Source organism: Kribbella sp. WER1, from assembly GCF_054189145.1.
The window spans coordinates 2,638,935-2,750,727 of the sequence record NZ_CM135186.1; the positions used below are offsets into that span (position 1 = coordinate 2,638,935).

Sequence of the window (111,793 nt, forward strand, 5' to 3'; positions counted from 1 at the left end):
GACGGAATTCTGTTGTTCCTAAGAGAGACTGTTCACCAGGCAATTGGCCCATTGACCGGCCTCCTCTATGCAGGGAACTCGTCCCTCAATTCTCCGTGGGACTACCTTGCCCGGGCGGTTGTGGCTGTACCGCTGGCTACAGGTCTATTCGCGTTTCGCAACTACGTTAAGAGTCGACAAGGCTAGGAAGAGCCTCTGTCGGTTCGCTCAAGGCACGCTCTGATAGCCTGCTTCACATGGATACCTGCATTGCGCAGGTATGCCGCGTGGCCGAGTCGGTGTCCCGCCTCTGGCACAACTTTCATCAGACGTGATCCGCTCGTGGCGGTACGAAGGCAGCGCGCGACGTACAGCTCGGGCTTCCGCTGACCGTCGCAGAGAACGACGGGGCCTCGCTCAGATGGTTGCGAACGACGGTGGGCCGGTCGCGGGCTCGGTGCTGCGATCGCCCCACACAGCGAAGCGGGCCGCGGCGGACAGGGTCGCCTCGTCGGCCTTCCACCGGCCAGATCGTGCAGCAGGCATAGCCGTGTCGCCCCACGGCTCCCCCTGCGGCTTCGTGGGCTCGGGCGGTCCAGGTCTGTTGTCAGGTCGTTCAGGCCAGGCGGGAACGGCGAGCGTCCGCGCAGGCATGTGCATCGCGTCGTCCAGTGGCTCACCCGACGGCTGATCAGATCGGTCGACGACAGCAACAGCGGGCCGACGCCCCGACCCGACACCCGCAGGTCCCGCGGGATCTGCACCTCCAGATCGAGCAGGGTCGGGCGCTGCGGGCTGAGCGCGGACGGAGTCCGGCGGTTGGGCAGCGCGCGCAGTTGGCGGATCGGCCCAGGCAGGGCGGGCTACGTGGACCTTTCCGTTGGTGATGCTCAGCTTCCAGCGGCCCGCATGCAGGTCCACGTGATGACGGCGGCAGAGCAACGCCAGGTTGTCGATGGTGGTGCTGCCGCCGTCGACCCAGGAAGTCAGATGGTGGGCGTCGCACATCACCGGAGGCGCGGCGCACACCACGCAGCCGCGGTCACGGGCGACGAGGGCGTGCCGGATGTGTTTCGTAACAAGACGTTCGCGGCGCCCGACGTCCAAGGGCTCGGAGTTCGAGCCCAGCACCAGCGGGATGACGTTCGCGTCACAGGCCATCCGACGAACGGTCGCGGCGGACAGGTCGTCGCCGTACACAGTCCGGCCGGTCGCGTTCGCGGTCGCCGACTTCAGGTCGTCCAAGTCGATCGTGACGGTGATGTTCGCCTTCGCGCCATGCCCGGCAGTGTCGGTATCCCACGCATTCGAGGCGACCGTCAACGCGGTGGTCAGCGCGTCGGCCTGACGCTTGTCCCGCGGGCGGGGATCGTGCTCACCGTCGACGGTCTTGTGCGGGCGCGCGCCGGTGTGGACGATCGCACGCAACAGTTCCGCATTCTCGTTGGCCAGGAAGCCGCGGAACTTGACGCCGTTCTCGGCAGTGGTCAACGTCAACGACTCACGCCCGTACGCCTTCTGCTCTTCGGGTTCGGGGCCGTCGGAATCGATCCGGTCGCACAACTGTTTGGCGGCGCTCCGCAGCTCCTTCGGCGTGAGGTGCGCCGCGAGCCCGACCAGTTGCTCCTCGGCGACGTCGAGGTGTTCGACCGGGACGCGGGTGCGGACTCGCTCGAGCTCGATGACGATCGCGGACGCGTGGGCAGTCTGCATCGGCCGCACCGTGCTGTCGGGCGAGTCGATGCCGTCAGCAAGGGCGGCATCGACTGCTTGATATTTGGGGAGGGCACGGGCCAGGCGGACGTCGCGCCATACCTCGGAACGGTCGCGGCGGTGGCGAAGGGTGAGGAGCTCGACGGCATCCCGGGCACCGAGTTCCTCGGCCAGGCCATCAGCCTCGGAGCGGGCGATGAGCTGGAGGCGCACTGCTTGCAGCCGGACAATCTCGGCGTCGATCTCGTCGAGGGCAGGCAACACTTCATGGTTGCCTAGAGCAACCACTGAGCGCCCACCGAGAACATCCATAGCCAAACCCTAGCTCGCACCTCCGACAGTTTTCAAAGCTGGAATCCCCTTATTTTCAAGGAGATTCGTTATCCACAGATTTAGGCCAGCGGTCGTCCCCCACTCCCCGGCCGGCTGTGGAAAACACGCACCGAGAACAGGCCGTGCGGTGGCGGCGGCGGACTCAGAGATTTCCGGTCAGCAGGACGCCCACTTGGTGCAGGCAGCAGTAGCATCGATGTATGGGGAGAAACGCAATCACCGCACTGTGGGTGGTGGCGATGGTCGCCATCGTCGTCGGCGTGGACGTGGCGTTCTTTCGGCACCAGTTCTGGCCGCGGCTGTTCGCGAACGTCGGGATCGTGCTGGTGTTCCTCGCGTTCGCTCTCAGGTTCCTGAAGCGCTGAAGCGGACGGCGCCGGTTGAGCCGTCGAAGGTGACCTTGGCGCCTGTCGGGATGCGGGTTGTCGCGTCGGGGACGGCGACGACGGCGGGGATGCCGTGTTCGCGGGCGACGATGGCGGCGTGGGAGAGGATGCCGCCGGTCTCGGTGATGACTCCGGCGACGACGGACAGGAGCGGAGTCCAGGCCGGGTCGGTGTAGGGGCAGACGAGGATGTCACCAGGCCGGACAGACGCGAAGTCAGCTGGGCCGCGGACGACCCGCGCGGGGCCGGTCGCGACGCCCCGACTGGCAGGAGTACCTGCGAGGGTGTCCGCACCGGGGCTGGCAGGAGCACCTGCGATGACAGACGCGCTGGCGGTGGCAGCCGTACTCGCGGCGGCGGACGTACCAGCGGAGGCGGGCACACCCGCGGTAGCCGACATACCAGCGGAAGCGGACCCACCAGCGTTGACCGACCTACCAGCGTTGGCTGGGGGTGGTGGGGTTGTGGTGATGGGGCGGGATTGGAGGAGCCAGAGGGCGTTGGGGGTTAGGGCCCATTCGACGTCTTGGGGGGTGTTGAAGAGGGTGGCGGCTTGGTGGGCGAGGGTTGCCAGGGTGCGGGCGGTGGTGTCGGTGAGGGTGGGGGTACGGCGCTGGGCAGTGGGGACCGGGCGGGTGAGTAGGCGGGAGCCTTCCCGGGTGAGGGTTGTGGGTTTGTCGGCGATCGTGCGGGTGACGGTGGTGTCGCGGACCTCGTAGCGGTCGGGGGTTACGTGCCCTTCGACGACGCTCGGGCCGAGGCCCCAGGAGGACTCGATCAGTGTCGTACCGTCGGGGGCGGTGAACAGGACGCCGGAGACGTCCGCGTCCACGTGGTGCTGGATGATGACGGCCATCGCGGGGGCTGGGGCGCCTTTCCGGTACGCCGTCGCGCGGGCGGACCACACCGAGGCACGGCACGCTCGTACGGCGTCCACGACCGCGTCGATCCCCCGTACTCCGAGGAAGCTGTCGTGCTGGCCCGCTGCCGACCCCACCCCGGTGTCCTCGTTCGCCGCCGAGGACCGCACCGCCACTACCGGATCTCCTTCACTTACCAACCACCTCCGCAGCTCCTCCACTTCCTCCGCGGTCAACTCCCCGCCCACGGCGCAGGCAGCCGCCGCACCCACGCCGGGGGCAGCGGGTACCCCCGCGGCCGGAGTGGTGGGTACCCCCGCAGCGGGAGTGGCGGGTTCCCAGGCGGCACGGATGGCGGGTTCCCCCGCGACGGGAATGGCAGGTTCCCGCGCGGCGGGAGTGCCCGGTTCCCGCGCGGCGGGAGTCGTGGGTTCCCAGGCGGCACGGATGGCGGGTTCCCCCGCGACGGGAATGGCAGGTTCCCGCGCGGCGGGAGTGCCCGGTTCCCGCGCGGCGGGGGTGGTGGGTTCCCAGGCGGCGCGGGTGATGGGTACCCAGGCGGCGCGGGTGGTGGGGGCACCCACGGCGGGAGTGGTGGGTGGGAACGGGATGACCACTCCGTCCGGGACGGGGAGGCCGGCGGATAGGAGGGTGGCTAGGGAGGCAGCTTTGGGGCCGGAGGTGGTGGGGGTGGCTTGGGAGAGGGGGATCAGCATCAGACCGGCCTTCTATCAACGGAACGTTGACAAGGTTTTGTTGACAACGTTCTGTTGATGATCCACTGTATTGCCATGCGACGCAACCAGAACGCGGACCAACTGCAGGCCGAGCGGCAGCGGATCGCTCGTGAGCAGTTGCTGGCGAAGGGGGCCGACGAGTTGCCGGCGCGGCCATGGCGGCCGCGGCCGATTCCCTTGTCGGCGGTGGATCTGACGCAGTTCGCGGCCTGGCGAGCTGCTGAGCTGGGTGATGACGAACTGCTGGCGGCGCTGGCGTTGTTGCCGGCGGCCCGTGCCGAGGTGGACGAGGTCGAGGCAGGGTTGTTGTTCCTGGCAAGGAGTTCGGGGCTGACCTGGGCGGAGATGGCGGACGCGATGGGGTTCAGTTCGCCGCAGGCGTGTCAGCAGCGGTTCAACCGGCTCGCGGCGCGGCACGACGGAGTGTCGTGATGCTGCTCGTACTGCATGCGGTGCGGTTGCTGGGGTTCGCGGACACGCGCGCGGTTGCCAAGCGGTTCGAGCTGTCCACAAACCAAACGCAGGAGGCGCTCGAGGTTGGTGAGGCGCGTGGGTGGGTGACGTTCAGCAGTTTCGCCGGCACCTCGGGCTGGTCGCTCACCGAGGAGGGTCGCGCGGAGAACGAGCGGTTGCTGAAGACCGAGGGCGGTAAGGAGACCGTGCAGCAGGTGTACGACGAGTTCCTGCCGCTCAACGCGCTCCTCCAGCAGGCCTGTACCGACTGGCAACTGAAGCCGACCGCCGACGATCCGCTGGCCGCGAACGATCACTCGGATCCGGCCTGGGATGCCGGTGTGCTCGACGAGCTGCGGATACTGAGCGGCGCCCTCGCGCCGCTCACGAACCGGTTGACGACCGCACTCCAACGCTTCGAGGGCTACGACGTACGGTTCGCGAACGCGCTACATAAAGGATGGGTCGACCGCAGTGACGTCGATTCCTGTCACCGGGTGTGGTTCGAGCTGCACGAGGACCTGATCGCGACGCTCGGGATCAAGCGCTCCTAGTCGCATCGAGGTACGCCGCACCCCGCGGCGAGATCCGGTACCCGACCTCGAGACTGTAGGTCAGCCCAAGATTCTTCAGCTTCCGTACGTCGAGCTTGAACGGCGCGGTCTCCCGCCCGACCGACGCGGCCAGGTCCCCGGCCCGGACCGCGGGCGTGTTCTCGATCAGCTGCAGCGTCTGCTGTGTCCAGGGCCCATGGTTGCTAAGGGCATCGAAGCGCGCCAGGCGTTCCCGCAAGTCGGCCAGGTCGGCCGGTGACAACTCCGACTGCGACGCGAGCTCCTCCCGCGGATCCGGCCCTTCGACCAGGTGGAAGCGGATCAGGAACGTCGGCAGCGACTCGTCGCCGCGCAGCCGCCGCCGGACGTCGCGGGCGTTCTGCCGGTCGGCGAGCTGTACGTCGGCGTCGGTGTCCGCGATCAGCTCCGGGTTCACCTCGCGGATGCTGTCGATCTCGATCCGCCCGGCGTTCGTGCGGTACACGCGGCCCTCGACGACCCGCGGCTCGGCCCAGCGCCGATAGGCGACGGTGATCCGCCCGTCGGCGACCCCGTCCCGATCCGATCCGGCGAACAACATCCTAGCTCCCCAATGCCTTCGCGACGATCGGCGCGAGCGAGCGCAGCGCCTTGCCCCGGTGGCTGATCGCGTCCTTCTCCTCGACCGACAGCTCGGCGGTCGTCCGGTCGTACCCGTCGGCCTGGAACAGTACGTCGTACCCGAACCCGCCGGTCCCGCGCAGCGAACGGATCACCGACCCGCGCATCTCGCCGAGGACGATCTCGTCCGGCCCGTCCGGCCGCACGAACGCGACCGCCGCCACGAACGACGCCCCGCGCCGCTCGTCCGGCACATCCTCCAACTGCCCGAGCAGCAGCACGTTGTTCGCGTGGTTGTCCTTCAATGGCCCCGACCAGCGCGCCGACAGTACGCCGGGCATCCCGTTCAGCGCGTCCACGCAGATCCCGCTGTCGTCGGCGATCGACGGCAGCCCGGTCGCCTTCAGGGCGGCGTGCGCCTTCAGCAGCGCGTTGCCCTCGAAGGTCGGCTCGGTCTCGGCCGGCTCGTCGTACGGCGGGACGTCACCGAGCCCGAGCACCTCGATCCCGGGCACGATCGGGGTCAGGATCCGGCGCAGTTCCTCGAGCTTCTTCTTGTTGTTCGAGGCAAGCAGTACCTGGCTCACGCGAGCGCCTCCTGCTGCACCTTGGCCAGGTCGGCGCAGCCCGCGACACCCAACGAGAGCAGGCTGTCCAGCTCGGCGCGGTCGAACGGCGCGCCCTCCGCCGTGCCCTGCACCTCGATGAACTTCCCGTCGCCGGTGATCACCAGGTTCATGTCGGTCTCGGCGCGCACGTCCTCCTCGTAGCAGAGGTCGAGCATCGGCGTACCGTCGATGATCCCCACCGAGACCGCGGACACCGATCCGGTCAGCGGTTCGCTCTTCAGCAGCTTCCGCTCGCGCAGCCAGGAGACGGCGTCCGCGAGCGCGACGTACGCGCCGGTGATCGCCGCGGTCCGGGTGCCGCCGTCGGCCTGCAGTACGTCGCAGTCCAGCAGGATCGTGTTCTCGCCGAGCGCCTTGTAGTCGATGACGGCCCGCAGCGAACGCCCGATCAGCCGGGAGATCTCGTGGGTGCGGCCACCGATCTTGCCCTTCACGGACTCGCGGTCCGAACGGGTGTTGGTGGCCCGCGGCAGCATCGCGTACTCCGCGCTCACCCAGCCGAGCCCGGAGCCCTTCCGCCAGCGCGGCACGCCCTCGGTCACGCTCGCCGCGCAGAGCACCCGGGTCCGCCCGAACTCGACCAGCACCGAGCCCTCAGCGTGGTCGAGCCAGTTCCGGGTCACCTTCACCGGGCGGAGCTGGTCAGTAGTACGTCCATCGATACGGGCCATGCCCCGACCCTATGCCTCCAGGCGCTGGACCTCCGCATTGGCCGACGGCGGCAGGGCGAGCGGACCGGACGCCGGCCGGAACTGGGTGACCGCCATCCGGGCCGCCCACGGCAGCAGGTCGTGTGCCCGCCGGCCGACCCACGGGACGCCTTCCCGGGCGAGCCAGACCGCGTCCGCCCACCGGCTCGGCGGCCGGGACGCGCAGTCCAGGTCCGGCGGTACGTCGATCCGTACGCCGCGGACCGCCAGCTCGTCCGCGAACGCCCGGGCCAGCTTGCGGTGCCCGCGCTCCCCCGGGTGCAGCCGGTCGACGCTCCAGAAGTCCCGCCGGTACACCTCGGGGTAGTCGGCCATGTCCAGCCGGATCCCGCCGTACCGGGCGTGCAGGTCGTCGAAGGCGAGGTTGACCTGCTCGATCCGCTGCCACAGCGGCCGCCGCAGCCAGCGCGGCAGGCCGAACACCTTGCCGTGGTCGTGGAACCGGACGGTCAGCAGCAGGGCACCGCGCGCGGTCAGGTGCTCCGCGCACTCGTGCAGGTGGTCGCGGATCCGGCCGGCGTCGAACGTCGACCGGAGGGTGTCGTTGACGCCGACGATCAACGAGGCGATGTCGATCGGGCCGGCGCCGGTGGCGGGCAGTTGCTCGGTCGCGACGACCGGCACGGTGGCGCCGCTGGTCGCGAAGTTGGAGAACGTCACACGGTGGGTGCTGGCCAGCGAGTCGGCGAGCAGCGAGGCCCAGCCCCGCCACCCCTCGCCCGGGCGCGCACCGGCACCGGACAGGTCGGTCGTACTGCTGCCGTTCATCGGGTCCCCGACCCCTACGGTGGTCGAGTCCCCCAGTGCCACGTAGTGGAGGCTCACATTCCGCCATGGTGACGGCACGGAGCGATACCTCGATGTGCGGCGGGTGACGGGCAGCCCAATTCCAGAGAGAGGATCGGTGATTGATTGACAGAATTGCTCGGAGTTAGGCTGTTGCAAACAACTATGTGCAGGAGTTGCCTGGTATGACTGATCTTCGGTTTGGCGTCGTGGGCCTCGGCGCCCGCAGCCGCATCGCGCAGTACGCGCATCGTCCCGGCGAGGGTTCGGAGGTCGTGGCCCTGGCCGATCCGTCGGCCCCGCAGCGCGACGCGGCCCTCGAGCTGTACCCGGAGGCGACGGCGTACGCCGACCACACCGAACTGCTCGACCAGAAGCTCGACGGGGTGTTCCTGACCACCCCCGACGACCTGCACGAGGGTCCGGCCGTCGACTTCCTGAAGGCCGGCGTGAGCGTCTTCGTCGAGAAGCCGCTGGCGATCACCACCGAGGGCTGCGACCGGGTGCTGCAGGCCGCGTACGACTCGGGCGCGCGGCTGTACGTCGGCCACAACATGCGGCACATGCCCGTCGTCCTGACGATGCGCAAGCTGATCCAGGACGGCGCGATCGGCGATGTGAAGGCGATCTGGTGCCGGCACTTCGTCGGCCACGGCGGCGACTTCTACTTCAAGGACTGGCACGCCGACCGCAGCCGGACCACGGGCCTGCTACTCCAAAAGGGTGCCCACGACATCGACGTGATGCACTGGCTGGCCGGCGGGTACACCACCCGGGTCAACGCGATGGGCGCGCTCAGCCTGTACGGCGGGATCACCGACCGGCAGGACCGCTCCGGGCAGCGCTTCCAGGACTTCGTGTCGTCCGACAACTGGCCGCCGCTGGAGCAGAAGGGCCTCGCGCCGGTGATGGACGTCGAGGACATCTCGATGGCGAACCTGCGGCTCGACAACGGCATCCTGATGACCTACGAGCAGTGCCACTACACGCCGGACTACTGGCGCAACTACACGGTGATCGGCACCCACGGCCGGCTGGAGAACTTCGGCGACGGGCCGGGCGGTGTGGTGAAGGTGTGGAACAGCAAGCGGTCCGGGTACCGCGAGGACGCCGACCAGGTCGTCGAGATCGAGGGCGACACCGAGAACCACGGCGGCGCCGACCCGCACCTGGTCGCGGAGTTCGTGAACTTCGTCCGCGACGGCGGCGCGACCCTGACCTCCCCGGTCGCGGCCCGTGCCGCGGTCGCCGCCGGCTACGCCGCGACGCAGTCCCTGCGCGCCGACGGTGTACCCCAGGACGTGCCCGCCCTGGACCCGGCGCTGGTGAGCTACTTCGACAACGGACAAGCACGCTGAGGGTGCTACGCTCCTGAACGTGACCAGGTACGCCGCGATGCGAATGCTGAGCCCTCGATGCGGGAGGACTTCAGCGGCGTAGGCACAGGTGCTTGCAGCGAGAGGCCCCCGATGTCGGGGGCCTCTTTTCGTTCACCCGAAGCTGCAGACCACCTTGGAGTGCCACATGATCACCTACATCACCGACTGTCACGACGGCAACGCCCGCGCCCGGCTCAGCACCCGGATCGGGGCGCTCTTCGGCCAGGCGCCGACCATCGTGGCGGCCGACGGGCCCGATCCGGAGTCGTTCGCCGCGCTCACGCTGCTCGACTGCCTGATATCCCTGGACCTGCTCGGCGAGGACGGGCATTCGACGATCACGTTGCTGAACATCGCGCCGCGCGACGGCGTCTGGCCGAACGGCGTACCGTTCTGCTACTTCCACTACGGCAAGCACCTGGTCGTCAGCACCTTCAACACCCGCGTGCTGTCCCTGGTACGGCGTGAGCTCGGGATCGAGAAGGTCCACGTCACCGACATCCGCGAGGCCGTGTCCGCGGCCGGGTTCGACGACGCCGCCGTGCAGAAGATCGCCGGCACCCAGTTCCGCAGCCTCTGGTACGTGCCGCTGCTGGCGAAATGGGTCGCGGACGGACGCCCCGTCCCCGCGGAAGAGACCGCCGTACCGGAGCCGGTCGCGGCCGAGCCGGTGGTCGCGCACGTCGACAACTTCGGCAACTGCAAGCTCGACCGCGCACTCGACCTGCTCCCCGGCGGCACCCTGCCCGTTGCCCAACGCAACGATGACGGCAGTACGACGGTCGTCGACGTGCCGATCTACCCGCACCTGACCGCCGTCCCGCGGAACACACCCGGCCTCGTCCCGGGCAGCTCCGGCACCGGATACACCGAACTGGTGATCCGCGGCGGCTCAGCGGCCGCGGCGTTCGGGCTTCGGCCCGGAGACACCGTACTGGAGCCCGTCAGCGTTCAGGTGGCCTAGGAGACCTGGGCGGCCGGCGCGGCCCAGGTGTTGCAGGCGCCGGGCCGCTTCAGCTGGACGGCCCGGTTGATCCAGTACCGCTGGTTCGCCTCGCTGCCGTGGTTCGGGAGGCTGATGATCTGCCAGCCCCAGTCGTTCCGCATCTGCGCGGTGATCGGGTACGTGTGCCGGTTCACGGTCAGGAACACGTGGCCGAGGCAGGACGCCTGCAGTTCGAGACGGCGTTCGAGCTGGTCCCTGGCAGCCTGGTCGGGCGCCTCCGAGTACAGGTTCTGGTACGCCGTCATCATGCCGGTGAGCTGCTGGACGTAGTGCCCGTACTCGTGCGTGCCGACGTGCGAGGCCCACCACGAGGCGCCGATCGGGCCGTAGTCGCGGTTGCTGATCAGGATCTCGTCGCCGCGCAGGTAGATGGTCTCGTCGGACGAGCAGTAGAACGACACGTACGGTGCGCTCTTGCCGCAGGGGGTGTTGAAGGTGGCGAAGACGACGGCCATACCGGGCTGGTGGAACTGGTAGCCGGCCGCCGTGATCCCGGATGGCCAGCCGCGGTTCAGGCACTGCAGGAGGCCGTTGTAGAACTCTTTGACGGCGTTGGGGTTAGTGGGCTTCACCTGTGGTTTTCGGCAGCCGGTGGATTTGAGCGCGACCGTGTAGAGCTTGTTCTTCGTCAGCACGGTGTTGTCGCTGGGGCCTGACGGCGTTGTGGTTGTTGTAGTAGTCGTAGTCGTAGCTGTTGGCTGGACGGTCGGCACGGCGGTCGGCAGCGGGATAGTAGGAGTGGTCGGAGCGCTCGAAGCGGGATGGGCCGACCCGCACGACACGAGCATTCCGCTCACCAGCAGTGCACCGACGACTCTCCCTGGGATTCGCACGCACCCTAGGACTGCACCGGATGCCCTACGGTTCCAACGAAAGACCCGCCAGTTGGTCGAATGCCGCGTCCATCGTCTTGAGGTACTCCGGGAGCGGCGCGTCGACGGCCAGGAACTGGTACGTCGCCATCACCACGCCGACGACCGCGCCCGCCCAGGCGCGGACCGCGAAGTCGTCGGCGGTGCGGCCGGTGCGTTCGGCCGCGAGGCCCGCAAGCAGGTCGATGCCGCTGTACAGCTGGTCGAGCATCCGGACCCGCAGTTCGGGGACGCTCATCACGAGCCGCTGGCGTTCGGACTCCAGCGCCCACTCGTCGTCGCTCAGCACGTCCATGCTCTGCCGGATCGCGGCCCGCAGCGCCTCGGTCGGGTGCAGGTCGGCCGGCTGCCCGCGGAACAGCTCGATCATCAGCGGGTCCAGCCGGTCGAACACGATCGTGTCTTCCTTGGTCGGGAAGTACCGGAAGAAGGTTGCCGGTGACACCTCGGCCGCGGCGGCGATCTCCTGGACCGTCGTCTCGGCGTACCCCTGATCCCGGAACAGCCGCAACGCGTGCTCCTGGATCGAAGCCCTGGTCTTCGCCTTCTTCCGCTCCCGCAACCCGCTCATACGTCGATTGTGACTGCTTCCTGCGGCACGGCCGCGGTACGGCGTGGCAGAAACGCCAGTGCGAGCACGATCGACACGGCCGCGAGCCCGCTGCACACCCAGAGCGTCACGTCCATGCCGTTCACAAAAGCCGAGCGCGCGGACCGGGTCAGCTCCGGAGAGCCCAGGGCGATCGCGGCGGACGCGCTGTCCCGGGCGACGTGGGCCGCCGCGGGCGGGAGACCGGTCACGTCCAGGTGGCTGCGGTACGCCGCATTCAGCACCGTCCCGAGGATCGCGACCCCGAGCGTCCCGCCGACCTGCCGGGACGCCTGGATCAGCGCGGACCCCGAACCGCTCCGGTCGAGCGGCAGCGCGGCGAGCGCCAGCCCGTTCATCGGCGGCAGCGTGAACCCGATGCTGAGCCCGACCAGGCTGACCCAGATCGCGGTGAACCCGTACCCGCCGTCGACCTTCGTCAGCGCGCCGATCGCCAGCCCGACCAGCATCAACCCGAACCCGAACACCACCGACACCCGCGCGCCCGCCTTCTCCAGCAGGCGTTCGGCGATCTTCGCGCCGATCAGCATCCCGCCGATGATCGGCAGCAACCGCAGACCGGCCTGGAACGCGTCGGCGCCCTGCACCGCCTGGAACAGCTGCGGCAGCACGAACAGCAACCCCACCAGCGCGAACGACGCCAACGTCGCGAGCACCGTGCCCCAGGTGAACCCCGCCGACCGGAACAACGACAGCTCGATCAACGGATCCGCCGTACGCCGGGCCCGCGCCCAGAACGCGACCAGGAACGCCAGCCCGCCCAGGATCCCGCCGAGCGCCCACGCCGAGCCCCACCCGTGCTCCCCCGCCGCGATGAACCCGTACGTCAACGCCACCAGCCCCGCCGCGGTCAGCACGATCCCCGGTCCGTCGATCCGCCGCGCCCGGTGGCCGGCCGTCTTCGGGATCAGTAGGGCGACCGCGACCAGCCCGATCGCGACCAGCGGCAGGTTGATCAGGAACACCGAACCCCAGCGGTAGTGGTCGAGCAGCCAGCCGCCGAGCAGCGGGCCGAGCGGGATGCCGATCGAGTTCGCCATCAGCCAGATCGTCATCGCGCGCTGCCGTTCCTCGGGTGCGAACAGCAGGTTCAGCAGCGACATCGAGAGCGGGATCAGGAACGCCGACCCGATCCCGAGCGCGGCACGGCCCGCGATCAGCTGCCCCGGCGTCTGCGCGAACGCGCACGCCGCCGACGCCAGCCCGAACACCACGAGCGCCCCGAGCATCAGCCGTTTCGGCCCGAACCGGTCGCCGAGCAGCCCGGCCGGGAGCAGCAGCGACGCGAGCACCAGCGTGTACGCGTTCGCGAACCACTGCAGCTGACTCGTGGACGCCTTCAGATCGGTCGCGAGCGTCGGCAACGCGACGTTCAGCACGGTCAGGTCCAGCCCGATCACGATCAGGCTGACCGACATCGCCCCCAGGGCCCACCACCGGCGCGGATCCAGCATGACAAACACCTTTCTGAGATCAACTCTAATTTGAGAGTAGATCTCAGAATTGCGATCTGTCTAGCGCACGGCGCCGCGCAGTACCTCCCTGACCAGGTCGGGCTGCTCGAGCCACGGCGAGTGACCGGCGTCCGGGATCAGGTGGAACATGTGGTTCGGGACGTGCTCGGCAAGGTCCCGGACGGCCCAGGCCGGGCGTGGATCGCCGTCGCCGTGGACGAACGTGACCGGCGCCTGGATCGTCGCCGCCCGCGCCGTCAGCTCGTCGTCCGTCGCGCGCCCGACCGCCCCGAGCGCCCGGTTCGCGGCGAAGTTGATCGGCAGGTCGACGGACGCGCTCGCATGCGCCCACTCCATTGCCCGCTCCCGGTCGGCGTGGTCGGTGAACCAGGACAACGCCCGGAACTCGATCTCCTCGGCCTGCGACCGCGGCCGTCCGGACAGCTCCTCCAGCCGGGCGTCCTGCTCGGGCGTGATCCGGCGCGCGCGTTCCTCGCGGTACGCCGACCGCCAGTCGCCGACGCCGACCCCGTCCAGGTACACGACGCCGGCCGTGCGATCGCCGTACGCCGTCGCGTACGCCATCGCCAGCGAGGCGCCGAAGGAGTGGCCGAGGACAACGATCCGCTCATGACCGAAGTACGCGCGGAGCTCGTCGATGTCCTGCGCGCTACGGTCCATCGACTGCATGTCGGACGGACCCGAACGCCCGCAGCCGCGCTGGTCGAAGCGGTGCACCACGGTCAGGTCGTCGAGCATCTCCGCCAGTACTTCGTGGTCGTCCCACAGTCCCGGCCCGCCGTGCAGGATCACGACCGCCGGGCGCGCCGTCGCCGTACCGGTCGTTGCGGTCCACAACCGCACGCCGTCAGATGTCGAAAACGGCATGCGGGGTTGCGATCTCGACCGGTCCGGAGAAGGTCCGGCGGGCATGGCCGGCCTGGGTCTCGCGGTCGTACCACGGCGGGACGTGGGTGATCACGAGCCGCTTCACACCGGCCTTCTTCGCGTGCTCGCCGGCGTCGGCCGGGGTGAGGTGCAGGTCGGCCGGGTTGTCCGGGTCGTCATCCTGGAGCGCGGCCTCGGACAGCAGCACATCGGCGCCCCGGGCAAGCTCCACGAGCGCGTCGTTCGGCCCGGTGTCGCCGGTGTAGACGAGCGACTTGTTGCCGTACTCAACACGGATCGCGTACGCCGGCACCGGGTGCACCATCGGCGCGGTCCGGACCGTGAACGGCCCGATCCGCTGGACTTCCTGCCAGGTGTGGAATTCCAGCTCCTCCCGCATCCCGGGATCGAGCGGCAGGTCGTACGCCAGCGCCATCCGCTCCGCCGCACCGGCCGGGCCGAACACCGGGATCCGCGGGATCGGCGCACCGGGGGCGTAGCGTGCCGCGACGTACAGGCCGCAGAGGTCCATGCAGTGGTCAGGATGCAGGTGGGACAGGGCGATCGCCCCGATCTCCGGGACCGCGAGATGCCGCTGGAGCGAGCCGAGCGCGCCGCTGCCGAGGTCGAGCACCAGGTGGAACCCGTCGGCGGTGACCAGATAGCTCGAGGCGGCCGAGTCCGGGCCGGGTACGGACCCGGAGCAACCGATCACGGTGAGCTTCATACCTGGAACCCTACCGGCGAGTCGCCGCCCGCGCAGGACGATCCAGGTCACACCGTCAACGTACCCAGGCGAACTGGTCCACGTTGGCCAGCGCCGGGCCGAGGAAACGCGAGCCGATCGCGGCGAACTCGGCCGGGTTGCCGGTCGTCACGAACCGGTGCTCCGGCACCGGCAGGTCGTCCGGGCGCAACAGGTTCGCCTTGGTGAGCACGGAGTACACGTCCTTCGCGCACTCCTCCGCGCTGCTGACCAGCGTGACGTTGTCGCCCATCACGTACGAGATCACGCCGGTGAGCAACGGATAGTGGGTGCACCCGAGGATCAGCGTGTCGACACCCGCCTCGACCAGCGGGTCCAGGTACTCGTGCGCGGCCTCGAGCAGCTCCGGCCCGGACGTCACGCCCGACTCGACGAAGTCCACGAACTGCGGGCAGGCGCGGGTGAACAGCTCCACCTGCGGCGCGGCGGTGAACCCGTCCTCGTAGGCCAGCGACTGCGCGGTCGCCTTCGTACAGATCACGCCGACGCGCTGATTGCGGGTCGCGGCAACGGCCCGGCGCGCGGCCGGCAGGATCACCTCGACGACCGGTACGTCGTACCGCTCGCGGGCGTCGCGGAGCATCGCCGCGCTCGCCGAGTTGCAGGCGATCACCAGCATCTTCACACCCGCGTCGACCAGGTGGTCGAGGCACTCGAGCGCGTACTCGCGGACCTCGGCGATCGGCTTCGGGCCGTACGGCTGCCGGGCGGTGTCGCCGAGATACAGGATCGGTTCGTGCGGCAACTGGTCCAGAACCGCGCGGGCGACGGTGAGTCCCCCGAAACCTGAGTCGAAGATCCCCACCGGTGCGTCAGCCACGGGAAAAGCTTATACAGGTCCGGCGGCGGGCAGATCGCAAGCCAGCCTTACCTAATCTTGACGAACGACACGCCGGGGTTATCCACATCTTTACGTTATGGAATTGCCTTTTCGCGTGATGCACGCCACTCTGGAGCGATGTTTGTTCGACCGCCCCTCGTGATGCCATGAACCTGATGCATCACCTCGCGGTGGCCCTGAATACCACCGCCGCACCAACTCCGCAGCCCGACCACGTCGCTGTCGCAGGACAGGCGGCGAGCCAGAGTGCGGAGTCGAACAACAGCACAGCCGTGGGCGTCGCGTCCTCCATCGGACCGGTGGGCCTGCTGCTGTTGCTGCTGATGGCGACTGCCGTCGTGTACGTCGTCTCGCTGTCGCTGCACCCGAACGCCAAGTGCGCCAGGTGCAAAGGTGCCGGCCGGCACCACGGCAGCATCTTCAGTTACGCCCAGCGCCCCTGCAGCAGTTGCAAGGGACGCGGGGTCCATCCCCGACTCGGCCGCAGAGTCCTGTTCAAAGAACCGTAGGCGGATATGACCTAACCCCTGCAAAAGGTGCCGTGAGCAACAACTACGGTGCCGAGCCCGGCCCGGCACTCCGCCCGCCGGTCCGGCTCAACCGTTCGGTTCAAGCCCACAGCTGACCTTCGAGTCGGTCCTCGGCCTCGTCGATCGTGCCTTCGTACGCGCCGGTGGACAGGTACTTCCAGCCGCCGTCCGCGACCACGAAGGCGATGTCCGCGTGCTCGCCGTCCCGCACGCACTTGGCCGCCTGGCCGAGCGCCGCGTGCAGGATCGCGCCGGTCGAGATCCCGGCGAAGATGCCCTCGTTGTCGAGCAGTTCCCGGACCCTGCGGACGGCGTCGCGCGGTCCGACCGAGAAGCGGGCGTCGATCAGCGTCTTGTCGTACAGCTCCGGCACGAAGCCCTCGTCGAGGTTGCGCAGGCCGTACACGAGTTCGCCGTACCGCGGCTCGGCGGCGACGATCTTCACCTCCGGCTTGTGCTCCCGGAAGAACCGGCCGGCGCCCATCAGCGTGCCGGTGGTGCCGAGGCCCGCGACGAAGTGCGTCACCGACGGCAGGTCGTCGAGGATCTCGCGCGCGGTGCCGTCGTAGTGCGCGAGCGCGTTCGACGGGTTGCCGTACTGGTAGAGCATCACCCAGTCCGGGTGCTCCTCCGCGACCTGCTTCGCGACCCGGACCGCTTCGTTGGACCCACCCGCGGCCGGCGACGAGATGATCTCGACGCCCCACATCCGCAGGATCTGCCGGCGCTCCTCGGAGGTGTTCTCCGGCATCACGCAGACCATCCGGTACCCGCGCAGCTTCGCGGCCATCGCCAGCGAGATGCCGGTATTGCCCGACGTCGGCTCCAGGATCGTGTTGCCCGGGCGCAGCCGGCCGTCCTTCTCGGCGTCCAGCAGCATCCGCAACGCCGCCCGGTCCTTGATCGAACCGGTCGGGTTGTGGTCCTCCAGCTTCGCCCACAGCCGTACGTCGGCCGACGGCGACAGCTTCGGCAGCCCGACCAGCGGCGTACCGCCGACCGAGTCGAGCAGGCTGTCGAAACGCATCAGACCTCTTCGTCGACAGAGCCGCCGGCCACCGCCGGGAGCACCACCACGACGTCGCCGTCCTTGATCTCGGTCTTCAGGCCGCCGGTGAACCGGACGTCCTCGTCGTTCACGTAGACGTTCACGAACCGGCGCAGCTCCTCCGGGTCGCCCTCCACGATGCGCTCCTTGAGGCCCGGGTGGTTGCCGTTCACGTCGTCGATGAACGCGGCCAGGTCGGCCCCGTCGCCGGTGACCGCCTTCGCCCCGCCGGTGTAGGTGCGCAGGATCGTCGGCACGCGCAGCTCGATCGCCATCTCAGTCTTCTCCTTCGAGTGTTTCTGTATAGGAACCAACCACGCGTACTTCTTCTTCCGTGACCTCGCCGTCGACGATCCGGTACGACCGGAACTCGACCGGTCCGTCGTACGCCGCGTCGTGCGCGCCGTCCCGGGTCGACACCAGCACGTAGTGCGCCCCCGGCTCCTGGGCGAGCTTGATGTCGGTCCGCGACGGGTACGCCTCGGTGGCGGTGTGCGAGTGGTAGATCACCACCGGCTCCTCGTCGCGCTCGTCCATCTCCTTGTAGAGCCGGAACAGGTCACCGGAGTCGAACTCGTAGAACGTCGGCGACATGGCTGCGTTCAGCATCGGGATCAACCGGGTCGCGCGATCCGACCCCTCGGCCCCCGCAACCACCCCACACGCCTCGTCCGGATGATCCTTCCGCGCATGCGCAACGATCGCCTCGTACGTCGCCTTCTCGATGACCAGCACGCCTCCACGGTAGTTGCCGGAATCGCCGCATCCGGCCGAGTGCACTCTGCGTCCAGATACTGGACTGGTTTCGGACAGTAGTTGCATGGTGATAATGCGTAAACATGAAGGGCGTGCGGAAGTACTGGGGCTGGGCCCTGCTCGCGATCATGCTCACGGCGATCTGGTCGTGGAGCCTCGGACCCGCCGTGCTGATTGCCGGGTGGGCACTGGTGACGGTCTACTTCCTGTTCCAGGCACCCGTGTGGTGCGGCGCCGAGGGACGTCAAGGTCCGTGCCGGAACAACTCGTCGGGGATCCTGCTCGGGTGTAACAAGGTGCGTCAGCACAAGTGGCAGAAGCTCAAGCTGGCATTCGTGCCGCGCAGGTGGCGTGAGCTGAACCGCGGGCTGTGGGTCAACCCCAGCAAGAGCCTCGCCACCGCCGGCGCGGTCGCCAGCATCCTCACCGGAGTCGTGTCGACGACGGTGAGCGTCCTCAACAGCTGACTTACCAGCGAGCGTGGACCGACGGGCGGATCAGGGTGTCGTAGGTCGTTCGGACCGCGGACAGTTGTGTGGCGGTCAGGGGTGGGAGGGTGGCGGCGGTGAGGTTGGCGGAGGTCTGGTGGGGGCTGCGGGCGCCGGGGATGACGGTGGTGACGCCTGGCTGGTCGAGGATCCAGCGGAGGGCGAACTGGGGCAGGGTGGTGCCGGCGGGGACAGACGGGAGGAGGCGGCGGACTGCTTCGAGGCCGGTGGTGAAGTCGACGCCGGAGAAGGTTTCGCCGACGTCGAAGGATTCGCCGTGGCGGTTGTAGGTGCGGTGGTCGTCAGGGGCGAACGTGGTGTTTTCGTCGTACTTTCCGGACAGCAGACCGCTCGCCAGCGGGACGCGGGCGATGATGCCGACGCCGGCCGCCTGCGCGGCGGGGAGGACCTCGTCGAGGGGCTTCAGCCGGAACGCGTTCAGGATGATCTGGACGGTCGCCACGTTCGGGCGGGCGATCGCGGTCAGGGCCTCGGCGCAGGTCTCGACGCTCACGCCGTACGCCGCGATCCGGCCCTCGTCGACCAGTACGTCGAGCGCGTCGAAGACCGCGTCGTTCGAGAAGACGGGCGTCGGCGGGCAGTGCAGCTGGACCAGGTCGATGGTGTCGACGCCGAGGTTGCGACGGGAGCGGTCGTTCCAGGCGCGGAAGTTCGCGAGCGTGTAGTTCTCCGGCACCTGGTCGACGCGGCGGCCCATCTTGGTCGCCACGGTCAGCCCGTCACGCAGTACCTGCCCGACCAGCCGCTCGCTCCGCCCGTCGCCGTACACGTCCGCGGTGTCGATGAACGTCACCCCGCCGTCGATCGCGGCGTGCAGCACCGCGAGCGCGTCGCCCTCGTCGACCGAACCCCAGTCCGCCCCGAGCTGCCAGGCCCCGAGCCCGACCACACCGACATCCCGCCCTGTCCGTCCAAGCCGCCGCGTCTCCATGGCGGCCAGCCTACGGTCAGCGCATGTTGTGGAGCAGGGCGGACTGCAGGTATCCGAGCCAGTCGTACAGGTCGTACGTCAGCCGCCGCGGGTCGTCCTCGTCGAGCTTCTCCCAGCTGGCGTAGTCGTCCTCGTCCTTGATGTCGAGGCGGGTACCGATCGCCAGCCGCAGGTCGTTCAGCGCACGCAGCCAGGACAGCTGCTCGTCCGGTTCGAGCGCGATCTCGTCGGCGCCGGACTCCTCCAGCGCGGACAGCACCCGCTTCGCGTCGGTGACCTTCCCCTCGCGCAGCCCGCGCTCGGTGAACCGGCGGAACTCCGCCGACGCCATGTCGTCCTGCTTGTACGCGTCCGGCAGCAGCCGCTGCAGTACGACGTCCTCGGGCGGCGACGTCGGGCCGTCGTTCTCGCTGAGCATCGCCTCCAGCGGGTCCGCGGGCGTGGTGGTCCGCGGCGGGAGCCCGTCGTACAGCAGCTCGACCAGGTTCCGTAGCAGGTTCGCCAGGATGTCCGCCTCGTGCTCGGCGAAACTGACGACGACGGTCTTGCGGCGCTTGCGGAACCGCGTCACGACTTCTCGCAGGTGGCCCACAGGCCGTAGGAGTGCATCGCTTCCACGTCGCGTTCCATCGCTTCCCGGTTCCCGTTCGACACCGCGGACTTGCCCTCGGCGTGCACCTGCATCATCAGCTTCTCGGCCTTCGACTTGGAGTAGCCGAAGTACGTCTGGAAGACGAACGTGACGTAGTCCATCAGGTTGACCGGATCGTTCCAGACGATGGTCACCCAGGGTGGGCTCAGCTCGATCGCCTCGTCGACCTCGGGGCTCTCCAGCTCGCTCGGTGCGGTGCTCACCTGACCATTCTCTCCATCATCGGCTCCGGTCTCACAATAGGCTGCTCCTGTGACCCACTCGACGGCCCTGTTGACCGACCATTACGAGCTGACCATGCTGCAGGCGGCGCTGGCCGACGGCACCGCGGAGCGCCGCTCGGTGTTCGAGCTGTTCGCCCGGCGGCTGCCCGACGGCCGGCGGTACGGCGTGGTGGCCGGCGTGAACCGGCTGCTGGACGCGCTCGAGCAGTTCCGGTTCGACGAGCAGACGATCGCCTTCCTGGCCGATCGCGGCGTCGTCGACCAGGCTACCCGGGACTGGCTCGCGGACTACCGGTTCACCGGCGACATCTCCGGGTACGCCGACGGCGAGATCTTCTTCCCGGGGTCGCCGGTGCTGGTGGTGGAGTCCTCGTTCGCCGAGGCGGTGCTGCTGGAAACCGTTTTCTTGTCGATCCTGAACCACGATTCCGCGGTCGCCTCGGCGGCGTCCCGGATGACCTGGTGGGCGGGTGGGCGGCCCTGTATCGAGATGGGCTCGCGGCGTACCCACGAGGAGGCGGCGGTCGCCTCGGCGCTGGCGGCGTACATCGCAGGCTTCGGCGCCACCTCGAACCTGGAGGCGGCCCGCCGGTACGGCATCCCGAGCACCGGCACCGCGGCGCACTCGTTCACGCTGCTGCACGACCGCGAGCGGGACGCGTTCCGGTCCCAGATCGACGCGCTCGGGAAGGGTACGACGCTGCTCGTCGACACGTACGACGTCGCCGCGGCGGTCCGTACCGCGATCGAGCTGACCGGCCCGGAGCTCGGCGCGGTCCGGCTGGACTCGGGCGACCTGCCGTCGCTGGCCGGCCAGGTCCGCGAGCAACTGGACGCGCTGGGCGCGACGAAGACCAAGATCATCGTGACCAGCGACCTGGACGAGTACCAGATCGCCGCGCTCGCCCCGGCGCCCGTGGACGGCTACGGCGTCGGTACGTCGCTGGTCACCGGCTCCGGCTACCCCACCTGCGGGTTCGTGTACAAGCTGGTCGCCCGCGCGGACGAGCACGGCGACCTGGTGCCGGTGGCGAAGAAGAGCCCGGACAAGATCTCGATCGGCGGCCGGAAGTGGGCCCTGCGCCGGCGGTCCGCGGCCGGGGTCGCGGAGGTCGAGCTGATCGGCGTCGGCCAGCAGCCGGTCGACGACGGCGACGACCGGGTGCTGCTGAAGTCGCTGGTCGAGTCCGGCAAGATCGTCGGCCGGACCACACCGGAGGAGTCGCAGGCGCACCACGAGAAGGCCCGCTACGAGCTGCCGCGCTCGGCGAACCAGCTGAGCCGCGGCGAGCCGGCGATCCCGACCGAGTACATCGGCGATTTCGACGCGCGGAACCCGTTCCGGTCCCGGAGCCACACGTGAGCGAGGACTGGTCGCCGGACGCGCCCGCGGACGAGGCCGACGTACTGATCGCGCTGCGGTTCGCGGACCGGGCCGCGCGGAAGGCCGTCGCCGAGGAGCTGGCCGGGACCGAGCTGCACACCGGGCAGGAGCTGGTGCTCGCGAAGCTCCTGCACCACGGCTCGCTCCCGGTGGCGCGGCTGGCGAAGGTGCTGGACGTCGAAGTGCCGACAGCGACCCGGACGACGCAGCGGATGGAGGCGGCCGGGCTGGTCCGGCGGGTGAAGAGCACGACCGACGCGCGGCAGGTCGGCATCGAGCTGACCGACCGCGGCGTCGCGCTCGCCCACACCGTCCAGGAGGTCTACGACCGCGCCGGCCGCCGTGCCCTCGCCAACCTGTCCGCCGACGACCGTCGCCTGATCCGCAACCTGCTCTGGTCGATCACCTCGACCGTCGAGGATCTCACGGAGCTATAGCGGCAGGAAGGTGTCCAGGTACTCGTTGCGGAACTTGCCGGCCGGGTCGTACTTCGCCGCGAGTCCGATGAAGTCCTGCACCCGGGGATAGCGCTCCGCCAGTGTGGCCGCATCCGCGGCGAACACCTTGCCCCAGTGCGGGCGGGTGTCCAGCGGCGCCAGCGCCTCCTCGAGTTCCGCGACGACCGGCCGGACCGCGGCCTCGTCCTGGATCCAGGTGAAGTGCAGCGCCACCGTGTCGCGGCCCTGGCTCGGGCTCAGCCACAGTTCGTCGGCGGCGACCGTCCGGACCTCCGACACCTGCAGGACCGGCGCGAACCGGTTGCCCAGGGCCCGTAGTACCTCGACCGCCTCGGCGGCCCGCGCACGCGGCACGAAGTACTCCGACTGCAGCTCGTCGCCGTTGCTCGGCGTGAACTCGAGCCGGAAGTGCGGCAGCCGCTCGTTCCAGGGCCCGGCGACGCCGCCCTGCTGGGTCGCGTAGTCGGCCGGCATCACCTTGATCGGGTGCCGCGGCCCGTCCGCGAGCCGCCCGCCCATCCACTCCGGGTCGGGCTCGGTCAGCTCGCGGCGCTTCCGCCACACCATCACGTCCGGGTCGACCCAGTCGGTGAACGCGCTGACGCTGTACGCGCTGCCCATCACGTCCGCGAACTCCGACTGCAGCCGGCCGACGGGTACGCCGTCGTACACGACCTGACTGATCTGGTACGACGGCTGGACGTCGAGCGTCAGGCTGACCGTGACCCCGAGTGCGCCGAGCGCGACGATCGACCCCGCGAAGTCCGGGTCGTCCCGGGTGAGCGTGACCAGCTCGCCGTCCGCGTTCACGAACGTGATCGCGTTGACCGCGTCCGCGAGCGGGCCGTTCGTGTCGCCCGATCCGTGCGTGCCGGTCGAGCAGGCGCCGGCGACCGAGATGTGCGGCAACGACCCGAGGTTGTGCAACGCCAGCCCACGGGCCTGCAGCGCGGCCGTGATCTCGCCGTACCGCGTCCCCGCCGAGACCGTCACACCAGCTGCGCCGACCTCGATGACCTGCGGCAGGTCCTGCACGCCGACGAGCACACCGGACGTGTCCGCGATCCGGTTGAACGAGTGCCCGGTGCCGAGCACCCGCAGCTTCTCGGACCGCGCCACCAGCTCCTGCAGTTCCTCGACGGTCCGCGGTCGCTGCAGCTCACTGGCGAACTCGACGTTGCCCGCCCAGTTGGTCGTCATGCGTGCCCCTTCCGTTCGACCTGTGCAGGGTCGCACACCCGGCCCCGGATCGGCCTCGTGCCGTCCACCCACCGAGCCTCCCCCACCTCGGCGACGGTGCGTGGTTGGATGGCGCCCGATGGTCATCTGCTTCGGTATCGCCGGCTTCTGGTTCCTGATCTTCGGCGTCAGTTTCTGGCGGGACCGGCGACTGTTCAAGAACGGGATCTTCCTGGTCCTGACGCTGATGTTCGCCGGCCTCGGCGTGATCTTCGCGGTCGAGACCGTCAGCAAGCCGGTCGCGGTCGCGATGGTGTGGGCGATCGTGATCGCGATCCCGGTCGCGATCGCCGTACTCGCCGTGTTCCTGGTCATCAACGGCGTCACGATGCTGCGCCGCGAACGCCGCCGACTGTCGAACCTGCTGTCCCTGATCGTCGGCCTCGGCATCATCGGCTTCGTGATCTTCAGCGTCCTGGTCCAGACGATCGGCTGGGAACCACTCGCCGCCGTCCGCTCGGTGCTGCTCGGGGTCCTGACCTACATCTCGTTCCTGTTCCTGTGCTTCCTGGTGTACGCGTTCTTCTACAGCCGCGTCCGCTCCTCCCGAAAGGTCGACTTCGTCGTCGTCCTGGGCTCCGGCCTGATCGGCTCCCGCGTCCCACCCCTCCTCGCCAGCCGGCTCGACCGCGCCCAACAGGTCTACCAACGCGCCCTCCGCAAAGGCCGCTCCCCCCGTATCATCACCTCCGGCGGCCAAGGCCCCGGCGAGGACATCCCCGAGTCCCACGCAATGGCGGCGTACCTGATCGAGCACGGCGTCCCGGACGGCGAGATCATCCGCGAGGACAAGTCCACCACCACCTGGGAGAACCTGACCTTCAGCCGCGACCTGATGACCGAACTACGGCCCCAGTACCGCTGCCTGATCGTCACGAACAACTTCCACGCGTTCCGCGCCGCCCTCACCGCCCGCAAGGCCAAGGTCAACGGCCAGGTCGTCGGCTCACCCACCGCGGCGTACTACTGGCCCACAGCAACAATCCGCGAATTCATCGCCATCCTCGCCAGCCACCCTTACATCAACGGCGGCGTTTGCCTGCTGATCGCAGCCCTCGCCGTCGTCCCGCACCTGTAGGTTCCGCCAGGCCATCACAATGCGGCGGTCGTCGCCGCGGTGAGCGTGACCGTCGCCGGGCGAGCGTGATTGTGATGGGCCAGCGGTACGGAAGATCTAGAAGAGCATCAGGGCGGCCGCGGTGATGCCGGCCAGGACGATGAGGATGCGGAGGTAGGTGGCGGGGAGGCGGCGGCCGATGTGGGCGCCGGCGTAGCCGCCGATGATGGAGCCGGTGGCGAGGAGGGCGGCGGCGCGGAGGTTCAGGTCGGCGATGAAGAGGAAGATGATGCCGGCGACCAGGTTGGCGGCGAGCAGGGCGAGGGTCTTGAGGCCGTTGACCACGCGGAGTTCGAGGTCCAGGCCGAGGCCCAGGACGGCCATCATCATCACGCCGGCACCGGCGCCGAAGTAGCCGCCGTACACGCCGGTCAGCGTGGTGCCGACGATGGTTGCCGGGGACATCGATCGGCGGAGGTCGTGCGGGTGCTGGGAGCGGGAGCGCAACCAGCGTGAGATCCACGGCTGGACGCCGACGATGAGGCAGGTGAACAGGATCAGCCAGGGGGCGGCGGACGCGAAGACCTTCGATGGCAAGGCGAGGAGTAGCGCGGCGCCGCCGATCGCGCCCAGGGCACAGACGAGTACGACGACGGCGACCTGGTGGCGAGGGACTTCGCGGAGTTCTCGGCGGTATCCGAAGGCGCCGCTCAGGGCGCCCGGGAGGAGTCCTAGGGTGTTGGATGCGTTGGCTACTACTGGGGGAATGCCTAGTGCGATCAGGACCGGGAAGCTCAGCAGCGAGGCGACGCCGACGGTCGAGGTCAGGATCCCGGCACCTAGCCCTGCACCGACAACTGCCAACTGCTCGGGTCCGGTCACTTCAGGATTATCTCTCCGAGCGCGTGGGAGGTGGGCATCCGCACCTCGGCCGGACGCCTAACAGCCCGCGCACGGCTCGAGCAGATGCACACCAACCACAACCCGAGCAGCCGCACACGGCATCGCCCGGTAGACGCGCGCACGGCACCACCTGGTAAACGCGCACACCGATCACCCCGCGCGTAGACGGAGGCGCACAGCACGGGGAACAGCCACGGGCGGGTGGGAGCCCGCGGGGGCTCATCACGCGCGGCTTTGCGACAGCTTACGAGCGGCGCGGTTGGACGAGGTTGGATTCGTACGCGGCGATCACCAGTTGGGCTCGGTCGCGGGCGTGGAGTTTGGCCAGGAGGTGGCCGATGTGGGTTTTGACGGTGCCGCGGCCGACGTTCAGGTGGTCGCAGATCTCCTGGTTGGACAGGCCGCGGGCAATCAGCGTCAGCACCTCGCGTTCGCGGTCGGTGACGCCGGACAGGCCGGTCAGTGGCGCTTGCCCGGGTTCGGCGAGTCGGGCGAATTCGGCGATCAGGCGGCGGGTGATCGAGGGTGCGAGGAGTCCTTCGCCGGCGGCGACGACCTTGATCGCGTGGAGTAGTTCTACCGGCGGCACGTCCTTCAGCAGGAATCCGCTCGCCCCGGCGCGCAGCCCGGCGTACACGGCGTCGTCGAGGTCGAACATCGTCAGGATCAGCACCCGGGTCCCGGCGGTCTCGGGCGCCGCGCAGATCTGCCGCGTCGCCTCGATGCCGTCCAGCGTCGGCATCCGCACGTCCATGAGTACGACGTCCGGCTGCTCCTGCCGCGCGAGCTCGACCGCTTCGGCGCCGTTCGCGGCCTCGCCGATGGTGGTCAGCCCGGGTGTGGTGTCGATCAGCACCCGGAAGCTCCCGCGCAGCAACGCCTGGTCGTCGGCGACCAGCACCTTGATGTCATTCATACGGCAGCCGTACGACGACCTCGAACCCGCCGCCGGGCAACGCCCCGGCCCGATACGTCCCGCCGTACACGCTGACCCGTTCCCGGATCCCGATCAGCCCGTGCCCCTCGACCGGCGTACCGCCGACGCCGTCGTCGGACACTTCCACCTGTACGGCGTTCGCGCCACCGCTGAGCGTGATCCGGCAACGATCGGCGTGCGCGTGCTTCGTGACGTTGGTGAGGCACTCCTGGACGATCCGGTGGACCGTCAGCCCGACGGCCTCCGGGAGTACGTCGACGTCGACCGCGAGGTCCACGCGGACGCCGGTCGACTCGACCCGCGCGACGAGTTCCGGCAGCGCCGCCAGTCCGGCGGGTGGGGCGAGGTCCGCGGGTTCGTCGGGGGAACGCAGCAGGCCGAGCATGTGCCGTAGCTCGACGAGCGCGTCCCGGCTGGTCGACTCGATCACGGACAACGCGTCGGACACCTCCTCCGGACGGACCTGCAGGACGTGGTTCGCGACGCCGGCCTTGACGGCGATCAGTCCCATGCTGTGGGCAACGATGTCGTGCAGCTCGCGGGCGATCCGCAGTCGTTCGGCGGCCACGGCCTGTTCGGCGAGTACCTGCGCCGCCCGGGCCGCCGCGGCGCGCCGGTCCCGGACGACCTGCCCGAGGATCCACGCGCCGTACAGCGCTGCCGCCCCGGTCAGCAGGATCGCGGCCTGCGACTGCCCGGCGGGCGCACCGGCGACCATCGCGAGCAGCAGTACGACGAACCCGAGCGCCCCGGCCAGCCCGAGCAGCCGACGGCTCGACACCGGGCGGGTCGATCGCCGCTCCGACGCGACGACGTACAGCACGTACGCCGCCGCCAGGAACGGATCGCGGAGCGCGTCCGCGAACATCCCCACCACCGAGACGACCGCCGCGAACGCGAACGCGGGCACCGGCCAGATCCGCCGTACCGCGACCGGCACCGCGAGCCCGACCGCGACCAGCCCCGCCGCAGTGGACGCACTCAGCACAACAAGTACGGCGTACCCGGCCGCGACGACGCAGTCCACGGCGATCAGCTGCCGCCTGCTCAAGCCGTACTCCGTCACCCGTCGAACCTAGCCGACCCGACACCGTCCCGCCTCGGACCGTGGTCCGACGGCTCCTGGTCCGATGTGCGCACGAAGAATCCGCGGAAGCCTGCACGGCATGCTCAAACTACTCGCACTCGCGGCGAGCGGGGCCCTGACGACCAGCGTTCTCACCCCGCCCGCCCAGACCCTCACCTGGGGCGAATGCCCCGGCGGCCCCGGCTCCGTCGGGATCGAATGCGCCACGCTGAAGGTCCCGGTCGACTACGACCACCCCGACGGCCGCCAACTCACACTGACCATCGGCCGGCTGCGGTCCACCGCCGCCAAGCCGAAGGGATCGGTCCTGGTCAACTTCGGCGGGCCGGTCGGCATCAGCATCGACCTGATGCGCAAGTACGGCGGCGGCGAGTCGTTCGCCGGGCTGCGCCGGCAGATGGACATCGTCACCTGGGACCTCCGCGGCGGGCCGAACTCGCCCGGCCTCAGCACGAACCTCCCGTGCGACTGGACCGGCGCCCGGATCCCGTCCGTACCGCGGAACCAGGCGGAGTTCGACCGTCTCGCGGCCAACAACCGGGCCGCCGCGGAACGCTGCCGGGCGAAGGACCCGGAGCTGTTCGGCGCGATGGACTCCGCCACCCACGCCCGCGACGCCGACGCGATCCGGCAGGCCCTCGGCGAGCGGCAGACCAGCTTCTACGGCGCGTCGTACGGCGGGTTCATCGGGCAGGCGTACGCGCGGCTGTTCCCGGACCGGGTCCGCGCGATGGTGCTGGACGGGACCTGGAACCACAGCGCCGCGAACTGGAACCGGGAGCTGCCGCTGCTCGCGCGGGACGTCCAGAGCTACGTCACCCGGTTCTTCGATTGGTGCCGTACGCAAGGAGATTGCCCCGACGCACCGAAGCTCTGGCGACAGGTCACGGCCCGGGCCGATCGGACACCCCTCCCGGCCGGCGACGTGAAGTACAGCGGCGACGACATCCGCTATCAGGCGGTGGCACTCGCCCGAGTCGGTGTCACGTCGTACCCGCGGCTCGCGGCGGCGTTGCGGAAGGCAACGACCGGTGACGCGTCCGGCTTCGTCCCCGATCCGCCGAGCGCGCCGTACGCGATGACGGCCTCGCCGGGCGTCGTCGAGTGCACCGACTGGCCGCACCCCGCCGACCAGCGGCAGCTCATGCAGCAGGTACGCCGGATGCGCGCGGCCGCGCCGTACACCGGGGCGGTGGCGACGATCGAGCAGGCGATCCTGTCCTGCGTCGGCTGGCCGATTCCAGTGCGGAACCCACCGGCCGCGTTGCCGGACAGGCTGCCACCGCTGGTGATGGCGGGCAACTGGAGCGAGTTCCAGGCGGCGTCACGGGTGGTCGACCAGGTACCGGGCAGCGGATCGATCTACCACGACGGGCCGGGGCACACGTTGTACCAGTCCAACGCGTGCGCCCGAGCGAAGATCGACGCCTACCTGGCCGACCTCGCCGTACCAGCCGTGGGCACTCGCTGCTAGCGGACCCGCGGTTGCGGTTGCGGTTGCGGGGGCCGTGCCCCAGCCCGCCGGGGCACATCACCCGCGGCTTCACGACACCACCCATCACCCGCACCACACCAAGAGCAGCCGCGCACGGCACCACCCGGCAAACCCGCCCATCCATCACCCCGGACATCCACGGTGGCGCACAGCACGGGGAACCCGGGCGTCCACGGTGGCGCACAGCACGGGGAAACAGCCACGGGTGGGTGGGAGCGGGCGAGCGGACGCGGAGAGGAGCGCAGCGACGAACCGTGACCGCGCAGCCCGCGGGGGCGCATCACCCGCGGCTTGACAACGCCCTCAGCGGACCGTGACCGCAGCCGCGGGACCCCTGGTGACGTTGCGGCCGTCGCTGACCTCGACGTGGTACGTGAGTTTCTGGCCGCTGGTCAGGCCGGAGTCGGTGATCGAGGTGACGGCCGGCTTGGTCCACCAGTTCGACGTCCGTGCCCAGCTGCCGATCCGGGTGTTGCCGCGGTACACCAGGTAGGTGAGCGTCAGGTTGTCGCGGTCGAGCACGGTGGCGAAGGCGACCGTCACCTTGTTCGGCCGGGCGCTCGCCAGTTTCGGCGCGGCGGGCCGGGCCGGTACGGCGCCGCCCGGCACGTTGGTGAACCGGGTCAGGCCCTCCTGGGGCTTGCCGTTCACGACGGTGAAGTCGCCGCCGGCCCACAGGTCGTTGCCGCCGGACGCGAACGCGAGCGGGCCGACCAGCGTCGTACCGCCGGCGTCGGTGTTCGGGAACCAGGGCCCGAGTTTGCCGGTGATCGTGCTGTAGACGAGCAGGTGGTGCATCCCGGTCTTGTCCGGGAACTCGCCGTCCGCGCTGCAGTCGTGGGCGTGCGACCCCTTGTACAGCCAGTTGCCGATCGCAACGATCGCCTCGGTGGCGCCCAGGCACTTGCTCTGCCAGAGCAGCTTGCCGGTCGCGCTGTCCGCGGCCAGTACGCCGTCGTAGCACTGCATGCTGTTGGTGCCGGCGTTGGACGCGAACACCTTGCCGCCCTGGACCTCGAGGTCCTTGACCCGGCTGTCGCACTCGTCGGACTTCGGCGGGATCGCGGCCGCGGCTGGCATCGCGAGTACGGCGCCGGTCCGGGCGTTCAGCATCGCGAGCGCGTGCTGGTCCTGGCCGCCGATCGTGGTGAACCCGCCGCCGACGAAGACCCGTGCGCCGTCGGTCGACACCTCGATCGCGTGGACGTCGTCGTCGGCGCCCGGGTTCCAGCCGAGCAGCGCGCCGGTGTTCAGTGTGACGGCGGCGAGCCGCTCGCGGCCGACCTTGTCCACGCTGCCGAACGAGCCGCCGAGGTAGACCGTACTCGCAGTCACCTTCAGCGCCGCGACGCGATAGTTGACGACCGGGTCCCAGCCGGCCACAAGCTTGCCGGTGGCAACGTCGAACATCGCCACCCGGGACCGCGGTACGCCGTCCACGACCGTGAAGTCGCCGCCGATCACGACCCGCCGCCCGTCCGGCGATGCGGCGATGCTCCAGACCGGCCCGTTGACGGTCGGCGCGAACCGCGTCGGTACGCCGGTGGTCCGATCGAGCACCACGAGGTACTTCCGCGCCACGTCCCCGGCACCGCGCGCCTTGCCCGGCGGCCGGACCCGGGTGAACAGGCCGCCCGCGAACACCAGGTTCCCGGCGACGGCGACCGCGTTGACGCTCGCGTTCGTCTGCCAGGACGGCTGTTCCACCGACGACAACGCGGATCCGAATCCACGAGGCGCGCTGTGGGTCGCGGTCTCGGCCGCTTGGACCGCAGGCCCGGACGGAACCAGTGCGGCAGCGGCGACGGCCGCAGCGGTGACCGCGGCCAGGACGGCTTTCTTCATGAACGAACCCCCAAGGGCCCGCTCCGGCGGAAGATGCCGACCCCGTGACTTGGTGACAATGCGCCGTCAAAAGATAACTGTTAGCACATCTCCGACCACAATCGGGCTGCCTGGACCAGCAGGTTGCCGCGCGCGGTCGCCTCGACCGGACCGGCGACGACCGGCAGGCCGGACAACTCCGACGTGAGCCGGCAGAGCAGCGCGTTCCGCGATCCCCCGCCCACGAGGTGGATCGCCCGCGGCGACATTCCGGCGATCCGCGCGAGCTCCCGGGTGCTCTCGGCGTACGCCGTGGCGAGCGAGTCGAGGATGCAGCGGACGATCGCGGGCGGTCCGTCCGGCGGGCGTCGACCTGCCGCCCGGACGAGCGCGCGGATCCGGTCCGGCATGGCGCCCGGCGCGATCAGGTCGTTGCTGTCGACATCGATGATCGGCCCACCGGCTGGCAGTGCGTCGGCCGCGGCGAGCAGCGGGTGCAGGTCCGGTTTTCCCCAGGCGACCAACGACTCCTGGAGCAGCCAGAGGCCGGCGAGGTTGCGGAGGAAGAGGGTCTGCCGGTCAGCTCCCAGCTCGTTGCTGATCCCCGCACGCAGCGAGGTGGACGTGACGATCGGGCCGTCGAGCTCGAGGCCCACGAGCGACCAGGTACCGCTGGAGACGAACGCGACCGATCCGTCGTGCGGCGGGAGCCCTGCGACCGCCGACGCGGTGTCGTGGGATCCGACCCTGACCACGAGCACGTCCGGAGGCAGCCCGGTCGCCGCGACGACGTCGGGCTTCAGCGGCCCGACCAGGTCACCCGCGGTCCGCAACGGCGGCAGCAGCTCCGGCGCCAGCCCCAGCGCATCCAGGACGGCCGGCGACCAGTCCCGCGTCCGTACGTCGAGCAGCCCGGTCGTGGACGCGATCGTCAGCTCGGTCCCGAGTACGCCGGTGAGCTCGTGCACAAGCAGATCCGGCAGCATCACGACCGCCGCGGCGCGATCCACTACGTCGGCGGCCAGTTGGTACACGGTGTTGATCGGCAACGGCTGCACCCCGTTCACGTCGTACAGCTTCTCGACGCCGCCGAACCGTTCGTGCAGCACGTCGACGACGCCGGCCGTCCGGTCGTCGCGGTACGACACGGGATCCGCGAGCAGTACGCCGGACTCGTCGAGCAGACCGTAGTCGACACCCCACGTGTCGATGCCGATCGACTCGACCTCCGGGTACTCGCGCGCGAGCGCCCGCAGCCCGGTGAGGACCTGCGCCTTCAGGTCGGCGTACTGCCACCGCAACCGGCCGTCGCGGCGCTGCGCGCGATGGGCGAACCGGTGCACCGTCCGCAACCGGACCTGGTCCTTCTCGAACAGCCCGGCGATCACCCGGCCGCCCGACGCACCGAGATCGACGGCCGCGCAGACCTTCATCCAGCGAACCGGTGCTGCCCGGCACCGACCTGATGGGACGCCCCGTCCGGCAGCTCGACGACCGCGGTCGTCCCGGCCGGTACGTCGACGTCGAGGATGAACCGGCCGTCCTCGATACACCACGAACTGCGGAGCTCCCCCTGCCCGGTCCGGTACGACGCGGCCGCGGACGTCAGCCCGCCGCACGGTCGCGGGCGGATCACGACCTCACGGAACCCGACGTCGCCCGGGGCCTGTTGCAGCCCGGCGACGTGGCCGAAGAACCAGTCGTCGATCGCGCCGTTCATGAAGTGGTTCTGGCTGTACCCGAACGTTGGCCCGTCCCACGTCTCGGTCAGCGACGTCGCCCCGTGCCGCAGCATGTACCCGTACCCGGGCCGCTCGTCCACCTGCGTCAACCGGTACAACGTCTCGTGCCGGTCGTACGTCGCCAGCACCTCGACCAGCGCCGCCATCGCGATCTCACCGATCTCCAGGTAGTAGCCGTCAGCAACGATCAGACGCTCCAGCCGATCGACGGCGTCCACCCCGGCGAGAACGCCCGAATGCAGAGCCACCGCAAGCTCCGCCACCGACTCGGTCCCCACCTCCCCCGCCGGCGTTACGAACCGCTGCCGCACAGCACCGACGACCTCGGCACGCACCGCGTCCCACCGCTCCCCGTCGAGCCCCAGCACCCGAGCCGTCTCGGCGAGCACGCCCAACGCCCGCGCCAGCGTGGACGTCGCCACCAGCGGCACGTACCGGAAGTCCCGCCCGTCCCAGTCCCCCAGTCCGTACGTGACCAGCCCGTCCTCTCGCGACGCCAGGAGGTACTCGACGTATCGGACGGCCGCGTCGTGGTTGGCCGTCAGTACGTCGCGATCGCCGTACGTGCGGTAGAGCTGCCAGGGCAGGAAGACGATCACGAGCCCGAAGTTCGCGTCGCCGCGCCACGGGTCGGGGAACGGGTCCCACTCCGGGACATACAACGCGAGGTGCCCGCTCGGCTCCTGTGCTTCGCGGACGATCCGCAGCGTGTTCGCCAGCAGGCTGTGGACGTCGTAGTTCCACCGCAGGATCGGGTACACCAGGTGCAACTGCTCGAGGTACCCGAGCTTCTCGCGCTGCGGGCAGTCGGTGAACATCGAGTACATGTTGGACGTGATCGCGCGCCGGATGATCCCGTGCAGCGCGGTGACGTTCGCGTCGGAGGCCGCGAACGTACCGGCCGGCTCGGCGCCGGCGGCGAGGACCCGGCCGCGGGCCTCCGGCGCGTTGGGCAGACCGGAGATCTCCAGGTAGCGCAGGCCGTTGTAGCAGAACCGCGGATGCCAGGTCAGCGGCACGCCGGCGGTCGTGACGGTGTGGAAGACGGGGCCCCAGCCCTGCGTCACCGGGTTGATCTCGCCGGAGGGTTCGAGCAGCTCGGCCGGGCGCAGGCGGACCCGCGCGTTCGGCGGCAGGTCGAGTTCGACCCAGCCGGCGAAGTTCACGCCGAAGTCGACGACGTGGACGCCGGGACGGATCGTGGTCACCGACCGGGCGGGGAGGCGTTCGACCTCGCGGATCGGCGGGATCGTCTTGGCGGACAGCCTGAGTTCGGCGGGCACCTTCGCGGGGACGGCGGCCGGCCAGGACGCGATCGTCCGCAGGTCGGGCTCGTGGTGTGCGTCGTAGTCCTCGCCGCCGACCCAGTTGGCGGTGCGTACCGCGCCAGTCGTGGCGTGCCAGGGTCCCAGTCCATGGGGTCCGGCGTCGTCGGTCCAGTCGAGCGTGGCGCAGGCGGCGAGGTCGCCGTACGCGGTCTCGATCTTGGCCCAGCGGTCCTCGGGCTTGCGGGAGCGGTAGCAGCCGGGGCCCAGCTGGATCGTGATCACGTTCGGCCCGGGGACGAGGCGCGCGGTGACGTCGTACGTGCAGAACTCGGCGCGGATCGCGTAGTCGGTGTAGCCCGGCTCGAGCGGGTCGCTGACGGCCTCGCCGTTGATCGCGGCGACGAACACGCCGAGCCCGGCGACGCGCAGGACCGCGTCCCGGGCCGCGCCGGTCACCTCGATCACGGTGCCGAGCACCGGCAGCGGGCCGTCGGGATCCTGCTGCCACGCCGCACTGGTGATCCAGCCGGTCCGCCGGTCCGGCGCGTTCACGTCGTCGTCCATGGGATCGAAGTCTAGGCATGATTGGAGCGGTTCAACTAGCCTTTGGGGACCACCGAAAGGAGTCCGGATGCTGTGGGAGCTGGTGGCGGCCGCGGGCGGGATCGCGCCCGCCGAACGACGGCTGGTCGTCGACGAGCCGGTCGAACCGCCGGACGGCGTACCGGATCGCTGGCGGCACGGGTATCGGCTGCGCGGCGTGATGACCGACTGCCGAGGCGTCGACGACACGGCCGCGCCCGGTGCACTCAGACCGGGCACACTGCGGCTGCGCGATGCGGACGGCCCACTCGTCGCCGGCACGGACTACCTCGTCGACGAACACTGGGCCGCCCTCACCCGGAAGCGCCCGCTGCGGAACGCCGTCGCGGAGTACGAGTACTCGCTGCTACGCGTCGACGTCCTGCTCGCCGACGGCCGCATCGTCCGCGGTCACAGCCACCTCAGCAACCCGCAACCACCCGGCATCCCCGCCGGCAGCGAGCCCTTGGCAACGATCTTCGTCCCGTACGCCGGCGAGGAACCACTCCTGATCCCGCTGACGAGCGTGGCCCGTACGCCGCTCTCGCTGCCGCAACTCGACCGCCTGCCCATGGTCCGGAAGGCGATCGACGCGGGACGCCCGATCCGCATCACCTGCTGGGGCGACAGCGTCACCGCCGGCGGATCGGCTTCCAGCGAGCGGACGGCGTACCCCGCGCTACTGCATGACCTCCTGCACACCGCCGGCATCAGGGCCGAGGTCAGCACGGTCGCGATCGGCGGCAGCGAATCAGACGAATGGCTCGAGGGTGCGCCCAACGGTGCGGACTGGCGGACCGTCGCCGCCACCGAGCCCGACCTGATCACGCTCGAGTTCGTCAACGACGCCGAGCTCGCCCCGTCCCGGTGGCCGTCGCTGTACGGCGAGATCCTGACCCGGTGCCGCGCGCTGGACGCCGACCTGCTGCTGCTCGAACCGCACTTCACCCGCCCGGACTGGATGCACATCGACCGCCTCGACGCCCCCGACCCGCGCCCGTATGTCGCCTTCCTGCGCGCATTCGCCGCCCAGGAAGGCGTCGCGCTGGCCGCTGTCTCCGACCGCTGGCACCGCCTGTACGCCGAGGGCGTCGCGTACCCGACGCTGCTCCGCAACGGCATCAACCACCCCGACGACCGCGGCCACCGCATCTACGCCGAGGAATCCGCGGCCGTCCTCGGGGTCCGCTGATCACCACCCGGCCGGTACGCCGACCCGCTCCGCCGCAAGCCGCTCCGGCAGCCCCGAGTCCAGGTAGGCGCGCAGCGGGTCGGCCGGGACCCCGAGCAACTCCCGCGCCTGCCGCAGCATCGGCCGTACGTCGGCCTGGAACGCACTGTCGACCAGCGTGTTCGCCCCGACCACGTCGCCTGCGTCCTGCGCCGCCCGGAGCGCGTCCCGATCGATCAGCAACGCCTTCGCGTACCCGATCTGGCACGCCTCGATACTGCGCAGCATCGCGGGCAGCTTCTCCTCGACCATCGCGCACTGGTCGATCTTGAACAAGACGCCGCCCGCCCCGGCCGCGATCGCCGGATCCGGATCGGCCAGCGCGGACACGATCTCGGCCATGATCAGGAACAGCTCGTACGGATTCGTTGACCCGACCATCAAATCGTCATCGGCGTACCGCTTGCCGTTCAGGTCGAAGCCGCCGAGGCGCCGCTGCCCGAGCAGGGTGGCGACAATGTGCTCGATGTTCACGCCCAGCGCATGGTGGCCGAGGTCGACCAGCACGTTGGCCCGCTCCCCCAACTCCTGGCAGAGCAACAGCGACTGACCCCAGTCGGCGATGTCGGTGTGGTAGAAGGCCGGCTCGAACAGCTTGTACTCCAGGATCATCGACATGTCCGGGTCGAGCGCGTCGTACACCTCCCGCAGGCAGTCCCGCAGCCGGTCGCGGCGCCGGCGGAAGTCGCCTTGGCCCGGGTAATTGGTGCCGTCGGCAACCCACATCGACAGCTGCTTCGAGCCGGTGGTCCGCATGATGCCGACGCACTCGACCGACGTCGCGACGGCCTTCGCGCGGATCGCCGGGTCCGGGTTGGTGAACGAGCCGTGGTGGTAGTCGTCGTCCTGGAAGATGTTCGGGCTGATCGACCCGATCCGGACGCCCTGCTGCTCGGCGTACCGGCGGAGCTCGGCGTAGTCGGTGCGGTCCCAGGGGATGTGCAGCGCGACGGTCGGCGTGACGCCGGTCAGCCGGTGCACGAGCGCGGCGTCGTCGACCTTCTCGTGCACGGTCCGCGGCGTACCGGGCGTGTGGAACACCTTGAACCGGGTGCCGGTGCTCACGTAGCCCCAGCTCTGGGTCTCGATCGTGAAGCCGGCGATGCGTTCGGCGAGTTCGTCCGTCATGGTCCACTCCTCGGGTTGAATCGCTCCAATGATGAGGTACAGCGACCCACCGCCGTGATCGACGGCCGGTCAGCGAGCGGTCGAGCCGCGGACGACCAGCTCCGGCGCGAACCGGCGAGCCTCGTGGACGTGCGCGGGATCGGTCACCTCGCCGAGCAGCAGCTCGAACGCGGTCCGCCCCATCTCGGCCATCGGCTGCCGGACCGTCGTCAGCGGGATGGCCAGGTACTGCGCGAGGTCGATGTCGTCGTACCCGCAGATCGCGACCTGACCCGGTACGTCGACGCCCAGCTCCTGCAGGCCGAACAGCAGCCCCATCGCGATCAGGTCGTTGCCGCAGAGCACGGCGAGCGGACTCGAGAGATCGCCCTTCGCGACGTCGGCAACGGTCGGCGCGATCGCCCGGCCACTGGCCACGTCGTCAGCGGCAACCAGGATCTCCTGGACGTGTACGCCGCGGCCCCGGCCGTCCTCGGCCAGCACCTGACGGAGACCGGCCAGCCGGTCGCCGTGCTGGATCGTCCGCGCGGGCCGGCCGGCGAACGCGATCTGCCGGTACCCGCACGCCAGGAAATGCGCCCCGACCAGCCGTCCACCGTCGACGTCGTCCACCGAGACCGAGCACTCATCGGGCCCGCCGGGCGTGTCCAGAAGCACCACCCGGGTGCCGATCCCGCGCAGGCTCGCGACCGAGGTGGCCCGCATCGCCGTCGTGGTCAGCAGCACACCCTGCGCGCGCTGCCGCATCAGCAGCCGCAGCGCGTTGTCCTCCCGCTCCGGCTCGGCGCCGGTGCTGGTCAGCGTCACCACGTAGTCGCGCTCCAGCGCGATGTCCTCGACCGCCCGCGCCATCTCGCCGAAGAACGGGTTGCCGGCGTCGTGCACGACCATCCCGACGAACCGGCCCATCCCGCCGGCCAGCACCCGGGCCGACTCGTTCGGGACGTAGCCGAGCATCTCCATCGCGCTCTTCACCCGCAACCGGGTCGCCTCGGCGACGATCTCCGGGCGGTTGATCACGTTGCTCACGGTGGAGCGGGCGACTCCGGCCAGCCGGGCGACGTCCTCGATGTTGGCTATCACGCTGGACCTATCTGTCGGACCGATGCGGATGGCATCGTCTGGAGCGCGTCAATCGTAGCGATCAGGCCTTGATCGCGAACACCCGGTCGATCCAGAGCGCCGGCACCTTGGACAGGTTCTGGACGTAGAGCACGTGCTGCGCGTCGCGGGCGTACGTCCCGGGCAGCTCGATCTCGTGGTACTCGCCGTCGGCCAGGTCACCCGCGGTCTTCCGCAACGTGTTCCCGAACGGCGGATACACCCCGAGCTCCGCGACCGGCGTACCGGCGGCCAGCGTCCCGACGTCGGCGCGGAGCGAGACGAACAACCGCCAGTTCCCGTCGCCCAGCTGGTCGAGCCAGAACTGCACGCCCCACTGCGAGTCGTTCGGATCCATCCGCAGCGCGCGGTGGTTCGACGCCTTCAGGTCGGTCGCCAGACTGGTCATCCACGGCGCCGCGATCAGGATCCGGCTCTCCTGGAAGTCGGCCCACTGATCGGCGGGCAGCCCCTGTACGGCGGCCGGTGGCGTGACGTTGCCGGGCGGCACCGGGTTCACGTCGTACTCGTCGACGATCTTCCCGACATCGCCGCCGCCCTCGGAGTACCGGCTCATCCCGGTCAGTTGCAGGGCCCGCTTCGCGCGCGCCTTCCGGTTGACGAGGTCCAGGTCCCACGTCTGGTGCGTGTTCGCCAGATCCTCGAGGTACGCCGTCGAGCGCAGGAAGATCACGTAGTCCAGCTGGAACCGCGCGACCGCGAGCCGATCGAGCAGCTCCTGATCCCCGTGGACGGCAGCCTCGGCCGCGGCGAAATGCCCGTCGGCGGCACGCACCACGTCCAGCTGGTAGATCCGCGACATGTACTGCGACGCCTCCGACAGCGGGCCGTTCGCCTCCTTCGACTCCCACAACGTCTGCAGGTACGCCTCGACATGCTTGCCCGCGGCACCGTAGTACCCGTCGAGGTATTCGCGGACGGTCCGCCGTACGTCGAGCGACGGGTCCCAGGCCAGCCGCGACAGTACCCACGCCCGCATCGAGGCCATGTCGCCGCCGCGGGTGTTCCAGACGCCCTGGATGAACAAGCCCTGCACCTGCGGCAGCTTCGCGACCTGGCGGAGCGACTCGAACCCGTCGTACCACTGCGGGAACGGCATCAGATAGCTGGAGAACATCGTCTGGTAGTCCCAGAGCACGATGTTCTTCGCGATCTTCGTCCAGCCGAGCAGGTACGCCCGCTGGTCGGCGTTCGCGTCGTCCAGGATCGGCTTGCCGCGGTTGGCGTAGATCGGGCAGAACGTGATCACCACGTTGTCCTCGACCGTCATCGCGGTGGGCGGCTGGATCGACCACTGGTACGCCTCGGTCTCCAGCCGAGCGGCCGGGATCACCTTGCGGACCCGGCGGGCCAGGTCGTTGACGAAGTCGAGCATCGCCGCGCAGCCCGCGCCGCCGTGCGCGTCGATGAACGCCTGGCTGTCCGGATCCGGGTGCCACGGGTTCGCGTCCCACTGGATGATCCCGAGCGACGCGTCCTCGCCGCGGGCGATCCGCTCGTTGATCAGCCGGATCACCGTCGCGGTCGCCTGGCTGCGCGCGTCCGGGTTCATGAACCGGATGTTGCCGTCCTGGATCAGCGTCTGGTCGGTGACCAGGTCGCGGAAGAACGTCGGCCGGTCCTCGGGCCAGTACCCGGACCACACGTTCAGGTCGGCGGGCTGCGGTACGTCGTACATGTCGCGGCGGCCGTTCAACCGCAGGTGGTGCCGGTTCTCGGCGCTGAACGCCTCGCCGTAGTGCAGTTGCCGGAACCGGAACCGCGGCACGTAGTCGCGGTGCAGTGGATCGGTGGCGAGGTCGATCGTGCTCGTCGACGGGACGGTCTCGGTGTTCTCGGCGTACCAGCGCACGCCGAGCTGGGTCTCGGCGAACCAGTACGCGCCGTGCAGCGTGCCGAGCGGACCCGGGCCGGTGATCAGCACGTTCTTGCCGCTGACGCGGACGGCGAACCCGTCGTCGCCGAGTGCGCTCCGGTCGATCCGCCCGAATGCGGCGGCCGCCGGATTGTTGGCACCCACAACGATCAGGTCGTGGTACCCGGACCGCACGGTGCGCTCGTCGACCAGCGGGATCGCGGCCCCGGTGACCCGGCGCAGGTAGTCGGCGAGCTCACGGGCGGCTCGCCGGACCATCGGCGCATCGTTGCTGCCGGCAAGGACGGCGTACGTCGAACGGCCGCGGTGGGCGAGGTGCAACCGGTCCCGGCCGGCGTACGCGGGACCTGCCGGGAGGGCGCCGGCGAACGCGGCAGCGATGCCGCCGACGGCTCCGGTGCGCAGGACGGTGCGGCGGGAGACGTGTTCGGACATGCGGGGGCTCCTGTCTCGTGGGTCTGGTGTCGAGCCGAGTCGCAATGCATGATTGGAGCGCTCCAATTGCGAGGAACCTACGCCTGGACGCATCCAGACGTCAACGGCTCACGCCGACCTTCACAGGCCGGAATCGGAGGACCCATGCACCAGGAACTCACCGCGCTGGCCCGCTGGCTCGGGGACGACAGCCGCGACCTCGCCGTCCTCGGCGAAGGCAACCTCTCCGCCCGGATCGGCCCGGACCGGATGCTGGTGAAGGCCAGCGGCACGTCGCTCGAACACGCGACGCCGGCCGCCTTCGTCGAGGTCCGGCTCCCGCCGCTGCTCGAACTGCTCGACGCACCGGATGCCGACAACGCCGACGTACAGCGGGTGCTGCTGGACAGCCGGGTCGACCCGTCCGGGCCGCAGCCATCGGTCGAATCGCTCCTCCACGCCGTCGCATTGACCCACGCGGGGGCATCCGTGGTCGCGCACTGCCACCCGCAGTCCGTGAACGCGATCGCCTGCTCGGATCGCGCGTCGACCCTCGTCGACGGCGCGCTGTTCCCGGACCAGATCGTCGTACTCGGCCGCGAACAGATCCTGCTGCCGTACGTCGATCCCGGGCTCGAGCTGGGGCGCAGGGCACGGATCGCGGTGCTCGAGTATGTCCGACGGCTGGGCGAGCGGCCGCGGGTGATCTACCTCGGCAACCACGGCATGGTCGCGCTCGCGGACTCGTTCGACGAGGCGCGGCGGATCACCCAACTCGCCGACAAGACCGCCCGGATCCTGCGCGACTGCCTGGCGATCGGGACGCCGCGCTACATCCCGGCCGAGCTCGCGGACCGGATCCACACCCGCCCCGACGAGCAGCTCCGGCGGGCCACGCTGGCCTTGCGGATTGATTGTTAGTCGGCTAAGTTTTCTGCTTAGCCGACTAATGATAATCAGGAGGACGGGTCATGGACCTGGGTTTCAAGGACGCCGCGGTGCTGGTGACCGGTGGGTCGTCGGGGATCGGGCGGGCCACCGCGGTCGCGTACGGGCACGAGGGTGCGCGGGTCGCGATCACGTACAACAGCCGGAAGGACGCCGCCGAGGCCGTCGCCGAGGAGATCGAGGCGGCCGGCGGTACGGCGTACGTCGTACCGATGGACCTCGGTGCACCGGAGACGATCGCCGCCGCGGTCGCATCGACCGTGGAGCACTGGGGCGGCCTCGACGCGGTCGTCGCGAACGCGGTCAGCTGGGGCACGCTCGGGTACGACGAGCGGCCGTCGCGGATCGAGGAGTCCCGGCCGGAGTGGTGGACCGGCATCATCCGGGCGAACCTCGAAGGCAACTTCCATCTCGTCCAGCAGGTCGCGCCCGCGCTGCGGCAGTCGGAGCACGGGCGGCTCGTGCTGCTGTCGACCGACCTCGCCGAGCGCGGGATGGCCGGGTCCTGGGCGTACAGCGCGGCGAAGGCCGGTCTGCACGGGCTCGCGGCGAGCCTGCAGCACGATCTGGGCGCGGACGGCGTACTCGTGAACGTCGTACTGCCGGGAATCACGCTCGAGAACGGCGTCCACCGGGCGATCCCGCAGGCTGCGCTGGAGCGGATCGCTGCAGGCTTCACGGCGCGGCATCTGCCGGACGCGTCGGAGATCGCGGACGCCATTCTGTTCCTCACCTCGCCGCGGACCCGGGCGATCCAGGGGCAGCTGCTGCACGTCACCGGCGGTGACCTGATTCCCGCCTAATACAGCGTTCGCGGCGGTCGCGCTTGTACGGTGGGCTCAGGAGTTCTCGGCGAAGGAGCGACGCGATGGCGCGGGCACTGATCGTGGTTGATGTGCAGAACGACTTCTGCGAAGGTGGCAGCCTCGCCGTCGCCGGCGGCGCCGACGTCGCGTTCCGGATCGGCGAACTGCTGCACGAATGGCATGAGGCCGAACCCGACGAACGGCAGTACGCATTCGTCGTCGCCACCCGGGACCACCACATCGACCCCGGCGACCACTTCTCCAAGACCCCCGACTTCGTGAACTCCTGGCCCCCGCACTGCGTGGCCGGCACCGACGGCGTCAGCTTCCACCCGAACCTCGACCCGCAGCCGTTCGACGCGATCTTCGACAAAGGCGAGTACGCGGCGGCGTACTCCGGCTTCGAAGGCAAGTCCCACGAAGGCGGCCACACCCTCGCCGACTGGCTCCGCGGCAAAGGCGTCACCGACGTCGACGTCTGCGGCATCGCCACCGACTACTGCGTCCGAGCCACCGCCCTCGACGCCCACAAGCAAGGCTTCGGTACGACGGTCCTCACCGGCCTGACCGCCGGCGTCGCGGAAGCCAGTACCGGAAAGGCCCTGACCGAGCTCCGCAACTCCGGCGTCAACCTCACCTGACGCCGCTCGGTCAGACCTGGCCTGCCTTCTCCAGCGCACCGCAGCAGGTGTTCACGATCAGGCGCGTGACCTTGTACGGATCGATGTTCGCGTTCGGGCGACGGTCCTCGATGTAGCCCTTCTTGTCCGCCTCGACCTGCCAGGGGATGCGGACCGAGGCACCACGGTTGGAGACGCCGTAGCTGTAGGCGTCGTGCGGGGCGGTCTCGTGGTCGCCGGTGAGACGCTCCTCGATACCGTCGCCGTACCCGGCGATGTGCTCCTCGACCTTGCCCGGCGCACCGAGCGACTCGCAGGCGGTGATGATCGCGTCGTAGCCTTCGCGCATCGCCCGGGTAGAGAAGTTGGTGTGCGCACCGGCGCCGTTCCAGTCACCCTTGGCCGGCTTCGCGTCCAGGGTCGCGGCGATGTCGTGGTCCTCGGCGATGCGGTAGAGCAGCCAGCGCGCGACCCACAGGTGGTCGGCGACCTCGACCGGGCCGGCCGGGCCGATCTGGAATTCCCACTGGCCGGGCATGACCTCGGCGTTGATGCCGGAGATCTTCAGGCCCGCGTCGAGACAGGCGTCCAGGTGCTGCTCGACGACGTCGCGACCGAAGACCTCGTCGGCGCCGACGCCACAGTAGTACGGTCCCTGCGGCGCGGGGAAGCCGACCGCCGGGAAGCCGAGCGGCCGGCCCTCCTGGAAGAAGGTGTACTCCTGCTCGATGCCGAACCAGGAGTCCTGCTCGGCGAACTGTTCGGCGATCGTGAGCAGCACGGCCCGGTGGTTCGTCGGATGCGGGGTGCCGTCGACGAGGTACACCTCGCACAGCACGAGCTTGTGGTCGCCGCCACGGATAGGGTCGGGACACGAGAAGACCGGCTTGAGCACACAGTCGGAGTTGTCGCCGGGCGCCTGGTTAGTGCTCGAACCGTCGAAACCCCAGTCCGGCAACTCGGCGCCGTCCGCGAGCACCCGGGTCTTCGAGCGCAGCCGCGCGCTCGGCTGAGTGCCGTCGATCCAGATGTACTCGGCCTTGTAGGTCACCGGCTGTCCCTTCGTCGTGGCTGTTCCCTCAGGTGTTTCTGAACGGCCGCTCTCGACAGTGTCAACCGGCGATTACGGACCTGTTGCTCGATTGTGAACGCCGTGTTAACCACCCCGCTGTCGACACGGCGTCGCACAGGCTGTCGTTCGTCACCTGACCGGTGCCCCGGGACCCAGTGGGATGCCGAGGGCCCACCAGGCGAGGAATAGGAGGGTCCAGGCAACGGTCATTGCCACGGCCAGTGGGACTGTGTACGACGCCAGCGTGCCGACGCCGGCGTCTTTTCGGTAGCGCTGGAGGAAGCCGAGGGCCATGACGAAGTACGGGCTCATGGGGGTGATCGCGGTGGAGCCGGAGTCGGCGATGCGGAAGAGGGCTTGGGTGGTTTCGGCGGGGACGTTCAGGAGGAGCATCATCGGGACGAGGATGGGGGCGGTGAGGGACCACATGGCGGAGCCGCTGGTTACCAGGATGTTGATGATGGTGAGGAGGGCCAGGATGCCAAGGAAGATCACTACTTTGGGGGCGCCCAGGTCGCCTAGGACGCGGGCGGATTCGGCCGACAGTAGGTCGCCGAGGTTGGTCCAGTCGAAGTAGGCGAGGAACTGGGCGATTGCGAAGAACAGCACCAGCACCGGCGCCATCTGTTTGATGCCTTCGGCCATCAGTTTCGGTACGTCGGACGCGCGCTCGACCGCCCGGACCGTCACGCCGTACGTGATGCCGACGAGGCCGAAGAGGACCGCGACGACGATCGCGATGCCGTCCAGGAACGGGGAGTCGACGATGCTGCCGTCCTTGCCGCGGAGTGGGGAGCCGTGCGGCAGCAGGACCGCGACGATTGCGACCGCGGCGACGAGGAAGACCAGGCCGGCGCGACGTAGGCCTTTGCGTTCGGCAACTGTTACGGCGAGCTGGTCGGGGTCGTCGCCAGGGGCGTCGGGGTCGGCGTCGAGGTCCGGGCGTTTGTTCAGGACCAGCCGGGTGACGAGCGTGATCACCAGCGCCAGCAGCACCGACGACGCGATGTTGAAGAACCAGTTCGACAGGACGGACACGTGCGCGTCGGGGTGGACGGTGCGGGCCGCGGCGGTGGTGATGCCGGCGAAGATCGCGTCGTTCGGGGTCGGGATCGGGCTGGCGTCGTACCCGGAGGCGATCGCGGTGTACGCGACCACGATGCCGAGGATCGGCGACCGGCCGACCGCGCGGAACGCGAGCCCGCCGAGCGGCACCAGGATGATGTACGCCGCGGCCGACGCGACGTGCGACATGGTCCCGGCGAACGCGACCGCGAACACCACCATCGACTGCGGCACCCGGGACACGCTGACCCGCATCAGCGCCTGCAGGAAACCGGTCCGTTCGGCGAGCGCGACGCCCATGATCACGACCACGATCGTGGCCATCGGCGGGAACTCGGCGAAGTTCGAGATCGCCGTCGACACCGCCATCTGCAGGCCGTCGCCGGACAGCAGGTTCTGGACGACGACCTCCTTGCCGTTCTTCGGCGAGATCACCGACACGTCCAGCGCCGACAGGATCGCGCTGACCACGGCCAGCAATGCGGACAGGATCCAGAACAGCCAGAACGGGTGCGGCAGCGCGTTCCCGACCCGTTCGATCCCGGCCATCGCCCGCACCAGGCGGGGCAGCTCCCTCGTCTCGGTCGCGGTGCTCATGAGAGTTTGTGCTCCTTGAAGAAGGCGCCGATCAGGTCGGCCGCCTGGAACGTCTGGGTGACGTACCCCGGACCGGACGTGGAGTCGGAACCCGGCCAGGTGTGGCCGCAGTCGGTGACCGCGACGTGGACGACGTCGGCCTTGCAGCCCTTGTACGTGAACGTCAGTACGTCGTCGCCGAGCTGGCTGGTCTTCGGGTCCTGCTTGCAGTGGTCGCGGACGGACCAGTCCCGGACCCATGTCTGTACGTCGGGCAGGCCGCGCTGGCCGTCTCCGCCGTACGGGATCGTGGTGTCGCCGGTGCCGTGGATGTCGAGCACCGGGACCGGGCGGCTCGGGGCGCAGCGCGTGCCCTCGAGGTAGAACGCGCCGGAGACCGGGGCGATCGCGGCGAACCGGTCCGCGAGCCGGCAGGCGAGGATTCCGGTGAACCCGGCGCCGTTCGACTTCCCGGTCGCGTAGACGGCGTGCGGGTCGACGCAGTACGACGACTCCAGCGAGTCGAGCAGGTCCGAGGTGAACCTGACGTCGTCGACGCCCTTCGCGGAGTACGGCGCGCCCTGCCAGGCCTGCTTGTCCTCGTCGCCGAGCACACCGTTGGGGTAGGCAACGATCGCGTCGAGCCGGTCCAGCCCGGAGAAGGCCTCGGTCTGCGCGCCCGTCTTGCCGCGGCCGTGGTAGACGACGATGAGCGGCGAGGCCTTGGACGGCTTGTAGTTGTCCGGTACGTGCAGGCGGTAGGTGCGGGTGAGCCCGCCGCTGGCGATCGTGTAGTCGCCGCTCGGCGCTGCCACCCGGCCGCAACCGGGGCTGCCGGCAACGGATGCGTTTGCTGTTGGCAACAGGAGGGTGACAGTCACCAGGGCCGTCAGGGCAGCAAGGGTCTTCATCAGGGGTGCCTCCTCGGGGCAGGCGGCCTGCGGGCGGGCAGGCTCGCGCCTGGACCTCCCTGAGCGAAGGTCCAGTAACTCGGGTGTGCGTCAGGCCGAGAGCAATTCGTCGGCGAAGGCGGCTATCCGGTCGGCGGCGGTCTCCACCAGCAGGCGGCCGTCCGCGGCTGTGGCGCGGCGGGGATCGCCCAGCACACCACGCTTGTGGTATTCGTCGAACCTGACCGAGAGCCGCGGACCGCGCGAGTCGCGGGCCAGCCGGGCCGGAACGGTGAGTTCCTCGAGCGTCAACGCGCCCGGCTCCAGGCGGTCGGCCTGGACCAGCTCCGGGGCGAGGTACAGCATCTGCGCGGTCTCCGCCTCACCGGCGTGACCGTGCACGGCACCGACGTCCGTGATCAGGTCGGACACCACGGACGTCACCGGCGTCCACGCGAACGTCACGTCGGTGCAGACGTACTCCTGCGCGAGCACGGACAGCGCCGGGTTGTTGCCGCCGTGCCCGGTGACCACCAGGAACTGCCGCCAGCCGTGCGTGCGCAGGCTCCCGACCAGCTCCCGCAGGACCTGCATGAAGGTTGCCGGTGACAACGTCATGGTGCCGGCGAAGGCCATGTGGTGCGGGGAGACGCCGTACGGGACCGCCGGGGCGAGGACGGCGCGGCCGGCCAGCCGTTCGGCGACCCGCTCGGCGACGCCGACGGCGCGGACGGTGTCGGTCGACATCGCCATCCCGCCGCCGTGCTGCTCCTGCGCGCCGACCGGGACGATCACCAGCGGCGCGGTCCGGACCGCGGCGAGCGCCTCGTCGGTCGTCATCTCGGCGAGTCTCATGAGAACTCCGGCGCGGACTCGACGGCCTGGCGGATGTTGTCCAGGTGTTCCCGGGTCAGCCGCTCGGCCTGTCCGGCGTCCTGCGCGCGGACGGCCGCGGCGATCGCCTGGTGCTCCTCGTGGTCCCGCCGGCGGTTGTCGTACAGCGCGCGGATCTGCTGCTGCTCGCGGACCCGGACCTTGAGCAACGACGCCAGAACCTCTTGCAGCAAAGGGTTCCCGGACGCGGCGGCGAGCTCGACGTGAAAGTTCAGCGCGAACGCCGGACCGCCCGGCGGCACGAGCGCGTTGGTGACCGCGGCCTCCAGACGCTCCAGGTTCTCCGGCTGCCGCGCGAGCGCGGACTGCGCGGCCACGGCCGGCTCGATGACCAGGCGGGCGCTGATCAGCTGCAGCACCGAATCCTTGGTGATCGGCGGCCGATGCGGATTCGCCAGTACGACGTTGTTGATCGTCGGGCCGACATACGTCCCGGACCCGTGCCGGAACTCCACCGCCCCGGTCGCCTCCAGCTTCCGCAGCGCCTCACGCACCGTCGGGGTGGTGATCGCGAACCGCTTCGCCAGCTCCCGCGCCGACGGAATCGCGTCCCCCGGCCGCAGCCCGCCCTCCCGGATGATGCCGAGGATCGACTCGGTCAACCGGTCGGACAGGCTGGGCAGCGCCTCAGAAGCTGAGTAAGTCACAAAGTGACTAAATCACTTAGCCTTTCGGTCGGTCAAGAGCTCGGCGGCTTCCAATCGGGGTGACCGGGCATCGGCGGCAGGTGGGTGCTGTAGAGCCAGGAGCGGAGGAAGGCGCCGAGGTCGGTGCCGGCGACGTCCGAGGCGGTCTTGATGAAGTCGGCGGTGCCGGCGACGGAGTTGTTGTAGCGGCTGACCCACGCGCGTTCGATGGTGTTGAAGGTGCGGGCGCCGACCTTCTGCTGGAGGGCGTACAGGGTGAGCGCGCCGCCGGCGTACGCGGCGTTGCTGTACGGGCGGTAGTCGGCGCGCTCGCCGGTGAAGGTCTTCGGGTCCGGGGCGGCGATGGGCCCGTTGGCCAGGAGTTTGTCGCCCAGCTTCTCGTAAGCGTCCCGCATCACGGCTTCTTGTTTCGCGCCGTAGCGGCCCTCGGCGTAGACGTCCTCGTAGAAGGAGGCGTGGCCTTCGTTCAGCCAGACGTCCGACCAGCGTCTCGGCGAGACCGAGTTGCCGAACCATTCGTGCGCGACCTCGTGCAGGACGACGCCGTCGGTCCCGTTCTGCTCGAAGCCGTCCTTGGTCATCGCGCTCGCGGTCATCAACGTCAGGCCCTGCGTCTCCAGCTCACCGCCGAGCGGCGTCACGAACGAGCCTGCCTCACTCCCCGGGAACCGCCCCAGCCGCTGCTCCAGGAACCGCACCGAGCTGTCGAACGACGCCAGCTGCGGCTTGATGTCGGCCAACTGCGCCGTCGGTACGGCGTACCGCAGGTCGAGGCCGTGCGGCCCCTTGCTGTGCAGGACCGTGAACGGGCCGACGCCGATCTGCAGCAGCTCGGTCGCGAGCTTGCGCTGCTCCCGGAACACGCGGGTGGTGTACGTCGTACCCTTGAGCGTCCGGAGAAGTTTGCCGTTGGCAATGGAGTTGAGCGCGGTCGGCGCGGTCACCGAGATGGTGGCGGGCGCCTTCTGGGCCGGGTGGTCGCTGACCGCGAGAATCCGGCGCGCACCGGCCGGCTGGTTGATCGTCTGGACCCAGCCGTCGTGCCGGAGCAGCCCGAACGGCGGCCGGCCGCCCTGGACCGCGTCCGGCAGGTCGTTCACCACGTCCACGCGGACGACGAACCGGTTCCGCACCGGGTGCGCCGGCGTGATCACCAGCTCGCCGTCGGGCGTGGTCTTCCACGCGGACCGGACGCCGTTCACCTGCACGCCGGTGACCTTCGGACCGAGCAGATCGAGGTCGAACCGGGACAACGTCGAGGTGGCGCGGGCGGTCAGCGTGGTGGTCGCGGTGTACGCCGTCAGGTGCTGGTTGAACCGGACGGCGAGCTGCTGGTCGACCACGGCGTACCCGCTGTTGCCGAGCTGCGGCCAGACCTGGTCCCCGATCCCGGCGGACGGGACCAGGCCGACCGCGGCGGCGAGGGCGACTGTCTTCAACATGCCTTGAAATCTAGGGAATTCGCGGCACCCGGACATCCGTCCCTGGTCGGGACAGACGTCATCCTCTGGTCTGAGACAGGCGGTCAGCACCGCAACCGGGGTGCGGTGCTGGCCGCCTCATGTATCTAGACGGTGAGCAACCGGACGGGGTTGCCCTTGAGGTAGTTGTAGAGGTTGAAGTAGCCGTCCGCGCCGATCGGGTTGTTCGGGATGGTGACCACGTCGGTCCAGACGGTTCTGCCGTCGACGCGGAGGACGACTCGGTTGCCGATGGCGCCGAAGGCGATCTCGTGGGTGGAGTTCGGGGCGATCACGGTGTTCGGGATCACGTCGAGCAAGGTCTGTCCGGGCGTCCAGCTCTGGAACTCGATGGTGTCCTCCTTGATCACCACGAGGTAGCCGGTGTTCGAGTTCTGCCAGGCCGGTACCCCGGTGTCGTGCGAGCGCACCTGGAACCCGTACCACCCGCCGGCGAACGCGCCGACCTCCGCCTTGAAGCGGAGCAGGCCGTCGCCGAACTTCTGCCCCTTGTACCCGTATACGCCCTCACCGGTGGTCTTCACCGTGCCGGTGCTGAAGTCCAGGTTGGGCGAGGTCGTCCAGTTCGCCTGGTCGGACAGCTGCGTGGTGAGGTCGGTGCCGACGTACTGCCCGTCCTGGACGGTGACCGCGACCGTCGCCGACACGTCCGGGTTCGACACCGAGGTCGCGGTGACGTTCGCCGTACCGGCAGCGACCGCGGTGACCCGGCCGGTGCTGTCGACGGTTGCCACCGACGGCTTGTCCGAGGTCCACGTCAGCCGCGAATCGGACGCGTCCGCCGGTGTCACGCTCACCGGGACCGTACGCCGTTCGCCCGTCTCCAGCGCGAGTTGCGCGGTACCGAGGTCGACGCCCGACACCTGCCGCGACACGATCGAGAAGCCGACGTTGTCGAAGTCCAGCCGGCTCGCCCCGGACACGTAGAACCCGACCTTGCCGGCGGCGTCCGGTGCCGGGTTGCGACCCGCGATCACCTGCTGCCCATTGACCGCCACCGTGATCCCGGTCGGCCGCACGGCCAGCTTGATCGCGTACGTCGTGTTCGGCGCAAAGGCAGCGTCCGCGCCCAGCGTCACCTCCTGGATCACCTGCCACTTGCTGTCGTAGATCGTCCACACCGGCCCGGACGCGAGGTGCCGGTAGCGCACGAAGCCGCCCGGGGTGGTCCCGGTCCGGTCGTACACGAGCATCACCGCGCCGTCGGGCAGCGTCGCCGGCGTCGTCACGGTGAAGTCCAGGACGTACTGCGTGAAGTCCCGCGGCAGCTGCGCGTTCGCGCCGTTGACGATCCGGTACACGTGGTTCCCGGTGCCGTCGTCGACCACGCTCCGGTTGGCGTCGACCGGCCAGCCGTTCGCCCCCGACTCGAAGTCGGTGTAGTGCAGGACCCCGTCGCCCTCGTGGACGACGACCGGGGCGGTGTCCTGGATCGCCGGGTTCGCCGCCGAGGTGACGGTCAGCGTCGCCGTACCGGGCGCGACCGCGGTGACCAGGCCGGCCGCGTCGACGGTCGCGATGGCCGGATCGCTCGACGTGTAGGTCAGCCCCGGCTGCGTGGTGTTCCACGGTACGACGGCGCCCGCGAACGGCACCTGCTTGCCGAGGTCGATCGACAGGTCGTCGGCCGGGAACGCGACCGACTCCAGCGGCACCACCTCCGGCGTCCGCGACTGCCCGATGTGCCCGTGCGTCCCGATCCGATCGAACGCGATCGGCTGGAACCCAGGGACGTGCTGGAACACCGCAGCGTCCGGACGCAGCCGGAAGTCGCCCTTCTGCCAGTCGACGAATCCCGGATCCTCGGACGCGACCCAGTTGCTGTCGTAGTTCAGCAGGTTCTTCACGTCCCGCGCGCCCTGTGCGTTCACGTCCGACTGGCGCGTCGTCGTCGGGTTCCAGATCACGTTCTTCGCGTACGTGTTGTGCGCCGGGTAGTAGTGGTTGTCGTCGAAGAAGTGCGCCAGCTCCGGGTACTTCGCCAGGTACGGCGTCCCTTCGAAGTTGTTGTTGTCGGCAAACAGCTTCTTCCAGGCCGGCAGGTACGACTTGTCGACCACGTTCCCTTCCTGGTTGCCCATCCACATCTCGTAGTTGTCGTACGGCACGTGGGTGTCGACGAAGACGTTGTTGGTCGCGGTCACGTAGTCGCCGGAGCCGCTCTTCACCGCGTCGTTGCCCATGTCAGCGAACACGTTCTGCTCGATGGTGATGCCCATCGTCAGGTTGTCGGCGTAGATGCCCTCGACACCGGCCCGGCCCTTGCCGATGTCGTGGAAGTAGTTGCGCCGGAACACGTTGCCGCGCTGCTGTGGCGTCGAGCCTGCGTTCATGTAGATCGCGCCGAGGTCCTGGAACGTCTTGCAGACGTCGTAGATCTCGTTGTCCTCGACCAGCTGGTCATTGCCCTGCACAATGATCCCCGGATGGGGCGCGTCGTGAATCTCATTGCCGCGCGCAATGTTGCCGACGCCGTCGAACATCACGCCGGCGTTGTAGGCCTTGTGGTAGTAGGCGAAGTCGTGGATGTGCGAGTTCTCGACCTTGTTCCGCCCGGGCGCGAGCGTGGTCTTGTCGCCACCCTGCAGCACGATCGGTACGCCGCCGATGTGGCTCAGCTCGCTGGACACCACCGCATGGTCGGTGCCGCCGCGATTCACCGGGATCCCGTCGTACGTGTAGCGGCCCGGCGAGTTGATGAGTACGCCGCCGTCGGTGAAGTTGCGGATGTCGCTGTGCGCGATCGTCACGTGGCTGCCGCCGAGGATCACCGCGGCCGTCGCCCGCCCGTACTCCATCACCAGGTCGTCGAAGGTGACGTACGACGTGCCGTCGGTGCGGATCATCGGCTCGTCGAGGGTGGTCACCGTGACCGGTCCGCGGCGGGCCAGGAAGGACGCGTTCGGCACCAGGTAAAGCACGCCCTTGTCGCGGTCGATGTAGTACTCGCCCGGTGCGTCGAGTTCTTCGAGCAGGTTCTGCGCGAAGTGGAAGTCGGGGAACCAGGACTTCATCAGCCCGGACATCTCGCCGTACCGCAGCGTGATCGTCTTGGCAGTCGTGTCGATCGACTGGATCTTGTTGTACGACCACTCCCAGCTGTAGCCGAAGATGCCGTCCAGCCAGACGTCCTTGGCCTGCGTCCAGTACTGCGGGCGGTCGTAGTTGTAGCTGAACGTGCCGCCGCGGTCCTGCAGGTCCGGGTCGTTGTGCGTCGGGCCCGGATCGATGATCTTGTTCATCTGCACGGTGCCGGTGTTCGGCCAGCGGGCGAGCGTCATGTCCTGGCCGTCGACGTACAGCTCCATCGGTGGGGTCTTGCTGACGTCGTTGGCGTGCCAGTACCCGTGCCGGCTGAGCTCGCCGTAGTCGGTCAGGCCGAGCGCGCGCAGGTCGACCTGGAGGATCTTGCCGCGGGCGGACTTCTCGACCACGCGGTCCAGGACGGACTGGTCGGTGACCTGGTGGAAGCCGTCGTACGGGAGCTGGGTGCCGCCGGTGAGCGTGGCGGTCTCGCCCGGGTAGGACTTGTAGGTGATCGGGGAGCCGGCGGTGCCGGAGTCCGCGCCGGTCAGCGAGAACGTCGCGCTGCGCTGGTAGCTGCCTTGGCGGAGGTAGACGGTGACGCCGCCCTTGGGCAGGTGGTGCTTCTTGATCGTACGGACGGCGTCGCGGGCGCCTTCGAGGGTCCGGAGCGGGCGCGCGATGCTGCCGGGGTTGTGGTCGTCGCCGGTGGTGGAGACGTACAGGACGCGGGGGTCGGGGGCGGCTGTCGCCGGGGTTGCTGTGGCCAGCAGGCCGGCGACGAGGAGGGCGGAAAGGATTCGCTTCATCGCAAGGGTCTTTCTGGTCGATTATCGATTACAACGGCTTGTGCGGATTCCCTTCTGTCGGCGTGGAAGTTGGTCAGAGCAACGACTGGGGGACGAAGCCTTCGGCGGCGAGTGCCTGCCAGAGCTCCGCCGGGATCTCGGTCCGCAGCGCCGCGACGTTGGCGGTCACCTCGACGGCGGAGCGGCAGCCGACCACGATCGAGGTCACGGCCGGATGCATCGACGGGAACTGGATCGCCGCGGCCGGCAGCGGTACGTCGTAGTCCGCGCAGAGCTCGGCGCACCGCTGGGCGCGCCGCAGCGCCTCGGGGTCGACCGGGCGGTAGTTGAACATCGCGGACGGGTTCGGGTCCGCGAGCAGGCCGGTGTTGAACACTCCCCCGACGACGACCGACGTACCGCGTCGTCGGCACAGCGGGAGCAGGACGTCCGCGGCCTCGTGGTCGAGCAGCGAGAACCGGCCGGCGATCAGCACGACGTCCACGTCGAACTCGTCCACGTACGCCGCCAGCGGGACGCTGTGGTTCATCCCGAAGCCGATCGCGCCGACCAGGCCCTCGTCGCGGAGCTTCCGCACGGCGGCGTAGCCCGTCCGGCGGATGTCGTCGGCGTAGTCGTCGGGGTCGTGGAGGTAAAGGACGTCGACGGACGAGCGGTCGAGGCGCTGGAGGCTGGACTCGAAGGACTCCCGGATACCGCGCTCGGTGAAGTCCGCGCGGGCGCTGCCGTCCGGCTCCAGGATCCAGCCGGTCTTCGTGGAGACGGTCGTCGCGGCGGGGAGCAGCCGTCCGAGCCGCTCCTCGGCCTGCCCGTGCCCGTAGCGCGGTGCGGTGTCGAAGTACGTGACGCCCGCGTCGGCCGCCGCCTTCACGGTCGCCGCCGCATCCTCCTCGCTCACCTCGCTGAACAGGCCGCCGAGTGGTGCTGTTCCGATGCCTAGCGGGGGCAACATCACAGCTCCCTGGGTGATTGACTCGTGGGCTGACGGCTGTGCAGGGACATCGTCAGCGTGAGGCGTACCTCGGACTGTGGTGGGAGGTCGACCCGCAGGTGCCGGCCGTGGACGGGTGCGGATGGGGTGTTGTCTACGGCAACTGTCTGTAGGGCGTGCTCGTTGAACGAGCCTGCTTGGACCAGCAGCGAGCGAGGCTCGGAGCCGAGGTTCACGAGGTCGACGACGGTGTGGTCAGGGTTGATGTCGGAGACCAGCGCGGCGACATCCTCGGGGAGGCCGGGGCGGTCGGCGGTGAAGTACCTGAGGTGGAGTTGGGTGAGGCCGCCGTTGTAGAGGATCTGCGGCGAGCCGGTGGTCAGCTGGAGCAGGGCCTCGGTGACGACCGGGTTGATGTTCTGCCAGTGGTGGATGTCGAGGGCGTCCGGACCGACGGACGGGTCGGTCGGGTCGTTCGCGATCACCTCGAGGCGGGCCGCGGAGATCGCGAGCGCGGAGCGCAGCATCCGTTCGGGGAAGTCCGGGTTCCGCGCGGCGAGGAACTCGTACCACGGCTCCTCGTGGCCGCCCTCGTCCTTGTTCCGCTGGTCGTGGACGGCGGACCAGTCCCAGTCGGAGCCTTCGCGCAGCCGCTCGATCCGTTCGGCGTCGGCCGCGTCCCGGCTGAAATGCCACAGCGCGATCGGCAGCTGCGTCGGCATCACGTTGTAGTCGAACCAGCCGGAGTCGTTGTACCGCTGCGGGATCGTCAGCGTCGGCCGCTCCGGATCCAGGTGGCGTAGCCAGCGCTTCGTCAACGTGCCCATGTCCGCGAGGCTCCGGTACTCCGCCTGCTCGAGCACCGCGTCCAGCGGGTTCCGGCCGAGCTCGAGGTACCCGCGGTCGCCGGAGAGCAGCGTGGCGTTGACCGCACCAACGATCGCGGACGAGCCCACGGATTCGATCCCGTGCGGCCACGCCCAGCCGTAGTGGCCGCCGTACCAGCGTCCGTCGAGGTGCTCCCCCACCTGGCCGTGCAGGCCGGCGTTGTCCGGGATCACCTCCCGGCCGGCGAGCCGGTCCTGCCAGGTGCCGACGTACTCGAGGACCCAGTCCTTGTACGCCGTGTCGCTGGAGTACAGGTAGGCGTTGGTGGCGAGGCCCGTCGCCGCGAGGTTGGCGAGGACGTCGCCGCGGCCCATCCGGTCCCACATGATCCGGCCGTAGCGGCGCGCCTTCGCGGGATCGTCGACCAGCTCGTCGAACGAGGAGACGCCGATCCAGTCGAGCGGCAGGCCGTACGGGCGCAGCGGGAGGCTCCACGGGAAGTACTTCTCGCCGTCGATGAAGCCCCACCGCGGACCGGTCGCGCCGTTGTGCGGCGCCTGGATGACGCGGTGCTCGGCGTCGTAGTTCGGGCCGCCCGGCAGGTACAGGTCCGCGAACGCGCCGGCCAGCCGGCGAAGCTCGGCGTCCTCGGGACGAGCCAGGCAGAGCGCGTAGAACAGCACCATGCTCTCGCCCTGGTGGAACCAGTCGTACCCACGCTCGTAGCCGTCCACCAGCATGCCCATCTCGGTCAGCTGGTTCGTCACCCCACGCCAGTGCCGCAGCGACGCCTCGAGCAGGTCGGCGCTGCCGCCGAGCAGGTACAGCGTCGGCCAGTTGAAGAACGGCTCGTAGAAGTCGTCCACCCCGTCGCGCCCGTCCAGGCCGACCCCGAGCCGGTCGCGGAACACCAGCCGGCCGTCGCCCTCGGTGTATCGGTCGGCGAACACCCGCCAGGCCCGGTCCTGCTGGGCGAACAGCTCCCGCTCCAGCCGCGCCCACTCCGGGACGGTGCGGATCCGACGGGTTGCGCGCACGGGCTCGGCCCTGAGCATGAGGAAACACCCCTTATCGCTGATCGATACCCGATGATTTAGCCTGATCCTGCGCAAGGGTGTCAAGACCGGAAGGGGTACGGCGAATGCGCGTGATCGACTGCCACGCACACCTGTGGCAGGCGGGCCACGGCTTCCCGTGGATCCGCCCGGGATCCGAGCACTACCGGACCTTCACGATCGACGACCTCGAGCGCAGCGGCGTGGAGGTCGCCGGAACCGTGCTGGTCGAGGCCTCGCGCGGGGATCGCGGCGAGACGCGGGTACTCCGTGACCTGCGGACGGAGCATCCCGACCTGGTTGCCGGGTACGTCGGGAACCTGCAGGTGTACGAGGACGCCGTACCGGAGGAGTTCGAGGAGCTGATGGTCGAGGCCCGGCCGAACGGGATGCGGCTCGGCGGGGCCGGCCAGACCGCGCTGCTGCCGGTGCTGGAGAAGCTGGGGATCACGCTCGACATCAACCTGTCGAGAAGTGCGTTGGGGACGGCCGCCGACCTGGCCGAGCAGTTCCCGGGGTTGACCATCGTCGTGGATCACCTCGGAAATCCAGGCGGGCTGGACGCCGGAGAGCTCGACCGCTGGCGCCGCGAGCTGCAGCAGGCCGCTACGCGGTCGAACGTACTGGTGAAGATCTCAGGCCTCCTCACCCAACAGCACCCCGCGCCGCCGGCACTGGTGGAGCGGGTGGTGGAGGTTTTGGGGCCGGGGCGGTGTCTGGTTGGGTCGGATTGGCCTATTTGTTTGGCGCGGGGGTCTCGGGCGGAGTCGCTGGAGGTCTCGGTGGAGGGGTTGGGCGGGCTGTCGGACGACGAGCGGGCCGAGGTGCTGCACGGGACGGCCGTCCGCGCTTATCGTCTGGAGCTGGACCCTGGTGGCTGCGACGATCGTTATCGATAGCTGCTAGACGATCAGAGACGTATCATGGGTTGTTCCGCGACATCGCACGAATTGGGGATTTCATGGCCAAGGGTGACTTCGCCTCCACGCTGGCGAGCAACAAGGACCAGTTCCGCGCGACGCTGATCTCCGAGCGGGCGTACGAGCTGCTCCGGCAGGCCATCGTCGACGGTGAGCTCGGGCCGAACGAACGGGTCGTCGAGTCCGAGATCGCCCGCCAGCTCGGCGTCAGCCAGGCGCCGGTGCGGGAGGCCGTGAAGCAGCTCGCCCGGGAGGGCCTGCTGGTGCACATCCCGCGCCGCGGCAACTTCGTCGTGGAGATCTCCCAGCAGGACGTCGAGTACGCCCGGCAGGTCCGCGAGCCGCTCGAACGGCTGGCCGCGGAGCTCGCCGCCGGCCGGATCGGCGGGCAGGACCTGACCGAGCTGGACGAGCTGGTCGACCAGCTGCACAAGGCCGCCAAGTCCGGTGACGTAAGCATGTTCCGCGACGTCGACATCGCCTTCCACACGCGCGTGATCCAGCTCGCCGGCAACCCGTTCCTGACCCGGATGTGGGAGGTCCTGGAGCCGAACCTGCGGGCCCTGCGGGCGATCAGCGACCCGTTGTTCGAGGGTGACTGGGACGCGATGGCCAACGAGCACGGGCGGCTGGTGCAGCTGCTCCGGGACACCGACCCGGCCCAGGCCGCGGACGCATTCGCGAACCACGCGGGCGGTCGCGGCCCGGTCCCGGACGCCCGGGCCGCGAAGAAGAAGACCAAGAAGAAGTAGCAGTCAGCCCTTGACGGCGCCGACGGTCAGCCCGCTGATGATGTGCCGCTGCATGTAGATGAAGAAGATGATCACCGGCGCGATCGCCAGCAGCAGGTTCGGGAACACCTTGGTCAGGTCGGTCGAGTACTGGCTGATCCCCGCGTAGATCGCGGTCGTCACCGTGTACCGCCCGGAGCCGGGGCTGAGCAGGATCTGCGGGCTGACGAAGTCGTTCCAGATCCCGATCGAGTTCAGGATCAGCACCGTCACCACACCCGGCCGCATCAACGGGAAGATGATCGTCCAGAACGTCCGGTACCGGCCCGCGCCGTCGATCGACGCCGCGTGGTCGATGTCCACTGGGATCGTCCGGATGAAGCCGACGAACAAGAAGATGCTCACCGGCAGCGTCGACGCCACGTCGTGCGCGAGCAGCCCGGCCACCGTGTTCGCCAGCCCGAGCGAACGCAGTACGTAGATCACCGGGATGATCAGTGCCGCGCCCGGGATGAACGTGCCGGCCAGGAAGTACAGCATCAGCAGCTGGGTACGCCGCTTCATACTGCGAGCGATCACGTACGCCGCCGGGCCCGCGAACAGGATGCACAGCACGTCGACGGCCACCACGAGGAACAGCGTGAAGCCGTACCCCTTGATCACGTTGAACTGCGGGCTGTGGATCGCGGCGTTCAGGTGCTCCAGCGTGAGCTTCGAGAACGGCACCGAGAACGGCCCGTTGAGGATGTCCTCCTGGTTCTTGAAGCTGTTGATCAGCAGCAGGTAGACGGGAATGGTCATGAGGACGAAGAGCAGTACCAGCAGGATCGGCCGGACCACACTCCGCCGTACGTTGGATTCCATGCCCTACCCCGTCGCCGCTTGGTCCTGGCGGTTCCGCAGTGCGGTCACGACCAGCGCGAGCGCGGCCGACACCACCATCAGGAACACTGCCTGAGCGGTCGCGTACCCGACCTTCGTGCCCTCGAACGAGCGCGCCAGGATCAGGTAGCCGTACGTCTGCGTCGCGCCCGCGGGTCCACCGCCGGTCAGGCTGACCACGATGTCGTACGTACGGATCAGCCCGATCAGGTTCAGCACGGTCGCGACCGTCACCACCGGGGCGATCATCGGGATCACCACCTGGGTGTTGATCTGCCGCGCGCCCGCCCCGTCGATCTGCGCCGCCTCGAGCAGCTCGGCCGGAACCGTCTGCAGCGCGGCGACGAACAGTACGACGTTGAACCCGAAGCCGGCCCACGCGATCACCGCGATCAGCGTCACCAGCGCGAGCTTCTCCGAGAACAGGAAGCCGACCGGCCCGACCCCGAACTTCTGCAGGGTGTTGTTGATCGCGCCGTTCGTGCCGAGGATCGCCGCCCACAGGTAGCCGAGGATCAGCGCGCTGATCACGTGCGGGTAGTAGGCCAGCGCCCGGAAGAACGAGTTGACCAGCGACTTCTCCTTGAGGATCAGCGCGTACGACAGCCCGCCGCCGAGCATCAGCACCGAGCCGGTGACCGCGACGATCCCGGTCACCCACCAGGCCCGCGTCGAGTTCGGGTCGTCGAACAGGTGCCGGTAGTTGCCGAGCCCGATGAACACGGCATCGGAGAAGCCGTTCCAGTTCGTCAGGCTCAGGTAGACGGCGACGCCCACCGGCACGATCGTCATCACGGTGTACAGCAGCACGGCGGGACCCGCGAGGCCCACGGAGAGCGCTGTCTCCCGGAGCCTCGCGATCCGCACCTGCTGCTGCCTGGCCGGTCTGCTCAGCTTTGCGAGTTCCACCACTTGTCCAAACCGTCGGCGACCTGGTCCGGCGTGGCGCCGGTGAACAGCGACTGGATCCGGGTGTTCAGCTCACCCGAGAAGCCCTCGATCGGCTGGTGCGTGCCGGACTTCACCAGCACGGTCGGCGCGCCGTCGAGGATCTTCTGGACGCCGGTGCCGAGGCTCGAGGTCTTGTACGTGAACCCCTTGCGCAGGTTGCCGTCGGACGCCAGCTGGCTCTCGACAGCGGCCGGGTCCGTGACCAGCCACTTCACGAACTCGGTGGCCTGCGCCTTGTGCTTGGACTGGTTGACCACGACGTACGGGCTGGCGATGTTGCCGAACTGGCCGGACGGGTACGCGCCGTCGGTCGGCATCGTGAAGACGCCGATCTGGTCGCTCTTCTTCGCCTGGTCGACGGCCGGCACGAAGTACGAGCCCATGATGTACATCGCGGACTTCCCGTTCAGGAACGCGGTCTGCCCGTCGGCGTACGTGAGCCCGAGCGCGCTCTTGTCGAGGTACCCGGCGTCGATCCAGGACTTGTAGTCCTTGAAGTAGTCCAGGTAGCCGCTGTCCTTGAACGTCGTCTGCTTCTCGGTGCGCTTGACGGTCCAGTCCGGGTCCTTGGTCAGTACGCCGGCGTCGGCCATCATCGAGAACTGCGCGCCCGGGACCCACTGACCCGCGGTCTGCAGCGGCGTGTACCCGGCCGCCTTCAGCTTGGCCATCGCGGCGGTGAACTCGTCCATCGTCTTGATCGCCGCCGGATCGAGGCCGGCCTTGGTGAACGCGGCCTTGTTGTAGAACACCAGCGACTGGATCTGCTCGCCGACGCCGACGACGTACCGCTTGCCGTCGATCGCGTACTGCTCGCTCAGCGGCGTGTCCTTGACCCACGCCTGGTCGCTGAGGTCGGCCAGCAGGCTGACGTTCTCCTTGGTCGGGGTGATCTGCTGTGCGATGTCCGGCGGGTCACCGGCGGCCAGGTCCTGAGTGAGCTTGGCGCTCGCGGAGATCGTGCCGGTGAGCTCGAGCTTCACCTTGACGTCCGGGTGCGCCGCCTCGTACTTGCCGAACAGGCTGGTCCAGTAGGCCTCGGTGAGGTTCGGGGTGATGTTCACGATCACCCGCAGCGTGGTCTGCCCGGACGCGCCCCCGGCGCCGGAGTCGCCACCACCGCAGGCGGCCAGCGCTCCGGTCAGGCTCGTCGCCGCAACCGCGGCGATCAAGGTACGGCGCCACAGTTGTCTCATCTCGTTCACACTCCAGTGCGTAGTACTCCGATGATCGGCTATCGATAGATGATCATATGGAGATGCGAACCGGAGTCAAGATCCAGTTGACACCGAACCTGTCCGCCGCGTTACATCTATCATCGATAGGCGATAAAGTCATGAACAACGAGAGGCAGCCCATGTCCACTCCGACGTACAGCTCGCAGCTGTCCCCGGTCCAGACCGCGACGTTCTCCCGGCCGACCGCCGAGATGCTCGGCGCGCTGACCGACGTGAGCGCGGCCACCGCCTGCGCCAAGCTGCACCAGAAGGGCATCACCCGGACCTTCATCAACGGGCCGGTGCCGCTGCACCGGACCCCCGACGTGAAGGTGTACGGCGGGGCCGTGACGCTGCAGTTCCTGCCGCAGCGCGAGGACGTGTTCAGCAGCGCCGACCAGGAGTACGCCGAGAAGAAGACGGCGCTGTGGGGCGTGCTCGAGTCGATCCAGCCGGGTGACGTGCTGGTGGTGTCGGCGTACGCGAGCCAGTTCACCGGCTGCCTCGGCGACATGCTGGTCCGGTACTTCAAGCTCCGCGGCGGCGCCGGCATCGTGGTCGACGGGCGGGTCCGCGACGCGGCCCGGATCCGGGCGCTCGGCGTACCGGTCTGGAGCACCGGCGTGACGCCGCACTACGCGTCGCAGACCGAGCTGTTCCCGGCCGCGTTCAACGTCCCGGTGGGCGTCGGCGGCGCGCTCGTCACGCCCGGCGACATCATCGTGGCCGACGACGACGGCGCGGTCGTGGTCCCGCAGACGTCCGCTGTCTCGCTGGCCGACGACTCGCTGGAACTGCAGGCCCGCGAGGAGTTCGCCCGCCGCCGCCTGGACGACGGCGGACGCCTGTCCGACTACTACCCCCTGAACGGCCAGGGACTCGAGGAGTACCTGGCCGCCAAAGGCTAGGCCGGGCTAAGCGGTGACCGTGATCGGGCTGCCGTTCGAGACCAGCGACCAGTCGACGGTGTGGAACGTCTTCGGGTCGACGGTGCCGGTCGCGGTCACGTAGTCGATCATCAGCTGCCGGATCTCGACCTGCCGGTTGTAGACCACCGGCGCGGTCTTGACGTGCGGGAAGTTGCCGCCGCCGGACTGGCGGTAGTTGTTGACCGCGACAACGAACTGCTGGTCGGCGGCGACCGGCGTGCCGTCGTACGCGAGGTCGGTGATCCGGGCGCCGCCGGCCTTCGCGATGTCGATCTTGTACGTCAGCGGCTTGGTCAGGCCGCCGAGGATGTCGTAGTTGTAGTCCGGCGTACCGTTCGGCGCCGTCGAGGTCGGGGCGTTCGTGACCTGGTCCGACGGGAACGGGCCGGTGCCGGTGACCTGCTTGAAGTACAGCGCGGAGAACTCCAGGTACTCCTTGACCTGCGCGCCGGTCATCGTCACCGCGAGCAGCGTGTTGTCGAAGACGTACAGGCCCGCGACGTCGCGGACCGAGACGTCACCGGCCGGGATCGCCGCGTCCCGGTTGAACGGGGCCGCGATCGCCAGCACCGGCAGCGAGGCCTGCGGCGTACCGGCGAGTGCCTTCGAGACCGCGTCCGCCTGGACGAAGTTCACGAAGTCGAGCGCGGCGGTGTCCTCCCACGGCGCGGTGGCCGCGGACATCGCCTCGGTACAGGTGCCGACCTTCGAGTTCACGTAGGCGACAACCTTGTCGTGGTCCTTCTGCAGCAGCTTGACCACGTCCTGGTCGGCGGCGACGGTGTTCGCGTTCAGCACCTGGCTGTGCCGGCCGACCACCTTCCACTGACCGCGGACCTTCTGCAGGTCCAGGTCGAACAGCGACAGCCGCATGCCCCACTTCAGCGGCTCGCTCAGCACGACCTGCTCGCCGCTCGTCTTGTTCGTGACCAGGCGCTCCGGGATCTCCAGGTGCGCGTGGCCGACCAGCACCGCGTCGATGCCCGGGACGGTCTCGGCCATCAGTACGGACGCGTTCTCCGGGTACGGCAGCGCGTCGCCGTACGACGAGGACAGGTCCATCCCGGAGTGCACCGAGGCGATCACGAGGTCGGCGCCGGCCGCGCGGACCCGCGGGACCCACTGCTTGGCGAGCTCGACGATGCCGCCGAACTTCAGCTTGTTCTCGACGTTCGCCTTGTCCCAGATCGCGATGCCCGGGTTGGTCAGGCCGAGGATGCCGACCGTGATCGGCTTCTCCCCCGGCACGTGCACGCGCTTCAGCACGTACGGCGGGAACGCGGGCAGGCCGGTCGTCCAGTCCTGGGCGTTCGCTCCGAGCAGCGGGAACCGCAGCTGCTGCTGGAACCGGCGGAGGATGTCGAGGCCGTAGTTGAACTCGTGGTTGCCGAGCGCGGCGGCGTCGTACCCGATCCGGTTCATCGCTGCCGCCATCGGGTGCGTGTGACCGCCGGTGATGGGCTCGATCTTCGCGTAGTAGTACGCCAGCGGGGTGCCCTGGATGGTGTCGCCCGCGTCCAGCAGCAGCGGGCGCGGCGCGTGCCGGTCCGCCGCGATCCGGTCCCGGACGGCGCTGACCAGCGTGGAGATCTTCGCCAGGCCGATGTCGTTGTGCGCGGTGTCGTCGTACTCCGCGTTCTTGAAGTAGTCCCAGTTGAAGACGTTGCCGTGCAGGTCGGTCGTCCCCATCACGGTCAGCCGCACTGTCTTGCCCGGTCCGCCGGCGTACGCCGGTGCGCTCTGGAACCCGGCCGCGGCGAGCGCCGCAGCACCGATCGCACCGCCGATCCCGGTGCCGATCACTGTGCGCCGCGTCATCGTCTTCCGCTCACCGCTGTCGGTCATCGCCCCGCCTCACAAGGTCGTTCCGCCGGGATCTCCGGCACGAATGCACACCATAAGCGAGACCCGGTGAACAGTTGCCCCCACTCACACGAGAAGATGCGCCCCATGACCAAGCCGCCCGGCAAACTTCTGCCGTTGGTCGCCGCCCTGCTGTGCGGTGCCGTCCTCGCCCAAGCCGCCTCCCCCTCCGAGCCGTCCGTCACGTCCGCCGCGCCCGTGGTCTCGACCACGCCGGGGCACGGGCTGCTCGGCGTACCGGTCAAGTCGACAGAGCCGTCCGGCGGCAAGGAGAGTACGCCGCCGCCACCGGTGAAGCCGGTGCCGCCGAAGCCGCCAGCGGACGACTGGAACCTGACCGGCCACGGGAAGGTGCTGTACCTGACGTTCGACGACGGGCCACAGCACGAGTGGACACCGAAAGTTCTCCAGGTGTTGCGCAAGCACCACGCCCAGGCCACGTTCTTCGTGCTCGGCATCCAGGTCGCGCAGTACCCGGACCTGATCGCCGCCGAGCGCGCCGCCGGGCACCGGATCGGCAACCACACGTACGACCACAAGACGCTCACGCTGCTCCCGGAGGCGAAGGTCCGCCAGGAGATCGCGATGGGCATCAAGTCGAAGTGCCTACGCCCGCCCGGCGGCGGCACGAACGCGAAGGTGCAGGCGATCGCCGCGGCGTACCACCAGCGTCAGGTGCTCTGGGACGTCGACACCAAGGACTGGGAGAAGCCCGGCACCGCCCACATCGAGCACGCGATCATGGCCGGGGCGCGCCCGGGCGCGATCATCCTGATGCACGACGGCGGCGGCAACCGCTCGCAGACCGTCGCGGCCCTCGACCAGGCCCTCACCAAGCTCAGCCGGCAGGGCTACACGTACCGCCCGCTCCCCTGCTAGCGCTGGACGCCGGCCTTGCCGTTGGAGAAGTGGTGGAGGGCCTCGTCGATGACGTGGACGGGCTGGTCGAGGGCCTTGATCAGGAACATGCCGGTCGGGCGGAGCAGCGGGTTCGGCCGGACGACGCTGCGGACCGGCGGCTGGTCGAGGCCGCGGACGCCCGCGGTGGTCGCGCCGACACCGCGCTCGAGCGCGATGTCGAGCATGTACTGACCGAGCAGCTTGTGCTGGGTGAATCCGCGGACGGTCTGCCACGGCAGGACGACCGGGTACGCCGCGCCGTCGCAGGCCAACTCGAGACCCTTCGCCGAGATCCGCATCGCGACCGGCGGCAGCTCGTTGGCGTCGTACCACTGCTGCCGGTCGGCCTGCACGCGGTACACGAGGACCGTGCTGAGGACGAGCGGCAGCATCGCCGCGATCAGCAGCAGCGCGAACGGCCACATCCCGGAGCCGCGGAACGCGAACAGTGCGTAGAGCGCGGCGACGATCCCGACCACGCCGAGGATCGCGGTCACCCAGGCGCCGCGGCGCTCCACGGTCCGCACCACCTCGCGCCGGCGCAGCACCGCGTCGCGGTCGATCCCGACCACGAACGGCTGCCCCGGCTCCCCAGGCGGCACCTGCACCTCCGGCGTGTCGTCCAGCTCGACAACCTGTGACGTTGCGTCCCCGTCCTCACTCACGGGGTAAGAATCCCACAAAGCACGCCCCACCGCCCCTCACCGGCGTCGACGGCTGCCGGAGGAGCGGTGGGTTTGGTCTCAGTTCTTGCGCCGTCCTGCCCAGGTCCAGGCGTAGACTCCGTCGTCGACGGCCTGCCCGCCCTCGCCGAGTTCGAGCGGCCGGAAGGTGTCGACCATCACGGCCAGCTCCTCGAACCGCTCCGCACCCAGCGACGCCTCGATCGCCGACGGCTGCGGCCCGTGCGCGTACCCGCCGGGGTGCAGCGAGATCGACCCGAGCCCGATCCCGGACCCCTTCCGGGCCTCGTAGTCGCCGCCGCAGTAGAACATCACCTCGTCGGAGTCGACGTTCGAGTGGTAGTACGGGACCGGCACCGAGAGCGGGTGGTAGTCGACCTTCCGCGGCACGAAGTTGCAGACCACGAAGTTGTACCCCTCGAACACCTGGTGCACGGGCGGCGGCTGGTGCACCCGCCCGGTGATCGGCTCGAAGTCGCTCACGTTGAACGTGTACGGGTACAGGCAGCCGTCCCACCCGACCACGTCGAACGGGTGTGTCGCGTACGTCATCCGGGTCCCGACGATCCCGCCGGGACCGTTCCCGCGGTGCTTGACCAGCACCTCGACGTCGGTGCCCTCCTCGACGAGCGGCTCGGTGGTGGGGTGCAGGTCGCGTTCGCAGTACGGCGAGTGCTCGAGGAACTGGCCGTACCGGGACAGGTACCGCTTCGGCGGGGCGATGTGCGAGTTGCCCTCGATGCAGTACGCCGAGACACCTTCCGGGCCGGGCAGCCAGCGGTGCGTCGTCGCGCGCGGGATGATCACGTAGTCGCCCTCGACCGCGTTCAGGACGCCGAACACGGTCTCGACGGTGGCCGAGCCCTTCTCGACGTACACGCACTCGTCGCCGATCGCGTTCCGGTAGTACGGCGAAGGCTGCTCGGCGACGGCGTACGAGATCCGGACGTCGCCGTTGCCGAGGACGAGCCGGCGGTCCTCGACGGCGTTCGACTTGGAGGTGTCGGTGAACAGGTCGTGGAGCTTCAGGTGCCGCGGGGTCAGCGGGTGGTTCGCGACGGTGGCCAGGTCGGGCAGGTCCCACACCTGGGAGTCGACGAGCGCGGACGGTACGCCGGCGTGGTAGAGCAGCGACGAGTCGGACGAGAAGCCCTCCTCGCCCATCAGCTCCTCGTAGTACAACCCGCCGTCCGGTTTCCGGAACTGGGTGTGCCGCTTGGGTGGTACTTCCCCGACCTGCCGGTAGAACGCCATGCTTGTCCACTCCGTTGAACGATAATCGAACGCGTGCGTCCGCTTACCGAAAGCATCCGTTAGGCTCTGGAACATGTCAACCGTCCCCTCGCTCTACCGGCACCTGGTCGACGACGCCTCGATGTTCCCGCCGGGCAACCTGCCCCTCGCGGAAGCCGTCGCCGCGCACCAGTCCCACCTGCAGTCGGCGTCCGCCGAGCTGGTCGGCCCGTTCGTCTGTACGGACGACAACCTGATGAAGGTCGCCGAGGCGGCCACCGAGCCGCTGCGGGTGTCCGTGGTGATCTCCGGCGGCGCGGGTGGGATCGAGCCGGTGATCCGGTGGGGCGATCGCTCCAAGGACGTGGTCGTGACCGCGGTCGAGGTGCGGCTGCGGGACGAGGACGACCTGTCGCGGAACGCGCTGCGCGTCGTGCGGGCATGCGACGACTGCCTCGACGAGGAGACGGCGTACGTCGAGATCGGCCTGGACGGGGCCTGGGAACGGGCCCTCGACGTGGTCGCGGACGCCGGGTACAACGCGAAGCTCCGCACCGGCGGCCTCGACGCGCACCTCTTCCCGACCAGCGCCCAGGTGGCCGCGTTCGTCACCGCCTGCCTGGACCGCGAGGTGCCGTTCAAGTGCACCGCCGGCCTGCACAACGCGGTCCGCCATACCGCGGACGGCTTCGAGCACCAGGGCTTCCTGAACGTTCTGCTCGCCACCCGCGCCTCGTTGGACGGCGCGTCGCAGGACGAACTGGTGGAGTTGCTGGACACCCGGGACGGCGAAGCGCTGGCCGCGCGCGCCCGGGAGCTGCCGGAGGACCAGGCGAAGAGCACCCGCCGCTGGTTCACCTCGTTCGGATCGTGCAGCATCGAGGAGCCGGTGACGGACCTGACGAGCTTGGGGTTGATGTGATGACCTGGATCGAGATCCCGGGCGGCTCGCCGTTCGGGCCGGACAACCTGCCACTCGGCGTGTTCCGGCACGGCGACGAGGAGCCGCGGGTGGGGGCCGCGATCGGTGACCAGATCATCGACCTCGCCCCGGTCGCGTCGGCGCAGATGCTGGACGGCGCGCAGCTGTTCGCCCAGCCGACCCTGAACGCGTTCCTCGCGCTCGGCCGCCCGGCCTGGCGCGCGACCCGCAACTGGCTGCTCGACCTGGTCCGCAACGCCGCCGACCGGGACACGGTCGAGCCGCACCTGATCCCGCAGTCCGCGGTCAGCATGCAGCTCCCGTTCGAGGTCGCGGACTACGTCGACTTCTACGCCTCCGAACAGCACGCCACGAACCTCGGCCGGCTGTTCCGCCCGGATTCCGAACCGCTGCTCCCGAACTGGAAACACCTCCCGGTCGGGTACCACGGCCGGGCCGGCACGATCGTTGCCAGCGGCACCGACATCGTCCGCCCGTCCGGCCAGCGCAAGGCCCCGGACGCGAGCGCTCCGACGTACGGCCCGTCCCAGCGCCTCGACATCGAGGTCGAGCTCGGGTACGTCGTCGGTACGCCGTCGGAGCTCGGCCGGCCGGTGTCCGTCGACGACTTCGAGGACCACGTGTACGGCGTGGTCGTCGTCAACGACTGGTCCGCCCGGGACCTGCAGGCGTGGGAGTACGTCCCGCTCGGGCCGTTCCTCGGCAAGTCGTTCGCGACCTCGATCTCCCCGTGGGTCGTCTCCCTCGACGCCCTCGCCCACGCCCAGGTCCCGCTCCCGACGCAGACCCCGCCGGTCCTCCCGTACCTGGCCGGACAGCACCTCACGAACTACGACATCACGTTCGAGGTCAGGTTGAACGGCCACCTCGTGAGCTCCCCGCCGTACCGCGAGATCTACTGGTCGCCGGCGCAGATGCTCGCGCACATGACCGTGAACGGCGCCACCGTCCGCACCGGCGACCTGTACGCGTCCGGCACGGTCAGCGGTGCCGCCAAGGACCAGCGCGGTTCGTTCATCGAGCTGTCCTGGGGCGGCCGCGAGCCGCTGGTTGTCGACGGCAAGGAACACATCTTCCTGGAGGACGGCGACGAGGTCACGATCTCCGCGTGGGCTCAGGGCTCCGACGGATCCCGGATCGGCCTCGGCGAGGTGACCGGGAAGATCACGCCGGCGGTCAGCTGAGCAGCAACGCGGAGTCCCAGCCGGTGCGCGGCGGCCGGGTGTACGCGCTGAGGGCGAGCGCGATCCCGGCGGCCCCTTCCATCAGCCCGGGGAGATCGAGGTGCAGGTCGGCGACCGGCTGGTAGTAGCGGTACCCGAACGGCAACGCCGGGTCGAACCGCGCGATCAGCCGCTCCGCCAGCTGATCGGCCGTCGGAGCGAACTCGTCGAACAGCGTGCAGAGGTACAGCATGCCCGCCCAGCCGTGACAGAACGCGTCGTCCGTGACGCCCCAGTCCGGCCGCGACACCAGCGAGCGGAACGCCTCCAGCCCCGCCTCACCCCACTCGGGTCGCTCCAGCGCCTCCGTGGCAAAACCTAGGGCGCGCGCAATCCCCGGCGCTCCGTAGCACCACGACGCGCGGGCCGGTTGCGGTTGCGGCGCTCGGTTCGCATAGGTCTCCAGCGACACGAACCCGGTCCAATAGGTGCCATACGCATCTGATTCGCGACGATCGAGCAACCATTCGGCCATACATGCGATCGCGTCGTCCTGGCCGTCGACGCGGACTCCGGCGGACCACGCGAGCGACAACAGCGCGAGCGGGCCGGGCACGCCGTGCGCGAGCCCGAAGTTCGCCTGCCCGCGCTCGAAGCCCGGTCCGACCATCGTCTTCTCAGTACCGTCGAACCACCACCCCGGTACGTCGACCCCGTCCACCACCAGCGGTTCGCGCAGCGAGGTCAGACAGGCGAGCACCTCCGCGAGGACGTCGTACCGCTGCCTCGCCAGGAGGTACCGGCCGACGCCGCTCAGGCCGCTGACGACGTCGACGACACCGGCACAGGTCGGTACGCCGGCCCGCCGGGTCGCCTCGTGAACGCTCACCAGCCAGCGGGCGTGTTCGCTCATCCGGTCGTCCAGACGGGTCAGGATGCCGGCGTAGTCGCCGGGTTGGCGGGCCGCGATCCGGGTCGCGGTCGCGAGGGCGCCGAGGCCTTCCAGAGCGCCCTCGACCGGAGCCGAGGCCGAGGCGGCGACCGTTCGGGTCAGGTACTCGTGGGCGACGTCCCGCTCGTCGAGTTCGGTGAAGAGGATCGCGAGCGCGCCCGGTCCGCGGGACAACGTGCTCGGGTCCCAGGGCGGGCAGCGGAGGTCGGCGATGTCGACCACCGCGCCGTTCGCGGTGGTGGCCGCGATCACCGCCTCGGGGTCGCGGAGACGGTCCGCGAGTTCGGCCACCAGCTTCGCCGCCTGCTCCTTCACCGGCCGTGCCTCCGTCGGTCGATCCGTCGTTTGAGGGCCGCGCGGGCCAGGCCGTAGGACCGTTGCTCCAGCGCGCGGTCGGTGCCGAGCAGGCGGTTGCAGTGCAGGTGCAGCACGCTCATCACCGCGGGCATGCCGACGCCGGCGTACTTCTCGACGGCCGAACGTCGTTGCCGCCAGCACCCAAGCGGAGCGAAGGTCTGCACCAGTTCGGCGAAGGCCCGGCGGTCCGCCGGCGGCACCGCGTTGGAGAGGTCGATCGAGTAGGTGTCGACGAACCACTGGTCCAGGTCGCCGAAACCCTCCAGCAGGTCGAGGATGTTGAGCGCCGCGAGCGACTCGCGGGGCAGCTGCACGTGCAACTGCTCGAGAACGGCCTGACTGTCGGCGCAGAAGACATCCTCGGCGGCGGCCATCATGTCGTCACCGCCGTACCGGGCGACCTCCGGTTCGTACTCGTCCAGGACAACCGTACGGATCCGGCCGGCCTCGGCGAGCTCGGTCGCCCAGTCGTTGAGGATCGCCGGATCGCCTTGCTGGAAACGGATTCGCAGGTGCGCGTCCGGGTCCAGGTAGCGCAGGAAGAACCAGCGGCCGGCGTCCATGCGGTCGACCAGTCGGCGTACGGGACCCGCGAGCAGGGCGTCCTGGAGGTCGGCGGGCAGGTAGATCTTCGCGGACAGCCACACGCCGCCCGGGAGGTGCCGCGGCGGGCGGTGCGTCGCCGTACTCCAGGAACGGTTCGGGGCGACTTCGGGGCGCTGGGCAACGGACAGCAGCGGTACGACGAGTTCGTTGGCGTGACCCGCGGTGACGCCGTACCCGGTCAGTGGCTCGCTGACGACCGAGGACGGCTCCTTGCGGAGCTGGTCGCGGAACAGGCGGCGGTGCAGCGGGACGCGGAGGTCGAGGTCGAGGTGGTGGTCGAACATGCCGACGCGGACGACGTCCGGGACATCCAGGCGTTCGCGCCAGCTGTCGAGGACCTTGTCCCAGTCCTTCGTGACCGCGAGCTCGGGATCCGTTCGCCACAAGGCCGGAGCGAGGATGCTGCGGCCGGAACGGACTCTCGGCAGCCGGGGAAGGACGTCCAGGCGGCCCCACTGCCACGGCGTCCAGAAGCGGCGGCCCGCGAGACCGATCGCGGCGAGGAAACGAGCCACGTTCGGAGCGCCGGTGACGACGTTGAGCATGTTCGGGCGGACGACGGTCAGCTCGCGACGGAGCTTGGTCGAGAACAGGTAGAGGCGCTCGCCGGTGGTGCCCACGCAGACGTCGCGGACGTCGACGACACCGGGATCGTCCGGGTCGGCGAACGTGCCGACGACCAGCTTGTGCGGCAGGAGGCGCGGCTCGCGCAGGACGTTGCCGAAACGCGGCTCGTACGGCGCGAACTCCAGTTGGACCGGGAGTGGTCCCGGTACGGCGTACAGGTCGGTCAGCTGCCGCTCGAGGCCGAGCAGGCCGGCGAAGCGGCCGATCATCGCACCGGCCGCGATCGACCCACTGGTTGCCGCCAGCAAGAAGTCGCCGCGCTCGACGGCTTCGGGAGAGTCCGCGAGGAGTTGCGCGCAAAGGTCGAGGGAGTCAGGCGGCCGGTCGTCGGGGTCGCCGGCCAACCGGTCAATCAACGCGTCGTCCAGCAGCAGTTCGCCGGAGCCGTCCAGCGCGGCGGCGAGGGCTTGGTCGCGAGCAGCCGGGTAAGTGTTGTTCGGCAGCTCCTCGCGACCGCGCTCCCCCACCGGGATCCGATACCCGGCGGGCGGACCCAGCCCGACGTGCGGATCCATCAGCTCGAGCACGGGAACGACCCGATCGGTGCCGTACCGGTCGAGGAACGCCCGGTGATAGCTCGCCAACGCGGGCAGTCCGTCCCCCGGCGGCGACAACCGCCACAACAACGACGCAGCCCGGGCCGCCTCCTCCGCAACCACGGGCGGAAGCCGCATCTCCACATCCATCCGCAGATCCACCTGCACACCTCCGGTGGTGGCGGCAGCGGATGCGTATTCGCCGAGCAGGATCTCGCGGTCCAGTAGCTGTTGAAGGAGATGCGCGGCGTCTTCGGCGGTCGCGTCGGGGGTGGCTTCGACGAGGCTGGTGAGGAGGTCGGTGTAGGCGATCGGGTGGTGGGCGCGCTCTCGGATGAAGCGGACGGCGGGGGTGTTCGCGAGGGAGAGTTCGCGGCCGGGGGTTTCGGCGTCCAGTTTGCGGAGGTACGGAAGGACGAGGCGGTCGCCGCGGACGACCGCCAGATTGTTGGCGACGACGCGAGTCGGTCGCTGGTTTTGGCGCTCGGTATGCAGCCGGCCGGCGTCCGGGAGGACCTGGGTGGTGCGGGCGGTACCGACCCGGACGTGCGTCGTATTGCCGAAGGCAACTGGTGCGACGCCGGCGAGCAGGCCGAAGGGCGTGGGACGGCCGGTCGTGCGGAGCAGGTAGCGCGTGGCGGCAAGGACCGCACGGTCGAGTTTCGCGTCGTCCGGCGGGTCGCCGTCCAGGATCCGGCGCAGGGTGGCAGCGAGCGACGGGCTGGAGAGTTCGATTGCTTCGAGCAACGACCCGTCCGCGAGCAGTTCGCCCAGGTACGCGGTGGGAGAGGCGGGCGTGGTTCGCGTCGGCGCTGCGGCGGCAGCGGGTGAGGCCGCCAGCCGCAGCACCGCGAAGGCGCCCGGCCGGAACTCGTCCGGTGGTGTCACGTCGCGCCGTACAGTCCGGTCAGCCGGACGTCAGCAGCACGGGACGCAGGCGGCGATGCCGACCGCGTACGTGTTCACCGTGGTCGGGGTGAGGCCGCTGCGCTCGTCGACCTCGCGGGCGTCCTCGGGGCCGGCCGGCCGCGCCAGGGCCGGGTCGGAGGCGGGGATGACGTCGAGGTCCAGCTCGAATGCTGTGAGGCTCATGGTGATGACCCTTCGCTCGGAATCTGTAGCCGATCGACTACCTAGGGCAATCAATCACGGCAGCCGGAAGGTTTACAACGCTTTTAAGCATTGACATTGAACTTCTTTTACCAACCACCTGCGGATCCGAAGATCCTTCAGAATGCGGCAATCTGTTCATTAGTGTTCGTTTCTCTTGACGAACTCGCGCTTGCGTGCGAACTTCGTCGGCATGAAACGTTCAGTGGGGTGTGGAGTACTGGCTGTAGCCATGGCCGCCGCGGCGCTGGTCGCGCCGTCCGGTGCCCAGGCGCAGCCCGCGAACGGCGACCCGGAACTGCGGTCGCCGGAGCTGACGGTCACCGTCGCGGCGGACTTCCCGCGGGTGATCAGGTACGTCGACAACGCCTCCGGGCAGGCGCTCGGCGGACAACCGGACGCGATCTCGACGGTCACCATCGACGGGGTCGCCCGCACTGCGCACCTCGTCGGTACGCCGGCCGTCGATGCCGCCAAGGCGTCGTACACGCTCGGCTTCGAGGCGCTGCCCGGCGTCGAGCTGGACACCAGCCTGCGCGTCGCGGGCCGGGTGACGACGTTCGCGGTCGACGCGGTCCGCGATACCGACACCAACCGCGTCCATACGATCGACATCCCGAACCACGACCTGGTGTCGGTGGCCAGTACGGACGCCGGCGCGACGACCGCGTTCACGACGCTGGACCCGGACTCGACCCGGACCGCGGACAACATCACCCCGGTCACCGATGGCACCCCGGCGGACGGGTCCGCGGCCGGGGCGGCGTACGCGTTCGTCAACACCAGCGGGCTGGCCGCGGGCATCGAGTCGAACTCGACGTACGACAAGCCGACCGGTCCGTCGGTCGACGACGGCGCCCGGTTCTGGCACCGCGCCCGCAAGGGCAGTGACGGCAGTACCCGGGTCGGCGTGTGGAGTGGGCAGTGGACGTACCGCGCCGACACCTCGCCGTACACCGAACCGCTCCCCTGGGCGAAGGTCGTCGTCACGCCGGACGCCAACAACGACAAGACCGTGGACTGGGAGGACGGCGCGGTTGCCTTCCGCTCGATCATGACCGAGCCGAACGGCGGCGACCAGGTCAAGAACCGGGTCGTCACGCACATCCCGTTCAACTTCGCGAGCCAGGCGACGCACCCGTTCCTGCGGACGCTCGACGACGTCAAGCGGATCTCGCTGGCCACCGACGGGCTCGGGCAAATGGCGCTGCTGAAGGGCTACGCGTCCGAGGGACACGACTCGGGACACCCTGACTACGGCGGCAACTACAGCCTCCGCGCGGGAGGGCTCACCGACCTGAACACGTTGCTCAAGCAACGCAAGGCGTGGAACGCAGCGTTCGGCGTCCACGTGAACGCGACCGAGGCGTACCCGGAGGCGAACGCGTTCAGCGAGGACCTGGTCGACAAGAACGCCAAGGGCTGGAACTGGCTGAACCAGAGCTACTACATCAAACAGCGCCCCGATCTTGCCTCCGGCAACATCGTGAAGCGGTTCCAGCAGCTGCGCGACGAGACCGACAAGAACCTCCAGGAGCTGTACATCGACGTGTACTACCAGTCCGGCTGGCTCGCCGACGGCCTCACCCGGCAGCTCACCGCGCAAGGCTGGCAGATCGCCACCGAATGGGCCGACCGGCACGAGCGGACGTCGCTGTGGTCGCACTGGGCCAACGACCTCGACTACGGCGGCGCCACCAACAAAGGCCTGAACTCGAAGATCATCCGGTTCGTCCGCAACCACGAGAAGGACGTCTGGAACAACGACCCGATCCTCGGCCAGTCCGCGATCGTCGAGTTCGAGGGCTGGACCGGCGAGACCGACTGGAACGCGTTCTACAGCAACATCTGGCAGCGCAACCTGCCCGCGAAGTTCCTGCAGCAGCAGAAGATCCTGGACTGGAACGCCGACGACATCACGTTCACCGGCGGTGTCCACGGAGCCGTCGAGAACGGCAAGCGGACCGTGTACGTCGGGAACGCGAAGGTGCTGGACGGCGACAAGTACCTGCTCCCGTGGGACAACAACAAGAAGCTGTACCACTACAACCCGGCCGGCGGACGCACCACCTGGCAGCTCCCGGCCGCGTACGCCGGCGTCAGCACCTTCACCGCCTACCAACTGAGCGACACCGGCCGTACCAAGCCGACCATCATCCGGGCGAACCACGGAGCGATCACCCTCGACGCGATTCCGGGCAAGCCGTACGTGATCTACCCGGTCGCCGCTCCGCAGCCGCGCGCGGTGAACTGGGGCGAGGGTACGCACCTGAAGGACCCCGGCTTCAACGCGGGCAACCTCACGGCGTGGAACGCGACCGGCGACGCGAGTATCGCGACGCTGGAGAACGGGCAGCACGTGGCGCAGCTCGGGAAGAAGGCGTCGTCGGTGAGCCAGCGTCTGACCGGGCTCACGAAGGGGCGTACGTACAGCGCGTCCGCCTGGGTGGAGGCGTACCGGCCGACGACGATCTCCGTCGACGGGGTGAAGAACGTGGTGCCGCGGTCGACCGTGAAGAACATGGTGGCGGCGGACGACAAGCACGACATGTACTACCAGCGGGCACGGATCGTCTTCCAGGCCAAGGGAAGCACCGCGGACCTGGTGATCGGAGCGGCGGCTGGAGCTGGACAAGTCCGGCTCGATGATGTGCGGGTGGTTCAGACCGCGGCGGCTCAAGCGGCTGAAGGTTTCGAGGAGGTGGATCAGGGGTGGGGGCCCTTCATCAAGGGCGATGCCGGCGGGGTGACCGACCCGCGGACGGTGCTCGCCAAGAAGCATGCGCCGTACACGCAGGCCGGGTGGAACGGGAAGCTCGTCGACGACGTGCTGGACGGTGACTGGTCGCTGAAGTCACACGAGGAGAACGAAGGACTCGTGTACCGGACCGCGCCGTGGACGGTGGACTTCCGGCCGGGGCATAAGTACAAGGTCAGCTTCGACTACGAGAGCGGGCGCGCCGGGCAGTACACGTGGGTCCAGGGCGTCGATCGCCCGGACTCCGTCGAGGTGCAGGCGACGCCGATCGGTGAGCAGCGGACGAAGGCGACCTTCGACCAGGAGTTCGTGGCCGGCTGCGGCGGCGACTACTGGGTCGGGCTGCGCAAGCTCACCGACGGCGGCGACCAGACCGACTTCGTGATGGACAACTTCGCCGTCACCGATCTCGGCACGACGACCGAACCGGCGGACTGCACGTCGGTCGCGGTCACCGGGCTGACCGGGCTCGTCTCGGGCGAGGCGAACACCGTCACCACGACGTTCACCAACAACGACGTGGTTGCTGCCAGCAACATCACGCTCGGCCTGACCGCACCGGACGGCTGGATCGTGACGGCAACCACTCCGGCGACGCACGCCATCGTCACCGCCGGCGCCACCGTGACGACGACGTGGGACGTCACGCCACCGGCCGGTACGGCGGAAGGGAAGTACGTGCTGACGGCAACGGGTGGCCGGGCGACGAGCACCGCGGAGGCCACCGTGCTGCCGCCGGGGATCGTGCCGCAGTCCCGGATCAAGGTCGTCGACGTGGACAGCGAGGACGTCGCGACCGGCGGCGCCGCGACGATGGCGCTGGACGGGAACCCCAGCACGATCTGGCATTCCGCCTGGTCTCAGGTCAGTACGCCGGCCGGCTTCCCGCACTACCTGACACTCGACCTCGGGTCGACGTACCAGGTGAACGGGTTCACCTATCTGCCCCGGCAGAGCGGGACGAACGGAATGTTCAAGGGCTACGAGCTGTACGTCAGCGCCGACGGGCAGGACTGGGGTACGCCGGTCGCGACCGGCGAGTTCCCGAACTCCACCGCCGTACAACGGCTGGACTTCACTCCCAAGCCCGGTAGGTACGTGAAGTTCGTCGGTACCAGTTCGTTGAACGGAGCGGTGTTCGGATCAGCCGCGGAGCTCAACGTGTACGGCACGCACTGAACGAATACGGCGCCACTCCCCTCCCCCGGGGAGTGGCGCCGGCTCGGGCTACTTGGTGATGGTCACCGAGACCGGGGCGGAGGCGGTGTTCGCGGCGACGACGCGGAAGGTGTTCACGCCGACGCGGCCGCTCTGCACCCATACCGAGTAGGTCGCCCGGCTGGTCACCTTGGTGCTGGCCGGGAACTTGACCCACTTGCCGTTCTCCAGGCGCTGCACCTGTACGACCGTGTTCGCCGCGATCCCGGAGGTCTTGCCGGTGAAGGAGACCTTCGCCCACGCCTTCGCGGTGGCCTTGTCCGACTTGATCGTGATCGACTTCGCCGCGGCCGGGGTGCTGACGGCCGCGACCTGCGTGGTAGCAGCGTTGGCCTGCAAGGCACCGGCGACGCCGAGACCGGCGGCGGCCAGGGCGACACCGGCGAAAGCGGCGGCGGTACGACGAACGAACTGAGTACGCATGATCTGTGGTTTCCCCTCGTTTTGTTGGTGTTACGGAGAGGAAGACGCGGCGGCCGGCGGAAAGGTTGTGTTACGACTCCGCCTCAGGTCCGGCGGGCAGCACGAGCCGCGCCAGCGCGCCGCCGCCGGGCGCCTCGCCGAAGGTCAGCTCGGCGCCGAGAACCTTCGCGTGACCGGCCGCGATCGTCAGCCCGAGTCCGTGGCCGACCCCACGTTCGGCCATCCCGGAACGGAACCGGCGCGGGCCTTCGGCAATCAGTTCCTCCGGGTAGCCGTTGCCGTGGTCAACCACCTCGACGGTCCGGCCGCTGACCGTCACCTCGACCGGCGGCTTGCCGTGCCGGAGTCCGTTGACGATCAGGTTCGCGAGGATCCGCTCGATCCGCCGGGAGTCGGTGGACACCGTCTCGTCCGGCCCGTTCAGGTGCACGATCACGTCGTCGGCCGCGAGCGCCTGCTGCATCCGCAACCGCCCGACCGCGGACCCGACGAACGCGCCGAGCCCGACCAGTTCCAGGTCCGCCTGCTCGACCCCTGAGTCGAACCGGGCGATCTCCAGCAGGTCCTCGACGAGCCGCCGCAGGACCTTGGCCCGGTCCCGGACGAGCTCGCTCGGCCGCCCCGGCGGCAACAGCTCCGCCGCCGTGGTCAGCCCGGTGACCGGCGTCCGCAGGTCGTGCGCGACGTCCGCGGTGAACCGGCGTTCCGCCTCGAGCTGACCCCGCAACGAGCTGGCCATCGTGTCCAGCGCGGTCGCCAGCGACTGCACCTCGTCCTTGCCCTTGCCAACGGTCTCGGCCGCGGACGCGTCCAGGTCACCGGCCGCGATCCGCCGCGCCGTACCGGCCACCGCGACGATCCGCCGCGACAGGCTGCCCGCGAGGATCACGCTGACCAGGGCGACCAGCGCGACCGTACCGATCCCGCCGAGGATCAGCGCCTGCTGCAGCGCCTGCATCGAGTCGTCGGTGTTGTCGTATTCCTGCTCGATCGACAGCACCTTGCCGTCCTTGACCGCGACCGCCGCCCACATCTTCGCGTGCGGCGATCCCGTCTTGAACGTCGCCCGCTTCCCGGACAGCACCGCGTCCCGCAGCTGCGGCGGCAGATCCGGGTCGTCGAGCTTCGCCCCGAACACCGGTACGTCGTTGGTGTCGTAGCTCTGCGCCGCGAGCTGGATCCGCTCGTCCGCGAAGCTGCGCGTCCGGTCCAGCCGGGCCGACTGGGCCTGGGTGTAGACCGCGACGCACAGCACCAGGATCGCGAGCGACGAGACCAGCAGGAAGATGAGACCGAGCTTGCCGCGCAGTCCCATTCCCTAGGCCCTGAGCTTGTACCCGAAGCCGCGGACGGTTTCGATGCGGTCGGCACCGATCTTGGTCCGCAACCGCTGCAGGTGGACGTCGACCAGCCGGCCGTCGCCGCCCCACTCGTAGTCCCAGACGCGCTGCAGCAGCGTCGAGCGGCTGAGCACCACGCCCGGGTTGTTCGCGAACTCGATCAGCAGCTTGAGCTCGGTCGGCGTCAGCTGGACGGTCGCGCCACCACGGCGTACCTCCAGGGCCTCCCGGTCCAGCTCCAGGTCGCCGAACGACTCGACGCCGGAACCGGCCGCCGGTGCCGGGCGCTCCGGGTCCGAGACCGCGCGCCGCATCACCGCCCGCAGCCGGGCCACCAGCACCTGGGTGTCGAACGGTTTGGTCACGTAGTCGTCCGCGCCGGCCTCCAGGCCGAGAACGACGTCGAGCGCGTCGCCGCGGGCGGACACCATCACGATCGGGACCGTGCTGGTCTCGCGGATCCGGCGGCACACCGAGATCCCGTCCAGCCCGGGCAGCATGATGTCCAGCATCACGACGTCGGGATGGATCTTCTCGAAACGCTCGATCGCTTCCAGGCCGTCCTCGGCCGTGGTCACGTCGTAGCCGTGCCGCTCGAGGGTCAACTGGGTCGCCTCACGGATCACCGCGTCGTCCTCAACCATGAGAATGCGCGCTGCCGGTTCTTCCGGTACCACCGAACTTCAGTCTCCCTACTGGTCCGTCGAGCTCACCTTGATCATCTGCCGACCGTTCCAACGGTAGACCTCGACCCGGCGACCCGACGGGCAGCAGACCGGGTCGTTGATCGTGAAGATCTTCGACTCGACCACCAGGTCCCCGCCGGGGCTGGCGTTCACGGTCGGCTGCTCGACGTTCAGGTTCCAGATCGGGCGCGGGCCGGAGGGCTCGAGCGCGATCAGGAAGAAACCGAAGACGAACTTTTCCAGGGTATGGATCAGGACGATCTGCTGAGGTGTACCGCTGTGCAATACATCAACGGTCTTACCCCTGCTGAGGCAACGCGAAATCACCGTGCAATTCGAAAGGACTGTCCGGGCGTAGCTGGACAGGTGCCGGTCGGCGAGCAGCCGGGCCCGGACTTTGTACAGGTCGACGGCCACTTCCGGGGTCTTCGCCGGGTGCGGCGAGGCAGTGCCGGTACCGGCCGCGACCGACGGCGACCCACTCTCCGGTGGCGGCGATTCGGGACCCTCGACCCGCAGTCCGCCGCCGTTCCCGCAGGCGGCGAGCACGGTCGTCGCAACCACCACGGCGACAGCGGGGAGCACGGTACGGCGCCACCAACCCATCGGGCGCCTCCTACCCTGCATCCGGTCCTCCGCGAGTTCTAGCCTCTTATGCTCCAGTCCCGACGTCACATTCGATGGCCATGGACGTCGAATGGGCTCGGCAGTTGTGTTGCGATTACGTCACAGCATCAGCCGGCCACGATCTTGCCCGGGTTCAGCAGGTTCTTCGGGTCGAGGGCGTTCTTGATCGCGCGGTGGACGTCCAGCGCCACCGGCCCGATCTCCTCGGCCAGCCAGGTCCGCTTCAGGACGCCGACGCCGTGCTCGCCGGTGATCGTGCCGCCGAGCTCCAGCCCGATCGCCATCACCTGCTCGAACGCCTGCTGCGCCCGCTCGGCCTGCGCCGGGTCGGTCTGGTCGAACACCACCGTCGGGTGCATGTTCCCGTCGCCCGCGTGCCCCAGGACGCCGATCGTGATGTCCAGCTCCGCGGACAGCTGCTCCAGCCGGCCGATGAACTCCGCCAGCCGCGACCGCGGTACGGCGACGTCGTCGATCATCGTCGTACCGAGTTGCTCCAGGGCCGTCAGCGCGACCCGGCGGCCCTCCAGCAGCATGTCGCCCTCGGCGTCGTCCTCGGCCTCGATGCACTCCAGCGCGCCGTGGTCGCGGCAGAGCTTGGCGACCGCGGCGACGTCGGCCGCGCCCGCCTCGCCGCCCGCGTCGGACTGCGCGATCAGCATCGCGCCGGCCTCCTCAGGCAGGTCCATCCGCTTGTACTTGTTGACCGCCTGGATCGTGGTCCGGTCCATGATCTCCAGCAGGCTCAGCGAGACGCCGGAGCGGATGATCTCCAGGATCGCGTTCCCGGCCTCGACGCCGGAGGCGAACAGCGCGGCCATCGTCCGCGGCTTGGCGGCCGCCGGGCGGAGCATCAGGGTCGCCTCGGTGATGATGCCGAGCGTGCCCTCGCTGCCGACGATCAGCTTCGCCAGGTCGTACCCGGCGACACCCTTCACGGTCTTCCGGCCGGTCCGCAGCACCCGGCCGTCGGCGAGCACGACCTCCAGGCCGAGCACGTAGTCCGTGGTCACGCCGTACTTCACGCAGCACAGGCCGCCCGAGTTCGTCGACAGGTTGCCGCCGATCGAGCAGAACTCCCAGCTGGACGGGTCTGGCGGGTAGAACAGCCCGTGCTCGGCGACCGCGCGGGACAGGACCGCGTTGTACACGCCCGGCTGGGTGACGACGTACCGGTCCACCGGCTCGACGGCCAGGATCCGGTCCATCTTCTCCAGCGAGATCACGATGCACCCGTCCAGCGCGTTGGCCGCCCCGGACAGGCCGGACCGCGCCCCCTGCGGGACGATCGGTACGCCGGCCTCGTTCGCGACCCGCACCGCCGCCTGCACGTGCGCGGTCTCCCGGGCCAGCACGACCGCCAACGGCATCCCGGCCGGACAGAACATCGCCCGGTCGTACCGGTAGCTCTCCATCCGGTCCGGGTCCGTCACCAACGCCTCGGGTGGCAGCACCTGACGCAACTGCTCGACAACCTCACTCATACGCCGAGCCTAATAACTACTGCGCGGTACTGCGCACCCCAGTCTCAGCGTGTGCGGGTGGTGGCGTTCTCCGAGATCTCCTGGTAGCCGCCGCCGTAGTTGTGGTACTCGCGGCCGACGGCGGTGAACGTGATGCTGCCGCTGGTCGCCTTCACCTTCGGTGTGCGGCAGGTGCGCTGGCCCTGGATGACGGACCCGTTGCCTCCGCTGCTGTCACAGCTCAGCGTGCGGCCGTTGTTGCCGCCGCCGGACTGCACCAGGAAGGCGTTGGCCTTGGCGTTCGCCACCACGGGCGACGCCATCGTGATCTCGGCCCAGTACTGCGAGCAGCCGTCCCGGACCAGCCGGATCGTGCCCCAGCTCGGCGGCTGGTTGTTCCGCAGCATCGGCGCCGATGCGATGGATGTCGCGCCAGAGCAGTTGGCGGCGTTGACCGCCGCGGCCGGCATGGCGGAGAGGGCGATCGCGCCCACCCCCACACCGGCGGTGCTGAGCAGCAGGCCCAGTGTCTTCATGACGAAACCCTTCCTGAGCACGCGCCCCGACGCGCACTCAGGAAGGCACACTACGCGAACGGAGCCTGCCCCAACAGTCATTCCGGTAATCGGACGGCGACACGCCGTGTGCAGTTGCTGCTGGCAAGCTTTTGATCGTCAAAGTGCCGTCAGAGGTTGCCGCGGCGCTCCTGCTCGCGCTCGATCGCCTCGAACAGCGCCTTGAAGTTGCCCTTGCCGAAGCCCAGCGAACCGTGCCGCTCGATCAGCTCGTAGAACACCGTCGGCCGGTCCCCGATCGGCGCCGTGAAGATCTGCAGCAGGTACCCGTCCTCGTCCCGGTCGACCAGGATCCCGCGCGACTGCAGCTCCTCGATCGGTACCCGGACGTTGCCGATCCGGGCCCGCAGCTCCGGGTCCTGGTAGTACGAGTCCGGGGTGTTCAGGAACTCCACGCCGTTGGCCCGCATGATGTCGACGGTGCGCAGGATGTCGTTCGTGGCGAGCGCGATGTGCTGCGCGCCGGCGCCGTCGTAGAACTCCAGGAACTCGTCGATCTGAGACTTCTTCTTCGCCACCGCCGGCTCGTTCAGCGGGAACTTCACCCGGTGGTTGCCGTTGGCGACGACCTTGCTCATCAGCGCCGAGTAGTCGGTGGCGATGTCGTCGCCGATGAACTCCGCCATGTTCACGAAGCCCATCACCTTGTTGTAGAAGGCAACCCACTCGTCCATCCGGCCGAGCTCGACGTTGCCGACCACGTGGTCGACGGCCTGGAAGAGGCGCTTCGGGTGGTCCGCGGGGCGGCTCACCTGGGTGCTCGCCGCGACGAAGCCCGGGAGGTACGGACCGTCGTACCGGCTGCGGTCGATCAGCGTGTGGCGGGTGTCGCCGTACGCCGCGATCGCCGCGCGGCGGACCGTGCCGTGCTCGTCGGAGACATCGTTCGGCTCCTCCAGGACGACCGCGCCGACCTTGCGGGCGTGCGCGACGCACTTGTCCACGTCCGGGACCTCGAGCGCGATGTCCGCGACGCCGTCGCCGTGCTTGCGGTGGTGGTCGAGCAGCGGGCTCTTCGGGCTCACGCCGCCGGAGATCACGAAGCGGGCCGAGCCGGACTTCAGGACGTACGACTTCGCGTCCTTGCTGCCGGTCTCCGGGCCGGCGTACGCGACCAGGTCCATGCCGAAGGCCAGCTGGTACCACTTCGCGGTCTGGGTGGCGTTGCCGACCACGAACACCACGGCGTCCATCGCGGTGACCGGGAACGGGTCGGTGCTCTCGTCGTACGGCACCAGGCCGACGAGCTGCTTCAGCTGGTCGAGGTCGAGATCGGCGTCGAGCTCTGCGGGGGTGAGGTCGGTGCTGGTCATCGGGGTCCTCCCGGGTCGATGTGGTGTCACCGAGCCTTGTTCCTGGGCGGCAGGTTGCGCAACACATCCTTGATTGGCTAGGCATGCTGTCTAGTTGACTGGCGACGTTGGTAGGCTATTTGGTCAGTCTGACTATCACCGGAGAGTTCGCATGTCCGTCGACGCGCTGGACGCCCGCATCCTGACGCTGTTCGCCGCCGAACCACGGGTCGGCGTACTCGAGGCGTCGCGCCGCCTCGGGGTCGCCCGCGGCACCGTCCAGGCCCGATTGGACCGGCTGCACCGCGATGGGGTCGTGCGGGGTTGGGGGCCGGACATCGACACCACCGCGATCGGCTACCCGGTGACGGCGTTCGCCACACTGCAGATCGAGCAGGGCTCAGGTCACACCACGGTCGCCGAGGCACTCGCGCGGATCCCGGAGGTGCTGGAGGTCCACACCATCACCGGCGCCGAGGACCTCTGGTGCCGGATCGTGGCTCGCTCCAACGCGGACCTGCAACGGGTGATCGACCAGGTGGTCAAGGTCCGAGGCATCCAACGCGCCTCAACCGTCATCGCCCTCGCCGAACAAATCCCCCATCGAGTACTCCCGTTGGTAGAAGCCGCCACCAAGAACATGAGGAGCTGACAGGTGCTGCCATCGGCCGGGTTGGGGAGGATCCTGTCCCGGACAGGGAAGAAATCCTCCCCAACCCGGCCCGGTCCCCCGCCACGCCGCGCTGGGACTTGGTGGGTTGGGTCCCGCATGCCGACGCGAACGGGACCACACGGAGCAACACCGTCAACTCGTCTGCTCGCCCCTCACGAGGCAGCACCTGTCAGCTCTTGATGCGTGCGAGATCAGGCAAGGCGTTTGGCTACTTCTACTGCGGCCCGGGCTACCCGGGGGCCTACGAAGTCGCGGTCGAGCTTGCCCAGGACGACCACGCCGATCGACGCCTCGACGCCCGGGACGCCGAGGACCGGGGACGACACGCCTTGGGCGCCGGCCTGGAGCTCGCCGGCGGTTACTACGAAGGGGCGGCCGGCGGGGTCGGGTTTGCGGCGGCCGGCGAGGATGGCCTTGCCGGCGGCGCCTTGGTCGAGGGCATGGCGGGAGCCCATCCGGTAGGACACGTGGTAGTCGGTCCAGCTGGGCTCGACGACCGCGATCGCCAGCGCCTCCTCGCCGTCGGCGACCGTGAGGTGCGCGGTGGCACCGGTGTCTTCGGCGAGCGAGCGCAGGACCGGAAGCGCCGCGTCACGCAGCGTCGGCTGCACCCGGCGGCTGTAGTGGAGTACGGCGAGACCGAGTCGCGCCCGGCCTTCGCTGTCCCGCCGCACCAACCGGTGCAGCTCCAACGTGTTCACCAGGCGGTACACCACCGTCCGGCTGACCCCCAGCGCCGCGGCGAGCTCGGTGATGGAGAGCCCGTCGGGGGCGTCCGCCAGCAACTCGAGGACGGTGAGTCCCCGGTCGAGCGTCTGCGAGGTCTCGGCTGGCACCCAGCAAGAGTATCCGCTATTCGGGCACGGCCCGATGGCCCCGTATCTTGCTGCCGTGCGAAATTACTGGTCGCTGCTCCCCGCCGTCCTCGTGATCGTGGGTCTGATTCTGGTCTACGCCATTCCGACCATCATCAACCCGCAGTTGACGAGCTCGATCATGGCGCTGTTCCGCAGTACGGCGCTGCCGGCCGACGCGACGCCGGAGGAGACCCGGCGGGCGGCCGGGGTGCTCGGGCCGCAGCAGCTGCGGTCGCGCCGGATGCTGGCGATCTCGATGGTGGTCGGCGCGCTCGCGATCATCGGCTTCAACGTCTCGCTGAACCGCGAGGCGATCGGCTGCTACAAGGCGGCCCGCGCGTTCGGCGCGATCGACGGGCCGGACGTCAAGGACCCGTGCTACGACATGATCTTCGGCACGTTCTTCGGCGACGGCACCGGGATCTCGGACGAGAAGAACCCGCTGCCGATGGAGTACTACCAGGTCGTGAAGGGCAAGCGGCCGAAGTACTTGCACTGGATCCAGAACGCGCCGAAGTACAGCGAGGCCGACCTGCTGGTCCCGGCCGGCCCGAAGTGTGTCGGCGACCTGCGGGTGGAGCAGTCCGACACCGAGATCAAGATCTTCCTGGACAGCGACGTACCGTGCCCGCCGGACAGCAATATCTCGCTGACGCCGATCAAGCTGAAGAAGCCGCTCGGTGACCGCAAGGTCGTCACGGTCGGCGGCAAGGAGATGACCCGGGTGAATCCGGACATGGACTCCTGGTTCACCGTGCTGGGGAAGCTCGCCACCGGCGGCTGATCAGCTGAGCGCCCGCGTCCGCGCGTCGTACTCCCGGAACGGCCGGTTCCGGGCGAGCAGGATCAGCAGCCCGGTGATGCACACCGCCGCACCGCCGAGCAGCGCGACCGTCGGGCTGGTCAGCGAGGACGTCGTACCGACGACGAAGTCGCCGAGCCGCGGCCCGCCCGCGACCACGACGATGAACACGCCCTGCAGCCGCCCGCGCATCTCGTCCGGGGCCGCCGACTGCAGCACGGTGTTGCGGTACGCCGAACTCACCATGTCGGCCGCCCCGGACATCGCCAGCAGCGCGACGCCCAGCCAGATCGTCCGCGACAACCCGAACAGCCCGACGGCCGCGGCGTACGCCGTGATCGCGAGCACGATCGCGATCCCCTGCCGCCGGACCCGGGTCACCCAGCCGGAGAACAGCACGCCGAGCAGCGCCCCGATCGCCGGCGCCGCCTGCAGTACGCCGACCGTCCGCACACCGCCGCCGAAGAACGCCCCGGCGACCGCCGGGAACAGCGCCCGCGGCTGCGCGAACACCATCGCGAGGATGTCCGCGAGGAACGTCGCCAGCAACGCCGGCGCCGCGCGCAGGAACGCGAACCCCTCGAGCACCGACCGCAGCCCGGCCCGCCGGACCTCGCCGGTCGGCGCCACCGGCGGCAGCCGGAACAACGCGTACAGCGCCGCGGTGAACGTGATGACGTCAACGAGGTACGCCGCCGCGAACCCCTGCCAGGCGATCACCGCCGCCCCGAGCAACGGCCCGGCGGTGAAGCCCAGGTTGAACGCCGCCTGGCTGAGCGTGTTCGCGGCCGGGAGGAGCTCGGGCCGGATCAGCCGCGGGATGATCGCGGACCGGGCCGGGTTGTTCACCGCGAAGCACGCCGACTGGCAGGCGACCACGCCGTACAGCACCCCGACCTGTCCCCAGTCGAGGTGCGACTGCAGGACCAGCACCATCGACAGCAGCCACAGCCCGGTCGAGGAGACGAGCGCGAGCGTACGGCGGTCGATCGCGTCGGCCATCGCACCGCCGTACAGCCCGAACACGATCAGCGGGACCAGCGAGCAGAGCCCGACCAGGCCGACCGCGAACGTCGAGTGCGTCAGCGCGTACACCTGGATCGAGACCGTCACCGCGGTCATCTGCTGACCGAGCTGCGACACCGTCGACCCGATCCACAGTCTCCGGAAGTCGGCGGACTCACGCAGCGGGCGGATGTCGGTGAGCAGACGCACGCAGACAACTTATGCCACGGTGTAAACGCTCACACGCGCGGGAACAGCTCGTGGTCGAGCGGTGCGCCGACGGTCAGGCCGAGGCCGTCGGTGACGACGTGGCCACCGCCGGTGTACGTCGCCTCCGCGTCGAAGTAGATGTTCACGTGCGCGATCCGCGGGTCGTCGGTGAAGTTCGGCGTCGCCGAGTGCGCGAGGTACGCGTTGTGGAAGGTGCAGTCGCCGGCCTGCAGCGGGATCGTCAGGCGCTCCTCCCAGCGCAGGTCGGGCGCCGCGCGGAACATGTCGTCGCGGTCGGACAGGTCCTGGCTGCGCAGGTCCTGGTGGTTCTGCGAGCCCGGGATGAAGGTCATGCAGCCGCGCTCGACCGGTACGTCGACGAGCGCGATCCAGGCGGACAGCGAGGCGCGGGAGCCGGCATGCGGCCAGTACGGCGCGTCCTGGTGGAACTCGGTCGCGGCACCGTTGTGCGGCGGCTTGATCAGCAGCTGGTCGTGCCAGATCCGCACCGGTACCCCGGCGAGCGCGGTCGCGGCGGCAGCCAGCCGCGGGTCGAGGGTGAGTTCCTTGAGTACGCCGTTCTGCCGCCACACGTTGACGTACTGGTTGAAGATCTTGGAACCCTCGAAGTTGTCGTCGGCGTTCGCGGTCCACTCGGTGGCGGCGGCCGCGAACCGGGCCGCCTCGTCGCGGCCGATGATGTTCCGGATCCGGACGACGCCGTCGCGGCGGTAGGCGGAAATCGTCTCGTTGTCGACGGTGGCGGCTGCCGTAGGGTCGGTGGTGGTCATCGGTGGCTCCTCGGGATTCCGTCGTACTGGAAGGTGATTCCAGGGTCCTGGGACAGCGGCGCCGGGGACAGGATGTGGTTGACCTCAGGTTGACCGAAATTGACCTCCTGGGAGGACGCTGTGCACAACGTGCTGAGCAGTCAGGTGTTTCCGGATCCGCGGCTGCCGGTGGCGGGTGAGCGGCTGGAGGTGCTCGCGGACGTGGCGCCGCACAGCCACGCGTTCTTCGAGATCGCGGTAGTGGTCGAAGGGCGCGGGACGCACGTGTCGGCGGCGGGCGAGGTGGAGCTGGCGCCGGACTCGGTGGTGGTGATCCGGCCGGGCGAGTGGCACGGGTACGTCGGCTGCGCCGGGTTGGTGGTCCGCAACGCGTACCTGGGACCGGATGTGTTCGGGTTGCTGTCCGGCGCACTGGTTCCTGGGGGTGCCGGGTTGCGGGCGGCGGTGCATCCGGCGGTGCAGCACGCGATGCGGGTGCTGGAGGCGGATCCGGCCGCGCCCTGGACGCTCGAACAGCTGGCGGCCCGCGTCAACCTCGCGCCGGGCTACCTGATCCGGCTGTTCGGGAAGTCCGTCGGGATGTCCCCGATGGCGTACCTGAACCGGATCCGCGCCGAGCGCGCGGCCGGCCTGCTGATCGAGACCGAACTGCCCGTCGCGACCATCGGCGCGACGGTCGGCTGGCACGATCCGAGCCACGCGACGCGACGATTCCGCTCGACGTTCGGCCTCAGCCCCTCCCAGTACCGGAGTGCTTTCAGGCCGTAAGCAAAGATGGGCCCATGACGTCGTCTGTGCAAACGCCTGACCCCAATCCCGGCTGGTTGTCCGAGTTCGCGCTCGCCGAGACCCGGACCCGGGTCCCGATCCTGTACGTCGAGGCAGTGCCGGCCCGGGTCGACACGTCCGGCCAGATCGAGCACATCGGAGTCCTGCTGCGGACCTCGCCCGCGACCGGCGAGATCACCCGCACGCTGGTCTCCGGGCGGGTGCTGCACAACGAGTCGATCCGGGACGCGCTGCAGCGCAACATCGAGAAGGACCTCGGCCCGGCGGCGTTCCCGCGGCTGCCCGCGACGCTGGTGCCGGTGACGGTCGCGGAGTACTTCCCGTTCCCCGGGATGACCCCGCTGCACGACCCGCGGCAGCACGCCGTCGCGCTGGTGTACGTCGTACCGGTCACCGGCGAGTGCAACCCGCGGCAGGACGCGCTGGAGCTGACGTGGCTGACGCCGGAGGAGGCCCTGTCGCCGAGCCTGCTGAACGACATGGAGGGCGGCCGCGGCCAGCTCCTCAAGCAGGCCCTCGCCTGGTCCGGCGCCATCGTCTGACCCCGCGCATCTCGTGGGTAAGCCCACCAGAGGCAGGGTTTGCGCCCGGGATCAGGTACGCAAACCCTGCATCTGGTGGGCTTACCCACGAGAGGTATCTCACCAGGCGAGGCGGCCCTCTTCGGCGTACACGTGGCCGGTGGGGCCGTCGGGCGGGAGTGTCGCCAGTGCGACGGCGACGGCTGCGCCCTGCGCGGGTGTCCGCGCGGCGGTCCAGCCGCCCATGTCGGTGGCGCAGTTGCCGGGGTCGGCGGCGTTGACCAGGATCCCGGTGCCGCGCAGCTCGTTGGCGAGCATCACCGTCACCATGTTCACGGCCGCCTTCGACGCGTTGTACCCGAGCGTCAGCACGGTCGACATCCGCGACGCCGGGTCGCCGACCTGCGCGAACGACGCCAGCGACGTCGAGAGGTTCACCACCCGCGCTCCGGCGGCCTTCCGGAGCAGCGGCAGGAACGCCTGTGTCACGGCGACCAGCCCGATCACGTTGGTCTCGAACGCGGACCGCAGTACGTCGCCCGCGACCTCCGACACGGCACCGTCCCCGACCGGGATGATCGCCGCGTTGTTCACCAGTACGTCGAGCCGCCCGTACGTCGACTCGACCTGAGCAGCAGCCGCCCGCACCGACTCCGCGTCAGCCACCTGCACCGGAAGCGCGATCGCGTCGAGGCCCTCGGCAACCAACTCCTTGACCGCGACCGCACCGCGTTCCGCATCCCGTGATCCGACCAGCACGGTGAACCCGTGCTCCCCCAACTGCCGTGCGATCTCCCGGCCGATGCCCTTGTTGGCGCCCGTGACGAGCGCGACCTTGTTCGTGTTCATGCCGTCAACGCTGCGGTCCGCGCGCCGCCCGCGGCAGAGCGGGCCGACCCTGGGACCGGCAGTCCCTGGTTACCGCACGCGCCTGCCTGCGATCCTGGGACCGTGGATCGCGACGCGCTGGCGGAGTTCCTCCGGGTACGCCGGGAGGCCCTGCAGCCGTCCGACGTGGGACTCCCGGCCGGACTGCGCCGCCGTACGCCGGGGCTGCGCCGCGAGGAGGTGGCGAGCCTCGCGACCATGTCCACCGACTACTACACCCGCCTCGAACAGGCCCGCGGCCCGCGGCCGTCCCGCCCGGTACTCACCGGTCTCGCCCGCGCGCTCCGGCTGTCCGACGACGAGCGCGCCCACCTGTTCCGGCTGGCCGGCGAGCAGCCCGGACCACCGCCCGGTCCGCCGACGGACGTGCGGAGCGGCGTACTGCGGATGCTCGCGCGGCTCGACGTACCGGGGCTGGTGCTGGACGCGAAGTACGACGTACTGGCGTGGAATCGGCTGGCGGCCGCGCTGATCACGGACTTCTCGGCGATCCCGGCGCGCGAGCGGAACCTGCTGCGGCTTCGGTTCCTCACCGACCGGCAGGCGCGGCTGTTCGGCGAGCAGGCGACCCGGGAGTTCGCGCGGGACGCCGCGGCGGACCTGCGGGCGGCGACGAGTACGTACCCGGACGACCCGGAGCTCGCGCGGCTGGTCGGCGACCTGCGCGCGGGCAGTCCGGAGTTCGCGGCGATCTGGGCGCGGCACGAGGTCGGGCGGCAGCAGTCGTTGTGCCAGACGCTCTTCCACCCGCAGGTCGGGCGGATCGACGTGGTCTGCGAGGTGCTCGTCGTGCCCGAGCGGGACCAGCGGGTGGTGCTGTACACCGCCGAGCCGGGATCGCCGTCCGGCCAGGCGATCCGGCTGCTGGACGTGATCGGTACCCAGGAGTTGACAACGAAGCCCTGATCAAGCGACTGTTTGATCCGTTCATTTCCGACGGAGAGGGTTGCCTGATGCGTAAGTTACTTACGGCTGCGGTGGTACTCGGACTGCTGGTCGTCCCTCTCCGTGCCGCGGACGCGGCAGCGCCCGGGAAACTGGTGTTCGCCGACGAGTTCGACGGCACCGCGATCGACCGGACGAAGTGGGCGATCCACTCGAACGCCGAGGGCGACCAGTGCCTCGGGAACAAGGGCAACGACCAGCTCGAGTGGCACACCTGGGACGCGCTGTCCGTTGCCGGCGGCAAGCTCACGATGACCGCCCGGAAGAACAATCCGGCGCCGGGGTACGACTGGTCCGGCGCGCTGATCACCACCGGTCAGGCCTGCGGGCACGAGCCCTCGAGCTCGTTCGCCGTGCAGCCCGGCGACTACGTCGAGACCCGGCTGAAACTCCCGTCGGCGCAGGGTTTCTGGCCGTCGACGTGGACCTGGAACGGCAACGGCTCGAACGAGCAGGACACCTACGAGTTCTACAGCGACAACCACAAGGCGCTGTACCTGACCAACCACCAGTCGCCCGGCGGCGGCTGCACGTACCAGTCGCCGACCGACCTCACCACCGACTGGCACACGATCGCGCAGAAGCTCGGCCCGGACGAGACGATCTGGTACCTCGACGGCAAGGAGATCTGCCGCCAGGGCGCGTACGCCGGGACCGGCGACGCGCTGATCCTGGACCTGTTCGTGTTCGGGAAGATCCCTCCCACCGTGACCTCGGAGTCGATGCAGATCGACTACGTGCACGTGTACCGCCCCTGACAAGACTGAGGCCCAGCACCTCGGGCGGGGTGCTGGGCCTCGGGGATCTACCGCGGGGTCAGGCCCGGCGTTGGGTCGCCCAGTCGCGGATCAGTTCGATGCGTTCCTTCAGCTGGATCGACGAGGCGTGCGCCGCGGCCGGCCCGCCGAGCTTGCGGCGCAGGTCGTTGTGGATGACGCCGTGCGGCTGACCGGTGCGGTGATGCCAGGCGGCGACCAGCCCGTTCAGCTCCCGGCGGAGCAACGCGATCTGCTCGTGGGTGGCCAGCTCGGTCGGTGTCGGGTCCTCGCGCTCGCTCACCGGCTGGGACGACTTCTTCTGCGCCGCCAGCGACTTCTGCTGCCGCTTGTGCAGCAGCTCGCGGACCTGGTCCGGCTCCAGCAGACCGGGCAGCCCGAGGAAGTCCAGCTCCTCGTCGGACGCGTTCTCGCCGCCGGTGCCGTAGTCACCGCCGTCGAACACCACCCGGTCGAAGCTGGCGTCCGACCCGAGCGCCTCGAAGTTCCCCTCGAGCTCGTCGCTGGCGCCCTCGGACTGGTTCGCCTGCTTCAGCAGGTCGTCCTCGAGCGCGAAGATGTCGCCGTCCTCGTTGCTGTTCTTGCGGCCGAGGACATGGTCGCGCTCGACCTCCATCTCGGCCGCGAACCCGAGCAGCCGGGTCACCGACGGTACGAACACCGACGCCGTCTCGCCGCGCTTGCGGGCCCGCACGAACCGTCCGACGGCCTGCGCGAAGAACAGCGGCGTCGACGTCGGCGTCGCGTACACCCCGACCGCCAGCCGCGGTACGTCGACGCCCTCGGACACCATCCGGACCGCGACCATCCAGCGCGACTCGTCCTCGGAGAATTTGGCGATCTTCTTGCTCGCCGCCTTCTCGTCGGACAGCACGACCGTCGGCGACTCCCCGGTCAGCTCCCGGAGCGTCTTCGCGTACGCACGGGCCGTGTTCTGGTCGCCCGAGATCACCAGCGCGCCGGCGTCCGGCATGTGCCGCCGGACTTCGGTCAGGCGCTTGTCGGCGGCCGCGAGGACGGCGCCCATCCACTCGCCGGTCGGGTCCAGCGCGGTCCGCAGCGCCTGCGCGGTCAGATCCTTGGTCAGCGGTTCGCCGAGCCGCGCGGCGACCTCGTCACCGGCCTTCGTCCGCCAGCGCATCTCGCCGGAGTACGACATGAAGATGACCGGCCGGACGACGTGGTCGCGGAGCGCGTGGCCGTACCCGTAGGTGTAGTCCGCCTTGCTCCGGGCGACGCCGTCGTGCCCCTCCTCGTACGTGACGAACGGGATCGGGTTGTCGTCGCTGCGGAACGGCGTACCGGTCAGGCAGAGCCGGCGCGCGGCGGGCTCGAACGCCTCGCGGACGCCGTCGCCCCAGCTCAGCGCGTCACCGCCGTGGTGCACCTCGTCGAGGATCACCAGGGTCTTGAACCGCTCGGTCCGGACCCGGAAGGCCAGCGGGTTCACGGCGACCCCGGCGTACGTCACCGCGACGCCCTGGTAGTCCTTGTTGGTCTTGCCGCGGCGCCCGGCGAACGCGGGGTCGATCGCGATCCCGGCCCGGTCCGCCGCGTCGGCCCACTGGGTCTTCAGGTGCTCGGTCGGCGTCACCACGGTGATCCGCTCGATCTGCCGCCGATGCAGCAGCTCCGCGGCCACGGTCAGCGCGAACGTCGTCTTACCGGCGCCCGGCGTCGCGACCGCGAGGAAGTCCCGCGGGTTGGTGTCCAGGTACTGCTGGAGCGCCTCGGCCTGCCACGCTCGCAGCTTGCTCGCGGTACCCCACGCCGCACGATCCGGATAGGCCGGTGGCAGGACAGCAGGATTGGCCGGCACGTGCGAGTCCACAGACAGCTACTCCCCCGAAGTTCGACAGTGTGCCGGGCAGGAAGATTACCCGAGATCGGTTACGAGAGCAGATCAGCAGGCACCACCGTGACGTCGAACGGGCGCGTCAGCTGGACCGCCTCGTCCCCGGTGACCGTCGCGACCTGCACGTATGCGCCGTCCTGCAGCTCCCACGCGATCAGACTCGGCGTGTCGGGATCCACCACCCAGTACGCCGGGCAACCCGCCGCCTCGAGGCGCGAGAACTTGAGCATCAGGTCGACACGGCGCGTGCTCGGCGACAACACTTCGACGGCAAGCAGGGGCGGCCCCGGAAGATCCCGCTCGCTGAACGCGTCGCGGGGAGCGACCAGCAGGTCCGGCTCCAAGACCGTGTCTTCCGCGAGGACCACGTCAACCGGAGCGTAGAGCACCAGCAGGTCCGGCGGGCAGGCCGCGAACAGCACCCGGTAGATCGCCGCCGAGATGATCTGATGGCGGGTCTTCGGCGCCGGGCTCACGAGCAGGATTCCATCGATGAGCTCGTACCGGTGGCCGTCATCGGGCATCCGATCGAGATCCGCGCGCGTCAGTGGCGCAGCCGGCGGCCACAGCGCATGGGCTGGAATGTGTTCCACGGCACTCATACTGCCTCCTTTGGTCGGTCACGGCAGAGAAGGTGCCGCGATCTGCCCCGGGTTGCCCCGGGATTCCCCGAGCTGTGGAGAAAGTTCCGGGTCGGCTGGTGACACGTCCTACACTCGGGGGTATGAGTACTCAGCTGACCCCCGGCGCGGAGACGGTTGTCGACGAGCGGACCCAGACCTCGCCGGCCGAGCCTGGTGATCACGAGCGGTTCTCGCACTACGTGCCGAAGGACAAGCTGACCGAGGCGATGGTGATGGGCACGCCGGTGGTCGCGCTGTGCGGCAAGGTGTGGGTGCCCAGCCGCGACCCGCAGCGGTTCCCGGTCTGCCCGGAGTGCAAGGAGATCTGGGACTCGCTGAACCCCGGTGACGAGGGCGGCGACGGCGGCGAGGAGTAGCCGCTAGTTCTGGGTCGGGTCGTCCGGGTAGGTCGACACGTAGGCCATCTGGTCGTTCTGGCGGCGCAGTACACGCCGCCAGAGCGTCTCCGGGTCGTGGCCGAAGACGTCGGCCGTCTCGGACTCCACGACGTACCAGGCGCCCTCGGCGATCTCGCCCTCGAGCTGGCCGCTGGACCAGCCGGCGTACCCGGCGAAGATCCGCATCCGGGTGATCGCGCCCTCGAGCAGCTCCGGCGGTACGTCGAGGTCGACCAGCCCGATCCGTCCGTAGCACTCCCGCCAGCCCGGCGGGTCGGTGTCCGCGACCACCTCGGCGACCGCGAGCGCGCTGTCGGTGCCGACCGGTCCGCCCATGAACAGCACGCCGGGCTCGTCGACGGCCGTCGACCAGTTCGGCAGCACCCGGTCCACGGACAGGTCCGCGGCCCGGTTCACCACCACCCCGAGCGCGCCGTCGTCGTCGTGGTCCAGCAGCAGGATCACCGAACGGCGAAACGGCGGCTCGTCGAGCAACGGAGTCGCCACCAGCAGCGATCCGGTCAGGGTCGAGACCGTCATGACTCCATCATGGCGTACGCCGGGGCACCCGCGGGCGTCCCACCGTCGCGAGCCAGGCACCGAGCGCGACACCGGCCAGGTCGGCGAGCGCGTCGAACGGGTCGCCGTCGCGCTGCGGCAGGAACCAGTGCTGCACCAGCTCGCTGACCACGGCGTTCGCGGCCAGTGCCCCGAGCAACCAGCGGGCCGGCAGTCCGGCCTTCAGCCCGGTGAACGCCACCGCGCCGAACAGGATGCAGTGCGCAACCTTGTCGATCTGCGGGATGCCGACGTTCGGGCCGGCCTCGCGCGGCGCGTAGACGCCGTACAGCTGCAGCGCCACCGCCACGACGAACGCCACCCGCCACACCCAGACCGGGATCCACGTCCCGGTCTGCTGCGTGCTGACCGTCACAGCACCGGTGCGTCGTCCGGGAAGTTCTCGTGCGCCGGGGCCTTGCCGCCGGCCGCGTCCCGGACCGCGTGCGCGACCCGGGTGTGCACCTCCGGGTGGAAGACGCTCGGCACGATGTACGTCGCGTTCAGCTCCTCGTCCGTGACCACGCCGGCCAGCGCCTTCGCGGCCGCCAGTTCCATGTCGACCGACACCTTCGACGACTGCGCGTCCAGCAGACCGCGGAACACCCCGGGGAAGACCAGCACGTTGTTGATCTGGTTCGGGTAGTCGCTGCGGCCGGTGGCCACCACGGCCGCGTGCTCGCCGGCCTCGGCCGGGTCGACCTCGGGTGTCGGGTTGGCCAGCGCGAACACGATCGCGTCGTCGTTCATGGTCGCGATGTCGGCACCGGTCAGCAGGTTCGGCGCGGAGACGCCGATGAACACGTCCGCCCCGGACAGCGCACCCTTCAGGTTGCCGCTGTACTTCGCCGCGTTGGTGTTCTCGGCGATCCAGCGCAGCTCCGGCGACAGGCCGTCGCGCTCGGTGTGGATGACGCCGTCGATGTCCGCGACGACCGTGTCCTTCACGCCCGCGGCGAGCAGCAGCTTCAGGATCGCCGTACCGGCCGCGCCGGCGCCGGACAGCACCACCCGGACGTTCGTGATGTCCTTGTTCACCACGCGCAGCGCGTTGTAGAGCGCCGCGAGCACGACCACCGCCGTACCGTGCTGGTCGTCGTGGAAGACCGGGATGTCCAGCTCCTCACGCAGCCGGGCCTCGATCTCGAAGCAGCGCGGCGCGGAGATGTCCTCCAGGTTGATCCCGGCGAAGCCCGGCGCGATCGCCTTCACGATCGAGACGATCTCGTCCGGGTCCTGGGTGTCCAGGCACAGCGGCCAGGCGTCGATCCCGGCGAACCGCTTGAACAGCGCGGCCTTGCCCTCCATCACCGGCAGCGCGGCCTTCGGGCCGATGTTGCCGAGACCGAGGACGGCCGAACCGTCCGTGACGACCGCGACGCTGTTCCGCTTGATGGTCAGCCGGCGGGCGTCGTCGGGGTTGTTCGCGATCGCCAGGCAGACCCGCGCGACACCCGGCGTGTAGATCATCGAGAGGTCGTCACGGTTGCGGATCGGGTGCTTGGCCTCCATCGAGATCTTCCCGCCGAGGTGCATCAGGAAGGTCCGGTCCGAGACCCGGCCGATCTCGACGCCCGGGACGGCGCGCATCGCCTCGACCAGGCGGCCGGCGTGCTCGGTGTCGGCCGCGGCACAGGTGACGTCGATCCGCAGCCGCTCGTGGCCGGAGGCGGTCACGTCCAGTGCGGTGACCAGACCGCCGGCCTGCTCGACCGCGGTCGTCAACTTGCTCACCGTCGAGCCGCCCGCGGGCACCTCGAGGCGAACGGTGATGGAGTACGAAACACTCGGCAAGGCAGTCACGCGGGTGATCCTCTCACGCCACTGGTAAGGCCCGGCGGTTCCGTACGTTAAGAACACGGGTAATCCATTACTCGGCGCGCTACTGTTCGGTCAGGAAGGGAGTGATCGTGCCGACTGTCAGCGACGTGGCCGCGCGCGCCGGGGTGTCCACGGCGACCGTGTCCCGGGCGCTGAACGGCAAGCCGACGGTCGATCCCGACCTCGCCGAGCGGGTCCGTGCGGCGGCCGCCGAGCTCGGGTACCAGCCGAACGGCCCGGCCCGGAACCTGCGCCGCCAGGAGGCCGCGGTGGTCGCGCTGATCATCTCCGACGTGGAGAACCCGTTCTTCACCGCGATCGCCCGCGGGGTCGAGGACGTGGCGCACGAGGTCGGGTACTCGGTCGTGCTGTGCAACTCCGACGAGAGCGCCGCCAAGGAACGCCGGTACCTCGACGTCGCGGTGCAGGAACGGGTCGCCGGGGTGATCCTGTCGCCGAGCGGGCCGGAGTCCTCGGTCGCGCCGCTCGCCTCCCGGGGTACGGCGTACGTCGCGGTGGACCGGCCGCTGCCCGGGCCGGCCAGCGACGTGGTGCTGGTCGACACCCGGGTGGCCGCCCGCGAGGCGACCGCACATTTGGTTGCCCAGGGCTACGAACGGATCGGGTGCATCACCGGGCCGGCCGGGGTCCGGACGGCCGACGACCGGCTGGCCGGGTACCGCGAGGCCCTGAAGGCTGCCGGGCGACGGAGTACGACCCGGCTGGTCCGGCGGACCGAATTCAAGGCGACCGGGGCGCATCGGGCGGCACTGGAGCTGCTCGCGCAGGCCGAGCCGCCGGACGCGTTGCTGATCGCGAACAACGCGATGGCGGTCGGAGTGCTGCAGGCGTTGCAGGAGCGCGGCGTGCGGGTCGGGCGGGAGGTGGGCGTCGTCACCTTCGACGACGCCCCGTGGGCCGCGCTGGTCGACCCACCACTGACAGTCGTCGCCCAACCGGCGTACGAGCTGGGTGCCGCCGCCGCCCGCCTCCTACTGGCCCGCATCGCCGACAACACCCGCCCACCCACGGCAACCACTCTCGCCGCCCGCCTGATCCCCCGCGCCAGCTCAAGCCGCTGAGCTCATCCGTTGGGGTTTTCCTCGGCGTAGATCTTCGCCGCGTTGGACGGGTCGATCAGGCGGGTCGGCAGCGTCTGGGTCTTCTCGATCGTGCCGCAGTCGACCAGGATCTTCTTCGCGGCGGCGATCGCCTCCTTGCCGTTCGTCGGATACGTGAACGTCGCCGACAGCCGGCCCTGCTCGACCGCCTTGATCCCGCCCGACGGGATCGGCAGCGCGTCGATACCGGTGAACTTCATCTCCTTCTCCCGGCCGACCGCCTTCGCGGCCAGGTACGCTCCCTCCGCCATCGGGTCGTTGTGCGAGAACACCACGTCGATCTTCGGGTTCGCCTTCAGCAGCGCGTCCATCTGCGACTGGCCCTTCTCCCGCAGCCAGTCACCGCTCGCGCTCGCGATCACCTTGACCTTCGGGTTGCCCTTGATCCCCTCGACGAATCCTTCGTGCCGCTCGGCCTGCGGCGTCGCCCCGGCCAGGCCCTTCAGCTCCACGACGTTCCCGCCGTTCGGCAGCAGCTTCTCGGCGATGTACTTGCCGGCCTCGCGCCCGATCTGCACGTTGTCGCCGCCGATGAACCCGGTGTACGCGTCGCCCTCGACCTTCCGGTCCAGCACGATCACCGGGATGCCCTTGTCGTACGCCTTCTTCACCACCGCGGTCAGCGGCTTCGCCTCGTTCGGGCTGATGATCAGCAGGTCGATCTGCTGGGTGATGTAGTTCTCGACGTCCGCGACCTGCTTGGCGTTGTCCTGCGCGGCGTCGGCGAACTTCACGTCGAACTGCGGCACCTCCTTGGCCGCGGTCTTGATGTCGTCGTCCATCCGCTGCCGGTACGGCTCGGCGACGTTCGCCTGGCTCATCCCGATCGTGTACTTGCCGTCCTTGCCCTTGCAGGACTTGGACGCGCCCGGCGACGCGCCGGCGGTTCGCTCGTTGGTGGTCCCACAGCCGGCCAGGACTAGCGCGGCGATCGCTGCCGCGGCCAACGGGATTCTCACAGAACGCATGACGGAACCTTCCTTACGAGGTGGGGCGGAGCCGTTGCAGCGCGGCGGCGGCAACGATCACCAGTCCCTTGATCAGGAGCTGGATGTTGGAGTCGATGTTGTTCAGGGCAAGGATGTTGTTCAGTACGCCGAGCAGCAGCGCGCCGGCCACCGTCCCGGCCACCGAACCGCGGCCGCCCGCGAGACTGGTACCGCCGATCACCACCGCGGCGATCGCGTCCAGCTCGTAGCCGATGCCGTCGTTCGGGCTGCCCTGGTTGAGCTGGACGGCGTGCACGATGCCGGCCAGCGACGCGAGCAACCCGCAGATCGCGAACACCGCGACCTTCACCCGGACCACCGGTACGCCGGACAGCCGGGCGGCCTTCTCGTTGCCGCCGACCGCGTACAGGTGCCGGGAGAACGCGCTCACCCGGAGGAACACCACCGCGGCGGCCGCGACCACGGCGAAGATGATCACCGGGATCGGCACCAGCCCGCCGAAGGTGCGCTCGCCGAGCAGCGCGAACGACGCCGGCGCCTCGTTCGGCCCGTCGCCGTACGCGATCGCGACGCCCTGCCCGCCGGACCATATTCGGGCCAGACCCCTGGCTATCTGCAGGCCCGCGAGCGTGACGATGAACGACTGGATCCCGATCATCGCGGTCGCGATCCCCTGCAGGGCACCGAAGACCAGCCCGATCGCCAGCACGAGCACGATCGACGGCAGGAAGCCCCAGTTGTTCTCGACCATCAGGACGGCGGACCCGACCGCGGCCAGGCCGAGTACCGCGCCGACCGACAGGTCGATGCCGCCGATCAGGATCACGAACGTCATCCCGACCGCGATGATGCCGATCTCGGACACCGCGCGGACCACGTTCGCCAGGTTGTCGGCGCTGATGAACAGGATGTCGCCGTTCTTCCGCGGCGAGAAGATGATCGCCGCGATGAACACCGCGATCAGCCCGAAGACGCTCTGGAACCGGAACAACGTCGCGGCCACGGACGTGTTCTCGACCGGGGTCACCTTGTCCTGCGCAACGTCCGTCACTGCATCGCTCCTTGTCCCATCGCGGCGGCCAGCAGATCACCCTCGCCCGAGTCCGCCGTACTGAACGACGCCACGTCGCGGCCGTCCCGCAGGACGACGACGCGGTCGCAGACACCGACCAGTTCGGGAAGTTCGGAGGAGGCGAGCAGTACGCCGATGCCCTGCGCCGCGAGTTCGCCGAGCAGCCGGTAGATCTCGGCCTTCGCGCCGACGTCGACGCCGCGGGTCGGCTCGTCGAGCAGCAGCAGCTTCGGTTCGGTGAGCAGCATCCGGCCGAACACGACCTTCTGCTGGTTCCCGCCGGACAGCGTGCCGACCTCGTCCTGCATCCGCCCGAACTTCAGCCGCAGCCGGTCGGCCATCGACGCCGACGCGGCCCGTTCCAGCCGGCGCGCGACGACCCCGAGCCGGCCGTACGCCGGGAGACTCGAGACGACCGTGTTCGCGAGGATCGAGTGGAACAGCACCAGCCCGGACGCCCGCCGGTCCTCCGGGACGAACCCGATGCCGTGCGCGAGCGCCTGTCGCGGGCTGCGCGGGCGGATCGGCTTGCCCTGCAGGAGGATCCGGCCGGACAACGTGCCGCCGGGCGCCACGCCGTACAGGGTCTCGAGGAGTTCGGTCCGGCCCGCGCCGAGGAGTCCGGCCAGGCCGACGATCTCGCCGGCGCGGACGGTCAACGAGATGCCGTCCGGGTCGCGACGGCCGGGGCGCTTGGCTTTCAGGGCGAGGTCCTCGACGCGCAGGAGTTCGTCGCCGGTGGTGCTGTCCGGGGTGGTGAACATGGTCTGCACCGGGCGGCCGACCATCGCCTCGACGACCTCCGCCGTACTCAGGGCGCGTGGGTCGAAGCTGGTCACGATCCGGCCGTTGCGGAGGACGGTCGCGCGGTCGGCGACCTGGGCGATCTCCTCCATCCGGTGCGAGATGTAGACGATGCCGACACCGCCCTGCCGGAGCTCGCGGATCACGTCGAAGAGCCGTTCCACCTCGGAGCTGGTGAGCGCGGAGGTCGGCTCGTCCATGATCAGCACCCGCGCGTCGAGCGCGATCGCCTTCGCGATCGTGACCAGCTGCTGCTCGCCGACCCGCAGTTCGCCGACCGGCCGCCGCGGGTCGAGGCTGACGCCGCTGCGGTCGAGGAGTTCCTTCGCCGCGCGTTCCATCCGGCGGCGGTCGACGGTGCGGTACGGCGTCCGGAGTTCGCGGCCGAGGAAGATGTTGTCCGCGACCGACAGCCCCGGGACCAGGTCGAGTTCCTGGTGGATCATCGCGATGCCCGCGGACTGCGCGTCGGTGGGTCCGTTGAACCGGACCGGGGCGCCGTCGATCGCGATCGTGCCGGCGTACTCGGTGACGTCGCCGGACAGGATCTTCATCAGCGTGCTCTTCCCGGCCCCGTTCTCGCCGAGCAACGCATGCACCTCACCGGCGCCGAGGACGAAGTCGACCCCGTCGCAGGCCTGCACCCCGCCGTACCGCTTCCCGATCGCACTCATCGTCACGAGGTCCGGCATGACACCTCCACGATTCGGGCGAGTAATCGATTTCCCGGACGCTAGACCGCCCCCGTCCAACCCGTCAACCCCTCACCCGCGCAACAGGAGCCGGCTTCGGTGCAGAACAGGTTGGAGCGGGAGCTATTCGACGTCGGTGGAAAGGTGGTGTCAGCTGCCGGAGACAGTCACCTTCGCAAAGAGGGGGCGCCCGCTGGGTGGCATCACGAAGTTCTGGACGCGGCTGCGGACCGCGGCGTTGGACGACAGATCCGCGGGGAAGATGCCGACCGCGTCGTCCCACAGGATCTGGCCGGCCTGTTGGTACAGCTTCGGGCGGGCGGCCTGGTCCACCGACGACCGCGCGTCGAGGAGCAGCTTGTCGACGGCCGGATTGCAGTAGCCGTTGCGCTTGGCGGAGCAGACGTACAGCCGTGCCAGCGTGTAGTCCGCGTCGCCGGTGCCGGTCACGTTGGTCTGCAGGTTCATGTCCCAGTTCAGCTTGCCGAAGTCCTCCAGCCACTGGGCGCGTTCCTTCTCCAGCGGCTTCACCGTGACGCCGATCTTCGCCCAGTCCGAGATCATCGCCTGTGCCAGCGCCCGGATGTTCGGCCCGCCTTCGAGCGGCCACTGCATCGACGTCGTGAACCCGTTCGGATACCCGGCCGCCGCCAGCAGCGCCTTCGCCTTCGCGGGGTCGTAGTCGTACGGCGACAACTTCGGCGCCCCGATCACGCCCTGTGCGACCGGCGCCTGCGCCACCGTCGCGAGGTTGCCGAACAGGTCCTTCACGGTCCCCTCGAGGTTCAGCGCGTGCCACATCGCCTGCCGGACCCGCTTGTCGTCGAACGGCTTCCGGTTGGAGTTGAACCAGTCGAAGTAGTACGTCCAGCTCGGCGTCGTCGAGTAGGTGATCGCGTCGCTCCCCTGCACCGAGCCGACCTGGTCCGGCGGGATCTGCGTGAGGACGTCGGCCTCGCCGTTCTGCAGCGCGGTGATCCGCCCGGACACCTCCGGGATGTTCACGAACTCCAGCTTGCCCAGCTTCGGCGCACCGTCCCAGTACGTCGGGTTCGCGGCCAGCTCGAGCTTCTCGTCGGGCTGGAACGACGTGACCGTGAACGGCCCGGTCCCGATCGGCTTGCCGAAGAACCCGTCGGTGTCGATCTTGTCCGCGGGCCCGATGAACAGCAGCGTGAGCGAGCTCAGCAACGTACCGAGCGGCTTGCTGGTCTTCACGGTGACCGTGTGGTCGTCGGTCGCCGCGAACGAGGTCACGGTCGAGTAGAGCGGCACCAGCGGGCCGTCGAGCTTCTGATGCCGTTGGTACGACGCGACGACGTCCTTCGCGGTGAACGGCGTACCGTCGGAGAACTTCACGCCGGAGCGCAGCGTGAACACCCAGGTGTCCGGATCCGGGTTCTCCCACGAGGTCGCCAGGACCGGGACGATCTTGCCGTCGTCGACCCGGACCAGCGGCTCCATGATCTGCTGGATCGCGGTCTGGACGGCCTCCTCGCCGGCGTACTTGTGGGTGTCCAGCGACACCGGGAACATCGCCGGCGCGTAGCGCAGCACCTGGTCGCCGCTGCCCGGTTCGGCGGCGGGTGAGCAGGCGGCGACGCCCAGGGTGACGGCGACCAGCGCCGCGACGATTCGCTTCCTCAGCACAGGGGTTCTCCTCACAGCGTGTAGGTGGCGACGACCGGGTGGTGGTCGGAGGGGGCCCGGCCGTCGTGGAAGAAGTCGACGACCTCGCTGGACCGGGCGGCGAGCGGGCCGCGGGCGAAGATCCAGTCGATCGCCTTGGGCGGCGAGGCGAGCGGCGACAACCGGGTCCCGATCGGGCCGGTGGCGACCGTCGGCACCACCGGATGCGTCACCGGTGAGTGCCGGCCGAGAGCGGTGAAGCTGTCCAGGAACCCGGCGTTCCCGAGCTCCCACTGCGGTGGGCCGATGTCGTTGATGTCGACGGTGAACAGGCAGGCGTTGTCGCCGGCCCGGGCAGTCAGCACGTCGCCGATGGCGCTGGCCTGGGCGATCCGGCGGTTGACGTGGTCGGCGCGTTCGTCCGGATGGCCGGGCCAGGTGAGGTGCGCCGTACTGAAGATCAGCTCCTGGCCGGTCGGGATGCGCAGCCGGACCCAGAACAGGCGGGCGTCGGGCGACAGGATGCCGACGTCGTCGGCGCCGTGTTCCTGGTAGCTGAAGAGGTCGCGGCGCCACCAGAGGTTGCTCTGGGTCTCCCAGCCGGCGGTCCCGTCGATGCGCTCGTGGTCGGGGAGAGCGGCGTCGAGCAGGTCCCTGGTCACGGGCCGAAGCTCTTGTACGGCGAGCAGGTCCGGCGGGCGCGTGCTGAAGAGACTCGTGAGCGCGTCACGCCGCTGGTCGAGGTGGAAGTCGGCCCACAGGTTGTACGTCATCACCACGAACGTGAAGCTCACCGCTCCACCCCCGTGGGCAGGTTGTACCCCACCAGCCGATCCCGTCGGAGGACGGTCAACGAGCAGTTCCCCGGCGGCTCCAACACCATCTCTCCACCCGCGGGCAACCCCAGAACCCCTGCCGCCGCGGCCCGAACAGGCCCGCCATGGGTCCCCACCAGCACCCGCCGACTCCCATCGGAGGTGAGGGCGTGGATTGCCTCAGCTACCCGGGCGCGGAGCTGTTGGAGGGTTTCGCCGCCGCCCCGGGCGACGTCTTCACCTCGGGAGAAGGACCGCACGACCTCCGGCTCCTCGGCGTACACCTCCGCGAAGGTTCGTCCGGACCAGGTGCCGACGTCGATCTCCCGCCAGCGTTCGTCCACCTGCACGGGTGTACTACCGACGTACGGCTCCAGCGTCTCCTGCACCCGCTGGAGATCACTCGCGACGACCGTGTCGAACGTGAACGACCGCAGGTAGTCCGCGGCCGCCTTCGCCTGGTCGCGGCCCCGCGCGGTCAACCCCGTCCCTTGCTGACCCTGATAGCGGTCTTCGGCATTCCACACGGATTCACCGTGACGAAGGAGGAAGAGTTCGATCATCGGTCAGCTCCAGCAAGCTCAGTGGCGAAATGACAGGCGACGGGATGCAGGTCGAGCCGGACCGTCAGCTCCGGGTTCTGCTCGGCACAGATGTCCGCCGCCTTCCAGCACCGAGTGCGGAACCGGCACCCCGATGGCGGATCGGCCGGCGACGGCACATCGCCGCCGATGACGATCTGCTCACGCGGCGGCTTGTCCCACGGCCGTGGGTCCGGTACGGCGGACAGCAACGCCTGCGTGTACGGATGCAACGGGCGCGCGAACAGCTCCTCCCGCGGCGCGCTCTCCACCACCCGCCCGAGGTACATCACCGCCACCTCCTCCGAGATGTGCCGTACGACGGACAGGTCGTGGGCGATGAACAGATACGCCAGCCCGAGATCGCGCCGCAGGTCCTCGAGCAGGTTGAGCACCTGCGCCTGCACCGACACGTCGAGCGCGGAGACTGCCTCGTCGCAGATCACCAGCTTGGGCCGGAGCGCGAGCGCCCGGGCGATCCCGATCCGCTGCCGCTGCCCACCGGAGAACTGGTGCGGGTACCGCTCCGCGTGGTCGGGGTTGAGCCCGACCCGCTCCAGCAGCTCGCGGACCTCGGCGCGGTGCCGGTGTCTCGGTACGACGTCCGGGTGGATCTGCCACGCCTCGGCGACGATCTGCTCGACGGTCGCCCGCGGGTTCAGCGACGCGTACGGGTCCTGGAAGATCATCTGCAACTGCCGGCGCACCCGCCGCATGGATGCCCTGGGCAACGAGGTCAGCTCGTCGCCGTCGAACACGATACTCCCGGAGCGCGGCTTCTCCAGCCCGACGATCGTGCGCGCGACGGTGGACTTCCCGGACCCCGACTCCCCCACCAGCCCGAGCGTCCCGCCGGCCGGAATGTCGAACGACACCCCCGCGACGGCCTGGATCTGCCCGACGGTACGCCGCAGTACGGACGAGCGCAGCGGGAACGAGGTGTGCAGGTCCCGCACCGACAGCAAGGGTTCACCGGACATCGGCCGGCGCTCCTTCCGGATGGTGACAGGCAGCCTCGTGACCGGCCGGGCGGCCGCGAAGAGCCCGGAGTGGGGGCTCGGCGTCCGCGCACAACCCGTCGGCGTACCGGCAGCGCGGCCGGAAGGAGCAGCCGGACGGGAGGGCCAGCAGGTCCGGCGGCGAGCCCTGGATCGGGACGAGCCGTTCGCGCGGGCCGTCCACGGCGGGGATCGACGCCATCAGCCCGGACGTGTACGGGTGCCCGCTGTGCTCGTACACCTCACGGAGTGGGCCGGTCTCGACGACGCGGCCGGCGTACATCAGCACGACCCGGTCGGCGACGTCGGCGACCACGCCGAGGTCGTGGGTGATCAGGACGAGCGCCATGCCCTCTTCGGACTGCAGCCGGGTGAGGAGCTGCATGATCTGCGCCTGCACGGTGACATCGAGCGCGGTCGTCGGCTCGTCCGCGATCAGCAGCCGCGGCGACAGCGCGAGCGCCATCGCGATCATCACCCGCTGCCGCATCCCGCCGGAGAACTGGTGCGGGTAGTCGTCCAGCCGCTTCGACGCGGCCGGGATCCCGACCCGCTTCATCAGCTCCAGCGCGCCCGCCCGCGCCTCGCGGCGGGACGCTCCGCGGTGCTTGCGGAACATCTCGCCGATCTGCGCACCGACCCGGAACACCGGGTTCAGCGAGCTCAACGGATCCTGGAACACCATCGCGATCTCCCGCCCCCGCAGGCCCTTCGCGACCCCGGGCGCCAGCAGGTCGCGCCCGTCGTAGCGGACACTGCCGCCGGCGATCCGCCCGGCAGGCTTCGGCACGATCCCCAGTACGGCCTGCGCGGTGACGCTCTTGCCGCTGCCGGACTCGCCCAGCAACGCCACGGTCTCCCCGGCGCCGACGTCGAACGAGGCACCGTCGACCGCCGTCACCACTCCGCCCGACGTCGCGAACTCGACCCGCAACTCCCGGACACTCAGCAACGTGTTCATCTACAGACTCCTCAGCCGCGGGTCGTACCGGTCCCGGAGCGCGTCGCCGAGCACGCCGAGCGAGATCACCAGGAACGCCAGCGCGATCCCCGGGACGGTCGAGATCCACCACGCGTCCGCGAGGTAGTTGCGGCCGTTCGCGATCGTCACGCCCCAACTAGGGGTCGACGCCGGCGTACCGAGTCCGAGGAAGCTCAGCGACGCCTCGGCCAGGATCACGTGCCCGATCTCGACCGTCGCGACCACCAGCACCGGGGCGACACAGGCCGGCAGCACGCAACGCGTGATCAGCCGCCAGGTCCCGGCGCCGAGCGTCCGGGACGCGTCCACGAACTCCCGCCGCCGGGTCGCCAGCGCCTGCCCGCGGGCGACCCGGGCGAACGTCACCCAGTTCGCGACCGCGAGCACGATCACCACGTTCAGCACCGACGGGCCGAGCAGCGCCGCGATGAAGATCGCCAGCAGGATCGACGGGAACGCCAGCTGGATGTCGGCGAGCCGCATCAGTACGCCGTCCAGCCAGCCGCCGAAGTACCCGGCCGCGAGACCGATGGTGACGCCAATGGTCCCGGCGAGGACCAGCGTGGCCAGCCCGACCGCGATCGAGATCCTTGCCCCTTGCAACATCTGGGCGAGCAGGTCCTGGCCGACCTGGTCGGTGCCGAAGATCGCGTACGACCCGTCGGACAGCCGGCTGAACGGCGGCCGCAGCCGGTCCGCGGTCCGGGTCGCGACCGGGTTGTAGTGCACCAGCCACGGCCCGATCACCGCGGCCACGACGTACACCGCGATCACCGTGAAGCCGAACCGGATCCGCACCGATCCGGCCCTGGTACGACGACGGGCCGGCACCGGCGCCGCCACGGAGAGCTCGACAGTCAAGGTCAGTCACCAGCCAGACGGACCCGCGGGTCCAGGAAGCCGTAGAGCAGGTCCACGAGCAGGTTGATCACCACGAAGATCGTTGCCACCAGCAAGATCGACGCCTGGACGACGCCGTAGTCGCGGCGCCCGATCGAGTCGATCAGCAGCCGGCCGACCCCGGGCCAGGCGAACACCGTCTCGACGATCACCGTGCCACCGAGCAGCGCCCCGAACTGCAGGCCGACCACGGTCACGATCGGGATCAGCGCGTTCCGCAACGCGTGCACCAGGACGACGGTCCCTTCGCCGAGCCCCTTCGCCCGGGCGGTCTGGACGTACCCCTCGTGCACGACCTCGAGCAGGCCGCTGCGGGTCAGCCGGACCAGGATCGCGAGGAACGGCAGCGCCAGCGTGATCGTTGGCAGCACCAGGTGCGACCAGGTCCCGGAGCCCGCGCTCGGCAGCACCTTGAACCCGCGCGCGAACACCAGGATCAGCACGATCCCGAGCCAGAACGACGGCGTCGACTGGCCCATCAGCGAGAACACCGAGATCGTCCGGTCCACCCAGCTGTGCGCGCGCAGTGCCGCAACCACTCCGAGCGGGAGACCGATCAGCAGCGACAACAGCAACGCGGCCGACGCGAGCTGGATGGTGGCCGGGACCCGTTGCAGGACCAGCGACATCGAGTCGGCGTTCAGCCGGAAGGACCGGCCGAAGTCCAGGTGCACGACGTTCGCCAGGTACGTCGCGTACTGCTGGATCAGCGAGTGGTCGAGCCCGAGCTGGGCGCGGAGTGCGGCCACCTGGGCCTGGTCCGCGTCCGGTCCGAGCATGATGTACGCCGGGTCGCCCGGGACCAGCCGGAGGACCACGAAGATGATCGTGACGGCACCCCAGAGGACGAAAAGCGAGAAGACCAGCCGCCGGACGACGTACGCCGCCATCAGACGCCGCTCCGCAGTACCGAGACCACGCGGCGGAGCTCGTCGACCGACCCCGGCTGTACCAGCTCGGCACCGAGCGCACCCGCACAGGACCCGTCGGCCGCCCGGACCGGTACCGCGACCATCCGCGGCAACGACGCCACCGGCCGCGGGTTGTGCGCGAACCCGGTCAGCCGGATCCGCCGCAGCGTGTCCAGGAGGTCCGGCGTACCGCTCACCTGTTCGACCGGAAGCGCCGAGAGGTACGCCCGCCCGAGCGCACTCCGGCGCAACGAGACCGCATCGCCCGGAAGGACGGCTGAGGCGCCGAGCGCCTGGCTGTCGGCTGCGCTCCGAGCGCGTCGCTCCACCCACGCGCCGTGCGGCGCGGCGCCGTCCGCGACCGCCGCCACCTGCAGCACCGGGCCGGTGCTCTTCGGGACAGGCTTGGCCAGCACGACCAGGCGGCCGAGGCGGTTGCCGAGAGCGCCGAGCGCATGCTCGGGCCCGGCCTGACGCCGCACCGGAGGTCGCAGGGCCGCGAGTCCGTCGCGGGCGGTGTAGCGGTGGTCGTCGACCTGGGCGGCCAGGCCGTGGACGCAGAACGTGGCGAGGATGCGGTGCACGGTGCTCTTGTGCAGGCCGACGGTGCCGGCGAGTTCGGTGACGCCGTACGGGCGGTCCTCGCGGTTCAGTTCGGCCAAGACGGTGAGGGCACGGCTGAGCGACTGCATGGCTTCTCGATTCCGTGAACGTTAACGGTAGCGTTAATGTACCGTAGAAGTGCGTGATTTACGTGTCAATAGACCACCGTTGCAGTGGGCGGAACGGCCCGTTGACGGTCATTTCCCGTGAACGTTAACTTCACCAAATGACGACCTCCGACGTCCGGGCCGCCTTACTGTCCGCCGATCCGAAGCTGTCCAAGTTCTCGCCGCTGCCGCGCATCCTGGCGTTCGACGAGTTCGACAGCGGGACGCACGGCTGGACCGAGCTGCTCGGCAACTACAACGGCCGTGGCGACCTCAGCACGGTCGACGACCACATGCGCGACTTCCGGCCACCACAGCTCTCGGCCTGCAACTTCTTCGACATCGGCACCCACGGGGCGCTCAGCGGCACGTACGCGCTGAAGCTCGCCACCCGCCCGCACAAGGGCCACACCGCGGTCGCGATCCGCCGGCTCACGATGAGCGGCCGCGGCCTCGTCCAGCTCGAGACGTACTTCGCCTTCAAGTCCGAGGCCACCCTCGGCGGCGGCGACGAGCTCGACCAGTTCGGCGACGTCCGATGGGACGGCAACACGCACCCGTCCGAGGCCCAGTTCGGCGCCTTCACCGTCGCCACCGACCTCTGCGGCGACGGCGGGCTGCGCTACCACACGGTCGCGCGCTACCAGAACACGAACCTGGACAACCACTTCACCCGGCAGTGGATGGCCCCGACCGTCCCCGAACCGACGCCGCGCGAGCACTTCGAGGGCAAGGTGAAGCTGGAGTACGCCGCCGACTTCACCGCGCCGAACCCGGAGGACTGGCAGGCGTTCGGCGAGCCGCAGGAGCTCTGCTACAACGAGGTCCCGACCAAGGTGAACTGGCACTACCTGCGCTGGCTGATCGACACCGAGAAGCGGCAGAACGTCGAACTCCAGGTCAACGACCGGGTGATGGACATGCGCGACGTCCCGGTCCCGCCGTACGAAGAGCGCTACGAGACGCTCGAGAACCTGCTCAACTTCTATTTCTCGGTGCGCACCCACAGCTCGGTGCGGAACTTCCTCTTCCTCGACTCCGTCCTCATCTCGGTTGATTGGTAGGCCCATGCGACAGTCCATGACGGCGGTGCTGGAACGCGACACCACCTTCGGCGCCCAGTTCGCCACCGAGCCGTACGAGGTCGCCTGGGCGGGTGAGGCACGCTGGTTCGTGCAGCACGTCGGCGGCGACGGTACGGCGACGTACGTCACCCAGGTGTCACCGGACGGCCTCACCTGGTGCGATCTCGACGCGGAGGAACATGTGGTCGAGCCCGGGAGACTCGTCAGCTGGCCGGCCACCGGGTTCGGCCACTGGCTGCGGCTGCGCGCTAAGGTCGAGGGCTCGGTGCAGGTGCGGATCCACCTGGCCGTGAAGGCATAGGAGAGGTTGATGACGGAGGCCCAGGGCCCGCGACCGCGGCCGACGCTGCGCGACATCGCGTCGGCGCTCGGGCTGTCGGTGAACACCGTGTCCCGGGCCCTCGGCGACAAGGACAGCGTGAGCGCCCGCACCCGGGCCGCCGTGCAGGCCGAGGCCGCGCGGATCGGGTACGTCCCGAACACGCTCGCCCGGTCGCTGGTGCTCGGCTCCGCGATGACCCTGGGCCTCGTCATCACCAACCCCTCGAACCCGTTCTACGCGCAGCTGATCAGCAGCATCGAGCTCCGGGTCCGCGCGCAGGGGTACTCGCTGCTGCTGCTCGTCACCGACGAGAGCGCCGAGAACGAACAGCGCGCCACCGAGGCGTTGCTGCGGTCCGCGGTCGACGGCGCCGTGGTAGTCCCCGTGCAGGCCGAGTGGGACCACTGGCGCCGGGTGCGCGACAGCGGCATCCCGCTCGTGTTCGTCAACCGGGACGTGCCCGAGCTGGACTGCGACATGGTCGGCGTGGACTACGAGCGCGGTTCGTACGAGGCGACGAGCCACCTGATCGCGGGCGGTGCGCGGAAACTCCTGCTGCTCGAGGAGGACCTGCCGATCACCACCACCGCGGACCGGATCACCGGCTTCCGCCGGGCGATGGCGGACGCCGGGCTGCCGGTGTCCGACGACCAGGTCCGCGCCGTGCCGACCAAGCGGTACGACTCACTCGCGCTGCCGTGGCAGCCGGAGGAGGCGTACCGCTTCGCGCGGTCGCTCGACCTGCCCGACGGCATCGTCACCGGCAACGACTACTTCGCCCTCGGTCTCCTCCGCATCCTCGCCGAACGCGGCCTCGCCGTACCCGAGGACGTCGCCATCACCGGCTACGGCGACCACCCGTACGCGGCGTACCTCCAACCACCCCTCACCACCGTCCGCCTCCCCGCCGCGGAGGTGGGCACGACCGCGGTGGACCTGCTGCTCCAACGCCTGAGGTCCGGCGCGGACCGGCCCCGCAAGACGCTGATCCGCCCGGAGCTCGTCGTCCGCGCCTCTACTCTGACTCCAGCCACGCTCTGACGGACTCGTTGTGTTCGCCCAGCCGGGGCGGTGGGAGGTTGGTCTCGCGGGCGCCGGCGTACGGGTTGTCGTCGAAGCGGAGCGGCGGGCCGGGGAGTTGGATGTGGCCGAGGGTTGGGTGGTCGACGTCGACGAGCAGGCCTTGGGAGAGCGTCTGTTCCCACTCGTAGACCTGCTGGAAGTCGCGCACCTTCCCCGCCGGGATGCCCTTCTCCGCAAGGCGTTCCAGCCACGCATCCGCCGACTCGCCGGCGAAGGCAGCCTCGATCGCGGCGGTCAGCTCGTCGCGGTGGGCGACACGGGCTGGGTTGGTCCCGAAGCGTTCGTCGTCCGCGTCAAGCCCGACGATCGGCGCGAACAGCCGCCACAGGTTCTCGCTCCCGACCGCCACCTGCACGATGTCGTCACGCGTGCGATACAACCCGTACGGCGCGATCTGCGCGTGGTGGTTGCCGACCCGCGCCGGCAGCTCGTGCGCCACCGTCCATTTCGTCCCGTGGAACGCATGGACGCCGACCACCGCAGCGAGCAGGCTGGTCCGCACCACCCGCCCCTTCCCGGTGATCGACCGCTCATGCAGCGCCGCCAGCGCGCCGTACGCCCCGTACATCCCGGCCAGCAGATCCGAGATCGGCGCACCGACCTTCGTCGGTTCGGTCTCCCCGGTGATGCTCATCAGACCGCCCTCCCCCTGCGCGATCTGGTCGTACCCGGCGCGCCCGCCCTCCGGCCCGTCGTGCCCGAACCCGGTGATCGACAGGATCACCAGCCCCGGGTTCAGCTCGTGCAGCCGCTCGGTCCCGAACCCGAGCCGGTCCAGCACCCCCGGCCGGAAGTTCTCGATCAGTACGTCGGCCTTCCGGACCAGCTTCGCGAGGAAGTCCTTCCCCTCCTCGGACTTCAGGTCCGCGGTGACCGACTCCTTGTTCCGATTCGCCGACAGGTAGTACGTCGACTCCCCGTCCACGAACGGCGGGCCCCACCCGCGGCTGTCGTCCCCGCCGTTCGGCGTCTCGACCTTGATCACCCGGGCCCCGAGGTCCCCCAGCATCATCGCCGCATGCGGCCCGGCCAGCGCACGGGT

General features: G+C 69.5%; 108 protein-coding genes (2 of these 108 only partly in view). 34 read left to right on the forward strand and 74 right to left on the reverse strand.

Annotated elements, in window-relative coordinates; translation table 11 throughout:
* On the forward strand, positions 1-186 hold the end of the coding sequence (locus ACXJJ3_RS12880; RefSeq protein WP_458170237.1) for a hypothetical protein. The gene continues 1,434 nt to the left of window position 1, outside the view; 186 of the gene's 1,620 nt are visible here — the last part of the coding sequence; its start codon lies beyond the left edge, outside the window; the stop codon is at positions 184-186.
* Positions 187-396: 210 nt separating this feature from the next.
* Here ACXJJ3_RS12880 and ACXJJ3_RS12885 read toward each other — a convergent pair whose 3' ends face one another.
* A complete protein-coding gene (locus ACXJJ3_RS12885; RefSeq protein ID WP_458170238.1) occupies positions 397-2,004 on the reverse strand; it encodes a DUF222 domain-containing protein in 1,608 nt (535 codons plus the stop codon).
* Positions 2,005-2,225: 221 nt separating this feature from the next.
* Here ACXJJ3_RS12885 and ACXJJ3_RS12890 point away from each other — a divergent pair, with 221 nt between their 5' ends.
* Entirely contained in the window at positions 2,226-2,390 is a 165-nt protein-coding gene (locus tag ACXJJ3_RS12890; RefSeq protein WP_458170239.1) for a hypothetical protein, read from the forward strand.
* Here the strand turns inward: ACXJJ3_RS12890 and ACXJJ3_RS12895 are convergent.
* On the reverse strand, positions 2,371-3,987 hold the full coding sequence (locus tag ACXJJ3_RS12895; RefSeq protein ID WP_458170240.1) for a PEP/pyruvate-binding domain-containing protein: 1,617 nt from the start codon (positions 3,985-3,987) through the stop codon (positions 2,371-2,373). The two genes, ACXJJ3_RS12890 and ACXJJ3_RS12895, sit on opposite strands and share 20 nt — an antisense overlap.
* A 75-nt stretch (positions 3,988-4,062) precedes the next feature.
* Between ACXJJ3_RS12895 and ACXJJ3_RS12900 the strand changes: the two genes are divergently transcribed.
* On the forward strand, positions 4,063-4,440 hold the full coding sequence (locus ACXJJ3_RS12900) for a hypothetical protein (RefSeq protein ID WP_458170241.1): 378 nt from the start codon (positions 4,063-4,065) through the stop codon (positions 4,438-4,440).
* A complete protein-coding gene (locus ACXJJ3_RS12905; RefSeq protein WP_458170242.1) occupies positions 4,440-5,015 on the forward strand; it encodes a transcriptional regulator in 576 nt (191 codons plus the stop codon). The genes ACXJJ3_RS12900 and ACXJJ3_RS12905 overlap by 1 nt, the downstream gene beginning before the upstream one ends.
* Here the strand turns inward: ACXJJ3_RS12905 and ACXJJ3_RS12910 are convergent.
* Genes ACXJJ3_RS12910 through ACXJJ3_RS12925 form a run of 4 tightly spaced genes read right to left on the reverse strand, consistent with a single transcriptional unit; the run spans position 5,002 to position 7,764 of the window.
* Positions 5,002-5,595, reverse strand: a complete 594-nt coding sequence (locus tag ACXJJ3_RS12910; protein ID WP_458170243.1) for a hypothetical protein — start codon at positions 5,593-5,595, stop codon at positions 5,002-5,004. The genes ACXJJ3_RS12905 and ACXJJ3_RS12910 overlap by 14 nt on opposite strands.
* Position 5,596: 1 nt before the next feature.
* Positions 5,597-6,202 carry an RdgB/HAM1 family non-canonical purine NTP pyrophosphatase gene (gene rdgB / locus ACXJJ3_RS12915; RefSeq protein WP_458170244.1) on the reverse strand — a complete coding sequence of 202 codons (606 nt, stop codon included), beginning with the start codon at positions 6,200-6,202 and terminating at the stop codon, positions 5,597-5,599.
* Complete coding sequence (gene rph, locus ACXJJ3_RS12920) at positions 6,199-6,915, reverse strand: ribonuclease PH (RefSeq protein ID WP_458170245.1); 717 nt, start codon at positions 6,913-6,915, stop codon at positions 6,199-6,201. Before rph ends, rdgB begins: the two co-directional genes overlap by 4 nt.
* Positions 6,916-6,924: 9 nt before the next feature.
* Positions 6,925-7,764: an SGNH/GDSL hydrolase family protein gene (locus ACXJJ3_RS12925; protein ID WP_458170246.1), complete on the reverse strand. Its 840-nt coding sequence runs from the start codon at positions 7,762-7,764 to the stop codon at positions 6,925-6,927.
* A gap of 161 nt (positions 7,765-7,925) precedes the next feature.
* Between ACXJJ3_RS12925 and ACXJJ3_RS12930 the strand changes: the two genes are divergently transcribed.
* Positions 7,926-9,098: a Gfo/Idh/MocA family protein gene (locus ACXJJ3_RS12930; protein WP_458170247.1), complete on the forward strand. Its 1,173-nt coding sequence runs from the start codon at positions 7,926-7,928 to the stop codon at positions 9,096-9,098.
* A gap of 166 nt (positions 9,099-9,264) precedes the next feature.
* Positions 9,265-10,083 (forward strand): SAM hydroxide adenosyltransferase, encoded by an 819-nt coding sequence (locus tag ACXJJ3_RS12935; protein ID WP_458170248.1) that lies wholly within the window; start codon positions 9,265-9,267, stop codon positions 10,081-10,083.
* On the opposite strand, the gene ACXJJ3_RS12940 is transcribed toward ACXJJ3_RS12935, so the two are convergent.
* The 6 genes from ACXJJ3_RS12940 to murI form a co-directional block, all read right to left on the reverse strand.
* The gene (locus tag ACXJJ3_RS12940; protein WP_458170249.1) at positions 10,080-10,760 is read right to left on the reverse strand and encodes a neutral zinc metallopeptidase; all 681 of its coding nucleotides are present in this window, start codon (positions 10,758-10,760) and stop codon (positions 10,080-10,082) included. The genes ACXJJ3_RS12935 and ACXJJ3_RS12940 overlap by 4 nt on opposite strands.
* A 223-nt stretch (positions 10,761-10,983) precedes the next feature.
* Positions 10,984-11,568: an acyl-CoA-like ligand-binding transcription factor gene (locus tag ACXJJ3_RS12945; RefSeq protein WP_458170250.1), complete on the reverse strand. Its 585-nt coding sequence runs from the start codon at positions 11,566-11,568 to the stop codon at positions 10,984-10,986.
* Positions 11,565-13,061 carry a DHA2 family efflux MFS transporter permease subunit gene (locus ACXJJ3_RS12950; protein ID WP_458170251.1) on the reverse strand — a complete coding sequence of 499 codons (1,497 nt, stop codon included), beginning with the start codon at positions 13,059-13,061 and terminating at the stop codon, positions 11,565-11,567. Before ACXJJ3_RS12950 ends, ACXJJ3_RS12945 begins: the two co-directional genes overlap by 4 nt.
* A gap of 60 nt (positions 13,062-13,121) precedes the next feature.
* On the reverse strand, positions 13,122-13,925 hold the full coding sequence (locus ACXJJ3_RS12955; protein ID WP_458170252.1) for an alpha/beta fold hydrolase: 804 nt from the start codon (positions 13,923-13,925) through the stop codon (positions 13,122-13,124).
* A gap of 4 nt (positions 13,926-13,929) precedes the next feature.
* On the reverse strand, positions 13,930-14,676 hold the full coding sequence (locus ACXJJ3_RS12960) for an MBL fold metallo-hydrolase (protein WP_458170253.1): 747 nt from the start codon (positions 14,674-14,676) through the stop codon (positions 13,930-13,932).
* A gap of 55 nt (positions 14,677-14,731) precedes the next feature.
* The gene (gene murI, locus ACXJJ3_RS12965) at positions 14,732-15,535 is read right to left on the reverse strand and encodes a glutamate racemase (protein WP_458170254.1); all 804 of its coding nucleotides are present in this window, start codon (positions 15,533-15,535) and stop codon (positions 14,732-14,734) included.
* A 167-nt stretch (positions 15,536-15,702) separates the two neighbouring features.
* Here murI and ACXJJ3_RS12970 point away from each other — a divergent pair, with 167 nt between their 5' ends.
* Positions 15,703-16,065: a hypothetical protein gene (locus ACXJJ3_RS12970; protein WP_458170255.1), complete on the forward strand. Its 363-nt coding sequence runs from the start codon at positions 15,703-15,705 to the stop codon at positions 16,063-16,065.
* Between the two features lie 100 nt (positions 16,066-16,165).
* Here ACXJJ3_RS12970 and ACXJJ3_RS12975 read toward each other — a convergent pair whose 3' ends face one another.
* From ACXJJ3_RS12975 to ACXJJ3_RS12985, 3 genes are read right to left on the reverse strand one after another with little or no spacing between them, the layout of a single operon-like run.
* Positions 16,166-17,113, reverse strand: a complete 948-nt coding sequence (locus ACXJJ3_RS12975) for a PLP-dependent cysteine synthase family protein (RefSeq protein WP_458170256.1) — start codon at positions 17,111-17,113, stop codon at positions 16,166-16,168.
* On the reverse strand, positions 17,113-17,409 hold the full coding sequence (locus ACXJJ3_RS12980) for a MoaD/ThiS family protein (RefSeq protein WP_458170257.1): 297 nt from the start codon (positions 17,407-17,409) through the stop codon (positions 17,113-17,115). The genes ACXJJ3_RS12975 and ACXJJ3_RS12980 overlap by 1 nt, the downstream gene beginning before the upstream one ends.
* 1 nt (position 17,410) lies before the next feature.
* Positions 17,411-17,869: a Mov34/MPN/PAD-1 family protein gene (locus ACXJJ3_RS12985; RefSeq protein WP_458170258.1), complete on the reverse strand. Its 459-nt coding sequence runs from the start codon at positions 17,867-17,869 to the stop codon at positions 17,411-17,413.
* 104 nt (positions 17,870-17,973) lie between these two features.
* On the opposite strand from ACXJJ3_RS12985, the gene ACXJJ3_RS12990 reads away from it, so the two are divergent.
* Positions 17,974-18,357: a hypothetical protein gene (locus tag ACXJJ3_RS12990; protein ID WP_458170259.1), complete on the forward strand. Its 384-nt coding sequence runs from the start codon at positions 17,974-17,976 to the stop codon at positions 18,355-18,357.
* A gap of 1 nt (position 18,358) precedes the next feature.
* Here the strand turns inward: ACXJJ3_RS12990 and ACXJJ3_RS12995 are convergent, their stop codons facing one another.
* The 3 genes from ACXJJ3_RS12995 to clpS are packed head-to-tail and all read right to left on the reverse strand — an operon-like array spanning position 18,359 to position 20,185.
* Entirely contained in the window at positions 18,359-19,330 is a 972-nt protein-coding gene (locus ACXJJ3_RS12995; protein ID WP_458170260.1) for an aldo/keto reductase, read from the reverse strand.
* 16 nt (positions 19,331-19,346) lie between these two features.
* Positions 19,347-19,901, reverse strand: coding sequence for a DUF2017 domain-containing protein (locus tag ACXJJ3_RS13000; RefSeq protein WP_458170261.1), 555 nt, complete (start codon positions 19,899-19,901; stop codon positions 19,347-19,349).
* Positions 19,898-20,185 (reverse strand): ATP-dependent Clp protease adapter ClpS, encoded by a 288-nt coding sequence (gene clpS / locus ACXJJ3_RS13005; RefSeq protein WP_458170262.1) that lies wholly within the window; start codon positions 20,183-20,185, stop codon positions 19,898-19,900. Before clpS ends, ACXJJ3_RS13000 begins: the two co-directional genes overlap by 4 nt.
* Before the next feature lie 49 nt (positions 20,186-20,234).
* Between clpS and ACXJJ3_RS13010 the strand changes: the two genes are divergently transcribed.
* Entirely contained in the window at positions 20,235-21,569 is a 1,335-nt protein-coding gene (locus tag ACXJJ3_RS13010) for a nicotinate phosphoribosyltransferase (RefSeq protein ID WP_458170263.1), read from the forward strand.
* Positions 21,566-22,027 carry a MarR family winged helix-turn-helix transcriptional regulator gene (locus ACXJJ3_RS13015; protein ID WP_458170264.1) on the forward strand — a complete coding sequence of 154 codons (462 nt, stop codon included), beginning with the start codon at positions 21,566-21,568 and terminating at the stop codon, positions 22,025-22,027. Before ACXJJ3_RS13010 ends, ACXJJ3_RS13015 begins: the two co-directional genes overlap by 4 nt.
* Here ACXJJ3_RS13015 and ACXJJ3_RS13020 read toward each other — a convergent pair.
* Positions 22,022-23,248 carry a D-arabinono-1,4-lactone oxidase gene (locus tag ACXJJ3_RS13020; RefSeq protein ID WP_458170265.1) on the reverse strand — a complete coding sequence of 409 codons (1,227 nt, stop codon included), beginning with the start codon at positions 23,246-23,248 and terminating at the stop codon, positions 22,022-22,024. The genes ACXJJ3_RS13015 and ACXJJ3_RS13020 overlap by 6 nt on opposite strands.
* Positions 23,249-23,366: 118 nt before the next feature.
* Here ACXJJ3_RS13020 and ACXJJ3_RS13025 point away from each other — a divergent pair, with 118 nt between their 5' ends.
* Positions 23,367-24,365 (forward strand): YdcF family protein, encoded by a 999-nt coding sequence (locus ACXJJ3_RS13025; protein ID WP_458170266.1) that lies wholly within the window; start codon positions 23,367-23,369, stop codon positions 24,363-24,365.
* A 96-nt stretch (positions 24,366-24,461) separates the two neighbouring features.
* Here the strand turns inward: ACXJJ3_RS13025 and ACXJJ3_RS13030 are convergent, their stop codons facing one another.
* The 3 genes from ACXJJ3_RS13030 to ACXJJ3_RS13040 all read right to left on the reverse strand — a co-directional run bounded on the left by ACXJJ3_RS13030 (position 24,462) and on the right by ACXJJ3_RS13040 (position 27,250).
* A complete protein-coding gene (locus tag ACXJJ3_RS13030) occupies positions 24,462-25,226 on the reverse strand; it encodes a sulfite exporter TauE/SafE family protein (protein ID WP_458170267.1) in 765 nt (254 codons plus the stop codon).
* A 265-nt stretch (positions 25,227-25,491) separates the two neighbouring features.
* Positions 25,492-26,163 carry a response regulator gene (locus ACXJJ3_RS13035; protein WP_458170268.1) on the reverse strand — a complete coding sequence of 224 codons (672 nt, stop codon included), beginning with the start codon at positions 26,161-26,163 and terminating at the stop codon, positions 25,492-25,494.
* The gene (locus ACXJJ3_RS13040) at positions 26,156-27,250 is read right to left on the reverse strand and encodes a sensor histidine kinase (RefSeq protein WP_458170269.1); all 1,095 of its coding nucleotides are present in this window, start codon (positions 27,248-27,250) and stop codon (positions 26,156-26,158) included. Before ACXJJ3_RS13040 ends, ACXJJ3_RS13035 begins: the two co-directional genes overlap by 8 nt.
* A gap of 100 nt (positions 27,251-27,350) precedes the next feature.
* On the opposite strand from ACXJJ3_RS13040, the gene ACXJJ3_RS13045 reads away from it, so the two are divergent.
* Positions 27,351-28,745 (forward strand): alpha/beta fold hydrolase, encoded by a 1,395-nt coding sequence (locus tag ACXJJ3_RS13045; protein WP_458170270.1) that lies wholly within the window; start codon positions 27,351-27,353, stop codon positions 28,743-28,745.
* 324 nt (positions 28,746-29,069) lie between these two features.
* Here ACXJJ3_RS13045 and ACXJJ3_RS13050 read toward each other — a convergent pair whose 3' ends face one another.
* From ACXJJ3_RS13050 to ACXJJ3_RS13060, 3 genes are all read right to left on the reverse strand, one after another.
* The gene (locus tag ACXJJ3_RS13050; RefSeq protein ID WP_458170271.1) at positions 29,070-30,611 is read right to left on the reverse strand and encodes a fibronectin type III domain-containing protein; all 1,542 of its coding nucleotides are present in this window, start codon (positions 30,609-30,611) and stop codon (positions 29,070-29,072) included.
* Positions 30,612-30,691: 80 nt separating this feature from the next.
* Positions 30,692-32,023 (reverse strand): rhamnulokinase, encoded by a 1,332-nt coding sequence (locus tag ACXJJ3_RS13055; protein ID WP_458170272.1) that lies wholly within the window; start codon positions 32,021-32,023, stop codon positions 30,692-30,694.
* Positions 32,020-34,164, reverse strand: coding sequence for a family 78 glycoside hydrolase catalytic domain (locus ACXJJ3_RS13060; RefSeq protein WP_458170273.1), 2,145 nt, complete (start codon positions 34,162-34,164; stop codon positions 32,020-32,022). Before ACXJJ3_RS13060 ends, ACXJJ3_RS13055 begins: the two co-directional genes overlap by 4 nt.
* Before the next feature lie 67 nt (positions 34,165-34,231).
* Between ACXJJ3_RS13060 and ACXJJ3_RS13065 the strand changes: the two genes are divergently transcribed.
* A complete protein-coding gene (locus ACXJJ3_RS13065; protein WP_458170274.1) occupies positions 34,232-35,374 on the forward strand; it encodes a GDSL-type esterase/lipase family protein in 1,143 nt (380 codons plus the stop codon).
* Here the strand turns inward: ACXJJ3_RS13065 and rhaI are convergent, their stop codons facing one another.
* From rhaI to ACXJJ3_RS13080, 3 genes are all read right to left on the reverse strand, one after another.
* Positions 35,375-36,541 (reverse strand): L-rhamnose isomerase, encoded by a 1,167-nt coding sequence (rhaI, locus tag ACXJJ3_RS13070; protein ID WP_458170275.1) that lies wholly within the window; start codon positions 36,539-36,541, stop codon positions 35,375-35,377.
* A 69-nt stretch (positions 36,542-36,610) separates the two neighbouring features.
* A complete protein-coding gene (locus tag ACXJJ3_RS13075) occupies positions 36,611-37,624 on the reverse strand; it encodes a LacI family DNA-binding transcriptional regulator (protein ID WP_458170276.1) in 1,014 nt (337 codons plus the stop codon).
* 61 nt (positions 37,625-37,685) lie between these two features.
* Positions 37,686-39,974, reverse strand: coding sequence for a DUF4838 domain-containing protein (locus ACXJJ3_RS13080; RefSeq protein WP_458170277.1), 2,289 nt, complete (start codon positions 39,972-39,974; stop codon positions 37,686-37,688).
* Positions 39,975-40,118: 144 nt separating this feature from the next.
* Here ACXJJ3_RS13080 and ACXJJ3_RS13085 point away from each other — a divergent pair, with 144 nt between their 5' ends.
* The 3 genes from ACXJJ3_RS13085 to ACXJJ3_RS13095 all read left to right on the forward strand — a co-directional run bounded on the left by ACXJJ3_RS13085 (position 40,119) and on the right by ACXJJ3_RS13095 (position 42,348).
* Positions 40,119-40,874: a class II aldolase/adducin family protein gene (locus tag ACXJJ3_RS13085; protein ID WP_458170278.1), complete on the forward strand. Its 756-nt coding sequence runs from the start codon at positions 40,119-40,121 to the stop codon at positions 40,872-40,874.
* Between the two features lie 50 nt (positions 40,875-40,924).
* Entirely contained in the window at positions 40,925-41,704 is a 780-nt protein-coding gene (locus ACXJJ3_RS13090; RefSeq protein ID WP_458170279.1) for an SDR family NAD(P)-dependent oxidoreductase, read from the forward strand.
* A gap of 65 nt (positions 41,705-41,769) precedes the next feature.
* On the forward strand, positions 41,770-42,348 hold the full coding sequence (locus ACXJJ3_RS13095) for a nicotinamidase (protein WP_458170280.1): 579 nt from the start codon (positions 41,770-41,772) through the stop codon (positions 42,346-42,348).
* A gap of 10 nt (positions 42,349-42,358) precedes the next feature.
* On the opposite strand, the gene glnII is transcribed toward ACXJJ3_RS13095, so the two are convergent.
* The 9 genes from glnII to ACXJJ3_RS13140 all read right to left on the reverse strand — a co-directional run bounded on the left by glnII (position 42,359) and on the right by ACXJJ3_RS13140 (position 55,581).
* Positions 42,359-43,378, reverse strand: coding sequence for a glutamine synthetase (glnII, locus tag ACXJJ3_RS13100; RefSeq protein WP_458170281.1), 1,020 nt, complete (start codon positions 43,376-43,378; stop codon positions 42,359-42,361).
* Positions 43,379-43,528: 150 nt separating this feature from the next.
* Positions 43,529-45,061 (reverse strand): AbgT family transporter, encoded by a 1,533-nt coding sequence (locus ACXJJ3_RS13105; RefSeq protein ID WP_458170282.1) that lies wholly within the window; start codon positions 45,059-45,061, stop codon positions 43,529-43,531.
* The gene (locus ACXJJ3_RS13110; RefSeq protein ID WP_458170283.1) at positions 45,058-45,951 is read right to left on the reverse strand and encodes an alpha/beta hydrolase family esterase; all 894 of its coding nucleotides are present in this window, start codon (positions 45,949-45,951) and stop codon (positions 45,058-45,060) included. The genes ACXJJ3_RS13105 and ACXJJ3_RS13110 overlap by 4 nt, the downstream gene beginning before the upstream one ends.
* Positions 45,952-46,041: 90 nt before the next feature.
* Positions 46,042-46,785 carry a creatininase family protein gene (locus ACXJJ3_RS13115; protein ID WP_458170284.1) on the reverse strand — a complete coding sequence of 248 codons (744 nt, stop codon included), beginning with the start codon at positions 46,783-46,785 and terminating at the stop codon, positions 46,042-46,044.
* A complete protein-coding gene (locus tag ACXJJ3_RS13120) occupies positions 46,782-47,471 on the reverse strand; it encodes a FadR/GntR family transcriptional regulator (protein WP_458170285.1) in 690 nt (229 codons plus the stop codon). Before ACXJJ3_RS13120 ends, ACXJJ3_RS13115 begins: the two co-directional genes overlap by 4 nt.
* Before the next feature lie 32 nt (positions 47,472-47,503).
* Positions 47,504-48,913 (reverse strand): M1 family aminopeptidase, encoded by a 1,410-nt coding sequence (locus ACXJJ3_RS13125; protein ID WP_458170286.1) that lies wholly within the window; start codon positions 48,911-48,913, stop codon positions 47,504-47,506.
* 125 nt (positions 48,914-49,038) lie between these two features.
* A complete protein-coding gene (locus ACXJJ3_RS13130) occupies positions 49,039-52,785 on the reverse strand; it encodes an Ig-like domain-containing protein (protein ID WP_458170287.1) in 3,747 nt (1,248 codons plus the stop codon).
* Between the two features lie 73 nt (positions 52,786-52,858).
* Positions 52,859-53,737 (reverse strand): aldo/keto reductase, encoded by an 879-nt coding sequence (locus tag ACXJJ3_RS13135; protein WP_458170288.1) that lies wholly within the window; start codon positions 53,735-53,737, stop codon positions 52,859-52,861.
* The gene (locus tag ACXJJ3_RS13140; RefSeq protein WP_458170289.1) at positions 53,737-55,581 is read right to left on the reverse strand and encodes a hypothetical protein; all 1,845 of its coding nucleotides are present in this window, start codon (positions 55,579-55,581) and stop codon (positions 53,737-53,739) included. The genes ACXJJ3_RS13135 and ACXJJ3_RS13140 overlap by 1 nt, the downstream gene beginning before the upstream one ends.
* Positions 55,582-55,685: 104 nt before the next feature.
* Between ACXJJ3_RS13140 and ACXJJ3_RS13145 the strand changes: the two genes are divergently transcribed.
* Both ACXJJ3_RS13145 and ACXJJ3_RS13150 read left to right on the forward strand, forming a co-directional pair.
* The gene (locus ACXJJ3_RS13145; protein ID WP_458170290.1) at positions 55,686-56,498 is read left to right on the forward strand and encodes an amidohydrolase family protein; all 813 of its coding nucleotides are present in this window, start codon (positions 55,686-55,688) and stop codon (positions 56,496-56,498) included.
* A gap of 62 nt (positions 56,499-56,560) precedes the next feature.
* Positions 56,561-57,271: a GntR family transcriptional regulator gene (locus tag ACXJJ3_RS13150; protein ID WP_458170291.1), complete on the forward strand. Its 711-nt coding sequence runs from the start codon at positions 56,561-56,563 to the stop codon at positions 57,269-57,271.
* Positions 57,272-57,274: 3 nt separating this feature from the next.
* Here the strand turns inward: ACXJJ3_RS13150 and ACXJJ3_RS13155 are convergent, their stop codons facing one another.
* From ACXJJ3_RS13155 to ACXJJ3_RS13165, 3 genes are read right to left on the reverse strand one after another with little or no spacing between them, the layout of a single operon-like run.
* Positions 57,275-58,114 carry a carbohydrate ABC transporter permease gene (locus ACXJJ3_RS13155; protein ID WP_458170292.1) on the reverse strand — a complete coding sequence of 280 codons (840 nt, stop codon included), beginning with the start codon at positions 58,112-58,114 and terminating at the stop codon, positions 57,275-57,277.
* 3 nt (positions 58,115-58,117) lie between these two features.
* Entirely contained in the window at positions 58,118-59,044 is a 927-nt protein-coding gene (locus ACXJJ3_RS13160) for a carbohydrate ABC transporter permease (protein ID WP_458170293.1), read from the reverse strand.
* A complete protein-coding gene (locus tag ACXJJ3_RS13165) occupies positions 59,023-60,279 on the reverse strand; it encodes an ABC transporter substrate-binding protein (protein ID WP_458170294.1) in 1,257 nt (418 codons plus the stop codon). Before ACXJJ3_RS13165 ends, ACXJJ3_RS13160 begins: the two co-directional genes overlap by 22 nt.
* A gap of 140 nt (positions 60,280-60,419) precedes the next feature.
* Between ACXJJ3_RS13165 and ACXJJ3_RS13170 the strand changes: the two genes are divergently transcribed.
* Positions 60,420-61,208, forward strand: coding sequence for an RraA family protein (locus tag ACXJJ3_RS13170; RefSeq protein WP_458170295.1), 789 nt, complete (start codon positions 60,420-60,422; stop codon positions 61,206-61,208).
* A 6-nt stretch (positions 61,209-61,214) separates the two neighbouring features.
* Here the strand turns inward: ACXJJ3_RS13170 and ACXJJ3_RS13175 are convergent, their stop codons facing one another.
* The gene (locus ACXJJ3_RS13175) at positions 61,215-63,074 is read right to left on the reverse strand and encodes a bifunctional metallophosphatase/5'-nucleotidase (protein WP_458170296.1); all 1,860 of its coding nucleotides are present in this window, start codon (positions 63,072-63,074) and stop codon (positions 61,215-61,217) included.
* A 105-nt stretch (positions 63,075-63,179) separates the two neighbouring features.
* Here ACXJJ3_RS13175 and ACXJJ3_RS13180 point away from each other — a divergent pair, with 105 nt between their 5' ends.
* On the forward strand, positions 63,180-63,971 hold the full coding sequence (locus ACXJJ3_RS13180; RefSeq protein ID WP_458170297.1) for a polysaccharide deacetylase family protein: 792 nt from the start codon (positions 63,180-63,182) through the stop codon (positions 63,969-63,971).
* Here ACXJJ3_RS13180 and ACXJJ3_RS13185 read toward each other — a convergent pair.
* Together ACXJJ3_RS13185 and ACXJJ3_RS13190 are read right to left on the reverse strand one after the other, a co-directional pair.
* Positions 63,968-64,657 carry a hypothetical protein gene (locus tag ACXJJ3_RS13185; protein ID WP_458170298.1) on the reverse strand — a complete coding sequence of 230 codons (690 nt, stop codon included), beginning with the start codon at positions 64,655-64,657 and terminating at the stop codon, positions 63,968-63,970. The two genes, ACXJJ3_RS13180 and ACXJJ3_RS13185, sit on opposite strands and share 4 nt — an antisense overlap.
* A gap of 78 nt (positions 64,658-64,735) precedes the next feature.
* On the reverse strand, positions 64,736-65,929 hold the full coding sequence (locus tag ACXJJ3_RS13190) for a homogentisate 1,2-dioxygenase domain-containing protein (protein ID WP_458170299.1): 1,194 nt from the start codon (positions 65,927-65,929) through the stop codon (positions 64,736-64,738).
* Positions 65,930-66,002: 73 nt separating this feature from the next.
* Here ACXJJ3_RS13190 and ACXJJ3_RS13195 point away from each other — a divergent pair, with 73 nt between their 5' ends.
* Complete coding sequence (locus ACXJJ3_RS13195; RefSeq protein ID WP_458170300.1) at positions 66,003-66,830, forward strand: hypothetical protein; 828 nt, start codon at positions 66,003-66,005, stop codon at positions 66,828-66,830.
* Positions 66,830-68,035: a fumarylacetoacetase gene (fahA, locus tag ACXJJ3_RS13200; RefSeq protein WP_458170301.1), complete on the forward strand. Its 1,206-nt coding sequence runs from the start codon at positions 66,830-66,832 to the stop codon at positions 68,033-68,035. Before ACXJJ3_RS13195 ends, fahA begins: the two co-directional genes overlap by 1 nt.
* On the opposite strand, the gene ACXJJ3_RS13205 is transcribed toward fahA, so the two are convergent.
* Genes ACXJJ3_RS13205 through ACXJJ3_RS13215 form a run of 3 tightly spaced genes read right to left on the reverse strand, consistent with a single transcriptional unit; the run spans position 68,028 to position 72,184 of the window.
* The gene (locus tag ACXJJ3_RS13205; RefSeq protein WP_458170302.1) at positions 68,028-69,281 is read right to left on the reverse strand and encodes a lanthionine synthetase C family protein; all 1,254 of its coding nucleotides are present in this window, start codon (positions 69,279-69,281) and stop codon (positions 68,028-68,030) included. The genes fahA and ACXJJ3_RS13205 overlap by 8 nt on opposite strands.
* The gene (locus ACXJJ3_RS13210) at positions 69,278-71,980 is read right to left on the reverse strand and encodes a lantibiotic dehydratase (RefSeq protein WP_458170303.1); all 2,703 of its coding nucleotides are present in this window, start codon (positions 71,978-71,980) and stop codon (positions 69,278-69,280) included. The genes ACXJJ3_RS13205 and ACXJJ3_RS13210 overlap by 4 nt, the downstream gene beginning before the upstream one ends.
* Positions 71,981-72,010: 30 nt before the next feature.
* Positions 72,011-72,184 (reverse strand): hypothetical protein, encoded by a 174-nt coding sequence (locus ACXJJ3_RS13215; protein WP_458170304.1) that lies wholly within the window; start codon positions 72,182-72,184, stop codon positions 72,011-72,013.
* 211 nt (positions 72,185-72,395) lie between these two features.
* Here ACXJJ3_RS13215 and ACXJJ3_RS13220 point away from each other — a divergent pair, with 211 nt between their 5' ends.
* Entirely contained in the window at positions 72,396-76,139 is a 3,744-nt protein-coding gene (locus ACXJJ3_RS13220; protein WP_458170305.1) for an endo-alpha-N-acetylgalactosaminidase family protein, read from the forward strand.
* A 48-nt stretch (positions 76,140-76,187) separates the two neighbouring features.
* Here ACXJJ3_RS13220 and ACXJJ3_RS13225 read toward each other — a convergent pair whose 3' ends face one another.
* The 7 genes from ACXJJ3_RS13225 to hppD all read right to left on the reverse strand — a co-directional run bounded on the left by ACXJJ3_RS13225 (position 76,188) and on the right by hppD (position 82,605).
* Positions 76,188-76,601 (reverse strand): hypothetical protein, encoded by a 414-nt coding sequence (locus ACXJJ3_RS13225; protein ID WP_458170306.1) that lies wholly within the window; start codon positions 76,599-76,601, stop codon positions 76,188-76,190.
* 70 nt (positions 76,602-76,671) lie between these two features.
* Entirely contained in the window at positions 76,672-77,916 is a 1,245-nt protein-coding gene (locus ACXJJ3_RS13230) for a HAMP domain-containing sensor histidine kinase (RefSeq protein ID WP_458170307.1), read from the reverse strand.
* Between the two features lie 3 nt (positions 77,917-77,919).
* On the reverse strand, positions 77,920-78,585 hold the full coding sequence (cseB, locus tag ACXJJ3_RS13235) for a two-component system response regulator CseB (protein WP_185759410.1): 666 nt from the start codon (positions 78,583-78,585) through the stop codon (positions 77,920-77,922).
* 48 nt (positions 78,586-78,633) lie between these two features.
* Positions 78,634-79,233, reverse strand: a complete 600-nt coding sequence (locus tag ACXJJ3_RS13240; RefSeq protein WP_458170308.1) for a hypothetical protein — start codon at positions 79,231-79,233, stop codon at positions 78,634-78,636.
* 128 nt (positions 79,234-79,361) lie between these two features.
* Positions 79,362-80,738 carry an FAD-binding oxidoreductase gene (locus ACXJJ3_RS13245; protein WP_458170309.1) on the reverse strand — a complete coding sequence of 459 codons (1,377 nt, stop codon included), beginning with the start codon at positions 80,736-80,738 and terminating at the stop codon, positions 79,362-79,364.
* Between the two features lie 44 nt (positions 80,739-80,782).
* Positions 80,783-81,253, reverse strand: coding sequence for a hypothetical protein (locus ACXJJ3_RS13250; RefSeq protein ID WP_458170310.1), 471 nt, complete (start codon positions 81,251-81,253; stop codon positions 80,783-80,785).
* A gap of 149 nt (positions 81,254-81,402) precedes the next feature.
* A complete protein-coding gene (hppD, locus tag ACXJJ3_RS13255; RefSeq protein ID WP_458170311.1) occupies positions 81,403-82,605 on the reverse strand; it encodes a 4-hydroxyphenylpyruvate dioxygenase in 1,203 nt (400 codons plus the stop codon).
* 151 nt (positions 82,606-82,756) lie between these two features.
* On the opposite strand from hppD, the gene ACXJJ3_RS13260 reads away from it, so the two are divergent.
* Positions 82,757-83,236, forward strand: coding sequence for an Lrp/AsnC family transcriptional regulator (locus ACXJJ3_RS13260; protein WP_458170312.1), 480 nt, complete (start codon positions 82,757-82,759; stop codon positions 83,234-83,236).
* Between the two features lie 212 nt (positions 83,237-83,448).
* Here the strand turns inward: ACXJJ3_RS13260 and ACXJJ3_RS13265 are convergent, their stop codons facing one another.
* Positions 83,449-84,093, reverse strand: a complete 645-nt coding sequence (locus ACXJJ3_RS13265; protein ID WP_209698258.1) for an IclR family transcriptional regulator — start codon at positions 84,091-84,093, stop codon at positions 83,449-83,451.
* A 55-nt stretch (positions 84,094-84,148) separates the two neighbouring features.
* Between ACXJJ3_RS13265 and ACXJJ3_RS13270 the strand changes: the two genes are divergently transcribed.
* A complete protein-coding gene (locus ACXJJ3_RS13270; protein ID WP_458170313.1) occupies positions 84,149-84,898 on the forward strand; it encodes a hypothetical protein in 750 nt (249 codons plus the stop codon).
* On the opposite strand, the gene ACXJJ3_RS13275 is transcribed toward ACXJJ3_RS13270, so the two are convergent.
* A complete protein-coding gene (locus ACXJJ3_RS13275; RefSeq protein WP_458170314.1) occupies positions 84,899-86,131 on the reverse strand; it encodes an MFS transporter in 1,233 nt (410 codons plus the stop codon).
* Between the two features lie 29 nt (positions 86,132-86,160).
* Complete coding sequence (locus tag ACXJJ3_RS13280; RefSeq protein WP_458170315.1) at positions 86,161-86,922, reverse strand: phytanoyl-CoA dioxygenase family protein; 762 nt, start codon at positions 86,920-86,922, stop codon at positions 86,161-86,163.
* Positions 86,923-87,042: 120 nt separating this feature from the next.
* Between ACXJJ3_RS13280 and ACXJJ3_RS13285 the strand changes: the two genes are divergently transcribed.
* Together ACXJJ3_RS13285 and ACXJJ3_RS13290 are read left to right on the forward strand one after the other, a co-directional pair.
* Entirely contained in the window at positions 87,043-87,690 is a 648-nt protein-coding gene (locus ACXJJ3_RS13285) for an AraC family transcriptional regulator (protein ID WP_458170316.1), read from the forward strand.
* Between the two features lie 14 nt (positions 87,691-87,704).
* Entirely contained in the window at positions 87,705-88,253 is a 549-nt protein-coding gene (locus tag ACXJJ3_RS13290; protein ID WP_458170317.1) for an NUDIX hydrolase family protein, read from the forward strand.
* A gap of 99 nt (positions 88,254-88,352) precedes the next feature.
* Here ACXJJ3_RS13290 and ACXJJ3_RS13295 read toward each other — a convergent pair whose 3' ends face one another.
* On the reverse strand, positions 88,353-89,081 hold the full coding sequence (locus tag ACXJJ3_RS13295) for an SDR family NAD(P)-dependent oxidoreductase (protein WP_458170318.1): 729 nt from the start codon (positions 89,079-89,081) through the stop codon (positions 88,353-88,355).
* 102 nt (positions 89,082-89,183) lie between these two features.
* Here ACXJJ3_RS13295 and ACXJJ3_RS13300 point away from each other — a divergent pair, with 102 nt between their 5' ends.
* The gene (locus ACXJJ3_RS13300; RefSeq protein WP_458170319.1) at positions 89,184-90,026 is read left to right on the forward strand and encodes a helix-turn-helix transcriptional regulator; all 843 of its coding nucleotides are present in this window, start codon (positions 89,184-89,186) and stop codon (positions 90,024-90,026) included.
* 47 nt (positions 90,027-90,073) lie between these two features.
* Positions 90,074-90,823, forward strand: a complete 750-nt coding sequence (locus ACXJJ3_RS13305; RefSeq protein ID WP_458170320.1) for a glycoside hydrolase family 16 protein — start codon at positions 90,074-90,076, stop codon at positions 90,821-90,823.
* A gap of 58 nt (positions 90,824-90,881) precedes the next feature.
* Here ACXJJ3_RS13305 and ACXJJ3_RS13310 read toward each other — a convergent pair whose 3' ends face one another.
* Complete coding sequence (locus ACXJJ3_RS13310; protein WP_458170321.1) at positions 90,882-92,672, reverse strand: DEAD/DEAH box helicase; 1,791 nt, start codon at positions 92,670-92,672, stop codon at positions 90,882-90,884.
* Between the two features lie 59 nt (positions 92,673-92,731).
* Positions 92,732-93,298: a Uma2 family endonuclease gene (locus ACXJJ3_RS13315; RefSeq protein ID WP_458170322.1), complete on the reverse strand. Its 567-nt coding sequence runs from the start codon at positions 93,296-93,298 to the stop codon at positions 92,732-92,734.
* A 122-nt stretch (positions 93,299-93,420) separates the two neighbouring features.
* Between ACXJJ3_RS13315 and ACXJJ3_RS13320 the strand changes: the two genes are divergently transcribed.
* Positions 93,421-93,696 (forward strand): DUF3039 domain-containing protein, encoded by a 276-nt coding sequence (locus ACXJJ3_RS13320; protein ID WP_458170323.1) that lies wholly within the window; start codon positions 93,421-93,423, stop codon positions 93,694-93,696.
* A gap of 3 nt (positions 93,697-93,699) precedes the next feature.
* Here ACXJJ3_RS13320 and ACXJJ3_RS13325 read toward each other — a convergent pair whose 3' ends face one another.
* From ACXJJ3_RS13325 to ACXJJ3_RS13335, 3 genes are read right to left on the reverse strand one after another with little or no spacing between them, the layout of a single operon-like run.
* The gene (locus ACXJJ3_RS13325; RefSeq protein ID WP_458170324.1) at positions 93,700-94,257 is read right to left on the reverse strand and encodes a YqgE/AlgH family protein; all 558 of its coding nucleotides are present in this window, start codon (positions 94,255-94,257) and stop codon (positions 93,700-93,702) included.
* 7 nt (positions 94,258-94,264) lie between these two features.
* Positions 94,265-94,651: a VanZ family protein gene (locus tag ACXJJ3_RS13330; RefSeq protein ID WP_458170325.1), complete on the reverse strand. Its 387-nt coding sequence runs from the start codon at positions 94,649-94,651 to the stop codon at positions 94,265-94,267.
* Positions 94,648-96,078 carry a malic enzyme-like NAD(P)-binding protein gene (locus ACXJJ3_RS13335; RefSeq protein ID WP_458170326.1) on the reverse strand — a complete coding sequence of 477 codons (1,431 nt, stop codon included), beginning with the start codon at positions 96,076-96,078 and terminating at the stop codon, positions 94,648-94,650. Before ACXJJ3_RS13335 ends, ACXJJ3_RS13330 begins: the two co-directional genes overlap by 4 nt.
* 107 nt (positions 96,079-96,185) lie before the next feature.
* Between ACXJJ3_RS13335 and ACXJJ3_RS13340 the strand changes: the two genes are divergently transcribed.
* Positions 96,186-97,178, forward strand: coding sequence for a LacI family DNA-binding transcriptional regulator (locus ACXJJ3_RS13340; protein ID WP_458170327.1), 993 nt, complete (start codon positions 96,186-96,188; stop codon positions 97,176-97,178).
* A 2-nt stretch (positions 97,179-97,180) separates the two neighbouring features.
* On the opposite strand, the gene ACXJJ3_RS13345 is transcribed toward ACXJJ3_RS13340, so the two are convergent.
* From ACXJJ3_RS13345 to ACXJJ3_RS13395, 11 genes are all read right to left on the reverse strand, one after another.
* Positions 97,181-98,185 (reverse strand): substrate-binding domain-containing protein, encoded by a 1,005-nt coding sequence (locus ACXJJ3_RS13345; RefSeq protein WP_458170328.1) that lies wholly within the window; start codon positions 98,183-98,185, stop codon positions 97,181-97,183.
* A 13-nt stretch (positions 98,186-98,198) separates the two neighbouring features.
* On the reverse strand, positions 98,199-99,218 hold the full coding sequence (locus tag ACXJJ3_RS13350) for an ABC transporter permease (RefSeq protein ID WP_458170329.1): 1,020 nt from the start codon (positions 99,216-99,218) through the stop codon (positions 98,199-98,201).
* The gene (locus ACXJJ3_RS13355) at positions 99,215-100,735 is read right to left on the reverse strand and encodes a sugar ABC transporter ATP-binding protein (protein ID WP_458170330.1); all 1,521 of its coding nucleotides are present in this window, start codon (positions 100,733-100,735) and stop codon (positions 99,215-99,217) included. Before ACXJJ3_RS13355 ends, ACXJJ3_RS13350 begins: the two co-directional genes overlap by 4 nt.
* 150 nt (positions 100,736-100,885) lie before the next feature.
* The gene (locus tag ACXJJ3_RS13360) at positions 100,886-102,385 is read right to left on the reverse strand and encodes an ABC transporter substrate-binding protein (protein ID WP_458170331.1); all 1,500 of its coding nucleotides are present in this window, start codon (positions 102,383-102,385) and stop codon (positions 100,886-100,888) included.
* An 11-nt stretch (positions 102,386-102,396) separates the two neighbouring features.
* The gene (locus ACXJJ3_RS13365) at positions 102,397-103,158 is read right to left on the reverse strand and encodes an endonuclease/exonuclease/phosphatase family protein (RefSeq protein WP_458170332.1); all 762 of its coding nucleotides are present in this window, start codon (positions 103,156-103,158) and stop codon (positions 102,397-102,399) included.
* Complete coding sequence (locus ACXJJ3_RS13370) at positions 103,155-103,742, reverse strand: histidine phosphatase family protein (protein ID WP_458170333.1); 588 nt, start codon at positions 103,740-103,742, stop codon at positions 103,155-103,157. Before ACXJJ3_RS13370 ends, ACXJJ3_RS13365 begins: the two co-directional genes overlap by 4 nt.
* Positions 103,739-104,740, reverse strand: coding sequence for an ABC transporter ATP-binding protein (locus tag ACXJJ3_RS13375; RefSeq protein ID WP_458170334.1), 1,002 nt, complete (start codon positions 104,738-104,740; stop codon positions 103,739-103,741). The genes ACXJJ3_RS13370 and ACXJJ3_RS13375 overlap by 4 nt, the downstream gene beginning before the upstream one ends.
* On the reverse strand, positions 104,730-105,719 hold the full coding sequence (locus ACXJJ3_RS13380; RefSeq protein WP_458170335.1) for an ABC transporter ATP-binding protein: 990 nt from the start codon (positions 105,717-105,719) through the stop codon (positions 104,730-104,732). The genes ACXJJ3_RS13375 and ACXJJ3_RS13380 overlap by 11 nt, the downstream gene beginning before the upstream one ends.
* Positions 105,720-106,601 carry an ABC transporter permease gene (locus tag ACXJJ3_RS13385; protein WP_458170336.1) on the reverse strand — a complete coding sequence of 294 codons (882 nt, stop codon included), beginning with the start codon at positions 106,599-106,601 and terminating at the stop codon, positions 105,720-105,722. It abuts the gene before it with no gap.
* A gap of 2 nt (positions 106,602-106,603) precedes the next feature.
* Entirely contained in the window at positions 106,604-107,530 is a 927-nt protein-coding gene (gene nikB / locus ACXJJ3_RS13390) for a nickel ABC transporter permease (RefSeq protein ID WP_458170337.1), read from the reverse strand.
* Positions 107,530-108,243: a helix-turn-helix domain-containing protein gene (locus tag ACXJJ3_RS13395; protein WP_458170338.1), complete on the reverse strand. Its 714-nt coding sequence runs from the start codon at positions 108,241-108,243 to the stop codon at positions 107,530-107,532. The genes nikB and ACXJJ3_RS13395 overlap by 1 nt, the downstream gene beginning before the upstream one ends.
* 137 nt (positions 108,244-108,380) lie before the next feature.
* Here ACXJJ3_RS13395 and ACXJJ3_RS13400 point away from each other — a divergent pair, with 137 nt between their 5' ends.
* The 3 genes from ACXJJ3_RS13400 to ACXJJ3_RS13410 are packed head-to-tail and all read left to right on the forward strand — an operon-like array spanning position 108,381 to position 110,709.
* Positions 108,381-109,325: a DUF6772 family protein gene (locus ACXJJ3_RS13400; RefSeq protein ID WP_458170339.1), complete on the forward strand. Its 945-nt coding sequence runs from the start codon at positions 108,381-108,383 to the stop codon at positions 109,323-109,325.
* 4 nt (positions 109,326-109,329) lie between these two features.
* On the forward strand, positions 109,330-109,647 hold the full coding sequence (locus ACXJJ3_RS13405; protein ID WP_458170340.1) for a hypothetical protein: 318 nt from the start codon (positions 109,330-109,332) through the stop codon (positions 109,645-109,647).
* A gap of 9 nt (positions 109,648-109,656) precedes the next feature.
* Positions 109,657-110,709 carry a LacI family DNA-binding transcriptional regulator gene (locus tag ACXJJ3_RS13410; RefSeq protein WP_458170341.1) on the forward strand — a complete coding sequence of 351 codons (1,053 nt, stop codon included), beginning with the start codon at positions 109,657-109,659 and terminating at the stop codon, positions 110,707-110,709.
* Here ACXJJ3_RS13410 and ACXJJ3_RS13415 read toward each other — a convergent pair.
* On the reverse strand, positions 110,684-111,793 hold the 3' portion of the coding sequence (locus tag ACXJJ3_RS13415; RefSeq protein WP_458170342.1) for a CaiB/BaiF CoA transferase family protein. 39 nt of this gene lie beyond the right edge of the window; the window shows 1,110 of its 1,149 coding nt (coding positions 40-1,149); its start codon lies off the right edge, out of view; the stop codon is at positions 110,684-110,686. The two genes, ACXJJ3_RS13410 and ACXJJ3_RS13415, sit on opposite strands and share 26 nt — an antisense overlap.

Excerpts from the sequence above, each read along its gene's own strand:
- ACXJJ3_RS12885 (WP_458170238.1), bottom strand. The coding sequence starts at position 2,004 with ATGGATGTTCTCGGTGGGCGCTCAGTGGTTGCTCTAGGCAACCATGAA.
- ACXJJ3_RS12890 (WP_458170239.1), top strand. The coding sequence starts at position 2,226 with ATGGGGAGAAACGCAATCACCGCACTGTGGGTGGTGGCGATGGTCGCC.
- ACXJJ3_RS12895 (WP_458170240.1), bottom strand. The coding sequence starts at position 3,987 with ATGCTGATCCCCCTCTCCCAAGCCACCCCCACCACCTCCGGCCCCAAA.
- ACXJJ3_RS12900 (WP_458170241.1), top strand. The coding sequence starts at position 4,063 with ATGCGACGCAACCAGAACGCGGACCAACTGCAGGCCGAGCGGCAGCGG.
- ACXJJ3_RS12905 (WP_458170242.1), top strand. The coding sequence starts at position 4,440 with ATGCTGCTCGTACTGCATGCGGTGCGGTTGCTGGGGTTCGCGGACACG.
- ACXJJ3_RS12910 (WP_458170243.1), bottom strand. The coding sequence starts at position 5,595 with ATGTTGTTCGCCGGATCGGATCGGGACGGGGTCGCCGACGGGCGGATC.
- rph (WP_458170245.1), bottom strand. The coding sequence starts at position 6,915 with ATGGCCCGTATCGATGGACGTACTACTGACCAGCTCCGCCCGGTGAAG.
- ACXJJ3_RS12930 (WP_458170247.1), top strand. The coding sequence starts at position 7,926 with ATGACTGATCTTCGGTTTGGCGTCGTGGGCCTCGGCGCCCGCAGCCGC.
- ACXJJ3_RS12935 (WP_458170248.1), top strand. The coding sequence starts at position 9,265 with ATGATCACCTACATCACCGACTGTCACGACGGCAACGCCCGCGCCCGG.
- ACXJJ3_RS12945 (WP_458170250.1), bottom strand. The coding sequence starts at position 11,568 with ATGAGCGGGTTGCGGGAGCGGAAGAAGGCGAAGACCAGGGCTTCGATC.
- ACXJJ3_RS12950 (WP_458170251.1), bottom strand. The coding sequence starts at position 13,061 with ATGCTGGATCCGCGCCGGTGGTGGGCCCTGGGGGCGATGTCGGTCAGC.
- ACXJJ3_RS12960 (WP_458170253.1), bottom strand. The coding sequence starts at position 14,676 with ATGAAGCTCACCGTGATCGGTTGCTCCGGGTCCGTACCCGGCCCGGAC.
- ACXJJ3_RS12970 (WP_458170255.1), top strand. The coding sequence starts at position 15,703 with ATGAACCTGATGCATCACCTCGCGGTGGCCCTGAATACCACCGCCGCA.
- ACXJJ3_RS12975 (WP_458170256.1), bottom strand. The coding sequence starts at position 17,113 with ATGCGTTTCGACAGCCTGCTCGACTCGGTCGGCGGTACGCCGCTGGTC.
- ACXJJ3_RS12980 (WP_458170257.1), bottom strand. The coding sequence starts at position 17,409 with ATGGCGATCGAGCTGCGCGTGCCGACGATCCTGCGCACCTACACCGGC.
- ACXJJ3_RS12990 (WP_458170259.1), top strand. The coding sequence starts at position 17,974 with ATGAAGGGCGTGCGGAAGTACTGGGGCTGGGCCCTGCTCGCGATCATG.
- ACXJJ3_RS12995 (WP_458170260.1), bottom strand. The coding sequence starts at position 19,330 with ATGGAGACGCGGCGGCTTGGACGGACAGGGCGGGATGTCGGTGTGGTC.
- ACXJJ3_RS13020 (WP_458170265.1), bottom strand. The coding sequence starts at position 23,248 with ATGACGACCAACTGGGCGGGCAACGTCGAGTTCGCCAGTGAGCTGCAG.
- ACXJJ3_RS13025 (WP_458170266.1), top strand. The coding sequence starts at position 23,367 with ATGGTCATCTGCTTCGGTATCGCCGGCTTCTGGTTCCTGATCTTCGGC.
- ACXJJ3_RS13035 (WP_458170268.1), bottom strand. The coding sequence starts at position 26,163 with ATGAATGACATCAAGGTGCTGGTCGCCGACGACCAGGCGTTGCTGCGC.
- ACXJJ3_RS13045 (WP_458170270.1), top strand. The coding sequence starts at position 27,351 with ATGCTCAAACTACTCGCACTCGCGGCGAGCGGGGCCCTGACGACCAGC.
- ACXJJ3_RS13050 (WP_458170271.1), bottom strand. The coding sequence starts at position 30,611 with ATGAAGAAAGCCGTCCTGGCCGCGGTCACCGCTGCGGCCGTCGCCGCT.
- ACXJJ3_RS13055 (WP_458170272.1), bottom strand. The coding sequence starts at position 32,023 with ATGAAGGTCTGCGCGGCCGTCGATCTCGGTGCGTCGGGCGGCCGGGTG.
- ACXJJ3_RS13060 (WP_458170273.1), bottom strand. The coding sequence starts at position 34,164 with ATGGACGACGACGTGAACGCGCCGGACCGGCGGACCGGCTGGATCACC.
- ACXJJ3_RS13065 (WP_458170274.1), top strand. The coding sequence starts at position 34,232 with ATGCTGTGGGAGCTGGTGGCGGCCGCGGGCGGGATCGCGCCCGCCGAA.
- rhaI (WP_458170275.1), bottom strand. The coding sequence starts at position 36,541 with ATGACGGACGAACTCGCCGAACGCATCGCCGGCTTCACGATCGAGACC.
- ACXJJ3_RS13080 (WP_458170277.1), bottom strand. The coding sequence starts at position 39,974 with ATGTCCGAACACGTCTCCCGCCGCACCGTCCTGCGCACCGGAGCCGTC.
- ACXJJ3_RS13085 (WP_458170278.1), top strand. The coding sequence starts at position 40,119 with ATGCACCAGGAACTCACCGCGCTGGCCCGCTGGCTCGGGGACGACAGC.
- ACXJJ3_RS13090 (WP_458170279.1), top strand. The coding sequence starts at position 40,925 with ATGGACCTGGGTTTCAAGGACGCCGCGGTGCTGGTGACCGGTGGGTCG.
- ACXJJ3_RS13095 (WP_458170280.1), top strand. The coding sequence starts at position 41,770 with ATGGCGCGGGCACTGATCGTGGTTGATGTGCAGAACGACTTCTGCGAA.
- ACXJJ3_RS13105 (WP_458170282.1), bottom strand. The coding sequence starts at position 45,061 with ATGAGCACCGCGACCGAGACGAGGGAGCTGCCCCGCCTGGTGCGGGCG.
- ACXJJ3_RS13110 (WP_458170283.1), bottom strand. The coding sequence starts at position 45,951 with ATGAAGACCCTTGCTGCCCTGACGGCCCTGGTGACTGTCACCCTCCTG.
- ACXJJ3_RS13115 (WP_458170284.1), bottom strand. The coding sequence starts at position 46,785 with ATGAGACTCGCCGAGATGACGACCGACGAGGCGCTCGCCGCGGTCCGG.
- ACXJJ3_RS13125 (WP_458170286.1), bottom strand. The coding sequence starts at position 48,913 with ATGTTGAAGACAGTCGCCCTCGCCGCCGCGGTCGGCCTGGTCCCGTCC.
- ACXJJ3_RS13130 (WP_458170287.1), bottom strand. The coding sequence starts at position 52,785 with ATGAAGCGAATCCTTTCCGCCCTCCTCGTCGCCGGCCTGCTGGCCACA.
- ACXJJ3_RS13135 (WP_458170288.1), bottom strand. The coding sequence starts at position 53,737 with ATGTTGCCCCCGCTAGGCATCGGAACAGCACCACTCGGCGGCCTGTTC.
- ACXJJ3_RS13145 (WP_458170290.1), top strand. The coding sequence starts at position 55,686 with ATGCGCGTGATCGACTGCCACGCACACCTGTGGCAGGCGGGCCACGGC.
- ACXJJ3_RS13150 (WP_458170291.1), top strand. The coding sequence starts at position 56,561 with ATGGCCAAGGGTGACTTCGCCTCCACGCTGGCGAGCAACAAGGACCAG.
- ACXJJ3_RS13155 (WP_458170292.1), bottom strand. The coding sequence starts at position 58,114 with ATGGAATCCAACGTACGGCGGAGTGTGGTCCGGCCGATCCTGCTGGTA.
- ACXJJ3_RS13165 (WP_458170294.1), bottom strand. The coding sequence starts at position 60,279 with ATGAGACAACTGTGGCGCCGTACCTTGATCGCCGCGGTTGCGGCGACG.
- ACXJJ3_RS13170 (WP_458170295.1), top strand. The coding sequence starts at position 60,420 with ATGAACAACGAGAGGCAGCCCATGTCCACTCCGACGTACAGCTCGCAG.
- ACXJJ3_RS13175 (WP_458170296.1), bottom strand. The coding sequence starts at position 63,074 with ATGACCGACAGCGGTGAGCGGAAGACGATGACGCGGCGCACAGTGATC.
- ACXJJ3_RS13180 (WP_458170297.1), top strand. The coding sequence starts at position 63,180 with ATGACCAAGCCGCCCGGCAAACTTCTGCCGTTGGTCGCCGCCCTGCTG.
- ACXJJ3_RS13190 (WP_458170299.1), bottom strand. The coding sequence starts at position 65,929 with ATGGCGTTCTACCGGCAGGTCGGGGAAGTACCACCCAAGCGGCACACC.
- ACXJJ3_RS13195 (WP_458170300.1), top strand. The coding sequence starts at position 66,003 with ATGTCAACCGTCCCCTCGCTCTACCGGCACCTGGTCGACGACGCCTCG.
- fahA (WP_458170301.1), top strand. The coding sequence starts at position 66,830 with ATGACCTGGATCGAGATCCCGGGCGGCTCGCCGTTCGGGCCGGACAAC.
- ACXJJ3_RS13215 (WP_458170304.1), bottom strand. The coding sequence starts at position 72,184 with ATGAGCCTCACAGCATTCGAGCTGGACCTCGACGTCATCCCCGCCTCC.
- ACXJJ3_RS13220 (WP_458170305.1), top strand. The coding sequence starts at position 72,396 with ATGAAACGTTCAGTGGGGTGTGGAGTACTGGCTGTAGCCATGGCCGCC.
- ACXJJ3_RS13225 (WP_458170306.1), bottom strand. The coding sequence starts at position 76,601 with ATGCGTACTCAGTTCGTTCGTCGTACCGCCGCCGCTTTCGCCGGTGTC.
- ACXJJ3_RS13230 (WP_458170307.1), bottom strand. The coding sequence starts at position 77,916 with ATGGGACTGCGCGGCAAGCTCGGTCTCATCTTCCTGCTGGTCTCGTCG.
- cseB (WP_185759410.1), bottom strand. The coding sequence starts at position 78,585 with ATGGTTGAGGACGACGCGGTGATCCGTGAGGCGACCCAGTTGACCCTC.
- ACXJJ3_RS13240 (WP_458170308.1), bottom strand. The coding sequence starts at position 79,233 with ATGGGTTGGTGGCGCCGTACCGTGCTCCCCGCTGTCGCCGTGGTGGTT.
- ACXJJ3_RS13245 (WP_458170309.1), bottom strand. The coding sequence starts at position 80,738 with ATGAGTGAGGTTGTCGAGCAGTTGCGTCAGGTGCTGCCACCCGAGGCG.
- ACXJJ3_RS13250 (WP_458170310.1), bottom strand. The coding sequence starts at position 81,253 with ATGAAGACACTGGGCCTGCTGCTCAGCACCGCCGGTGTGGGGGTGGGC.
- hppD (WP_458170311.1), bottom strand. The coding sequence starts at position 82,605 with ATGACCAGCACCGACCTCACCCCCGCAGAGCTCGACGCCGATCTCGAC.
- ACXJJ3_RS13260 (WP_458170312.1), top strand. The coding sequence starts at position 82,757 with ATGTCCGTCGACGCGCTGGACGCCCGCATCCTGACGCTGTTCGCCGCC.
- ACXJJ3_RS13280 (WP_458170315.1), bottom strand. The coding sequence starts at position 86,922 with ATGACCACCACCGACCCTACGGCAGCCGCCACCGTCGACAACGAGACG.
- ACXJJ3_RS13290 (WP_458170317.1), top strand. The coding sequence starts at position 87,705 with ATGACGTCGTCTGTGCAAACGCCTGACCCCAATCCCGGCTGGTTGTCC.
- ACXJJ3_RS13295 (WP_458170318.1), bottom strand. The coding sequence starts at position 89,081 with ATGAACACGAACAAGGTCGCGCTCGTCACGGGCGCCAACAAGGGCATC.
- ACXJJ3_RS13305 (WP_458170320.1), top strand. The coding sequence starts at position 90,074 with ATGCGTAAGTTACTTACGGCTGCGGTGGTACTCGGACTGCTGGTCGTC.
- ACXJJ3_RS13315 (WP_458170322.1), bottom strand. The coding sequence starts at position 93,298 with ATGAGTGCCGTGGAACACATTCCAGCCCATGCGCTGTGGCCGCCGGCT.
- ACXJJ3_RS13320 (WP_458170323.1), top strand. The coding sequence starts at position 93,421 with ATGAGTACTCAGCTGACCCCCGGCGCGGAGACGGTTGTCGACGAGCGG.
- ACXJJ3_RS13325 (WP_458170324.1), bottom strand. The coding sequence starts at position 94,257 with ATGACGGTCTCGACCCTGACCGGATCGCTGCTGGTGGCGACTCCGTTG.
- ACXJJ3_RS13345 (WP_458170328.1), bottom strand. The coding sequence starts at position 98,185 with ATGCGTTCTGTGAGAATCCCGTTGGCCGCGGCAGCGATCGCCGCGCTA.
- ACXJJ3_RS13355 (WP_458170330.1), bottom strand. The coding sequence starts at position 100,735 with ATGCCGGACCTCGTGACGATGAGTGCGATCGGGAAGCGGTACGGCGGG.
- ACXJJ3_RS13370 (WP_458170333.1), bottom strand. The coding sequence starts at position 103,742 with ATGATCGAACTCTTCCTCCTTCGTCACGGTGAATCCGTGTGGAATGCC.
- ACXJJ3_RS13375 (WP_458170334.1), bottom strand. The coding sequence starts at position 104,740 with ATGTCCGGTGAACCCTTGCTGTCGGTGCGGGACCTGCACACCTCGTTC.
- ACXJJ3_RS13380 (WP_458170335.1), bottom strand. The coding sequence starts at position 105,719 with ATGAACACGTTGCTGAGTGTCCGGGAGTTGCGGGTCGAGTTCGCGACG.
- nikB (WP_458170337.1), bottom strand. The coding sequence starts at position 107,530 with ATGGCGGCGTACGTCGTCCGGCGGCTGGTCTTCTCGCTTTTCGTCCTC.
- ACXJJ3_RS13395 (WP_458170338.1), bottom strand. The coding sequence starts at position 108,243 with ATGCAGTCGCTCAGCCGTGCCCTCACCGTCTTGGCCGAACTGAACCGC.
- ACXJJ3_RS13400 (WP_458170339.1), top strand. The coding sequence starts at position 108,381 with ATGACGACCTCCGACGTCCGGGCCGCCTTACTGTCCGCCGATCCGAAG.
- ACXJJ3_RS13405 (WP_458170340.1), top strand. The coding sequence starts at position 109,330 with ATGCGACAGTCCATGACGGCGGTGCTGGAACGCGACACCACCTTCGGC.
- ACXJJ3_RS13410 (WP_458170341.1), top strand. The coding sequence starts at position 109,657 with ATGACGGAGGCCCAGGGCCCGCGACCGCGGCCGACGCTGCGCGACATC.